The organism is Streptomyces sp. NPDC021100, assembly GCF_044333095.1.
Classification (GTDB): domain Bacteria; phylum Actinomycetota; class Actinomycetes; order Streptomycetales; family Streptomycetaceae; genus Streptomyces.
Map to the genome: position 1 here is coordinate 1 of NZ_JBIRQH010000027.1, position 96528 is coordinate 96528.

At 71.5% G+C, this 96528-nt stretch carries 90 protein-coding genes, 6 tRNA genes and 2 pseudogenes; 47 read left to right on the forward strand and 51 right to left on the reverse strand.

Annotation, left to right across the window (positions count from 1 at the left end):
* Positions 1 to 215, reverse strand: a pseudogene (locus ACH4PU_RS32420) (AarF/ABC1/UbiB kinase family protein); the annotation flags it as partial.
* A gap of 1195 nt (positions 216 to 1410) precedes the next feature.
* Between ACH4PU_RS32420 and ACH4PU_RS32425 the strand changes: the two are divergent.
* Entirely contained in the window at positions 1411 to 1881 is a 471-nt protein-coding gene (locus ACH4PU_RS32425) for a hypothetical protein (protein ID WP_398280251.1), read from the forward strand.
* A gap of 355 nt (positions 1882 to 2236) precedes the next feature.
* On the opposite strand, the gene ACH4PU_RS32430 is transcribed toward ACH4PU_RS32425, so the two are convergent.
* The 3 genes and pseudogenes from ACH4PU_RS32430 to ACH4PU_RS32440 all read right to left on the reverse strand — a co-directional run.
* Entirely contained in the window at positions 2237 to 2944 is a 708-nt protein-coding gene (locus tag ACH4PU_RS32430) for a hypothetical protein (RefSeq protein WP_398280254.1), read from the reverse strand.
* Positions 2945 to 3190: 246 nt separating this feature from the next.
* Positions 3191 to 3724, reverse strand: coding sequence for a hypothetical protein (locus ACH4PU_RS32435; RefSeq protein WP_398280257.1), 534 nt, complete (start codon positions 3722 to 3724; stop codon positions 3191 to 3193).
* A gap of 208 nt (positions 3725 to 3932) precedes the next feature.
* A pseudogene (locus ACH4PU_RS32440) lies at positions 3933 to 4283 on the reverse strand (NUDIX domain-containing protein); the annotation flags it as partial.
* Positions 4284 to 4546: 263 nt separating this feature from the next.
* Between ACH4PU_RS32440 and ACH4PU_RS32445 the strand changes: the two are divergent.
* A complete protein-coding gene (locus ACH4PU_RS32445; RefSeq protein ID WP_398280260.1) occupies positions 4547 to 6043 on the forward strand; it encodes an IMP dehydrogenase in 1497 nt (498 codons plus the stop codon).
* A 39-nt stretch (positions 6044 to 6082) separates the two neighbouring features.
* Here the strand turns inward: ACH4PU_RS32445 and ACH4PU_RS32450 are convergent, their stop codons facing one another.
* The 8 genes from ACH4PU_RS32450 to ACH4PU_RS32485 form a co-directional block, all read right to left on the reverse strand.
* Positions 6083 to 7168 (reverse strand): acyl-CoA dehydrogenase family protein, encoded by a 1086-nt coding sequence (locus tag ACH4PU_RS32450; RefSeq protein ID WP_398280263.1) that lies wholly within the window; start codon positions 7166 to 7168, stop codon positions 6083 to 6085.
* A complete protein-coding gene (locus ACH4PU_RS32455; protein WP_398280266.1) occupies positions 7165 to 7638 on the reverse strand; it encodes a nitroreductase family deazaflavin-dependent oxidoreductase in 474 nt (157 codons plus the stop codon). Before ACH4PU_RS32455 ends, ACH4PU_RS32450 begins: the two co-directional genes overlap by 4 nt.
* Positions 7635 to 9488: an asparagine synthase (glutamine-hydrolyzing) gene (gene asnB, locus ACH4PU_RS32460; RefSeq protein ID WP_398280269.1), complete on the reverse strand. Its 1854-nt coding sequence runs from the start codon at positions 9486 to 9488 to the stop codon at positions 7635 to 7637. Before asnB ends, ACH4PU_RS32455 begins: the two co-directional genes overlap by 4 nt.
* The gene (locus tag ACH4PU_RS32465; RefSeq protein ID WP_398280272.1) at positions 9485 to 11725 is read right to left on the reverse strand and encodes a condensation domain-containing protein; all 2241 of its coding nucleotides are present in this window, start codon (positions 11723 to 11725) and stop codon (positions 9485 to 9487) included. The genes asnB and ACH4PU_RS32465 overlap by 4 nt, the downstream gene beginning before the upstream one ends.
* 3 nt (positions 11726 to 11728) lie before the next feature.
* Complete coding sequence (locus ACH4PU_RS32470; protein ID WP_398280275.1) at positions 11729 to 16474, reverse strand: amino acid adenylation domain-containing protein; 4746 nt, start codon at positions 16472 to 16474, stop codon at positions 11729 to 11731.
* Positions 16471 to 17163, reverse strand: coding sequence for a DUF6875 domain-containing protein (locus ACH4PU_RS32475; protein WP_398280278.1), 693 nt, complete (start codon positions 17161 to 17163; stop codon positions 16471 to 16473). Before ACH4PU_RS32475 ends, ACH4PU_RS32470 begins: the two co-directional genes overlap by 4 nt.
* A 160-nt stretch (positions 17164 to 17323) precedes the next feature.
* Positions 17324 to 18277: a TauD/TfdA dioxygenase family protein gene (locus ACH4PU_RS32480; RefSeq protein ID WP_398280281.1), complete on the reverse strand. Its 954-nt coding sequence runs from the start codon at positions 18275 to 18277 to the stop codon at positions 17324 to 17326.
* Complete coding sequence (locus ACH4PU_RS32485) at positions 18277 to 19263, reverse strand: TauD/TfdA dioxygenase family protein (RefSeq protein WP_398280284.1); 987 nt, start codon at positions 19261 to 19263, stop codon at positions 18277 to 18279. The genes ACH4PU_RS32480 and ACH4PU_RS32485 overlap by 1 nt, the downstream gene beginning before the upstream one ends.
* 269 nt (positions 19264 to 19532) lie before the next feature.
* Between ACH4PU_RS32485 and ACH4PU_RS32490 the strand changes: the two genes are divergently transcribed.
* Entirely contained in the window at positions 19533 to 20891 is a 1359-nt protein-coding gene (locus ACH4PU_RS32490; RefSeq protein ID WP_398280287.1) for a hypothetical protein, read from the forward strand.
* Positions 20892 to 20912: 21 nt separating this feature from the next.
* Here ACH4PU_RS32490 and ACH4PU_RS32495 read toward each other — a convergent pair whose 3' ends face one another.
* From ACH4PU_RS32495 to ACH4PU_RS32515, 5 genes are all read right to left on the reverse strand, one after another.
* Entirely contained in the window at positions 20913 to 21494 is a 582-nt protein-coding gene (locus tag ACH4PU_RS32495; RefSeq protein ID WP_398280290.1) for an HAD family hydrolase, read from the reverse strand.
* Between the two features lie 206 nt (positions 21495 to 21700).
* Positions 21701 to 22744 carry an NUDIX domain-containing protein gene (locus ACH4PU_RS32500; protein ID WP_398280293.1) on the reverse strand — a complete coding sequence of 348 codons (1044 nt, stop codon included), beginning with the start codon at positions 22742 to 22744 and terminating at the stop codon, positions 21701 to 21703.
* A 197-nt stretch (positions 22745 to 22941) separates the two neighbouring features.
* The gene (locus tag ACH4PU_RS32505) at positions 22942 to 23289 is read right to left on the reverse strand and encodes a hypothetical protein (RefSeq protein ID WP_398280296.1); all 348 of its coding nucleotides are present in this window, start codon (positions 23287 to 23289) and stop codon (positions 22942 to 22944) included.
* A gap of 157 nt (positions 23290 to 23446) precedes the next feature.
* Positions 23447 to 24304: an endonuclease/exonuclease/phosphatase family protein gene (locus ACH4PU_RS32510; RefSeq protein ID WP_398280299.1), complete on the reverse strand. Its 858-nt coding sequence runs from the start codon at positions 24302 to 24304 to the stop codon at positions 23447 to 23449.
* On the reverse strand, positions 24301 to 25404 hold the full coding sequence (locus ACH4PU_RS32515) for an aldo/keto reductase (RefSeq protein WP_398280302.1): 1104 nt from the start codon (positions 25402 to 25404) through the stop codon (positions 24301 to 24303). Before ACH4PU_RS32515 ends, ACH4PU_RS32510 begins: the two co-directional genes overlap by 4 nt.
* Positions 25405 to 25479: 75 nt before the next feature.
* Here ACH4PU_RS32515 and ACH4PU_RS32520 point away from each other — a divergent pair, with 75 nt between their 5' ends.
* Complete coding sequence (locus tag ACH4PU_RS32520; protein ID WP_398280305.1) at positions 25480 to 26100, forward strand: hypothetical protein; 621 nt, start codon at positions 25480 to 25482, stop codon at positions 26098 to 26100.
* A 58-nt stretch (positions 26101 to 26158) separates the two neighbouring features.
* Here ACH4PU_RS32520 and ACH4PU_RS32525 read toward each other — a convergent pair whose 3' ends face one another.
* From ACH4PU_RS32525 to ACH4PU_RS32555, 7 genes are all read right to left on the reverse strand, one after another.
* Positions 26159 to 28318, reverse strand: a complete 2160-nt coding sequence (locus ACH4PU_RS32525; protein WP_398280308.1) for a B12-binding domain-containing radical SAM protein — start codon at positions 28316 to 28318, stop codon at positions 26159 to 26161.
* A gap of 12 nt (positions 28319 to 28330) precedes the next feature.
* A complete protein-coding gene (locus tag ACH4PU_RS32530) occupies positions 28331 to 29380 on the reverse strand; it encodes an endonuclease/exonuclease/phosphatase family protein (RefSeq protein WP_398280311.1) in 1050 nt (349 codons plus the stop codon).
* Between the two features lie 135 nt (positions 29381 to 29515).
* A complete protein-coding gene (locus ACH4PU_RS32535) occupies positions 29516 to 29947 on the reverse strand; it encodes a DUF6082 family protein (protein WP_398280314.1) in 432 nt (143 codons plus the stop codon).
* A complete protein-coding gene (locus tag ACH4PU_RS32540; protein WP_398280318.1) occupies positions 29944 to 30351 on the reverse strand; it encodes a DUF6415 family natural product biosynthesis protein in 408 nt (135 codons plus the stop codon). The genes ACH4PU_RS32535 and ACH4PU_RS32540 overlap by 4 nt, the downstream gene beginning before the upstream one ends.
* Positions 30352 to 30386: 35 nt before the next feature.
* Positions 30387 to 30878: a hypothetical protein gene (locus ACH4PU_RS32545; RefSeq protein WP_398280321.1), complete on the reverse strand. Its 492-nt coding sequence runs from the start codon at positions 30876 to 30878 to the stop codon at positions 30387 to 30389.
* 111 nt (positions 30879 to 30989) lie between these two features.
* A complete protein-coding gene (locus ACH4PU_RS32550; protein WP_398280324.1) occupies positions 30990 to 31448 on the reverse strand; it encodes a DUF6415 family natural product biosynthesis protein in 459 nt (152 codons plus the stop codon).
* Positions 31449 to 31488: 40 nt separating this feature from the next.
* On the reverse strand, positions 31489 to 32001 hold the full coding sequence (locus tag ACH4PU_RS32555; RefSeq protein WP_398280327.1) for a hypothetical protein: 513 nt from the start codon (positions 31999 to 32001) through the stop codon (positions 31489 to 31491).
* A 210-nt stretch (positions 32002 to 32211) separates the two neighbouring features.
* Here ACH4PU_RS32555 and ACH4PU_RS32560 point away from each other — a divergent pair, with 210 nt between their 5' ends.
* Positions 32212 to 33594, forward strand: coding sequence for a Tat pathway signal protein (locus ACH4PU_RS32560; RefSeq protein ID WP_398280330.1), 1383 nt, complete (start codon positions 32212 to 32214; stop codon positions 33592 to 33594).
* Positions 33595 to 33660: 66 nt separating this feature from the next.
* Positions 33661 to 34146 (forward strand): SAM-dependent methyltransferase, encoded by a 486-nt coding sequence (locus ACH4PU_RS32565; RefSeq protein WP_398280333.1) that lies wholly within the window; start codon positions 33661 to 33663, stop codon positions 34144 to 34146.
* Positions 34147 to 34652: 506 nt separating this feature from the next.
* Here the strand turns inward: ACH4PU_RS32565 and ACH4PU_RS32570 are convergent.
* Together ACH4PU_RS32570 and ACH4PU_RS32575 are read right to left on the reverse strand one after the other, a co-directional pair.
* Positions 34653 to 35957 (reverse strand): UDP-N-acetylglucosamine 1-carboxyvinyltransferase, encoded by a 1305-nt coding sequence (locus ACH4PU_RS32570; RefSeq protein ID WP_398280337.1) that lies wholly within the window; start codon positions 35955 to 35957, stop codon positions 34653 to 34655.
* 566 nt (positions 35958 to 36523) lie between these two features.
* Entirely contained in the window at positions 36524 to 36964 is a 441-nt protein-coding gene (locus ACH4PU_RS32575; RefSeq protein WP_398280341.1) for a hypothetical protein, read from the reverse strand.
* A 436-nt stretch (positions 36965 to 37400) separates the two neighbouring features.
* Between ACH4PU_RS32575 and ACH4PU_RS32580 the strand changes: the two genes are divergently transcribed.
* The 5 genes from ACH4PU_RS32580 to ACH4PU_RS32600 all read left to right on the forward strand — a co-directional run bounded on the left by ACH4PU_RS32580 (position 37401) and on the right by ACH4PU_RS32600 (position 41561).
* Positions 37401 to 38678 (forward strand): helix-turn-helix domain-containing protein, encoded by a 1278-nt coding sequence (locus ACH4PU_RS32580; protein ID WP_398280343.1) that lies wholly within the window; start codon positions 37401 to 37403, stop codon positions 38676 to 38678.
* Entirely contained in the window at positions 38678 to 39568 is an 891-nt protein-coding gene (locus ACH4PU_RS32585; RefSeq protein WP_398280346.1) for a phosphotransferase enzyme family protein, read from the forward strand. Before ACH4PU_RS32580 ends, ACH4PU_RS32585 begins: the two co-directional genes overlap by 1 nt.
* Positions 39569 to 40314: 746 nt before the next feature.
* A complete protein-coding gene (locus ACH4PU_RS32590; protein ID WP_398280349.1) occupies positions 40315 to 40575 on the forward strand; it encodes a hypothetical protein in 261 nt (86 codons plus the stop codon).
* A 9-nt stretch (positions 40576 to 40584) separates the two neighbouring features.
* Complete coding sequence (locus ACH4PU_RS32595) at positions 40585 to 40833, forward strand: hypothetical protein (protein ID WP_398280352.1); 249 nt, start codon at positions 40585 to 40587, stop codon at positions 40831 to 40833.
* A gap of 14 nt (positions 40834 to 40847) precedes the next feature.
* On the forward strand, positions 40848 to 41561 hold the full coding sequence (locus ACH4PU_RS32600) for a hypothetical protein (RefSeq protein ID WP_398280355.1): 714 nt from the start codon (positions 40848 to 40850) through the stop codon (positions 41559 to 41561).
* On the opposite strand, the gene ACH4PU_RS32605 is transcribed toward ACH4PU_RS32600, so the two are convergent.
* The 5 genes from ACH4PU_RS32605 to ACH4PU_RS32625 all read right to left on the reverse strand — a co-directional run bounded on the left by ACH4PU_RS32605 (position 41554) and on the right by ACH4PU_RS32625 (position 44999).
* Entirely contained in the window at positions 41554 to 41742 is a 189-nt protein-coding gene (locus ACH4PU_RS32605; protein ID WP_398280358.1) for a hypothetical protein, read from the reverse strand. The two genes, ACH4PU_RS32600 and ACH4PU_RS32605, sit on opposite strands and share 8 nt — an antisense overlap.
* A 130-nt stretch (positions 41743 to 41872) precedes the next feature.
* The gene (locus ACH4PU_RS32610; protein ID WP_398280361.1) at positions 41873 to 42214 is read right to left on the reverse strand and encodes a hypothetical protein; all 342 of its coding nucleotides are present in this window, start codon (positions 42212 to 42214) and stop codon (positions 41873 to 41875) included.
* Positions 42215 to 42653: 439 nt separating this feature from the next.
* Positions 42654 to 43622, reverse strand: coding sequence for a hypothetical protein (locus tag ACH4PU_RS32615; RefSeq protein WP_398280364.1), 969 nt, complete (start codon positions 43620 to 43622; stop codon positions 42654 to 42656).
* A gap of 754 nt (positions 43623 to 44376) precedes the next feature.
* Positions 44377 to 44760 carry a fic family toxin-antitoxin system, toxin component gene (locus ACH4PU_RS32620; protein WP_398280367.1) on the reverse strand — a complete coding sequence of 128 codons (384 nt, stop codon included), beginning with the start codon at positions 44758 to 44760 and terminating at the stop codon, positions 44377 to 44379.
* Positions 44760 to 44999, reverse strand: a complete 240-nt coding sequence (locus ACH4PU_RS32625; RefSeq protein ID WP_398280370.1) for a hypothetical protein — start codon at positions 44997 to 44999, stop codon at positions 44760 to 44762. The genes ACH4PU_RS32620 and ACH4PU_RS32625 overlap by 1 nt, the downstream gene beginning before the upstream one ends.
* Before the next feature lie 474 nt (positions 45000 to 45473).
* Here ACH4PU_RS32625 and ACH4PU_RS32630 point away from each other — a divergent pair, with 474 nt between their 5' ends.
* The 4 genes from ACH4PU_RS32630 to ACH4PU_RS32645 all read left to right on the forward strand — a co-directional run bounded on the left by ACH4PU_RS32630 (position 45474) and on the right by ACH4PU_RS32645 (position 54860).
* Positions 45474 to 50372 (forward strand): SNF2-related protein, encoded by a 4899-nt coding sequence (locus ACH4PU_RS32630; RefSeq protein WP_398280373.1) that lies wholly within the window; start codon positions 45474 to 45476, stop codon positions 50370 to 50372.
* A complete protein-coding gene (locus tag ACH4PU_RS32635) occupies positions 50369 to 50887 on the forward strand; it encodes a hypothetical protein (RefSeq protein WP_398280380.1) in 519 nt (172 codons plus the stop codon). Before ACH4PU_RS32630 ends, ACH4PU_RS32635 begins: the two co-directional genes overlap by 4 nt.
* An 848-nt stretch (positions 50888 to 51735) precedes the next feature.
* Positions 51736 to 53862 (forward strand): hypothetical protein, encoded by a 2127-nt coding sequence (locus tag ACH4PU_RS32640; protein WP_398280383.1) that lies wholly within the window; start codon positions 51736 to 51738, stop codon positions 53860 to 53862.
* A gap of 353 nt (positions 53863 to 54215) precedes the next feature.
* The gene (locus ACH4PU_RS32645) at positions 54216 to 54860 is read left to right on the forward strand and encodes a hypothetical protein (protein WP_398280386.1); all 645 of its coding nucleotides are present in this window, start codon (positions 54216 to 54218) and stop codon (positions 54858 to 54860) included.
* Between the two features lie 282 nt (positions 54861 to 55142).
* Here ACH4PU_RS32645 and ACH4PU_RS32650 read toward each other — a convergent pair whose 3' ends face one another.
* From ACH4PU_RS32650 to ACH4PU_RS32670, 5 genes are all read right to left on the reverse strand, one after another.
* Positions 55143 to 55385 (reverse strand): hypothetical protein, encoded by a 243-nt coding sequence (locus ACH4PU_RS32650; RefSeq protein ID WP_398280389.1) that lies wholly within the window; start codon positions 55383 to 55385, stop codon positions 55143 to 55145.
* A gap of 332 nt (positions 55386 to 55717) precedes the next feature.
* The gene (locus ACH4PU_RS32655; RefSeq protein WP_398280392.1) at positions 55718 to 56416 is read right to left on the reverse strand and encodes a VWA domain-containing protein; all 699 of its coding nucleotides are present in this window, start codon (positions 56414 to 56416) and stop codon (positions 55718 to 55720) included.
* A 557-nt stretch (positions 56417 to 56973) separates the two neighbouring features.
* Positions 56974 to 57561 carry a hypothetical protein gene (locus ACH4PU_RS32660; protein ID WP_398280395.1) on the reverse strand — a complete coding sequence of 196 codons (588 nt, stop codon included), beginning with the start codon at positions 57559 to 57561 and terminating at the stop codon, positions 56974 to 56976.
* 160 nt (positions 57562 to 57721) lie between these two features.
* The gene (locus ACH4PU_RS32665; RefSeq protein WP_398280398.1) at positions 57722 to 58747 is read right to left on the reverse strand and encodes a DUF932 domain-containing protein; all 1026 of its coding nucleotides are present in this window, start codon (positions 58745 to 58747) and stop codon (positions 57722 to 57724) included.
* 958 nt (positions 58748 to 59705) lie between these two features.
* Positions 59706 to 60128: a hypothetical protein gene (locus ACH4PU_RS32670; RefSeq protein WP_398280401.1), complete on the reverse strand. Its 423-nt coding sequence runs from the start codon at positions 60126 to 60128 to the stop codon at positions 59706 to 59708.
* Positions 60129 to 60814: 686 nt separating this feature from the next.
* Between ACH4PU_RS32670 and ACH4PU_RS32675 the strand changes: the two genes are divergently transcribed.
* Both ACH4PU_RS32675 and ACH4PU_RS32680 read left to right on the forward strand, forming a co-directional pair.
* Positions 60815 to 61627 (forward strand): DNA methylase, encoded by an 813-nt coding sequence (locus tag ACH4PU_RS32675; protein ID WP_398280404.1) that lies wholly within the window; start codon positions 60815 to 60817, stop codon positions 61625 to 61627.
* A 369-nt stretch (positions 61628 to 61996) separates the two neighbouring features.
* A complete protein-coding gene (locus tag ACH4PU_RS32680; RefSeq protein ID WP_398280407.1) occupies positions 61997 to 62266 on the forward strand; it encodes a hypothetical protein in 270 nt (89 codons plus the stop codon).
* A 168-nt stretch (positions 62267 to 62434) separates the two neighbouring features.
* Here the strand turns inward: ACH4PU_RS32680 and ACH4PU_RS32685 are convergent, their stop codons facing one another.
* The 11 genes from ACH4PU_RS32685 to ACH4PU_RS32735 all read right to left on the reverse strand — a co-directional run bounded on the left by ACH4PU_RS32685 (position 62435) and on the right by ACH4PU_RS32735 (position 69079).
* A complete protein-coding gene (locus tag ACH4PU_RS32685; protein WP_398280410.1) occupies positions 62435 to 63139 on the reverse strand; it encodes a hypothetical protein in 705 nt (234 codons plus the stop codon).
* 212 nt (positions 63140 to 63351) lie between these two features.
* A complete protein-coding gene (locus ACH4PU_RS32690; protein WP_398280413.1) occupies positions 63352 to 63921 on the reverse strand; it encodes a DUF6248 family natural product biosynthesis protein in 570 nt (189 codons plus the stop codon).
* Positions 63918 to 64433 (reverse strand): hypothetical protein, encoded by a 516-nt coding sequence (locus ACH4PU_RS32695; protein ID WP_398280416.1) that lies wholly within the window; start codon positions 64431 to 64433, stop codon positions 63918 to 63920. Before ACH4PU_RS32695 ends, ACH4PU_RS32690 begins: the two co-directional genes overlap by 4 nt.
* A gap of 118 nt (positions 64434 to 64551) precedes the next feature.
* Positions 64552 to 65082 carry an AAA family ATPase gene (locus ACH4PU_RS32700; protein WP_398280419.1) on the reverse strand — a complete coding sequence of 177 codons (531 nt, stop codon included), beginning with the start codon at positions 65080 to 65082 and terminating at the stop codon, positions 64552 to 64554.
* Between the two features lie 98 nt (positions 65083 to 65180).
* On the reverse strand, positions 65181 to 66104 hold the full coding sequence (locus ACH4PU_RS32705; RefSeq protein ID WP_398280422.1) for a DUF4097 family beta strand repeat-containing protein: 924 nt from the start codon (positions 66102 to 66104) through the stop codon (positions 65181 to 65183).
* A 196-nt stretch (positions 66105 to 66300) separates the two neighbouring features.
* Entirely contained in the window at positions 66301 to 67104 is an 804-nt protein-coding gene (locus ACH4PU_RS32710) for a hypothetical protein (protein ID WP_398280425.1), read from the reverse strand.
* Between the two features lie 62 nt (positions 67105 to 67166).
* The gene (locus ACH4PU_RS32715; RefSeq protein WP_398280428.1) at positions 67167 to 67376 is read right to left on the reverse strand and encodes a hypothetical protein; all 210 of its coding nucleotides are present in this window, start codon (positions 67374 to 67376) and stop codon (positions 67167 to 67169) included.
* A gap of 153 nt (positions 67377 to 67529) precedes the next feature.
* The gene (locus ACH4PU_RS32720) at positions 67530 to 67817 is read right to left on the reverse strand and encodes a hypothetical protein (protein WP_398280431.1); all 288 of its coding nucleotides are present in this window, start codon (positions 67815 to 67817) and stop codon (positions 67530 to 67532) included.
* A 75-nt stretch (positions 67818 to 67892) separates the two neighbouring features.
* Positions 67893 to 68300, reverse strand: coding sequence for a hypothetical protein (locus ACH4PU_RS32725; RefSeq protein ID WP_398280434.1), 408 nt, complete (start codon positions 68298 to 68300; stop codon positions 67893 to 67895).
* A 120-nt stretch (positions 68301 to 68420) separates the two neighbouring features.
* The gene (locus ACH4PU_RS32730; protein WP_398280437.1) at positions 68421 to 68783 is read right to left on the reverse strand and encodes a hypothetical protein; all 363 of its coding nucleotides are present in this window, start codon (positions 68781 to 68783) and stop codon (positions 68421 to 68423) included.
* 56 nt (positions 68784 to 68839) lie between these two features.
* Complete coding sequence (locus tag ACH4PU_RS32735) at positions 68840 to 69079, reverse strand: hypothetical protein (protein WP_398280439.1); 240 nt, start codon at positions 69077 to 69079, stop codon at positions 68840 to 68842.
* 976 nt (positions 69080 to 70055) lie between these two features.
* Between ACH4PU_RS32735 and ACH4PU_RS32740 the strand changes: the two genes are divergently transcribed.
* The 3 genes from ACH4PU_RS32740 to ACH4PU_RS32750 all read left to right on the forward strand — a co-directional run bounded on the left by ACH4PU_RS32740 (position 70056) and on the right by ACH4PU_RS32750 (position 71344).
* Positions 70056 to 70406: a DUF3846 domain-containing protein gene (locus ACH4PU_RS32740; protein WP_398280442.1), complete on the forward strand. Its 351-nt coding sequence runs from the start codon at positions 70056 to 70058 to the stop codon at positions 70404 to 70406.
* Between the two features lie 330 nt (positions 70407 to 70736).
* The gene (locus tag ACH4PU_RS32745) at positions 70737 to 71000 is read left to right on the forward strand and encodes a hypothetical protein (protein ID WP_398280445.1); all 264 of its coding nucleotides are present in this window, start codon (positions 70737 to 70739) and stop codon (positions 70998 to 71000) included.
* Positions 71001 to 71158: 158 nt separating this feature from the next.
* Positions 71159 to 71344, forward strand: coding sequence for a hypothetical protein (locus tag ACH4PU_RS32750; protein WP_398280448.1), 186 nt, complete (start codon positions 71159 to 71161; stop codon positions 71342 to 71344).
* Positions 71345 to 71805: 461 nt separating this feature from the next.
* Here ACH4PU_RS32750 and ACH4PU_RS32755 read toward each other — a convergent pair whose 3' ends face one another.
* The 3 genes from ACH4PU_RS32755 to ACH4PU_RS32765 form a co-directional block, all read right to left on the reverse strand.
* On the reverse strand, positions 71806 to 72132 hold the full coding sequence (locus tag ACH4PU_RS32755) for a hypothetical protein (RefSeq protein ID WP_398280451.1): 327 nt from the start codon (positions 72130 to 72132) through the stop codon (positions 71806 to 71808).
* Positions 72133 to 72264: 132 nt separating this feature from the next.
* Entirely contained in the window at positions 72265 to 73464 is a 1200-nt protein-coding gene (locus tag ACH4PU_RS32760) for a methyltransferase domain-containing protein (RefSeq protein ID WP_398280453.1), read from the reverse strand.
* The gene (locus ACH4PU_RS32765) at positions 73464 to 73709 is read right to left on the reverse strand and encodes a hypothetical protein (protein ID WP_398280455.1); all 246 of its coding nucleotides are present in this window, start codon (positions 73707 to 73709) and stop codon (positions 73464 to 73466) included. Before ACH4PU_RS32765 ends, ACH4PU_RS32760 begins: the two co-directional genes overlap by 1 nt.
* A gap of 260 nt (positions 73710 to 73969) precedes the next feature.
* On the opposite strand from ACH4PU_RS32765, the gene ACH4PU_RS32770 reads away from it, so the two are divergent.
* From ACH4PU_RS32770 to ACH4PU_RS32900, 27 genes are all read left to right on the forward strand, one after another.
* Positions 73970 to 74188, forward strand: coding sequence for a hypothetical protein (locus ACH4PU_RS32770; protein ID WP_398280457.1), 219 nt, complete (start codon positions 73970 to 73972; stop codon positions 74186 to 74188).
* Positions 74189 to 74304: 116 nt separating this feature from the next.
* Complete coding sequence (locus tag ACH4PU_RS32775) at positions 74305 to 74550, forward strand: hypothetical protein (protein ID WP_398280460.1); 246 nt, start codon at positions 74305 to 74307, stop codon at positions 74548 to 74550.
* A gap of 331 nt (positions 74551 to 74881) precedes the next feature.
* A complete protein-coding gene (locus tag ACH4PU_RS32780; RefSeq protein WP_398280463.1) occupies positions 74882 to 75106 on the forward strand; it encodes a hypothetical protein in 225 nt (74 codons plus the stop codon).
* A 571-nt stretch (positions 75107 to 75677) separates the two neighbouring features.
* Positions 75678 to 76139 carry a hypothetical protein gene (locus ACH4PU_RS32785; protein WP_398280466.1) on the forward strand — a complete coding sequence of 154 codons (462 nt, stop codon included), beginning with the start codon at positions 75678 to 75680 and terminating at the stop codon, positions 76137 to 76139.
* A 228-nt stretch (positions 76140 to 76367) separates the two neighbouring features.
* Positions 76368 to 76721, forward strand: a complete 354-nt coding sequence (locus ACH4PU_RS32790) for a hypothetical protein (protein ID WP_398280469.1) — start codon at positions 76368 to 76370, stop codon at positions 76719 to 76721.
* A gap of 1811 nt (positions 76722 to 78532) precedes the next feature.
* Complete coding sequence (locus tag ACH4PU_RS32795) at positions 78533 to 79249, forward strand: DNA-methyltransferase (protein WP_398280472.1); 717 nt, start codon at positions 78533 to 78535, stop codon at positions 79247 to 79249.
* Between the two features lie 377 nt (positions 79250 to 79626).
* Positions 79627 to 80340: a hypothetical protein gene (locus tag ACH4PU_RS32800; RefSeq protein WP_398280475.1), complete on the forward strand. Its 714-nt coding sequence runs from the start codon at positions 79627 to 79629 to the stop codon at positions 80338 to 80340.
* Between the two features lie 389 nt (positions 80341 to 80729).
* Entirely contained in the window at positions 80730 to 81392 is a 663-nt protein-coding gene (locus ACH4PU_RS32805; protein ID WP_398280478.1) for a hypothetical protein, read from the forward strand.
* Positions 81393 to 81653: 261 nt separating this feature from the next.
* Positions 81654 to 81989: a hypothetical protein gene (locus ACH4PU_RS32810; protein ID WP_398280483.1), complete on the forward strand. Its 336-nt coding sequence runs from the start codon at positions 81654 to 81656 to the stop codon at positions 81987 to 81989.
* 170 nt (positions 81990 to 82159) lie between these two features.
* A complete protein-coding gene (locus ACH4PU_RS32815; RefSeq protein WP_398280486.1) occupies positions 82160 to 82885 on the forward strand; it encodes a hypothetical protein in 726 nt (241 codons plus the stop codon).
* A gap of 248 nt (positions 82886 to 83133) precedes the next feature.
* On the forward strand, positions 83134 to 83838 hold the full coding sequence (locus ACH4PU_RS32820; protein WP_398280489.1) for a hypothetical protein: 705 nt from the start codon (positions 83134 to 83136) through the stop codon (positions 83836 to 83838).
* Positions 83839 to 83966: 128 nt separating this feature from the next.
* Positions 83967 to 84326, forward strand: coding sequence for a hypothetical protein (locus tag ACH4PU_RS32825; protein WP_398280492.1), 360 nt, complete (start codon positions 83967 to 83969; stop codon positions 84324 to 84326).
* A 73-nt stretch (positions 84327 to 84399) separates the two neighbouring features.
* Positions 84400 to 84594 (forward strand): hypothetical protein, encoded by a 195-nt coding sequence (locus ACH4PU_RS32830; protein WP_398280495.1) that lies wholly within the window; start codon positions 84400 to 84402, stop codon positions 84592 to 84594.
* 143 nt (positions 84595 to 84737) lie between these two features.
* The gene (locus ACH4PU_RS32835; RefSeq protein ID WP_398280498.1) at positions 84738 to 85220 is read left to right on the forward strand and encodes a hypothetical protein; all 483 of its coding nucleotides are present in this window, start codon (positions 84738 to 84740) and stop codon (positions 85218 to 85220) included.
* Between the two features lie 125 nt (positions 85221 to 85345).
* Positions 85346 to 85621, forward strand: coding sequence for a hypothetical protein (locus ACH4PU_RS32840; protein WP_398280501.1), 276 nt, complete (start codon positions 85346 to 85348; stop codon positions 85619 to 85621).
* Between the two features lie 229 nt (positions 85622 to 85850).
* Positions 85851 to 86222, forward strand: coding sequence for a hypothetical protein (locus tag ACH4PU_RS32845; protein ID WP_398280504.1), 372 nt, complete (start codon positions 85851 to 85853; stop codon positions 86220 to 86222).
* A 610-nt stretch (positions 86223 to 86832) separates the two neighbouring features.
* Positions 86833 to 87306 carry a hypothetical protein gene (locus ACH4PU_RS32850; RefSeq protein ID WP_398280507.1) on the forward strand — a complete coding sequence of 158 codons (474 nt, stop codon included), beginning with the start codon at positions 86833 to 86835 and terminating at the stop codon, positions 87304 to 87306.
* Positions 87307 to 87969: 663 nt separating this feature from the next.
* Positions 87970 to 88365: a hypothetical protein gene (locus tag ACH4PU_RS32855; RefSeq protein WP_398280510.1), complete on the forward strand. Its 396-nt coding sequence runs from the start codon at positions 87970 to 87972 to the stop codon at positions 88363 to 88365.
* Between the two features lie 1417 nt (positions 88366 to 89782).
* A tRNA-Glu gene (locus tag ACH4PU_RS32860) sits at positions 89783 to 89855 on the forward strand.
* Positions 89856 to 89883: 28 nt separating this feature from the next.
* Positions 89884 to 89955, forward strand: a tRNA-Asp gene (locus ACH4PU_RS32865).
* Between the two features lie 52 nt (positions 89956 to 90007).
* A tRNA-Glu gene (locus tag ACH4PU_RS32870) sits at positions 90008 to 90079 on the forward strand.
* Between the two features lie 638 nt (positions 90080 to 90717).
* Complete coding sequence (locus ACH4PU_RS32875) at positions 90718 to 91254, forward strand: hypothetical protein (protein WP_398280512.1); 537 nt, start codon at positions 90718 to 90720, stop codon at positions 91252 to 91254.
* Positions 91255 to 92740: 1486 nt separating this feature from the next.
* Positions 92741 to 92811, forward strand: a tRNA-OTHER gene (locus tag ACH4PU_RS32880).
* Between the two features lie 235 nt (positions 92812 to 93046).
* Positions 93047 to 93119: transfer RNA gene (locus ACH4PU_RS32885), tRNA-Glu, on the forward strand.
* Positions 93120 to 93151: 32 nt separating this feature from the next.
* Positions 93152 to 93227, forward strand: a tRNA-Glu gene (locus tag ACH4PU_RS32890).
* Between the two features lie 95 nt (positions 93228 to 93322).
* Positions 93323 to 93517, forward strand: a complete 195-nt coding sequence (locus ACH4PU_RS32895) for a hypothetical protein (protein WP_398280515.1) — start codon at positions 93323 to 93325, stop codon at positions 93515 to 93517.
* A complete protein-coding gene (locus tag ACH4PU_RS32900; protein WP_398280521.1) occupies positions 93507 to 94154 on the forward strand; it encodes an XF1762 family protein in 648 nt (215 codons plus the stop codon). The genes ACH4PU_RS32895 and ACH4PU_RS32900 overlap by 11 nt, the downstream gene beginning before the upstream one ends.
* Positions 94155 to 95058: 904 nt before the next feature.
* Here ACH4PU_RS32900 and ACH4PU_RS32905 read toward each other — a convergent pair.
* Positions 95059 to 95643, reverse strand: coding sequence for a hypothetical protein (locus tag ACH4PU_RS32905; protein WP_398280518.1), 585 nt, complete (start codon positions 95641 to 95643; stop codon positions 95059 to 95061).
* Positions 95644 to 96528 lie beyond the last annotated feature (885 nt).

Below are 96528 nucleotides of genomic sequence, written 5' to 3' on the forward strand. Positions count from 1 at the left end.
ACCGCGGTGTCGACCTCCTTGAACAGCCCCTGCCACCGCGGCCCCAACTCCGCCGCCAGCACCGGCTCAAACACCGCAAACGGCGCCGGCGCGATCCGGTCGTGCAGCACCCCCAGCTCCGCCAAGAGGGCCAGCGGCACGAAGTCCGGCCGCGTGGACAGCATCTGCCCCACCTTGATGTAGAAGGGCCCCAGCTCCTGCAGCGCCTCGCGCACCGCACGCGCACTCTCGCGCCGCCTTTCCGCCCCCTCCTCCGCACCGCCTCGCCGACTCCTGTGCCCGGGCATGCGGCGCGCGGCCTCCCCGGCCGCCAACCGGCCCAAAACCCCAGCGACGAACCGAGCGCGACCACCGGCCACCATGCCTCCACAACGTCATCGGCCGCGCCACAACCAACCCCCGGCAACGCCCCGGACCGCCACTCTCCGCTAAAGGGCCGTAACCAGTGCACGCCACCGCGCACCCCGCCGACAAGCACGCACCAGACGGCGCGCGAGGCCACCGAACCGCACACAGCGCACCGCCACGGAGCGCGCTACACCACTGCCGCCTGGCAGCTTCGGACGAACCCTGCTAGAGACCTCGCGGCGCCGACAGCCCGGCGTGCCGGCCCCGTCATACCGAGCCACCCGGTGACAGCAGCGCCGCTCGACACCTGCGCAGATCTCCTCAAACACCCGAAACGGATATTGACCCTCTCCCGCTTCCCTGACGACCCGGCTCTTTCTCAGAGTCCGTCACGAGTCCGTCACGACAAAACACCAGGTCACAGGCTGGTCGACCACACTCCGACCATGAGGGGAGGACCTCACAACCCGGGATCCGCTACCCTGTCACTCGTCGGTCGGTACCCCACTGCAAGCACGCGCTCACTCCATCGAGCACAGTCTTCGCAAGCCGCCCGACCTGCGGGTTTGACCAACCGGCTCGACTGCCCGGCCACTGGGTTTTCGACAAGGTTTCCTACAAGCCCCGCTTCGACCCCGGCGCCTTCCTAACCGCTGCCTCCCCACCGCAGCAGCCCCCGACACTGAGCCGTAACCAGTGCACGACACCGCACATCCCACCAGCAAGCCCGCAACCGACGGCGCCCGAGGCCACCGACACGCACACAGCGCTCCACGACCGAGCGCGTTACACAAATGCCACCTGGCGACCAGGAGCAAAACCTGCCCGAGCCTCCACCCTGATGAACGCGGCGATGGACCTGCCGGCCGCCGAGCTGTCCGCCAAGCTCGGCAGAGCTGAGGGTGTGATGTCAACCACAGTGCCGGGCCCCTTGGCCCGCCGAAAGCGACACCACAACTCAAGTGCGCCTCCTGCAGCACCATTCGGCTACCGCCCCGCAAAGCGACACCACCCTTGTGGGACACGGCAGTTGCCGCGACTAACGACGACCGTATTCCGCCGATGTCGCTGGCGATTCGCAACGAGCACGCGATATCGACGGGCTTGTACTGGGTCGCGGGCCGGTCCGCCGACTGGCACGCCGAAAGCGGGACTCTGACGACATGGATCTGCCCGACACCCATCGGCCGGCATGCTGCTGGCGACGTGTGGACGTTCTGGCCGGACCCGATGGCGAGTAAGCCGCCGATGGGCCACTGCATGCTGCTGACCGACACCCGCCTGGCCCGGGCGGTAGGGCACGGCGGCCTGCACAAGGGAGAGGACTACAAGTACGCTCTTGGCGTCTGCAGCCGCAGTGACGGCCTCATGCTCAGCGACGTCGTGTATGAACGGCGTATCCATGATCAGCAGTGGAGCGCTGAGGAAACCTACCGCGACCAGGCCGAATTCGATGCTCGGCGGCACGCGTGGCTGATGGGCGCGGCAGAACGTGAGCTGCGAGCCGAACGGATGGGCGCACGAGCAGCGTGACTCGGCCGCTGGCGTCGGGCGCCTCCGCTTGACCCGTGCAGGCCCCGCACTTGGTGCTGCCGTTGCCCTCGGCGCCTGGCGCGGCGTCCGGCCGGCTACCGAGGGCGTCCGCATCGGCGGCAAGGGGCAGGTTCAGAGACTGACCAGTCCGAACTGCCCGGCCGGCCGGTCCCCCGCAGGGGCATCCATAGTGAGAGCACGGCCACGGCTGGTTTGCAGTGATCCAGGAGCCTCTCCCTCTCCCGGTGCGGCGCACGGCGAGGATGGCCGTGGGGCACTGCCCTCCGCCAGTTGTTGTGTCCAGATGCGAGGCCGCCAGTGGGCACGTTGCCGCAGAACGGACCCTGAACTCTTACTACGAAGGCGGTTCAGCTACGCAGCCGTTGACAATGGACGGGCGGTCGCGCGGTTCATAAAAGGGCTGGGGGTCGTGCCCAGGCTGGTAGACCTCGTTCTTGCTGATGCCGGCCTTGGCGGTGCTGTGGTAGTGCTGCCAGCCGCGGTGGCCGTAAAAGCTGGCGATCGGCTCGCGGCAAACGCCACACACACTCTTGTCGATCCGAACCAGGGCATCGAGAAGATTCTCGGCCTCGGTGAGGGCATGTCCTGCTGGGATGAACCGATGCTCGACAGCGTCGAGGAGGTGCTGGATATCCAGCAGGTTCTGGTCACTCAGGGCGGCGAGCGCCTGCCCGACAGCTCCCAGCAGGGTGTTGCTCTCACTGATCACCGTGAAGAGATGGGCATGCAACGCCTCCAGCGCCGCCCGAGTCCATCGGAGCTCTTCGGGAGACGGGCTCTCTGCCGGCTCAAAGACCGTGGAGGGAATGCGTCCACCCGTCGCGGAAGGGGCCGGCCGGATGGGGGGCAGAGGGAAGGCAGGGTCGGCCTCTACCAGAGGGCGAGTGCCTCGTTCGGCGACGGGCAGGGGAACCACGGCGGCTACGCGCTCGCCTTGGCGAGTGATGTAGGTAACGGCGCCGGCGTCCTTGGAGCGATCGACGACAGCGGCGATCTGATCACGGACCCGACGGATGGGAAAGTCATACTCAACTGCGGGCATGTACCAAAGGTACCCCACACGTGTACCACTGGTACGCCCTCGTAGGCGCCCTCCGCTCGTGCCCACCCCCGGCCGCCAAGGAGCTCCGTGCCCGTGCCATCGTTCTCCCGCCTTCAGCGCTGGACGGCCGGCGCCTATGGCTGGCCCCCACCTCTACGCAACGGGACGGGCCTGTCCGGTGGGCACTGAGGGGCGGGAGGGATGGTGCGCGGTCTACGGTCTCGTTTGGTCTGCGGCAGGTGATGCTCAGGCGAGGGTGTCGTGCCAGCGCCGGGCACCGTCGTGCAGGTCGTCCAGGGACGCGCGGAGCTCGTCGGACAGCGGCTCGGGGCGGTCGAGGGCGCGGCGCAGGGCGGTGATGAGCTCGTCGGCGGCCTCGCGCGGATAGAGATCGATCACGCCGAACATGCGGACTCCCAGCGCGGCGTGCAGTTCCTCCAGGTCCTGCTCTTCCCCGGCCCGCGTCATCTCCAGCTCCTCGGGGTAGGCGCCGTGCCGCAGCAGGCCGCGCAGCGGCCGGCTAACGGCGGTGCACGCGCGCCGGACAAGCCGGTGCCCCCGCAGGACTCCCGCCACGGCCGCCAGACCGACAAACGGGCTGACCAGCCATCCCCGGAAGGAGGCGCTCTGGCTCAGCGCCCAGTCGACGACCACGGCCACTGCGACGAGTGTCACCGCGGCGAGGACGGGAACAGCGGCAATCCGGCGGATCCTGCGGCGCCAGGGCTGAGCGGCCGGCCCGTTGCCGACGGCCACGGGTATGCGTGCCGTGTGCTCCATGGTGTTCGCCCCTCCCTGCGGTTCGTCGATGGTAGGCCACGGCGTACCACGTGTACGGGAAGCGTGAGACCTGCGCTGGCGGGCGCTTGGCGGTGACGCCATGCGGCGGCGCATCAGCCGGCTGGACCGGCCAGCCACAGCATGGGGGCGCGGCTGGTGCTGGGGGCCTTGGCAGGCGGCACAGGAAGATCGTTTCGACCCGGTGGTCTTCCGGGGTACCACCGTGGTTGGCGCCGGCGTACTCGCGCAGCCACAGCAGACGCTGGGGAGTGACATCCAGGCCGGTCTCCTCGTGGACTTCCCGGCGGACCGAGGCGTCGAGGGCCTCGCCGGGGTGCTGGCCGCCACCGGGCAGGAATAGCAGTCCTGGCCGTCCCAGCGGGCGCGCTGGAGCAGGACGCGGCCGTCGTGGAGGACGACGGCCTTGCCCGCGTTGCGGACGGTCGCGGTTCTCGCTGCGCTGCTGGTGGGCGGGGGCCCGCGAATGCTGGGCCGGCTCGGACTTTCGGTCGACAAGATCAATATCGTGGCTGCGGGGCTTGCTGCTTGACGCGCCCAGAGCGCTTTACCAGAGCAGCCCGGGCGGCGGCGCTGCGGCCTGCTATGCAGCGACCAGCGGTAGGTAAGCAGGCATGTACGCGGTGCGATAGCATCCGGTACGGCTTGCGAACGGTCAATGCCCGCAGCACCGGTCAGTCCGCCAAATCCCGTGGGCGCCAGGTGGATTGGCGCCATGTGAGGAGTTAGGCCGGGCCGTCGTGCTGCCCCGCCCAGAGCCTGAAGACGCGCCGCAGCAGTGACAGGCTCTTCGTAGGAGAGCGCGTGAAAATCCTGCCCGAGATCTCTCGTACGCTCAACGAATACCTCCTCGTGCCCGGTTTGACGACTGAGGACTGCACGCCCGACAAGATCGACCTCTCCGCTCCCCTGGTGCGCCACCAGGTGGGGGAGCGGGCGCCGGTCGAGATCGCGACCCCGTTGGTCAGCGCGATCATGCAAGCGGTGTCATCCCCTGCGCTGGCCGTTGCCCTCGCGCAGAACGGCGGGGTGGCCTTCGTTCACCAGAACCAGTCGGCTGACGCTCAGGCGGCCGACGTCCGAGCGGTCAAGCAGCACAAGGCGGGCTTTCGTCCCAACCGGGTCACTGTGGCTCCGTCGACGTCGCTCGGTGAGGTGGACCGGCTGCTGACCGCTGTCGACCAGGGTGTCGCAGTCGTCACCGACACCGGCGCTGCGGATGGGCGCTTTGTGGGGCTGATCGGGTCCGACGACTTCCACCTTCAGCGGCATGGTGCCGAGGAGCTGGTCAAGGCGCGGATGCGCCCGCGGGAAGAGGTGCGTACGGCGTCGGCCGAGGTGACCTTGTCCGAGGCCAACGAGATGCTGTGGGAGCACCGCCTGGACGTGCTGCCGTTGCTGGATGCCGAGGACCGCGTGGTCTCGCTGGTCCTCAAGCGGGACTATCAGGAGCACAAGAGTCACCGCCTGGCCAGTGTCGACGGGCACAAGCGTCTGCGGGTGGGTGCGGGTATCAACTCCCGTGACTACCGCGGCAGGGTGCCGGCGCTGGTGGAGGCCGGTGCGGATGTGCTGTGCCTGGACTCATCCGACGGCTACTCCGTCTTCCAGGCCCAGGCTCTGGCGTGGGTGCGCGAGGAGTACGGGGAAGAGGTGTTCGTCGGCGCGGGCAACGTGGTGGACGGCCGGGCCTTTCGGTACCTCGCCGATGCGGGCGCGGCCTTCGTGAAGGTCGGCATCGGCGGCGGGAGCATCTGCATCACCCGGGATCAAAAGGGCATCGGGCGCGGCCAGGCGTCCGCCCTGCTGGACGTGGTTCGGGAGCGGGACGCCTACGCCCAGGAAACCGGCGTGTACGTGCCGATCTGCTGTGACGGCGGGCTGCTGTCCGACTACCACATGGCGATCGCTCTGGCGATGGGCACCGACTTCATCATGCTCGGCCGGTACTTCGCGCGCTTCGACGAGGCCCCCTCGCGCAAGGTCCGGGTCGACGGGCAGGTCTTCAAGGAGTACTGGGGCGAGGGGAGCAGCCGCGCCCGCAACGCCGCCCGGTACGGCCAGGGCGAGACGATGGTGTTCGAGGAAGGCGTCGACGGCTACGTCCCGTACGTCGGCAGCCTGCACACCACGGTCGCTCAGACCCGGGCCAAGCTGGCCGCGACGATGAGCAGCTGCGGCGCGACCTCGCTGCGCTCGTTCCACGAGGGTGCGGTGCTGGTCCAGGTCTCCGAGCGGAGCTACGAGCAGAACACCGCCGAGGTGAAACTGCGGGAGCGGACGGTGGACTCCGGCGAGTAGCCCCCGGTCCGCTCGCGCGTCGAGCCCTGCCGCGCCCGGTTACGGGTGTGGCAGGGCTTTGTCGTGTGGGGTGAGCAGGTGTTCGGTGTAGGCATGGGCGGGTTGGTGCATGCGCAGGGCGGGGTGCAGGGCTGCGGTGGTGAGGTCTCTCCAGAACCGGGGGAGACGGCCGCCGGTGCTGGCGGCGCGGACGCCGGCGTGGTGGAAGAGGCGGGTCCCGGCTTCGGCGAGCAGGCTGGCGGCGAAGGCGTAGTCGCGCCGTGAGCGGATGACCTGCCGGTCGGAGGGAGGGGCGGGCTGGTCGGCGAGGTCGGCGGCGCGGGCGAGGAGGAGGTCGGCGGCGTCGATCTGTCCGGCGGCCGTGGCCAGGATGGGACCGTCGGCCTGGCCGGTGCGGCGTGCGTGGTCTTCGGTCTCGGCGAGGAGGGCTTGGGCTGCGCCGAGGAGGGGGGCGGCGAAGAACAGGGCGCTGATGGCCTCGTGCGGGAGGTTGTAGCAGGTGGCAGTCAGCGAGGCGTGGTCGCCGGCGAGGAGCCGGCGGCGGCAGAGGCCGTGGCTGGTGGGGACGAAGTAGTGCTCCACGGTGAGGGTGTGGCTGGCGGTGGCGCGCAGCCCTGGGGTGTCCCAGGTGGGCGTGAGGGTCCAGGCGGTGGCGGGGACCAGCAGAAGGCGCTGCCGGCTGCCGGTGGTGGTGCACAGCAGGGCCCAGTGGGCGTGGTCGGCGCCGGTGACGAAGGGCCAGGTGCCGGTCAGTGTCCAGCCGCCCTTGACGGTGGTGGTGTGGCCGGCGGGTTGGAGGGTGCCGGCGATGAGCTGGTCGGGGCTGGTGGACCACAGGGCGTGCTGGCCATCCGGGGGGAGGAAGGCGGCGACGCGGGACATGCTGGTGGCCAGGGCGGCGCACCAGCCGGCGGAGGGATCGGCCCAGGCGAGCTCGGTGATGGCGGCCAGGGCGGTGGTGAAGGTGCCTTGTGTGCCGCCCCAGAGGCGGGGGGTGAAGTGGCGGGGCAGGCCGGAGTCGGTCAGGGCCTGGACGACGTCCGTGTCGAGGCGGCCGTCGCGGTCGGCCTTCTCGGCGTGGGCGGCGGCCAGGTCCGCCGCCGCGGTGACATCGGGACTGCTCATGGGCGTGCCTCGTGCTCGTGGGGGGCGGGGTGTTGTGGGTGGAGGAGGACGATCGCGATGGTGCGGGCGGTGGCGGCCTGGTAGTCGGCGTAGGCCGGCCACAGGGCGGTCATCTGCTCCCACAAGGCGGGGCGTTCGCCGGCGTCTGCGGTGCGCGCGGAGACCTCGAAGACGTGGTCGAGGACTTGGACACGGGCCCGGGGGTGGTGCTGAAGGTTGCGGTACCAGTGGGGGTGGTGGTCGGAGCCGAGGTTGGAGGCGGCCACGAGGTAGTCCGGGCCGCGCCGGCCGTAGATCAGGGCGGTGCGGCGGGCGGTGCCGGTGCGGCGGCCGAGCGTGGTGAGCAGCAGGGTCGGGACGCCGTTCCACAGGTGGCCGTCGCGGCCGCCGGTGGTGGCGTAGCGGTGGGCGTGGTCGGCCACGGGCCTGTAGCGGCTGTCGCGCGGTGGTGTGGCGAAGGGATCGTTCACCGGACCAGCTCCCCACGCGGCTCGGGGCGGGGGCCGGAAAGGGGTGGTGTGGGGTGGTGGAGCTTGTGGTGCCAGCGCCATAGGGACAGCACGGGCCACAGGATGCTGACGGGGGCCTCGGCCAGTGCGCTGGGCAGCGCGAACAGGTGGTTGATGAGGGGGTCCTCGCGCAGCTCGGCGGCGTGTGCGGTGGCGAGGCGGGACAGCGCGGCCTGGAGGGGGCCGCGGCTCTGGTGGGGGAAGACGGCTTTGGGCCGGTGGAGGATGGCGGTCGGGAGGTGGCCGCGCATCGCCGCGGCGAGGTGGATTTTGCCCTGGCGGCGGTCGGGGCGGATGTGGTGGTGGAAGGGCTGGGTGAAGGCCCACGCGGTGAGGCGGCGGTCGAGGTAGGGGAAGCGGGCTTCGACGCCGGAGCGCATGGCCAGGAAGTCCTCGAACTGCAGGATGCGCTGCAGTTGGGTGTGGAAGAGCAGGCGGTGGGCGCGCTCCAGCGCCGGGCCGGGCAGGCCGGCGTGGAAGTCGAGGACCTCTTGGTGGGCGGTGGTCCGCAGGGCGAGCACGGCGGGGGAGAGGCCGGGGATCTGGCGTGAGCCGGGCAGCGTGCGGATGGCGCGCGGGTCGGGGGCGCGGACATCAAGGATGTGGCGGTAGAAGGTGGGACGGCTGACGTAGCCGCCGAGGACCTCGTCCGCGCCCTGTCCGTTGAGGACGACGCGCAGCCCGAGCTCGTGGACGGTGCGGTAGTTGCGCGCGATGGTGACGTGCCGCGGGTCGTCCCCCAGCGCGGCCAGGTCGCAGACGGTGTCCAGGTCCTCCAGCGTGAGCTCCGGCTGCTGCACGGCGAGGTGGTGGTGGACGCGTCCGGAGAGCGCGGCGGCCAGCAGCCGGCTGAAGCGCAGGTCGGTGCTGGCTTCGCCGGCCGGTGCCGTGGGCGGGGGAGCGGTGGTGATGCACGGCACCGGTTCGGCGGCCGCGGCCGCGGCCAGGGCGGTGAGGGCGCTGGAGTCCAGACCGCCGCTGAGGAAGGCCGCCACCGGCACGTCGCCCGTCAGCATCTGCGTCACGCCGCGCGCCAGCAACTCCCGCAGTTCCTCCCCGCGGTCGGCGTCAACCGGTGCGTGCTCGGGCGCGGCGGTGTGGGGGAGGGTCCAGTAGGTGGTGGCGTGGCGGCGACCGTCGGGGTGCAGGGTCAGGAACGTGCCCGCGGGGACGGCGGCCACGTCGCGCACCAGGGTGCGGGTGCGGTCCGGCGGAAGGGTGGAGGAGCACAGAAGGTGCCGGGCGAGCACGTCGGTGTCCGGGCGTCGCGGCACGTGACGGGATGCCATCAGCGCTTCGACTTCGGAGGCGAAGAGCACGAAGCCGCTCGCGCGGTGGTAGTACAGGGGCTTGATGCCGACCGCATCGCGCACCAGGTACAGGCAGCGCTGGTGTTCGTCCCACAGGGCGAAGGCGAACATGCCTTCCATGCGCTGCAGGGCCCCGCGCGGGCCCCAGTGCTGCCAGGCGCGCAGCACGACCTCGGTGTCCGTGGCCGAGGTGAAGGCGTAGAAGCGCGACAGTTCCTGGGCGAGCTGAGGGGTGTTGTAGACCTCGCCGTTGTAGGTGATGGTCAGGTGGTCGCGGGTCATCGGCTGCGCTCCGGCCGGCCCGAGGTCGGTGATGGCCAGGCGGCGGTGGCCGAGCACCACGCCGGGCCGCTGCCACAGGCCGGCGCCGTGGGGCCCGCGGTGGGCGAGGGCGTCGGTCATCGCCGTGACCGCGTGGGCTCCCGGGGTTTCCCGGGCGGGGTCGGGCAGTCCGTAGTGCAGGGCGCCGGCGATGCCGCAGCCGGAGAAGACGGTCGTCACCGGGCGCCTCCTTCGAGCGGGCTGGGGTAGAGGGTGGCGAGCGGGGCGGGCTCGGTCAGCATCGAGCGGTGGTCACCGGGCACGACGCTGCGGCGGACCGTGAGCGCCAGGTCGCACCATCCCTCGTGGGGCGGGGCGGCGGTGGCCGACGGTTGGATGAGGTGCAGGCTCTCCACGGTCCCGCTCGGCGCCCAGCGGGCGAGCGCGCGGTGGTGGCGCAACAGGAGCTCCAGGCGGCCCGTGACGAACCCGTCGCCGTCCAGCCCCAGCTGCTCCGCGAGCTGATGTTCGGTGGCGCCGTCACCCACGGCCCCGAGCGCGTCATCGATCGCGTGGCGGGGGGCGTGGGGGAGCAGTGCGGCCAGGTGCTCGGCGAGGACGGTCGTTGCGGCGGCGCCCTGGGGGGCCGGCAGCGGGGGCGGGTCGAGAAGGATCAGGTGGTCGACGCGCTTGCCCGCGGCCTGCAGCAGACGGGCCATGGCGAACGCCACGGCCGCGCCGAAGGAATAGCCCGTCAGGCAGTAGCCTCCGGCCGGCTGGATGCTGCGCACGCGCGCCAGGTAGGACGCGGCCAGTGCCTCGATCCCCGCCTCCGCCTCGCCGGTGGGCTCGGCGTGCAGGCCGTAGCAGTCCCACCCCACGATGCCGAGGGCGCGGGCCAGGGGCTGGAAGTGGTGCACCTGACCGTCCACGGGGTGGATGAAAAAGTGCGGCCGCGCACCGGAAACCGGGCGGTCGCCGAGCGGGACAATGCGGTTCGCGTCGTCGAGCTCGGTGCGCAGGCGCGTGCAGATCTCGTCGATGGCGCCGGCCGGGAAGATGCCGGCGTCGGCGTACAGGTGCAGGCGCAGCGTCTGGTCCTCGATCCAGGCGGTGAGGTGGAGGGCGGTGGGCAGCACGTTGCCCGGCCCGATTCCCTGCCCCGGCGCCCCCGCGGCCGGCGCGGAAGTGGTGGCGTGCCGGCCGAGGTAGTTGAACGTCACCTCCGGCCGGGGCATCGCCGCCAGTTCGCGGCCCAGCGCGGTGCCGGGGGTGAGGTAGCGGGCGGTGCCGTAGCCGGTCCCGCCGTAGGGCACCGCCTCCATCTGCTGCTGGAAGGCGGCGGCCACCCTTAGCAGATGCCTCCGGTCGTCGGCCTCGGGCGCGGGTGTGAGGTGGAGGGGGTAGAGGCTGGTGAGCCAGCCCACCACCTGATCCCCCACGGCCAGGTGCTGGCGGCCGTGCCCTTCGAGGTTCACGTAGAGGCCGTCGCCGCGGGTGAGGGGGGCCAGGGCGCGGGCGAGGGCGGCCAGCACCAGGGCGGGCACCGTGGCCTGGCCGCTGTCGGCGAAGCCGAGCAGCACCGACGTGCGGTGCGCCGGCAGGTCGAGGGTGTGGTGCTCCAGCTTTCCGTAGGGGGCGCGCTCGCCGTCGGTCAGATGCAGGCGAGGGGCGCCGGCGGTGGCCAGGCGCCGCCAGTAGGCGGCCTCCTCCTCGTCGGGCAGCGGCGGGGGCGTGGTCAGGGCGGACACGGCCGGAAGCCGGGGAGCCTCCTGCGCGCAGGCGGAATGCCAGTCGCGGGCCAGGATGCCCCAGGAGACGGCGTCGACGATCAGGTGATGGGCCACCAGGCACACCCAGGACAGCTGCTGCCCGGCGCCCGTGAACAGCGCCGCGCGCCACAACGGCCCGGCGGCAAGGTCCAGCCCTTGGTGCAGGCGGTCCAGCACCTCGGGGGAAGGCCGGTCGGTGCCCGGTGCGAGGGGATACGTGGCGAGGTCCACCGCTGGGGGCTGGTCGTCCAAGTGCGCGCTCCAGGTGCCGTGGTGGAAGGTGAAGCAGGTGCGGAACGCCTCGTGGCGGCCGACGACCGCCTCAAGCGCGGCCTGGACGCGGGAAGGGGAAAGGCCCTTGGGGACGGGCAGCAGGCGGGCCTGGTTGAAGTGGTGCGGCTCGGCGAAGTCCTGGGCGAAGAACCACGCCTGGATCGGTGTGAGCGGCACCGGCGTGCCGGCCGGCCGCCGCGCCACCGCCGCACCATCGCCGGACGGTGCGCTTGCGAGCAGGTCGGCCAGAGCGCGGACGGTGCCGGCCTGCAGGAAGGCGGCCACGGTCAGCCCGGCGCCGCGCTCGCGCAGCCGAGCGACCGCCTCGATGGCCAGCATCGAGTCCCCGCCGAGGGCGAACCACGACGCGTCCGGGTCCACGTCGCTGCGGCCGAGCAGCTCACACCACACCTGAGTCACGGTGTCGTTCATCGGTTACCTCCTGGGTTCCAGGGCGGGGACGGGGCGCGGGAGCGCGGCGGGGTTGACCTTGCCGTTCGGCAGGACGGGAAGGGCGTCGAGCAGCACGACCTCGGCGGGGACCATGTAGTGCGGCAGGCGCTGCGCGGCCCACGCCCGCACCGCATCGGCCAGGTCCGGGCGGCGGGCGGCGGGCGTTGCGATGTAGGCCACGAGCCGGGGTATGCCCTGGTGCTCCTCCGCCCGGACGTGGGCACCGTGGATGTCGGGATGCGCGGCGAGGGTGTGGGCGACTTCGCCGGCCTCGACGCGGTAGCCGCGGATCTTCACCTGCTCATCGAGCCGGCCGACGACCTGCACCTCACCCCCGGGCGTCAACCGCCCCTCATCCCCCGTGCGGTACAGGCGCACCCCGGCCAGAGGGCCGCTGGCGGGGGTGGGGAAGCGCTCGGCGGTCAGCTCGGGCCGGTCGAGGTAGCCGGCGGCCACCGCCGGGCCGGCCAGGCACACTTCCCCGAGCGCGCCGACCGGCAGCAGGCCCTGGCGCTCGTCGAGTACGAGGAGGTGATGGTTGGCCAGCGGCCGGCCCACGCTCCACCCCGCCGGCGTCGGCATGGGGCGGTGCGGGTGGTACAGGCAGGCGGCGGTGCACCACACCGTGCCCTCGGTCGGGCCGTACTCGTTGTCCAGCCGCGCATGCGCAACACGCTCGGCATGTGATCGGGCCAGGTCGTGCGGGCACCGCTCGCCGCCGACGGCCACCACGCGCAGCGACGCGCCGCCGCCCGCGGGCATGGCGGCGAGCATGTGCCGGTAGAAGGACGGCACGAAGTTCACGTGCGTGATGTGGTGGGCGTCGATCAGGCGCCACACCGCTTCGGGGTCCCGGACGTCGTCCTCATGATTGGGGAAGACGAGGGTGCCGCCGTTCCACAGCGTCCAGAAGATCATCGACGAGGCGACATCGAAGGCCAGCGGCAGCGTGATGAGCGTGCGCGCCGCCTCGCCGCCGACGTAACTGCTGCGCGCCGTCAGGGCGGTGACCGCGTTGGCGTGCGTGGCCACCACCGCCTTCGGTGTCCCGGTGGACCCGGAGGTGTACACCAGGTAGGCCGGATCCTGCGGGCGCGGCCGCACACGGCGGCCGGTGGCGGCCACCGGCCGGCCCGGGGCCTGGCCGGCCTCGACGACCGGCAGCTGTCCGTCCACGAGGGGGCGCAGCACCGGGGCGGTGCGCGGCGAGCACACCACCGCGGCCGGGGCGGCGTCGCGCAGCAGGGCGGCCAGGCGGGGGGCCGGGTCGCCGGGGTCGAGACACAGGAAGGCGGCGCCGCGGGCGAGGACGCCGCACAGGGCGGCGATGTGCTCCGGCCCGGGGCCGCAGGCCACCGCCACGCGGTCGCCGGGGCCGGCCCCGATGTGTGCGAGCTGCGCCTCGATGGCCCCGGCCGCACGGTCGAGCTCCTCGTGGGTGACGCGCCGGCTGCCCTGCTCCACCGCCACGGCCGCAGGCCAGCGGGCGGCCGCGGTGCGGGCGCCCGCGTGCAGCAGGGCGTGCGCCGGCCGGACGGCGGGCCCGTGTCCGAGGGCCGTGGCCTGTTTGATTTGCCAGGCATCGAGCACGTCGAGCGCGGTCGCGGGCTGCGCCCAGGTGGCGGGATCGGCGAGGGCGCCCAGGATGCGGCCGAAGGACTCCACGAGGTGCCGGGCGGTGTCGGCGGTGAACAGGGCGGTGTTGTACTCCCACAGCACGTTCACGCCGCCCGCCTGCGCCGAGCCGGCCGGGTGAGGGACGCACACCACGTTGACGTCGGCCTTCGCCGAGCCGTTGTGATCGATGAACAGCTCCCCGCGGACCCCAGCCGCGGTGAAGTCAGGGCGCGGGGTGTCGTGGAAGGCGAACATCAGCGAGAAGAGCGGGTTGCGGCCCGCGTCGCGCGGGACGTCAAGGTCCCGGATGATCTCCGCGAGCGGGTACTCCTGGTGATCCTGGGCACCAAGGAGCACGCGCATGGTGCGCGCGGCGACGTCGGCGACGCTCTCGTCCTCGCCGACGCTCAACCGCAGGGGCAGAGCGTTGACGAACATACCCAGCAGCCCTTGGGTGCCCGGCTGGCGCCGGTTGGACAGCGCCGAGCCGATCACGAACTCCGCGCTGCGAGTCTGCTGATGGACCAGGAGGGCGAAGGCGGTGATGAACACCGCGAAGCGCGTTACCCCGTGCCCGGCCGCCACCGCATCCAGCCTCTCGACGGTCGGCGCGGGGATGTCGGCGCGCACACAGGCGCCGTCGAACCCCTGCCGGGCCGGGCGGGGGTAGTCGGTGGCGAAGCTGACGCCCTCGACCGGGCAGCCGTTCAGCGCCGTGCGCCAGTAGGCGCGCTGGAGGGCGTAGTCCTCGCTGCCCTTCCACGCCTGCTGCCAGCGCGCCCAGTGCGCGTACTGCACCGGCAGGTCACCGAGCTGGGGCGTGCGGCCGGTGGCGTAGGCGGCGTAGGCGTCGCGGATCTCGCCCAGCAGGAGGGTGGCCGACCAGCCGTCGTGGATGAAGTGGTGCTCGACCTGGAACAGCCGCCACTGGCTCTCGCCGAGCCGGTACAGCGTCCAGCGCACCAGCGGCAGCCGGCCCGTATCGAAGCCGCCCGCCATCTCCCGCCGCAGCAACTCCTCCAGCACATCCCGGCGCTCGGCTTCGCCCAGTCCGGTCAGGTCCACCGGGGTCAGACGGACGGGCCAGGGGTCGTGCACCACCTGCACGGGCTGGCCGTCGCGGCCGGTGTGGACGGTGGTGCGCAGGATCTCGTGCCGCTCGACGATGTGGCCGAGCGCCTGCTCCAGGGCGGGGACGTTGAGGGGGCCGGTCAGGTGCAGGGAGCACTGGGTGCGGTAGGCGGCGGAGGCGGGGGCGAGCTGGTCGAGGAAGTAGATCTGCCGCTGCTGGTCGGTCAGCGGCACCGGCCCCGCGGTCTCCGACCGGGTCAGCGGGGGCCGGCCGGTGGGCGCTGCGGTCCGGACGTGGTCGGCGATCTGCCGGAGGGTGGGCTGGGTGAACAGGGCACTGACCGCCACGCGCACCTGGTGGGTGCCTTCGATGTGCGCGGCGAGCCGGATCAGCGCCAGCGAGCTGGCCCCGGCCTCGGTCAGCGGCACGGTCACCGCCGGCGGTGCGCTGCCCAGGATCCGCCCGGCCGCCTCCGCCAGATCGGCCTCCAGTGCATCAGCGGGCCCCGGCCCTGCGGGCGTGGCCGGGACGGGGTCGGGCAGGGCGGCCTCGTCGATCTTTCCCGAGCGCATCCGCGGCAGTTCGTCCAGCACCCGCCACAGCGCGGGCACCAGGTGAGGGAGCAGGCGTTCGGTGGCGAACTGCCGCACCGTCTGGGGCTGCAGCGCGGTGTGGCCGGGGCGCGGGGTGAGGTAGGCGGCCAGCACCGCCCCCGACGCTCCCGTGCGGTGGGCCGTCACGTGGGCCAGAGCGATGTGGGGGTGTTCCATGAGCACGCGCTCGATGTGGGCCGGTTCGATCCGGTGGCCCTGGACCTTGATCTGCCGGTCCGCGCGGCCGGTGAACACATACCCCCCGTCCGGCGTCAGTTCGGCCAGGTCCCCGGTGCGGTAGGCGCGCTGGCCGTCCGCCAGCGTCACGAAGGACGCGGCCGTCAGCTCCGGGCGGTGGAGGTAGCCGAGCGCGAGCTGCCGGCCGGTGATGTACAGCTCCCCCTCCCCGCCCGTCACCGGGCGTTGCCGGGCGTCCAGCAGCCGGTATCCGCTGCCCGGCAGGGGAGTGCCGATCGTCAGCCGGGACCGGCGCCGTGCCGTGCCGTCCCACACCCGTGCGCCGCTGGACCACACGGCCGCCTCGCTCGGCCCGTACTCGTTGAACAGGTGCACGGCGGGCAGCAGCTCGGCGTGCCGGTCGATGAGGCTCTCGTTCCAGCGGTCGCTGCCGATCATCACCTGCCGCAGCGTCACCGGCCGGTTCACCGCGGCGTAGTCCAGCAACGCGGGATACAGGGAGGAGAGGTAGACCAGGTCGGTGACCTGCTCGCTGCGGATCAGCTCCACCGTCGCGGCGACATCCCGCAGCCCCTGGGGGCCGATGACCAGGGTGCCGCCGGTCAGCAGCGCCCAGAACACGACCCCGGAATACACGTCGACCGACGGCGCGTGCAGCAGCGGTACCCGCCCGGCCGGGCCGTAGGTCTCCAGGCGGGCCGCCGTGGAGTACAGCATCGCCTCGTGCGCCAGCTGCACCCCTTTCGGGGCGCCGGTGGAGCCGGAGGTGTAGATCACGTACGCCGGATCGGTAGGCCCGGCCGGGGCCCTGCCGGAAGACCGGACCCGTCCGCGGGAGGCCAGGGCATCGATGTCCAGGGCGGCGCGGCCGAGGCCGGCGAGCCGCGCCCGGTCGGTGAGGACCAGGTCCGGTTGTGCGTCGTCCAGCAGCGCGCGCAGGTAGGCGTCGGGGGCGGTGGCGTCCAGGGGAAGGTAGGCCGCTCCCGCGGCCAGGCTCGCCAGGAGTGCGGCGACGGCATCGGTTCCGGGCTGCAGCACGAGCGCGACCAGCGGGCGAGCCGTTCCCGCCGGCAGTGCGTCGGCCAGGCCGGCGGCGAGGTCGCGTACCCGGCGCCCGAGCGCGCCGTAGGACACCGACCGGCCCCCGTCGCGCAGGGCGATCCGGCTGGGGTGGCGGCGCACGCACCGGGTGAACGCGGTCGCCAGGCTCGGCGCCTTGCGCAGGAGTTCGGGACTGACGCGGCTCACGCGGCACCCTCCAAAGCCTCGACGCGGCCCTGCAGACGGGTCCGGTCGCTGGCGGGCAGCCGCCCGCCGAGGTGGTCCATGAGGTGGCGCAAGTACTGGGCCCTGATGGGGGCGGGGGTGCCGGGCCGGTCGAGGAAGAGCTGGTCGTGGCGGGTCAGCGCGCGCACCGCGAACATCGGCACCGGGCAGCGCATCACCTTCAGCTGCGGGTTGTGCACGCTGCCCACGGTGCTGGCCGGGTGGAACTCGCCGATCATCAGCCCGCGGGCCACGAAGTCCATCCGCAACAGGCGGTGGCCCTCGTCGATGAACCGTGCGGCCGCCTCGACCCGCAGATCCGGACAGAGGCACAGCAGCGCCCCGTTGCGAAACGCCTCGTCCTCCGGGAACAGCTGCCGGTAGAGCACCGCCAGGGCCAGGCCCTTGGCGTGAGCCTCGCCGGGCTGGGGTGCCGGCCCGGTGCGCAGGGCGACGAGGCGGACGAGGTCGCGGCGCAGGGCGGGAGCCAGGCGCGGGCAGATGTCTCCCGGGCGGCCCAGGCGGGCGTGCGGCCGGGCGACGAACGTCGTCAGCCACTCCCGCACCATCTGGTAGTCCCGGTGCTGCGGGGACACGGTGGCGGGCACCGTGGTGGTGGCGTCGGTCAAGGAGCCCGGTTCGAAGGGCGGGCGCAATTCGAGCAGGCGCACAGAAGGTCACCTCGGATACAGAAGAGACGAGCGGTGCTGGCCGTACCCGGTGGAAAGGGGAGGAGGCCGGGTACGGCCAGCACTCGGGGGAAGGGCGGCGCGCCGCAAGGTGGCGGTGCCGCCCAGGGGCCGTGGCCGCAGCCGGGGCCAGCGGCGCGGATCAGGCCGGGCAGGGGGCCAGTTCGGCGCCCGCCAGGGCGCGGGAGACGAAGCCGTCCGGGCCGACCGGCTTGTCGCCGTGCAGCGTCACGCGGTGCATCCGGCGCGGCTGGCCCAGGTGGGCGTAGTCGCCCACCCCGATGTGGGCGGTGCTGCGGTTGTCCCAGAAGGCCACCGTGCCCGGCTCCCAGCGCAGCCGCACCGTGTACTCGGGCCGGGTGACCTCCCGAAACAGCAGCTCCAGCAGGTGGCGGCTCTCGGCCGGGGTGAGGTTGATGATGCGGCGCACCCGCGCCGGGTTGATGAACAGCGCCTTGCGGCCCGAGGTCGGCAGCACGCGGACCACCGGGTGGACGGCGGCCCGGGGCGTTCCCACCGCGTCCATGATCGCCTTGTCGCGCTCGTCGTGCGGGCTCATGTCGTAGGCGGAGAAGAAGGTGTGCTCCGCCTGGAGACCGTCGACGAAGCGCTGCAGCGCGGGCGGCAGTCCCGCGTAGGCGGCCGTCAGGCTCGTCCACTGGGTGTCCCCGCCGTGGGAGGGCAGGATCTCGGCGCGCAGCACCGAGGCGGCGGGCGGGTTCACCGCGTCCGACAAATCCGTGTGCCAGCCGCTGATCCCCTGGCGCTGCCGGCTGCGGTAGTGCTCCTCGTGGTCGAATCCGTAGGCGGCCTGATCTTCCTGCGGGGAGATCGTCCACACCTGCGGGAAGGCATCCAGTTCGCCGCCGCTTTGCGGCCGCGCCCGCGCCAGCAACGGCCCGAACCGGGCGGCGAAGGCGACCTGCTGGGCGTGGTCGAGGCGCTGGGCGCGGAAGAACAGCACCTGGTGCTCTTCCAGCGCCTGCCTGATCGCCTCCACGGTTGCCGCGGACATCGGCCGCGAGAGGTCGACGCCGCGGACCTCGGCGCCCAGGTGCCCGGCGACGCGCGCCACTTCCAGGGACGGGGTGGGCATCAGCGCTCACTCCCCTCGGCTTGGCCCAGCGCCTCGAACGGCCGGCCGGCCAAGGCCTGCGAGCGGTGGCCGTCCGGCCCGACCGGGACCTCCCCCAGCACCGTCACCCGGAACAGCGTCCGCCGCTCGCCGCTGATGCCGGCGTCCCCCGGGCTCAGGTGCGCGGTGCACCGGTTGTCCCAGATCGCCACATCCCCCGCCGCCCAGCGCCAGCGCACCGTGAACTCCGGCCGGACGACGTGCTCGAAGAACATCTCCAGCAGCGCGTCGCTCTGCGCCGGGGACAGGCCGGTGATCCGGCTGGTGGAGGCCGGGTTGACGAACAGGCAGCGCCGGCCGGTCTCGGGATGGACCCGCACCACCGGGTGCTCGGCCACCAGCAGGTCCTTGCTGTTGCGGCGCAGGACGTCCTGGTCCAGCTTGTCGTGCTGGCGCATCTGGCAGCCGGCGAAGAAGCTGTGCTCGGCACGCAGCCCGTCCGCCAGAGCCCGCACCGGCGCGGACAGCGCCTCGTAGGCGGCCTCCAGTTCCGTCCACTGGGTGTCACCGCCGAAGCGGGTGACACGCTCCGCGCGCAGGACGGAGATCGCCGGCGGGTTCACCGCGGGCGTCAGGTCCGTGTGCCAGCCCGCGGTGTAGTTCCTCCAGCGCTTGCGGTAGCGCTCCTCGAAGTCCTCCCCGTAGCGCGGGTCCTCGGCCTTGGTGTCGACGACGAGGATCTCGGGGAAGCCCTCCGGCGCGGCGCCGCCGTTCGGCTCCGGCCGCCGGGTCAGCTCCCCGAAGCTCCGTCCCAGCGCCACTTGGGAACGGTGGTCGAGGACCTGGCCGCGGAAGAAGAGGACCTTGTACTCGAGCAGGGCCTGCCGGATCGCGGCCTGGGCCGGCTCGTCCAGCGGCAGGCTGAGGTCTACACCGCCTGCTTCCGCCCCGAGGTGCCCCGCCAGCGGGGCCAGCGAGAGCGTGGTCAACGTGCCAGGGGGTTTCATCGAGATCCCTTCACCTGGGCGACAGCCCGCGCCGGGTCGGCGCGGGCCACGCACGAGCCGCAACGGCCCGGCGCCCGACAGGACACCGCGCCGGCGTGTTGCGGCTCCAGAGGTGCGGGCGGTGCGATGCGGTGCGACTTCCCGCACCGCCCGGTGCGGGGTGTTGCGCGGTGTTGCGGACCAGGCAGAGGCATCGCACCGACGGCCTCGGCCCCGCTACGGTGAGGGGAAAGGCACGCCATCTGCCCTGAAGCGGGGAGGACCACCGCGTGACCAGCAGCGAGAGCCACGCTCCGCGCAACGCTCAGCTGGCGTACTGGAAGCAGCGTTCCGGCCGGTCCTACCGCGAGCTCTCAGGCGACATCGGCCGGACCCTCGACGCACTGGGCCGCCGGGAGCCTCCCCCCTGCCACTCGCGCATCGCCCACTGGATCCGGGACGGCGAATGCCCCGAGGCGCCCATGCCCGACGTCGTCGCGCTGACCTTCACCGAACTCTGCCGCTTAGCCGTTCCCCTGTCCCCGGAAGACCTCGGCTTCGGCCCCTGCGGCTACCAGTGCCTCGGCACCCACCCCACCGCGGCCCAGCACACGCCGCCCGACGAAGCAGGTGATGATCCCACGAAACGCCGGACCGCCCTCAACCTGATCACCGGCGCCGTCCTGGTGCCCGCCCTGGCCCCCGACACCGCCAGCGCCGCCACCTTCCGCGCCTTCGCCAGCCACGCCACCGCAACTGACATCACCCGCGACGACATCAACACCCTCGACATCGCCGTCCACCAGCTCGCCGCCAGCTACTCCGCTCAACCCCCGGCCCAGCTCTGGCCCACCGCCTACAACCACCGCCGCCGCGCCCACACCCTCCTGCACCACCGCCGCCACACCCTCAAAGAGGGCGTGGAACTCGCACGGAACTGCGCCATGCTCTCGGTCATCCTCGCCTGGATCGCCCACGACCGCGGCCGGCCCGACTACGTCACCGCCCTGTGCGACGACGCGTGGGCCCACGCCGAACAGGCCGACACCCCCGAGATCGGCGCGTGGGCGGAAGACGTACGCTGCACCGACGCCCTCTACAGCGACCGGCCCCTCGACGCCCTGACCGCCGCGACCCGCGGCCTGCAGGTCGCCCCGAACAACGGCGACGCAGCCGTCCGCCTGATCGCGCAACTGGCCCGGACCCACGCCCGCCTCGGCAACCACGATGCCTTCGCCGAGGCCGCCGCCAAGGCCCACCACTACCGCGATCACCTCCCCCTCTACGGCAGCGGCCTCTTCAGCGTCGACGCCGCCCGCATCATCAGCTACGACGCCACCTCACACGGCGCCCTGGGACAACACGCCCTCGCCCGCAAGGCAGCAACCGAAGCCATCAGCCACTACCAGAAAAGCCCGCAGCAGGCGCCCACCCGCCTGGCCATCGCCCGCCTCGACCTGGCCCAAGCCCACGCCGCCCTCGGCGAGCCGGACGCTGCCGTTGCGGCCGCCCGCCAAGCCCTCGCCGGCGGCCGCGTCGTCAGCTCTATGCGCGGCCGCGCCCGCCAGCTCGACCACCACCTCCGCCGCCGCTACCCCACCCTTCCCGAAGTGCTCACCTTCAGCCATGAGCTACGCGTACTGGCGTGACGCGTCACCCCCTACGGGCACCTACCAGGCGGAAACGGCGAAGGGACGCACGTCCACGGCGTCCATGCCCGCCGCACGCGCAGCAGCCAACCCCTCATCGGCATCCTCCACCACCAGGCACCGCGTCGGCGGCACACCAAGCCGCCGTGCCGCCTCCACGAACAAGTCCGGCGCCGGCTTCCCGCGCGCGACGTCCTCACGCGTGACCACCACCTCGAAGAGCCGCTCCAGGCCCGTCGCCGCCAGACCCGCACGAACCACCGGCCCCCCGCCGCCCGAGGCCACCGCACACCGCAGCCCTTGACCGCGAGCGGCCTCCACCCACCCCACCGCCACCGGGAACGGGCGCAGCGTCCCGACCTGACTGATGATCAGCTCACCGCACCGAGCCAGCACCTCCTCATGCGGTGCCGCGACACCCAGCTCTGCCAGCAGGTCGGCGCCCGAGGTACCGATCCGCGCCCGGTACCACCTCTGGTGCAGATCTATCCCGTAGGGCGACAAAGCCTGGGCCAGACACCGATAGTTCAGCGGCTGGGAGTCAACCACGGTGCCGTCCCAGTCCATCACCAAGGCCGCGTAGTTGGAGAAGTCCAAGTTCATCCCTGGCCTCTACCCGCCCTGGCATGCTGCCCCACGCCAGTGTCGTTGATGTCCCGCTCGCCACCACGAGGGCGAGGGCGGTGATCGGCCACCCCAAGCGGCTCGAAAGCGAGGACGGTGTCCGTCTCGAAGACCTTCCGGACCGGCGTCCGGCCGCTCAGGACCTGCTCGCAGTAGAAGTCGTCTCCCACTGCCGGCTCCTTCCCTCACGGCTTCCGGGGGCGGGCTTCGGCGATCTCCCGAGCCGCCTCGGCGACCGTGTTCAGCTCGAGTTCGGCCCGGCGCTGGTCGACACCCTCAGGCTCGCGGATCGGGACGGGCGCCCACTCGCCGCCCGCGGGCCGACGGAACTGCGTGCCGAACCACTGGACGCCCTCGTTGCGTGCCGAGATGCGGTCTTCGAGATAGGCGAGGTGCCAGGGCGGGGCGTCGCCGCCGGTGACCGCCTCGGCGAGGAGGCTCACCCACTGCTCCTGGAGGTGGGGCTGGCGGTCGGCGTGCTGAGCCAGAGTCCAGGCCGCGCCTGCGCCGTCATCGCCGCACAGCGCCCGCCCCGGCCACCCCACCCGGTCGATGACGCCCTCGAGCCAGGTCGTGTTGTCGTTGTCCAGCTCCGCCCAGCGCGCAGCCACGTCGTCCGTCACCAAGTCGGGGAGGGCGTTGCGGAACTCCTGGTCGATGTCGTGGCGGCGCAGCAGTTCGCTGCGCAGGGCCTCGTCCCGGGCAGGGCGGGAGCGCTGGTTCGCGGCGGTGGACGGCACCAGGTCGTACAGGGCCTCGCCAAGAAGGCGGGTGTCCGCGGGCGCGTCCAGGTCGGCCAGCTCGATCGCGGTGACCCAGCGGAACGGGTGCTCACGGCGGCCGACGGGCCCGTACGGCCGGTCGACGACGCCGACGTGAATGTGGTCGATGTGCTCGTGACGGTCCGGGTGCCGGCCGTCGGCTCCGACGGGCATCCTCACCGTCCACCAGGGCGCGCCGCCCGCGTGCGCTTCGGCGGCGGCCGCCGGGTGCGGGTAGTGCGCGGGCAGCGCGTACCCGGCGGGGGAAAGGAGACGGGCACGGTAGCCGGTCTCCTCGGCGGCCTCCCGTAACGCGGCCTGCTCGGAGGTCTCACCGGGCGGCTCTATGTGACCGCCGGGGACCATCCACCCACCCAGGCGGGGATGCGCGATGACGCCCAGCCTCCACGTGTCACCGAAACGGGCGAAGAGGTACAGGCTGGCGGTGCGGTGCCGGACCCGGTCCATCGCGGCAGCGTCCCACGCCCCGAGTGCCTGGTCCAGAGCGCCTGCGGAGTGGGACGACGGGCCGGTCCCGGTCGGCCGGCGAAGCGTCCCTCGCAGCCGGATCGCGTCGCAAGCCCCAAACACCCTGTGCCACCGCGTCAAAGAACTGGGCTGGGATGCCGAAAGAGCCGCTGCAGGGTCCGTCCGTCGGCAGTCGCCTACGTCGACGGCACGAAGGCAGCATTGTCCGGCATCCGCTCTCGGTAGAGATCGGGGATAGTGCCCATGAGCCAGATCTCCCGCGTGGTGTGGACGGTGCCTGTCGGATCGTCGAGATAGGTGTAGTGGAGAACCCAGGGCCCGGCGTAGCCGATTTCGGGTGGGAGGCCCTGGTCTTCGGTCCAGGTCAGGTAGTGGCGGCCGTCGATGCGCAGGACGCGGCGGCCGTCGGGGTCCTGGTCGCCGAGCATCATGTAGCCCAGGCATGTCAGCCAGAAGTCACATGACCGGCACACCTGGTACGTCACCATCCTCAGGTCGGCGCCCGCGGCCTGCTGGTAAATCACCCTGTTTGGGCACAGTTTGCACTTGCCCGGGAGTACCTCGTACCGCGCGAGGGGGCGCTTCCGTCTCATCGCCTGCCGGTGGCGGACCTACGCCTCGGGGTATGCCCGCCGATCACGAGTCCGATTCCGGTCCGGCGTTTCGGTTGCGTCGGTGAGGTCATGGCACGTCCGGAGTCGTAGAGCCTGGGGCGTCGGTGAGGGAGAGCGTCGTCGTCATCGCGGCGTGGTCGGTGAGGGAGGCGGTTCGCGGGCCGTGGTCGTAGGCGCATGCGCGAACGAGGTGCGCGTGCTCGGCGCTGGTGAAGACGTGGTCGAAGCGGAAGCCGAGTCCGGTGCGTCCGAACCAGGAGTGCTCGATCGTGTCGGGGTGCAGGTAGCGGAAGGCGTCGGTGAGCCCGGCCTTGGCGAAGGAGTCGTAGAAGGTGTACTCCCACGCCCCGAACACCTTGTGTGGGGGCTTGTGGCCGGGCTCGATGACGTTGAGGTCTCCGGCCACGACGACCGGCATGTCGGGGAAGACCTGCGGCAGGTCGTACAGGGCCGCGGTGACGGCTTCCTGGAAGCCGCGCTTGTTCTCGTTGCGTCGCTGCCTGGGCCCGCGCGAGGGGACGTACAGGCCCAGGATGCCGATCTTGCTGTCGCCGATGGTGGCGACGGCGGACGGTGCCCGGTGCGGCAGGAAGCTCACCCCCGCGTCGACGGGTTCGAGCGCGGTGGTGCGGGACGCCAGCACGGTGCGGTAGCCGTCGTCGGTTGCGGCCGGGGCGATGACGTGGGTGTAGCCGAAGTGGTGCAGCGCTTCGACGAGCGCGGCGCCGCCGGGCCCGGCGCTGACCTCGGTGAGGACGACCAGGTCCGCGGTCTCCTGCCGGCTGATCCATTCGGCCTGCCGGCAGGCGCGGGCGGCGGAGGCGTGCTGGCTGTTGAAGAGGAGGATCCGGGCATGGGTGGTGGAGGCGCTGTGGCGGGGCATGGCGGGGGTGAGGAGGGAGAGCTGGGTGGGGTCGTCGGTCACTGGGGGGAGCCCTTCTCGTCGAGGAAGACCTCTCCCGCGGCGTCGAGCTGCTGCTGGAGACGTCCGGCCGCTTCGCGGACGAAGGCGATGTCCTCGGGGCTCAGGGGTTCGGCGGCGGCCTTGAGGTTGGTGCTGATCTGCTCGGGGCGGGTGAAGCCGACGAGGACGGCGGCGTTGTCCGCGTGCTGGAGACAGTAGTGCAGGGCTACGCGGGTCAGGTCGGCTGCTGAGGGCCCGAACCGGACGCGCAGCGGACGCAGTCCCTCGTCGATGATCTTCAGTGCCTTGGGGGTGAACCACCTTTTGCGCAGGCGGTGGTCCCCTTCCCCGAAGGCCGGCGGGCGGGCGGGGTCGTACTTGCCGGTGAGCAGGCCCTGGGAGAGGGGTTTGTTGATCAGGACGCTCGCACCGTGCTCGGCTGCGAAGGCGAAGAGGTCCTGCTGTCCGGGCGGGGGCGGTGGGGTGAGGGCGTTGAACCGGGCAGCCAGGTAGTCGGGCCGGATGCGGTCGAAGAGGTAACGGAAGCGGGTGTGTTTGTCCTGGCGCTGGTCCTTGGGGACGGTCAGGCGTTCGGTGGCGAAGCGGTGGGGGCCGCGCATGCCGATGGTCTTGATCAGGCCCACGCGCTGGAAGGTGCGCATCATGTCGATCGCGCCGTCGAGGTACTGGTCGTTCTCCCCGAACTCGGCGTTGTGCAAGAAGTAGATGTCCAGGTGATCGGTGCGCAGGTTCTCCAGCGTCGTCTCGAGCTGGTGGTGCATGTGCTGGGGCTCGTAGGCGTGTGCGGCCGTGCCGGCGAAGTAGCCGACCTTGGAGGACAGCACGACGCTGTCGCGCGGGATGGTGGCGACGAGCCGGCCGATGAGGCGTTCGGAGTGGCCGTGCCCGTAGACGTCGGCGGTGTCGAAGAGGTTCGCGCCGAGGCTGTAGGCGGCCTCCAGGCCGCGCAGGGAGGCGGCATCGTCGGCGGTGGACCAGCCCATGGGAAGTCCCAGGTTGCTGTCGGGGCCGCCGATGGCCCAGCATCCGATCCCGATGGGGTGGACGCTCAGCCCGCCGGCCAGCGTCCGGCGCGGTGGCGCGCTCGTAGTGTCGGTCATTTCATTCCCTCTCTTTCTGTGCATTTCCTGCCAAAGGTGCTCGAAGGGCTCGGTGTTGTGGCTACGGTGGCGTGCGTGACGAACCCACGCACCCTCTTGGATCTCCGTGCCATCACTGCCCGCAAGTGGGCCGACCCGGCCGACTTCCCCGCCGAGGAGTTCGCGCGCGCGAGCGCGTTCTACGAGGCGATGCGCACGCACGACGACCACCTGCTGAAGGTGCGGGACCAGGCGTCCGGCTTGATCGAGCAGTGGACCGGGTGCGTGCCGCGCGACGTCGGCTCCTTCGGTACCCGGCTGAACTTGGAGACCTCCGACTTGGACTTGGGCATCGGGTTCCCCGTCGAGCGGCGCGAGGAGCTGATGCAGGCCCTGGCCGGCACGGGCCGGGCGAAGTTTTTGGGCGAGCGGTACACCTCGTTCTCCACCACCCGTCTGGTGTTCGCCTTCGAGGTCGCCGGCATCGAGATCGACCTGAGCGCACTCACGGTCGCGGACTTCGCCGTCGCGTGCCGGATGCTCGACCAGATCGACGCCGAGATGACCCGCGAGGAGCGCATCGCACACACCTGGGTCAAGCACCTGCTGCGCGAGAGCGGCGACCTGGACGCCTACGCCGGGTGGAAGCTGGTGACCTACGCCCGGTACTGCCCGGAGTTCAACTGGGTGCCGATCCCGGAGAAAGCCGGTTCCTAAACGGTGCTGCCGCGGGCGGCCGCGGCTCGCTGGGCCGCGGCCGCCCGTCGCGATGCGCTCAGGTGCCACAGGGGTCCGCCGCGTTGATCAGACGCCACTGGTCCTGGAGGTCCCACCGACGGTGCTCAAGGCGCAGGGTCTCGGCGTGCGGCGGCGGCAGGAGACGAGTGACGTCAAAGACGGTCTTGGCCATGCGCTCACGCAGGCTTTCGACCTCCGCGTCCAAGAGGGTGCGGATGCGCTGCTCCAGTACGGTCGCCCGGCCCGGCAGACGGGTGGCTGGCTCACTGCCCGCTGCGGTGATCATGCCGCCGAGGACCGTGAACGCGGCGTCCTTCAACACCACGCGAGCGGCCCGCACCTGCCGGCGCAGCTCGCCGTCGAGGACCTTCTCCAGCGACTTGAGCGTGTAGTCCAAGGCGAAGTTCCGGTCGACCCACAGCTGCGCCCACCGGCTGCACAGGCCGATGCGCCAGTCGGCGAACTCGGCGTCCTGCCGGCCCATGGACGGGCGCAACTTCCCGGAGAGCCCGGCCTTGGTCACCTTCTTGGTATAGGCGGCGCCGATCAGGCACTCCATGGAGACGAGCATGTACGAGATCCCGGTGTGGAACGCCCTGCCGGTGCCGTGAGCCTCGACCCATGCCGGGTCGCGGACGCCGTCGACGATCTCCTCGACCGGCACGTCCGGCAGCGGCCGCATCAGGAGGTCGGTGCGGCCCTGGTAGGCGTAGGTCGCCTTCAGCTCCCCGAACGTCATCAGGTGATCGAAGGTGATGTACGTGAACCTGGTCGGCACACCGAGCGCGGACAGGGTGCGGATCGCCAGGGCGTTCTGCTCACCGCAGGTCTCCTTGTTGAACCGCTCCAGGATCGTGTCCACGCCGGACTCGACGCCGAACAGGCAGCGGCGCAGGCCCTTGTCGACCAGCGCCCGCCACATGCCGGCGCGCTCGGTGTGCCAGAGCACGTCGCGGTCGGGGCGGGTGACCTGGTCGATGCGGCAGCTCGTCTCCCAGGCGAGGCCGGCGCTGTGCAGGACGTCGGCCATCTCCAGCGCGCGGGCGACCGCATCAGGCCCGCGGCCGATGAACTCCTCGTCGACGAGGTAGAGGGTCCGGCTGATGCCCGGGTACCGGTCGAAGACCTCGTTGACGGCGGCGAGCATCCAGCAGAAGTCTTTCGGCACGCCGCCCGTCCACTGCCCCTTGTGGCCGCGCGGGCAGAAGGAGCAGAAGTTGGTGCAGCCGCGTGATGCCTCCAACTGCGCGACGCCGTGGTGCTCGAATGTGGCGGGCAGCAGGTCCAGCTCCGGCAGGAAGTCGCTCTGGGCGCGGCTGACGGGCTTGGCGGTGCGGCGCCGCCCGATGGCGAAAGTGCCCTGGCCGCGGGGTGCGCCGTTGTAGCCGATGCTGTGGACCTGGTCGCGGGGGATGTCGCCGTGCCAGTGCGCCAGCAGGTCCGCGATGGTCACCTCGCCGGCGCCGCGGGCGATCAGCAGTGCGGGGTAGCGCTGCAGGAGGAGGCCCTCGTTGCGTGCGGTCAGGCTTCCTCCGGCGACCACCAGCGGCGGCTCGGGGAGCGCGTAGGCAGCGTCGAGCAGCTCGATCATCAGGTCGTGCTGCCCGAACGTGGCGGAAACCCCGAGGATGTCAGGGGTGTCGTCGGTGACCCGCGTGACCAGGTCCGCCAGCGACGTGCCGAGCTGCATGTCGGTGAGCGAGACCTCGCCCATCAAGGCGGAGCGGGCAGCGCGGGCGACGTCGCTGATGCCGAGAGGGAAGCGAGGAAGGGGGAAGTACTCCCGGTGGTAGAGAGCAGCCAGCAACACGCGCGGCCGCGAGAGCCGGTAGACGGCCTCCGGGGCGAGATCGGCCAGGCTCAGCCACTGCCTGGGAGAGTCGAGGTCGAGGTGCTGCCCGGCCCAGGCGGGCCAGGGCCGTGTGCCGTGCGCACGGCCGGAGAGATCGGCGACGACCCACCGGCCGTCGGGCCGTTCGACGAACACCAGCCGCCGGTCCAGCGCCCCCGTGACGCGGACCTCCCCGGCGTAAGGGGCGCAGTGCTGCTCCAGCCTCGTGCGGAGCATGTTCGGGTTGACCAGCAGGGGCGTCAGCTCCCCTATCGCGTCGTCGCTGAGGCACAGCGACGGCACCACGAACCGTAAGGCGTGGGCCAGGCGCCGAGCCTGGCCGGTCATAGGGCGTGCGTCGGTCATGCGTCTCGCCCTTCAAAAGGGGTGGTGGTGGCCCTGAACCGGTAGCGAGCGCGCAGAGAGCACCGTGAGAGCGGCCCTCTCCCCACGCCGCTCCTGCGGCGCCGGCCCGTGCGCCAGGACCGGTCGCCGGGACGCGCGCCCGCCGGTCGTTGCCGCCGGGCGGGCCCTGCCCGCACCGGCTTGCTGCGCGTACGGCGTTTGGGCCAGCACGCGCTCCAGGCGGGCGCGGTGGAAGCGGAAGATCAGCAGCGCGTGGTCGGAGGCGGCCCGGGTGTCCTCGGTGTCGGCAACCTCGACGTGCTCCAGGGCGGCAGCCACGCCCCCGGCCGCGTATCCACGATCGGTGCGCTGGGGCCCGCCCTGGTCGTGCAGGTGGAATCCCGCCGTGGCAGCGAGCGCTCCCTCGCCCTCCAACCCGAGGTGATCGGCGGCGTGCCGGGCGAGGTCCACATACCCGGCGTCGATGAGCGCGCTGTCGGGCCGGGTGTCGCTGCGCCGGCCGCCATGAGCGTCCAGATAGGTGCGCTGCACCATGTAGGCCCGGTCGGTGACCTTCTCCCAGTCGGGGAGAGCGACCGGTTCGCAACGCCGCGGATAGCTGTTGGTGTCCCCGGCGGCGATGGTGGCCATCCCCGGGTGGGCCAGGGTGGTCAGCCAACCGGCCTCACCAAGACGCCGGTCGGCGTCGAAGCCGCACATGTGGAACGCCACGAAGTGCAGCGGCACGCTGCAGTCGCCGAGCTGTGCCTGGACGTGGCAGGGAGGTGACCACCACGGCGTCCCGCCCGACCCCTGCTCGGCGACGTGGAACAACCCTGGCCGCAGGTACACGGCGGTCGCGATGTCGGTGCTGACGCCGAAGGGGGGTCGGGACAAGAACCCGCGCAGCTTCAGCCGCTTCTCCGCCGCGTGCAGAAGCCGGCCGCCCTGGTCCCCGCCGTGCGTCGTCTCCTGCAGGAGCACGACGTCGGGCTGCCGTTCGGCGAGGAGGTCCAGCGCTAAGTCACGGCGTTCGCCGCCCTTGACGTTCCAGACAGCGACATCGATGGTGCTGGCGTCCATGGATTCCCTTCGTGGAAATGGCTCGGGCGAGCCTGCGGTGTCGGGGCGCCGGTAGGGCGTTGCCTCCCCCTGAGCGGAGGAGGCCCTGGGCCGAAGAACCGTCGCGCCGGGGGACAAGGCGGGGGCAGGTGGGAGTCAATCCCCCACGGGGTTGGCGCCGAGCTGGGCCAGGTACGTCTGCTCCATCACCTCGTGGAACGTCTCGGCGCGCTCGTCGCCCGCGGCCTCCTGCTGACGGAAGCCGCCGAACTGCGCCCAGTAGCGCTGGCCGATCTGCCGTTCCATGACCGACTGGGCGACGCCGCGCAGCATGTCTCCGCGGAGGAAGCCCAGCCGGTGCAGCAGGCTGAGAGCGGCGATCTCCTGGTTGACTTTCAACAACTTCACGTGTTCCTCCAGGTCCATGCCTTCGCCCATGAGGTCGGGGTGGATGCTCTGGTGGGTGAGCCAGTCGTTGTAGAGGCGGGCGACGGCCAAGTTGTTGTGCTGTTGCTGGTGCCTCTGTCGCTGCACGACCCGGACGGCTCCGACGGCCGCGAGGACGAGGACGGCGTGCGAGGTCTTCATCTGATGCCTTTCCTGGTGGTGTGCTGGTGGTGGGGTGTGCGCGCCCGCTCTGCGCTGACCTCCTCGACGGCACGCAGCAGTGCGTCGACGAGGCGGGCGATGTTCTGGGCCCGATGGCCGGCCGCCCGGGGGGTGCGGTACGGGGGCGGGAGGTGAAGACGCCGGGAGGCTTCGCCGAGGATGGCCTGCGCGCTGAGACTGGCGCCGCAGTCCGCGGGGATCCCGCGGCACTGGGCGTTCAGGTCTTCAGCGATGATCCGCCTGTAGGCGGTCAACTGCTCGACCGCGCGGAGTGTGACGTCACCGAGCGGAGGGTCGGGGCCGTTCAGGTCCCAGGCGAGCACCATGGCGACGTGCGCGGAAACGTCGGCCTGCCCCATGGCGTCGGCGTTCAACGGAGCCATGCGATCACCTGGTCTGCCGTGAGTTGCTGTAACTGTCACCTGGTCTGCCGTGAGTTGCTGTAACTGCCGCGCCCGGGTGACGCGTGGTCCAGGGCCCACCAGATGAGGAAGCGGCTGGGTCGGTCGTGGCGGTGCGCGGGGTCGGTGAACAAGGCGAGGACGCTCAGCGCCGGTTCGTCCCGCTGCTCTTCGGACCAGCCCGGCGCCAGGGTGCCGGCGAGCAAAGCGGTGCAGCCGATGATCTCGGGGCCGTCGGTCAGCAGCCAGACAGTCGGGCGCCCGTCGTTGTCGATGCCGAGCATGTTGGTCACGATGTCCCGCGCTGACTGCAGGTTGTCGCGGAAGCACGCGTCGCCGGGCAGTTGCCCCAGGCGGCTGAACACCAGGTCCTCCACCGGCCGTCGGTCGCGCAGCTCTCCGGGCCGTACCTGGTAGGGCGGCGCCACCGCGCCGGTGACCGATGGGGCGATGGTCCCGGTCGACGCGCCGTCGAAGCCGGCGCGGTGGGTCGAGGCGGGGAAGGACACGAAGCTCTCCTGTGCGGGGCGGTTCGGGAAGGAACTCGACGGCATAGGGCGGGCCGCTCGGCCATAGGGGAGCGGATCACCTCATAGGGAGAAGGAGCCTTCAGGGGTTGGTCAGGGCGGGGATTCCTCCAACTCCAGGAGGAAGGCGGCTGCCCACGCCAGGCGTCGCAGGTGGCCAAGTGCCGGTACCGGCGGGGCCGGAAGCGGCATCCGCGCAAGCTCCCTCGCCCGGTCGATCGCACGCTGGGTCTGCTCGCCCGGAGAGCGGGCGAGGAGGAACCCGCACTGGTCCACCAGCTTCCGCAAGAGTGCGCGCAACTCCTCGGCCAGGGCCTCCTCCCGCACGGCGTCCGGAGTGGTGAGGCCGAGGATCTCGTCGAGGAGATCAAAGGTCTCCTCGGCGTCGGCTGCCTCACAAAACCTCTGGTACTGCGACAGGTCCTCCCGTAGCCCGTGCAGGAGCTGCCGGTCTGCGCCGGCGAAAGTGAGGTCGCTGCTCCAGGGCGGCATGGCGCACTGCGGCTGGAATCCGTCGACGGTGAGGAGCGGGGACACGACGTCGGCTGGCATGGGAACTCCGTCGGGCGAAGGCATAGGAGGGCTCGCGCGGCTACGGCAGGACGTTGCCGTGAAGGCGCAGAGCGTCGCGCAGCCCGGGTTTGAGATGGGCCGCCGCGTGCAGCGGGAGCGGTTCGCGGTGGGCGCTGATGGCCTGCCAGGGAGGGGTGTCCCACCGGACGCCCGCGGAGGGGGGCAAGGAGATCTGCCCGGTGCCGGTCGTGCAGGAGATGCCTTCCAGAGCCGCCAGATCCGCTGAGGTGCCGGGCTGGACGAGGAACGTCATCGCGGCGTGGCCCTGGCTCAAGCAGGGCACCAGGCCGATCTCGCGTTCGATCCACACCAGCGCGGACGCACCCACGCGGTGGGCGACGGTGACGGCGTCGAAGGCGGTACACGTCGTGCGGAGTGTGATGGGGCCGGGGCGGACGAGCTGGTGCTCGGCCGTCTGCGCCGAGACGCGGCGGCCCTGGCTGAGGAGGGGCCAGCCGAGGAGGTCGGCGTAGGCGTGGATGAGGGCGGAGCCGTCGTGGGTTCGCGGCGGCCACAGGGTGGTCATCTTCATGGAGACCTCCGAGGTCCAGAACGCCCGGCGCGAGAACGGTGCAAGCACCGGCTTGCGGGCGCTGGATCGTGCGAATCGGCGGTACTGGATGCGGAGTTGAGGAATATCGTTGTGCGTAGGAAACCCCGGTCGGACGCTCGCGGGCACCCTCGCGTGAACCTGGACCCGGGTAAACCTGGTAAAGATCGTTTCGTGGACAGGGGCGCATCCATGGCGCACACACGCAACACCCGACTTGCCGCCGCGATCCGGGAAGCAGGCTGGTCGCAGGAGCAGACCGCCCAGCGCTTCGCCCGGGTCGCGCGGGAGAGCGGCGCCGCGGAGCTGGCCGGCACGACCCGCTCGCACATCAACCAGTGGGTCCGCGGCGTCCAGCCGTCGGGGAAGGCGCCCCGTATCTTGTGCGAGACGCTCTCGCGCGGTCTGGGACGGGTGGTCACCCCGGCCGAGATCGGCCTGACCACCAGCGGCGGCGCCGGGCAGGCGCCCTGGAGCGCCGACCCGCTCAGTGCACTGACCGACGTCGGGGGGAAGGATCTGGACATGGAGCGCAGGCAGATACTGGCGGGCACGGCCTACTCGGTGGCGGCCCTCGCGCTGCCCGATGCCACCTGGTGGGAGCAGGCTCCCCAGCGGGCCCGCGAACGCCGGCCGGTATCCCCCCGCACAGCGGACGCCGCCGACGTGGACAGTGTCCGCGAGATGGCGGCCTTCTTCTCCCGACGCGATCAGCGCCGCGGCGGCGCCGACGGACGCGCCGCACTCGTCGCCTACCTCCGCACCGACATCGCCACCTACCTCAGCGGCCGGTTCACCACCGAACAGGTACGCCAGAAGATGTTCACCGCCGCCGGGGAGATGACCTACCTGGCCGGCTGGACCGCGTTCGACGCCTCCGAACACGGCCTGGCCCAGCGCTACTTCACGCTGGCGCTGCGCCTGGCCGCCGAAGCCGACGACGCGCCCTTGGCCGGGCACATTCTGCGGGCCATGGCCCACCAGGCCGTCGACCTCCAGCACACCCGCGCAGCCGTCGACCTGGCCGACGCCTCCCTGCAGCAGGGCCGCTACACCCAGGCCAGCGCGCGGGAAAAAGCCCTGCTGGGCGTCGTCCACGCCCGCGGCCTGGCCGCCGCCGGCCGCAAGAAGGACGCGCTTGATGCGCTCCTGCGCGCGGAGGGCGATCTCACCAACGCCCGCTCCGGTGATGACGAGCCGGGGCGGGTGTGGTTCTTCGCCGAGGCCAGCCTCGCCCACGAGACCGCCTGCACCCTGCGCGACCTGGGTGACCTCGCGGCGGCCGAGCGCGAATTCCAGCGCAGCGTGCGCACCCGACGCCAGCAGACCTTCGCCCGCACGCACTCGGTGACCTTGGGCTACCTCGGCGCCGTCCAGGCACGCCAGGGCTCCCTCGAAGCCGCCTGCTCCACCTGGCACCAAGCCCTCGACGCCATGGGCGGCATCCACTCCGGCCGGGCCCGCCAGACGGTGGTGCAGATGCGCCGGGCCCTCTCGCCGTTTCGCGGCCGGGGCGACAGCACGGCCGCCGCCCTGGATGCCCGAGCCCGGGCCGCCCTGGGCCGCGTAGGCTGAGCGCGCCATGACAGCGCGCGCGGCTCCCCGGCCGGGAGCTCGCCCGCCCCGCGGGAGGGGAACACCGTGCCCGAAAGGCCCATCGACGTCCACAGCATCGCCACCATCGTCGGCGGCCACACCCAACCCGCGGACGACTACCAAGGCGACGTCGAGTCCATCATCCGGCTCCACCCCGAATACCCCCTCGAGACCTTGCAGGGCATCGAGGAGTTCTCCCACCTCACCGTCGTCTGGCACTTCCACCTCGCCACGCCCGACGACGTCGCCCTCCACGCCCGCCGCCCCCGCGGCAACCCCCACTGGCCGGCCACCGGCACCTTCGTCCACCGCAACCACCGACGCCCCAACCAACTTGCTCTGAGCTTCCCGCGGCTGCTGCGCGCCGAAGGACGCGACCTGCACGTCACCGACCTGGACGCCGTCGACGGCACACCGGTGGTGGACCTGGCCCCCTACTTCCCGCAAATGGGCCCGCGCGGCCCCGTCACCACACCCGCGTGGCCCGAGGAAATGCTCCGCCACTACTGGGACAGCGCCAGCGGGCGCTGACCCCACCCCGGCGACCCCAGCGGTACAGCACCGAACACCGCGGCTGCGAAGACGAGCCCGCGCCCCGGCCACCTGCCGATCACGCACGACTGATCGGGAACGGCAGGGCCCCGACATCGGGATGCCTCGACCAAGCCGGCACCCAGGTAGGCGCGCCAACCGCTCGCAGTAGCGCGACGCCGAGATGTATCCGCCTCCCGGCCCGGCCGCGAGCACGTGGCCAGCCTCCTCCACGTGCGCCCGAACCGTCTGGAAGGAGTCGCCGGCGGCCACGCCCTGCAGCACCTGCCGCTCTCGCGGCGTGAGGGTGACCTTGAACTCGACCATCACCGCCGGCGTAGTGATGGTGGCCTCCAGGGCCATGCCGAGGCTGATCCGGCGGCGCGGCTCCATGCTTCCTCCTCCTACGGGGCCGGGGACGGCTGTGCGCATCGGGTCCCGCGCTACGTCCATCTCGTCCACGAGGACCGCCAGGCGAGGTGAATGCGGCTGTTGGGCCGCTCGACTCATTGGCGGATGTCATCAGGGCCCTTCTCTGCGAGGTCGGCGCCGAGCCGGCGCAGGTGCGTAGCCAGAGCGGGGTGGCGGCGGCCGATGGTGTTCACGCCGTTGATGACGCTGGAGGCGGGGGCGGCCAGGGCGGCCACCAGCAAGGCGGAGCCGACAGCCGGGCAACGGGCTTCCGTCCACCCGCCGCCGGACAGGAGCGGCACGGTCAGCCGGCGCGCGGTCGCCGACAGCACCTCCACCTTGGCCCCGAACCTCTGCAGCTCCGCCAGAAGGCCGTCCATGACCTCGGTGTGGACCTCGTCCTGCACCAAATGAACGCCCGGAAAGCGCAATGCCAGGGCGACCAGAGGCGGCAGCAGGGCCGGTGCCAGCCCGCCCGGGCTGAGTGAGGTGACCACCTTCAACCCGGTGACCTGGCGGTAGTCGGTGGGATACACCCGCAAGGACCGGTCCTCGAGGGCGAGGCGGATGCCCGCGCGCGTTAGCACCCCGGCCGCCGCATGGAGGTGCGGGCCGTGGATTCCGTTGATCCGCCCGGATCCGGCACTGGCAACGAAGGAGCAGGTCAGTACGGCGGCTTCCACCGGATCCCCCGGGACCTCCCAGGCCGGACTGCTCGGGCGGCTGGGGGTCTCGTCGTGGGGCGGCGGGACGAGCCGCAGGCCATCCTGGGCTGCCGGCACGCCGAACCCGCAGGTGCGCAGCGCCTCCAGCACGCTCGTCGTCTCGGGACCCCAATACGGGTTGGTCAGGGTCAGCGGGGTGCGCGTGGCTGCGGCGCGCAGCACCGTGGTCACCGTCGCCCCGGGCCAGCGCACCGGCAGCCGCACCGCCACCGCGGGCAGCGGGGCGGCGGCCGTGACCTGGTAGCCGCCGTCCTCCCGAACGACGGTGTCCCCGAAGGCTTCCTCGTACACGCGCAGTTGGGCCACCAGGTCGTCCTGCTGGTCCTCCGGCCAGGGAAGACGGGCCTGACCACGTGCGGCCAGGAGCGCCGGCACCAGGTAGGAGACCTCCGGAAAGACCCGCGCCATCGCCACCGGCACGGTCGGTGCGGCGGGAACGCCGCAGGGAGCCGGCCACAGGATCAGGCTGCCGCTCTCACCGACCGGAGAGGAGACGTGCAGCCCGGCGTGCCGCAGAGCGGCGAGCATGGTCTCGACGTCACCGGTCGGAGGCACGTTGACGATCTTCACGTGTCGCCGTAACGCCCCGGCGGCCGCCAGGAGGACCAGCGCCATGGTCGTCGAGCCGTCGACCGTCGCCGTGCCTTCCAGGGGCGAGTGGGGACGCAGTGTCAAAGCTGAGGTTCTCGTGCGGGTTGCCACCGTGTGCATCAGCAGCCCCTCTCAAGTAGCGCACCGGCCGCAAGGGGGGCTCGGGCCGGTGCAGAGCAGAAGCGGTAAGAGCAGGTGTTTCTGCCGCTCCCCTGCGGCGGCAGAAACACCTGTCGGGGGGGAGGTGGGTGGAGGTGCGGTCCGCACGCCCGCGTTGGAAGGCGTACGGACCGCTCCGGCAGCGGGGTGGGCCCCGCCCGGCCGTCGGCCGCTCCTGACCTCTCACGCTGTGGTGCGCGGCGGAGAGGCCGGAGGCCGGTGCCAACCCGGAACCGGGGGAGATCCGGGCCGGCGGCTGTCCCCCTCCCCGCCCAGGAGAGAGACAGCGCTCTGGTGACCGCGGGCCTCAGCCCCGGTCAGGCGGTGGTCTGTGGGCCGCCCGCGAGCGCGGCACCCGCGAGCGGCCCTGCCGCGGCCTGAAGCGCCCCCGTTCGCGGCTCCCGCCACCGCCCGAGGGAAGGGAGCCCGGGCAAGGAGGAGACGGAGGCGGCAGACCGGGCGATGTCCCGCCGGTCACGTCGCCCAGGCGCTCACGGTGGCTGCGGTTGCTGATCGCCCCCGGCATATACGTGCAGTACTTGGAGCAGCACCACCGCAGCCGTATAGCGAGTCGGCCCAGCCTCACGGGGACTGCGCAGCCAGCGAAGACCGCGCGCACCGCGCCGGGTGCACTGCGGTGCGGGGACGGTCACCCACCGGCCGCGGCCGAGGAAGGTGACCGAAGCCGGCCAGGGCTGACCCGCGCTGGCGGTCTGCACGATCACGTAGGCGACCTGGTGGTGGGCGATGATCGGGCCGACGCAGAACTCGGCGCTCCAGTCGCGCAGGGCCTCGGCCGCCTGCAGGCCCAGCCGCAGGGCGCTGAACGCGTAGCCCAGGGGGAGCTTGGCCGCGGCACCGCTCGACCAGCGATCCGCGTAGAGCAGGCACGCGTCACTCTTCGGGTGCCGCAGCCCCGTGCACCGGCACACCGCCGGCGGCTCCTCAGACGCTTCTGCGCGGCCGGACCGCGGCATCGGCGATGCCGAGTTCGCTATCACGTCGCTGCCTCCTCCAGGAGCCCGATGCCAGAAGCGGTTCCCAACCAACGCTGCCGCATTGGGTGCAGACCATTCATATCTTCCCCGCGACGGAAATGCACGCCGCCGAAATGGATTCCAAAAGATTCCAGATATTCCGCAGGTGTGGATATGTGGAATCCCGTGGCATCTCGCATGGCGGGCTGCGATAGTCGTCACGTGCGTGAAGGTTGAGGAGGCCCCGGTGAAGAGTGTGCTCAAATGCCCGAACTGCGCAGGGGCTCCAGGCGTGTGCGCCTGCCCGCGAGGCCAGGGCGACTCATGCGAACGAGGGGGCGGCCGGCCCGGGGCCCAGGCGTTGCCCGGCGCCACATGGGGCTCCGACGAGGTGCGCGAGGCGGCCCGGCGGTGCGATGCGGGCGCTCTGTGCCGCGCCCTGCGCATCCAGTCAGGTTTGAAACAGAGCGATTTGGCGGCGATCTGCGGAGTAACCCAAGGGCAATGGTCGCGCCTGGAAAACGGCACGCGGACACTCGCGGCACCGGCGAAATTCCGGGCCTTTCTGAAGGCTCTCAAAGCGCCGGATGAGTTCCTGTGGGAGATGGAGGCGGGTGCGCGCTCCACGCGGATGCAGCCCCTTGGAGAAGTCAGTGCATCCGCTGCTTCCGCTGGCGCCGCGGAAAAGTCCCTGGCCTTCGCCGAATTCATTACGCCCAGCAACGTCGATGAAAACGACCTGGAATATCTGACCCGGCGGCTGAGCCGCGTCGCCACCGCGTACGTGTACTCACCGCTGACGCCGCTCTTCGCAGACCTGACGGACATTCAAGACAGAGTGTTCGCCCTTCTCAGAGGCCGCCAACACCCCGCCCAGGCGCGCCAACTGTTTTTCCTCGCGGGAACGACGTGCCTGCTGCTGGCTCACGCTTCACAGAACGCCGGGGATGAACTCTCCGCCCTTGCCCAGATGGGCGTCGCCCGTAAATGCGCTGAACGCGCCGATCACACAGGGCTGCGAGCCTGGGCCTACGGAACGGATGCCCTGCTGGCCGAGTGGTCCCCTCAATGCCGAACAGCACTCACCCTCACCCAGCGCGCCGCCGCCCTCGCCCCCGCCGGCGAATCCCGCATCCGCATCGCCGCGATCGAAGCCCGAGCAGCAGCCCGGCTGGGAGACCGCCACCGTGCCCACGCCGCGCTCGACCGGATGCACCAAGCACGCGAGGAAACCCCGGTCGTCGACGAGGTGACGGAACTCGGCGGCCTGCTGACGTTTCCCGAAGCCAAGCAGGACTACTACATCGGCAGCGTCCTGAACCTGCTCGGCGACTACGACGCCTGCGAACAGCACGCCGCCCGGGCCATCCAGCGCTACGTCACAGGGCCCGCACAGATGCGCTCCTACGGCGACGAGGCACTGGCCCGCGTGGACATCGTGACCTCCCGACTCGCCCGCGGCGATCTCGAAGCCGCCGCCGAAACCTTCGAGGAGATTGCCGCGATCCCCCCCGAACGCCGCATCCGCCAGCTCGGCACAGGGCTCGAGCGCATCGAGGCCATGCTCCAGCAGCCCGCCCTCGCCAGCCGGCCCGCCTCACAGCAGCTCAAGGAGATCGCACGGGGGTATGAGCTCCCCATGACCCGCACCCCGGTACGTTCGCCATGATGACGACCACACCCGCACCCGCCGCACCAGTAATCCGAGCAGCCTGCCAGGCCGCGGGCCTCCACGCCGACGACATGGTGCCGGTGCGCCGGCACGCCACCTCGGTCTACCTGCTCCAGCGCGACGGCGTCGTCGTGCGCGCCAGCCCCGCAGGGCGATACGGCAGCATCGCCGTCTCGATCGCTCTGACGCGGTGGCTGGCGGAGCAAGGATTCCCGGCCGTGGAACCACTGGACCTGCCCCAGCCCGTGCTCCACGACCCCGACCTCGTGCTCACCTTCTGGCGGCACTACCCCCAGGACGACAGGACACCACCCCCCGCAGCCTTCCTCGGGCGGCTCCTGCGCGAACTGCACGCCCTCCCCACCCCTCCCGTCGCCCTGCCCGCCTTCCGGCCGCTGACTTCCCTTGCCCGGATCGTCCCCACCAGCACTTCCCTGACTCCAGGGGAGCGGCAGTTCCTTACCGAACGCATCGACGAACTGGTCACGGCCTATGACGCCCTGGACTCAGCCCTGGGCACCGGCTTCCTTCACGGAGACGCCTACCCGGGCAACACGCTCTGGGACGACAAGGCACCTCACGGTGTCCGCCTCGGTGACTGGGACGAAGCCGCCATCGGCCCCCGCGAAGTTGACCTGGCCAACACCTTTCAAGGCGTCCGATTCGGACGGCCCCCAAACCACCTACAAGCGTTTGCCGACGCCTATGGCCACGACCCGCGGCAATGGCATGGACTGTCCATCCTTATCCACATTCGCGACCTGCACACCCTGGGCTCATTCATCCGACGAGCAGACGCCGGCGACGCCGGCGCCCGCCAAGAGCTCGTACACCGGTTGGCAACGCTCAAGGTGGGAAACGCCGACACCCTGTGGCAGATCTTCTAGAACGAGCCCCCTCCGCCCACAAGCCTGACGGGTACCTTGATGGCTCGGCCCGCCTCCGCAGGAGCGTCCTCGCGAGCCCTCCAGCGGTATCGATGCCCGGCTGGTGCCAAAACGCGGGGTACTCCTTGAGTAGTCGCACATCGATCCCGTGCTCAAGAGCTTGAGCTCATGTGAGGTGAGGGGCGGCGGGAGTTCGAAGGCGAGCGCGGTACCTTCGTCCGTGTCGGCCTCTGCTACTGGATGTGGAGTGCTGGGGTAGGAGGCGTCTGCCGGGCAGATGCAGGCGAGGAGTTCACCGTAGCGTCCCACGCAGGCGTCCGGGCTGATTGTCCTATCGTCCCGACGTGGGCCTGTCGCGTACTTCCCTAGCCAGCCAGTGGCGAGAAGGCAACCTACTAGCCGTGTGATCACCATCACATCGGAGCGCCTTTCTGTGGGCTGACGCAAGTTCGCAGCTCAGCGGTATGCCCCGCTTTGGATGGCAGCTGAAAACCAGCGTCAACACCATTGCCGCAGTTCGTCAGCGGCGCCGTCACCACATCGACCTGCGCTTGGACCAGATGATCCGCTTGCTTCACCGCAACCTCGCGGCGACGACCCCGGCCAACCGCGGAATCCCCCGCAGCCACGCCAGGCGCGCCCGGGCAGCGGCCTCACGCTCCGCGGCGGAAAGCCCTTCCTCTGGCCCCTCGATGGGTCTTCTGTAGACGGCCGCACCGGCGAGTGAGCGGGCCACGCCCCTGCGGGTGCTGGCAGCAGCCAACGCCGGCTCCCTGAGCGGTGGGTCGCTCTCTCCCGAACTGGCCGGCCTGCTTGTCATCCCGTGGATCGCGTGTGTCCGCTGTGGACAGCTGCTCGGCCGTGCCCACGAGCGCGAGCCCTGGGGCGACCTGTCACTCCTGCCCACCCACTACGTGATCGTCCACCTCCGCGAGCCGGCACAGCCCCGGCTCTTCCCACCCACGGCACTACGAGAGGCATTCGCGACCCTGAAGGCATGCCGATAGCAAGCCGCGATGGATGCCATCGCAGCGGCAGAACACGGCGCGGCCCTTCGCAGACCCGAGACCACCACCAACGAGGCGGCCCTCGCCCAGGGTGACTGGGAACCCGCCGCGCGGGCGCTCGACGTCACCGGCACCGACTGGGCACGGCGTTCCGCACTCGTCGGGATCATCGCCCAAATGGGCGAGCTCCACGATGTTCCTGTGAATCGCTGCGCAGCCCCGGTCCAGCCCGGTAGCTTCTCCACACCCGGTCGGTGAAGTGGGGTGGTCTAGTGGCGACTGTCGTGGTCGGGTTCCGGCTGGGCACAGGGACTCGCCAGGCCACCGTGATCGTGTCGCAGTCCGGCCGGTTGTACTTGGCCGAGGGCCTGTACGGGCAGCGCGGGCGCGTACTGCGCCCCCGTGTCTCCCACGGTAAGTACCCAGTCCACACGCAGGTCGCCGCATTCCGGGCAGAGCACGCTGATCGGCTGCGCCGCGGCTATGACAAGGTCCTCATCCCGCCGGCCTGCGTCCGACTGGAGCGAGACGAACCGCCCCTGCACCCGCACCCCTACGGCCCGAACGCCCCGGAATCAGACCCACAACTGCTCGAGGAATTCGTCGCCATGGCCCCCAGCCGGCCGCAGGAACTGGAACAGGCGATCTACGACTTCCTCACCACCATCGGGCTCCCGGCCCGACGCCGGGACATACCCCGCCCCCGCACCGCCACCGCGGCCACGCCCCCTCGCCCGGTGGGCTACACCCGAATCCTGGCCCAAGGCGGACAGATCACTTCATCACCGCGGCGGCCGGTCGGCTACCGCATCACCCCCGAGACGGTCCGACTGCATGTGGGTGCGGCCGGCGACGTGCTTGAGCATGGCGAAGTAGTCGAGCTGTGGGCGGCCTTGGACGCGTGGCTCCAGCTGAACCCCACCCCAGGTCGGCCGTCGGTGAACACCCCAGGCGGCACGCCGTCAGCCGATGACGGACCTACCTGAGCTGCCGGTCGGCGATGCGGATGAGCGCCGGCAAGACGGTCAGGTGCTCGCGGGTCCGCTGGTCCGAAGCGGCGTTCTGCCGCTGCTTGGCCTTCTGGTCCGAGCAGTCGAAGGCGCGCGAGTTCCAGGAACCCTGGCCGCCTATGGACACGAACCCGTACGTAGCTCCTGAGCTAGCCATCGCACGGGTGCAGGTTCACTTGTCTTCAGTCTGCACTTCGGGCGGCCCTTAGGCTGCATGTGTTGCGATGAGATGTCGAGCTCATCAGCACGGGGCGCCAGCAGCGTGTTGCCGGCGCCCCATTGGCAGATCAGAGTTGTCGCCCCAGCAGGGCCCTTGCCACTGCTTCGGCATACGGGCTGATCACGCCCTCGTCGTCTCCTTCCGCAGCGTCCTCAAGCCACTCCGCCAGAGGCCCTCGCAGGGCGATATCCACCATGCGGTTCCCCTGACGTAGCGACTCGACCGCAAGGTCCAGGGTGGTGCCGACTTCTTCGGAGGCGCCCGCAACATCAGCCCGTCGTCGTAGCTCGGCCGCCCGCTCCAGCATCAGCCGCTCGTGTTCTGTTCGCGGACCAGCTGCAAGAGGGGGTACCCGGCTCTCCAACTCCATGGCCTCCGCCAGCAAACGTTCCCGTTCCTGGCTGCTCACAAGGTCACCTCAACTTCTGCCAGACCGCAGCGGCGGCACTGATCTTCAACATTGATGGGTGGGTAGTCATGCTCGGGATATGAGACCTCGCCCGGCGGGCGACAGTGATCTTCCAGCTCCGGAATGGGCCGCTTCTCACCTCCAACTGGAGACAGCGTGGTCGCGAACCGTGCGCGAGACATATTTGATGTCCCCTCCGTGTAATTGACGGGGGCGCCGAGGAACTCGTTCGGCGTGGGTGATCTCGACGCCTGTCGAAGGGCTCGGCCCGCCCGGCAGCAGGGGCCTTGCGAGCCCTCCGGCGGTATGAAGCCCGGCTGGTTTGACAAGGCGCGGTACTCCTCGAACAGCCGCCCACCGATCCCGTCCGCTTGAGCTCATCGGGGAAAGCGGCGGCAGGAGTTCGAAGGAGGGCATAGAGCCTCCAAGTCGTCTTCGGCTACTGAATATTGAGTCTGATGGGGTGGGTGGGGTCTGTCGGGCAGGTGAAGGCGCGGAGTTCACCGTAGCGCCCCACGCAGACGTCCGGGCCGTCGTCGCTGCTGTCCACGGTCAGGAACAACTGCATGCGGGTGCCGCAGGTGCAGTCGATGGGGATGAGGTCGGTGAGATGCCAGCTGGGCCAGCCGCCGGCCTTCCAGCCGGGGCGGCAAGCCAGCGTGCGGTGGTACTCGGCGCCACGGGCCTCCGCCCAGCGTTCGCCCTCGGCGTGGAGACCGGCGGGGAGGTCCTCCCGGTCGGGCAGGTCGGTGACCTCCACCGGGTCGAGGACGCAGGGCCGGGGCAGGTAGCCCCGGTCGGCCCGGTCCGGCCGCGGCGGGTCGAGCACTGCCTCCACCTCGGACGACGAGCGGTACCGCAGGGTGACCATGGGGCCCCAGTAGTGCGGCTGGCCCGGCGGGTCACTGTGCTCGGTCGGACACCACAGCATCTGCAGGACGTCCACGCCGTCCGGCCAGGGGAGCGCTGAGGGAACGTCCCGGGCGTACAGCTGCAGGACGGGCACCATCGGCACCCCCGGGCCGGAGGTGTCCTGTACCCAGCGCGTCCGCTCCCAGGCGATCATGTCGAGTGCCGAGGCACCCGCCATGATTTGCTGCTGGATCAGGGCCTCTTCCTTGGTGACCTCGTAGACCCCGCTGGGGTTCAGGCGCGCCCGTTCCTTCATGGCGCGGTCTATCCGCTGCCATATCTCGCGCTCTTCGTCCGTCAGCTTCTCGCTCACCTGCACCGCATGGGGCGCCCGGCACACGGGCCACGGCTCGTCGGCGGGCCAGAGCAGGGGGCCGCCGACGGAACTCTCCCGTACACCGGGAGTGCCCTCGGAGGGCCTCAGCAGCGTCGCGGTGCGGGCGTGGGCGGCGAAGGCGGGTACCTCGGCTATCAGGGACTCGGTGGATGCGGGCAAGACGTGCCTCTTTCGTGAGACTTCGGGCTTGCTGTGATCATGCCGCACGGGACTGACATCCGAGTCCCCGTCACCGTCGGGTCCTGGTGCGGCGCGAGTGCGCCGCGATAGGGAAGCTGAACGCTCAAGCCGTAGGCAACTTCCTTCACGGGGCGTCCTCCGTGACGCGGTTAATGGGACAGCTGTCGTGCGCTCCGCCTCCCTCTGCCTGTGCGGGCAGCGAGGACGGCGCTCGCACACCTAGGCCGCATCCGCTCGGCCGATGGTCGGGGGCAGGCCGGGGGATCGGAGCCGAGAAGAGCCCGACCACCAAGGCGCTCATCGTCCGACCCGCCTGAGACACCGGACAGCGCAACCCCCGGCCGGCCCGCGAGCACTGGCTCCCCCAACCCTGTGGCAGCGGGAAGCCGGTGCTCGCGGGCCACAGCGCTCGCGGGCCTGACATCCGCCACCAACACGGGCCCGCCCCCCGGGGGCGGGCCCGTGGACATCTCTCATGGAAGCCACACCATGAAGCGCAGCAGCCAAATCCTCGCCGTGACGCCCTCCTGACGGCGACCGGGTGCGCCGGCGGCAACGCCTCCGGGCACCACTCGGCTTCCGCGCCCTCAAGCCCGGTACCGGTCTCCAGCGCTCCGGCACCCCGATCCCCCGCGCTCCAGGCTCCCAAGGACGGCATCGCGCAGGCACATGCTCTGGTCGACGACAGGAACGCGATGGCCCGCCCCCCTCCCGGGGTTTCCCGGTCGCAAATCTAGTCGCAGGTGGCCTGAGGCCAGCCACGCAGTAGGGTTGCGATCCTCTTGGCGGTGCAGGCTGGATCGCATAGCAGGTCGCGCAGAGCGGCTGCGTCTTCACGGGTGGGCTTGACCGGGAGGCCTGAGGCCTCCAGGTACATCACGCCGGTCGCGGCGGCGACGGCAAGATTGGAACGCTCCAGCCATCGACAGCGGCCGAGGATGTGCACTAGAGCGGCGGCTCGGGCGTAGGGACCGTCATATACGGCTGTTTCCAGAAGCTCGGCGCGGTGGCAGGAAACCGCTGCCACTGGTACCCCATAATCGTCGGGCGCCGGGTCCCCTGCGCCTGCAAGCTCGGCAACTTGAAGGATCCACGGGACGTCGATGTGCAGGTCCATTACGCGGCGCGCGTCCCCGGTGCGTGGTGGTCCGTGTTCTCCGCTTCGTCGAAGACGGACTGGTGCTCATCGAGAAAACGCCGGGCGGCGTCCAGGCCCCGCTGCCTCAACCCTTGCGTGTCTTCCCGCACGAGGCTGGCGATGTAGTCGCCAAGGCTCAGGCCGCGATCAGCGGCACGGGCTTCGGCCAACGCTTTGATCTCGCCGTCGACGCGCGCGCCTAGCTGTGTCTTCGCCATGACCCGATGGTAACGCCTGTTACCGTACGTGCGCCATCTGCGCGCCCTTCGGCCCGGCCTTCGAGCGCCCCGAAGGGGTGCCCCGGTCGCGGTGGAGGCAACAGAAGCCGGGCAAGCAGTAACACCACAGGCACCGCCCCCGGCCTGCCGCGGCCGCTCATGTAATCCGGCCTGGCCGGGCCTTTCCCGTTTCCCAAGCGGCGGAACATGAGCCGGCGCGGCCCGCAACCTTGGATGCTGATTTCCGCCCGTTCGAGTGTCGTAACGGGCCCCCGGCGCGAGGGGGGCGCCTTCTTCAGCTACGGTCCTCCCGCGCGGTCTACGGTCCGGCGGTGACGGCACCGGTGAGGCGGCTTCCGCAGTGCGGTGCAGGAGCGGCAACGGCTGCTTACCTGCCATGGGGCGGGACAGCGGCGATCGCGTTCCGGAGGGCGGCCAGGCCGGGCCCGGGCCTGTGCAACCTAGGAGACCACGGTGTCAAAGCTTTCGGCGGAAGCAAGTGAGCTGGTCCGGTCCGGGAGTCTGCGGGCGCAGGGGGCATCCAGGCTGTCGGCGCCCCGCAGGGTGTCCGCCCTGGTGATGAAGGTGCTGGACGGCTCGGACATCGTGCGGGGCCGCCGGCCAGCAGTTGCGCGGGAGGTGGCTCGGACGGACAGGGCGGTGGCCCAAGCGCTGCGCGAGGGCGGTGTCTGGCCGGAAGAGCTGATGGCCGTCATCCCCTTCGCCCGCGAGCTGCCGCAGTCCTGCCGCCAGGCGTGGGCCATCTTGACCGCCGACCTGGGCGTGGCGTGGACGGCGCTGGAGGCGGTCGCGGAGCGCGAGGGCGTGGAGCTCGTGTGGCGCAGCAGCCGGATGGAAGTCGGAGGTGAGGTTGTTCAGCTGGCGCTGCGGGGGCCGGCCAGCGTTCTGGTGGGGCCGGTGGGTGTGGGTGCCGGTCAGCGGCTTGCGCTGCATCAGGCCGTGCTCGGCTTGTTGGAGAGACTGGCGCAGCTGGGCAGGGTCTGTCCGTCGACGTGGCCGGACCGTGCGCGGTGGCCGGGTGTGGAAGGGTGGCCTGCCGCGTCGGGGTTGGTGGAGACGGCTCCCGAGCCGCGGTGTGGCTCTGACCTGATGGCTGGGAAGGTGGGTGAGGGCAGGCAGGCCGGGGCCAGGGTTCTCCTTGATGCCTTTGAGGAGGAGGAGCGGCGAGCGCACCGTGATGTCTCCAGGGCCACGGCGCGGGTTGCCGAGCTGGAGGCGGTGATCGCGCAGGCGAAGCAGAGGCGAGAGCAGGACGAGCGGCGCCGGGCCGAATTGATGCGGCTGATGCAGGAGGCGCGGGCCCTGGAAGCGGGTGACGTGCCGGAAGCCGAGCGGAAAGCTCGGGAGGCGGAGCTTTTGGTCCGGGGGCGCGAAGTGCAGGCCGCGTTGGCGGCTTCGCACGCGCAGGCGCTGGCCGCCCCGGGGGTTGCGTGGGAGCTCCTGGAGAAGGATCTGCCGGACGGGGGCTGGGCCGACTTCGACGGTGTGGTGCGGTGCGTGGGCGCGGTGGAGGGGCGGTCGTTGTGGGCGGCTGAGATCCGCGGGCGGCAGACCGGCGAGGCCGGCGCCTGCCGTGTGCGGTTCGGTGAGAGCGAGGCGGGCGGGACGTATGTGTGGCGGGGCCCGGTGCGTCTGTCGCAGGACGACGCGCTGGATGCCGCAGCCCGGCTCGTCTGGAGCGACTGCCTCCGGACGCCCGTTGCGGATCCGTGCGGGCCGCAGCCGTGGCCGCCCCTGGTTCTTCCGCAGGAGACGTGGCCGTTGGTCACCGATCTGGCCGGCAGCGGCGCGCTGCCGCACTACCAGGTAGAGGAGCGGGGGGAGAGGCCGTTCACGGTCGGCCTGTCCTGCCAGGCGGGCGCGGTGCGCGTCACGGCCGAGGGGAGGGGGGTTACGCGTGCCGAAGCCCGGGAGCAGGGGGCGCGCGAGTTACTGGGTGTGCTGATGGGCGAGTTGGGGTTCGGGGGCGTTTCGTGGTCGCCGGAGGAAGCACAGGAGCGGCTTGGGTCCCTCGCACTGGAGCCGTGGCTTGGTGCGCTGAAGCGTAAGCCGCGGGCGATGCGCGGCGGTGGCGGGCGCTGGGTGGAGTTGTCCTGCCGGGTGGGCGGGGCGGTGGTGCGGGTGGATGCGGTGGCTGCTGGCGAGCGGGCTGCCGAATTGGCCTGCGCCTGGCTGATGGTGCAGCGGCTGGGACAGGGGCTGAAGGCTGCCGGGCAGGTGCTGGATCCGCGGCCGGAGGACGCGGCGGCCCTCCTGGTGGCACTGCGTGAGCAGGGCGTGCTGGAGGAGGCGGAGCTCCTCGACGGGCCGGGCGGGCGTGAGGCGGTGCTGGCCACCGTCGTGCTCGGCGGGCGCCGGCTGTGGGCGGCCGGCGTCGACGCCGGCCAGGCGGCGGGTGAGGTGCTGGCAGCGGTGCGCTGCTGGATGCTCGCCCCCCACGTGGCGCAGGCATCCCAGGCGGGCGCGCCGCACCCCGACTGGCTGGCCTCCCGTGCCGACCGGGCTGGCCAGGGTGCCGGTGACGGGAGCGTGGAGGGGCCGGAGGGGTTGCTCAGTGCTCTGCGGGCGGGGGCGCGGCTGTGCGCGGTGGCTCTGGACGGCGGCCTGGCGGCGTTCGTGGTCGTGCCGCCCGGCCAGGTCCGCGGCAGGGACAAGCAGGGCTCACGCTGGCGTCTGTGGTCTGAGCGCGGCCTGGTGCAGGTGCCGGGGCCGCCGCTGGCGGTGCCGGCCGTGGCCGAGGCCCTGGTCGGGCACGGGCCGGAGGCCGGGTGGGACGCGTCGGCGGTGGGATGGCGGGAGGTGCTGCGGTTCGGCTGTGAGGCGGTGGCCGCCGGGCAGGTGTGGCCCGGCGTGAGCGCGGACGGCGTGGCGGTGTGGCGGGTGGGCCCGTTCAGCGACGCTCAGGCCGGCGCGCTGCGGGCGCTGGCGCGGGCGCTGCCGCCGTGGGCCCACAGCGAGGCAGCCGGCGTCGGCAAGGGCGCGATGGCGTCGGCGCGGGCGACCATCGAGCGGGTCCTGGTGGCGCTGGCGGACGGCCTGGTCCGCGGCCCCGGCACCACGGCCGTGTGGGGCCCCTCGCCGCTGACTAGCCGGGCGGGCGGGACGGTCGCCGGCCCGGTGGCGCAGTGGCTGGAGGCGGTGGAGGAGATCGCGGACGCCGTTCCCCCGCCCGGGGTGGTGCTGGCCGTGCTGCCGCCGCCGCGGCCCCGCCGCGCGGTGAACACCCTGCGCGTCCAGATCCGGCTGCGCCCGCCCGGCCGGGCCCGACAGTTGGTGTCGCTGCCCGCCTTGCAGGAGCAGTTGGGCCGCGAGCACCCGGCGGTGCTGCGGGCCTTGCGGGCGCTAAGCAAGGCCGCGACGTGCTGGCCGGCGCTCCTCCAGGCGGTCCAGGAGCGGGCGGATCAGATCCGGGTGGCGCCAGGAGAAGCCGCGCTGCTGCTGGGGCAGTTGGGCCGCTCGCTGGCGCGGGCCGGGGTGGAGGTGCAGTGGCCGCAGCAGTGGGCCCAGCACCTGCGGCCCGTGGTGGTGGCCGGCGCGAAGACCGGAACCGGCCTGTCGCTGGGCCAACTCGTGGACTACCGCTGGCAGATACGCCTGGACGGCACGGTGCTCAGCGCCGAGGAATGCCTGCGGATCGCTGAGGCCGCCGGCACGCTGATGTGGCTGCACGACCGGTGGGTCCTCATCGACGCCACCACGGCACAGCGGGCCCGCGGCGGCTGGCTGCGCACCGGTGTTCCCGCGGGTGAGGCGCTGGCGGCGGTCCTGCTGGGGACGGTCGAGGTCGACACCGCACACGATGAAGGCGAGAGCGCGGAGCTGGTGGCCGAGGGCGGTCTGGGCGAACTGGCCGCGCTGCTGTCCGGCGACACCTTCCTCTCCATCGAGCCCCCCGAGCACTTCGCCGGACAACTGTGGCCCTACCAGCAGGAAGGATTGCAGTGGCTGGCGAACGTCACTTGCCGCTTCGGTGCGCTGCTGGGCGATGACATGGGACTGGGCAAGAGCGTCCAGGCGATCGCGCTGATGGCGCACCGGCGCCAGAGCGGCGCCTCACGAGGACTGCCGGTGCTGGTGGTCGCCCCGGCCTCCATGGTGCTCACCTGGGTACAGCAAGTGCAGAAATTCGCCCCCACCACGCCGGTGCGCACCTACCACGGTCCCGGTCGCAGCCTTGCCGCTCTCGAGCCGGACACGGTGGTGGTCACCAGCTACGGCACCCTGCTGCAGGACCGGGACCTCCTCGCCGGCCGGACGTACTCCCTGGTGGTCGCCGACGAAGCCCAGCACGTGAAGAACCCGGCCTCCCAACGGGCCCAGGCCCTGGCCCGGATCCCCGCACTGACCAGGGTGGGACTGACCGGCACCCCCATCGAAAACGGACTTAAAGACCTGTGGGCGCTGCTGCACTGGACCAACCCGCAGCTGTTCGCGTCGCTGCCGCACTTCATGCGCCGCTTCGGGGCCCTGGAAGCCGGCCCCGCCCCCGACGTCGCCGCCGCCATGAACCGCCTCGTAGGCAGAGTTCTGCTGCGCCGGCGCAAAACCGACCCCGCGGTGTCCCTCCAGCTCCCGCCCAAGATCGACTCCACCCACGCCCTCGAACTGACCCCGGCTCAGGTGGGCCTGTACACGCGCACCGCGCAGATGGCCATGGACGCCGTCCGCAAAGCAACCGGCCAAGAACGCTCCGGTCTGGTCCTGCGACTGCTGGCCCACCTGCGCCAGGTATGCAACTCCCCGCTGCACCTGAAGATCGGCGCTGCCGACTCCGGCCGGCTCACCGCGGCCCTGGACCGCTACGACCCGGACCGGGCCAGCCGCGAAGCATGCAAACTCGCCGCCCTGGACGACCTCGTGCCCGCCATCATCGACAGCGGCGAGTCGGTGGTGATGTTCAGCGAATTCCGGACCATGGCCATGCTGCTGCACCGCCACGCCGCCGCCTGGGGCCTGCAGCCGCTGCTCCACACCGGGGCCATGACCCCCGGCGAAAAGGACGCGGCCCTGACCGCCTTCCGCCGCCGCGCAAAACCACTGCTGATCGTCACCTACGGCTCCGGCGGGACCGGACTCGACCTCACCGTCGCCAGCCACGCCGTCCTCGTCGACCGCCCGTTCAACCCCGCACGCGTCGCGCAAGCCACCGACCGGCTTCACCGCCCCGGCCAGAACCGCACCGTCCACGCACACCACCTCCGCGTGGCAGGCACCGTCGAGGACAAGATCGACCAGATGCTGGCCCACAAGCTCGGCCTGCTCGACGCCCTGGACGCCACAGCAGTCCTGGACCCGACGGCACTGACCGACGAAGAACTCCACGACCTCGTCGCTCTGGGAGCCGCCCGATGACCACCCTCCGCATCCCCCCACCACGAACCCCTGCCGGAAAGTCGGCCACACAGCCCGACCAAGCGGCGGACACGGACCCGGCCGGGCTGACCACCTTCACCACAGCCCTCACCCGCTGGAAGACCGACCAGCCCACCCACCCCACCCCACTCACCCACACCAGCATGGCACCCACGCCCCGGCTCCTGCACGACCAGCAACTCCCCCCGCCTCCGCCCGGCCTGCCCACCCTGCCGGCATTGCAGAACATCGCGCAGGCAGCAGCCGGCCGCGCGCGCCGTCTCCTGGACGGCGCCCCCCTGCCCGACACAGAGCTCATGGACGCCGTCCACATCGGTGCCACCACCCCCGGCATCGACACCACCACCGCCTACCGCCTCAACATCGACATCGGCCACTGGCGCGACCTGGTGACCGCCCACCGGACCGGCGGCTGCACCGCCGTCAGGGTCATGACCAGCCACACATCCATCGAGCGTCGCGGCATTGTTGTTGCTGGGCGTGAGCAGGCGTGAGTTTGGTCTGGCCGGTGCTCGCCGGTGTTCACCAGGGCGTAGACGGTCGCACCGGCGAGTTCGCGGGCCACGGCCATCAGACCGAAGGCCCAGTTGGCGCGCAGCTGCAGGAGATGGCGGTCACGGACGCCCTTCCACACCGGCCGCAGCCCGCCACACCCGTCCGAGGTGAGGACATCGGCGACCGCGCCTCGGGCGCGTGGCCTGCCCGAGCGTGACCGCCACGTTCTGCCGCTCGGCAGCCAGCGCGGCGGACGCCGCCCGGAGGGGCCACCAGCGACCACCGGGCGCTCGGGCGGACGCGGCCCGCTGAGGACGGCCTACGCCGGTGCACTTTGTTCTATTGTCCCGCCGGATCGGCCTGCGTCATGGCTACGGCGTCGCGGGTCTGCCGGTGACGCTGTGGGAGAACGCGTGCCAGCCAGGGAGCCGACGCTCCCGCGGCGGTGAGCTTGGTGTACTCGCGGGTGGCGTCCCGGTCCTTGGCCAAGGAGCGGAAGCGGAAGCTGATGCCGGTCGAGCGGGCGGCAGTGGGCGGCGTGAGGTCAATCCAGCAACTGCGAGGGCGCACGCGCCAGGCGCATCGATGGCGCCCGTATGCGGCCAGGGGCCTCGCGAGCTCCGGCGGTCGGGGGCTGCCGTCCAATAGTCGGCGTCCTGTTTGCTGAATCTTGCTCCACTGCCGAACGACGAGAGGTATGGTGTGGCTCGGCAGAACTGCTGCCCCTGTCTGCACCCTGTGACCCGGACACGCAGGTGCATCGACCGACGGAAAGAAGCGGACGCTTCGTCAGTGCAATGAGCCTCGTCATCTGCCGGCGCGCCGGTCCGGGTTGTCGTGCCGGGGAATGAATATCACCGTGTCGAAGGACCAGACCGCACGCCTGCGCCAGACGTACACCGGCGAACCCTACTCGGCTGCCAAGAGCTGGTACCGGGCCAACGGCCTCTTCAACGGGCTCGTACCGGACGCCGCTCACCCCACGCAGCAGCGCCTGGAGGCTGCCGTACTCCGCACACTGGCCAGGCCTCGCCCCGGATCTCTACCCGCACCGCATGGCCCGGGGACACTCTTCGGTCTCTGCGGTGTCACCCCGGACCCTGAGCAACTGCTGTTGCGCCCTGCCGACGGGCAACTGCCGCACATCCTCTCTCGCCTCTTGCCTGCCCGCAGTGCCGACGGCGTCGTAGGGGTGCCGGGGCTGCGCGCCCGATACAGCCGCCGCACGGGCATGACCCTGAGCCGCATCGGTGATGACGCGGCCCTCACTGTCGGTCCCGATGGCGCCGGCCGCCTGCGCGGAACCGACGCCCAGGCGGCGCTCGAGGCTGCCCGGGCGCTTGTTACCGAGGCAGGCTTGGAACCGCTTTGGGAGGCCGGCACCCTCAAAGCGGGTGAGGACGCAGCATGGAAGCTGTTCGCTGAGACCACCACAGCAGAGGAAGCCGCGCTGTGGAGTCAGGCACTGCGCCGAACCGGTCTCTTCCTTACCGCCCGTCCTGACTGGACTGACCGGGCCCCGACGGCGGAAGAGGTGGCCGGTCCGGCGCCTGACCGGCTGCGGGCCCGACCGGTCGGGCCCGCAGGCGCCGACGGCCGGATCCGGGGCGTCATCGCGGTCACCCCGGCACTCGGTCGTGGCGGGCTCGGCTGCACAACCACAGCGCTTGCCGTGTCCGCGGCGCTGGCGCGAGGCGGCAGCCGAGTGGCGCTGCTGGCAGGCGCGAGCGACCCGAACGCCCCCTTCCGGCTGCAAGGTGGCCGTGCGCCGGCCGCGGGGGAGTGGCGCGACCTTCTCCAGCTGCCCCACAGTGGCCTGCTGCAGATCGGCGCCTTGGCGCCCTCGGACGACGAACTCGCCGCGGCCGCCGAAGACGACGATGACGCCGACACCGATCCCTCCATTGACTGCCGGCCCGCGCAGGAGCATCTCCTCACCGAGGCCAAGAACGCCTATGACGTCGTGGTGATCGATGCCGGCAACGCCTTCAGGCTGGCGCACCTGACCGAACTCGCCGACATCACATTGGCTGTCGTCCCCTACCAGAGGCACCACTGGTTCGACGATGAGGTCATCGACCGACGCCCTGACTGGGTCAAGTTCCTCGCCTGGCTGGACAGCCAGTATTCCCAGTACAGCGCCGTAAGCCGCGCCGAGACGCCCCTGGAGCAGCTGCTCACCTTCCTCGACGTCGCCTTCAGCTACTACGTCATGTGGCGAGGCTCTGATGGCGAACCTGCCGTCTACGACCTCGACGACCCCGAAGATGCTGAAGCCTGGTGGGGGGACTACGAGCACGCCGCTCGTGTCACGGACGAGGACTACGTCGAGCTGCCGCGGGAGGAGGACGCTCCTTACCTCGATGTCTGGCGCTCGGACTTCCTCGCTTTCCTGGACGCCGAAGGAGCCGCCCGCCACCCGCAAACGTGGTCAGAGGCCAGCGCCCAGTGGGCGCCTCGCAGCAGGCAGCGCAATGAGCAGGGCCTCCAGCCCGGCCAGTCCCATGATGGTCGCGACGTGCCTCGAACACGCTTCCTGCAGGACATCAAGGACGAGGCGCTTCACCGCTGGGGCGAGACCCTGTGGAATGAGCACCACCGTGTATGGGAGGCCGCCATTGAAGCGGGCGATGACCTCCTGTCTCCCTGGGGGCATCTGGTCGAGGCTGTCCAGCGGCCCCGGGCCGCCGTCGACATTGCTCGGCGCCTGACCGCTGAACTGGGTTCCGTGCCGTCAAGCCGCACCTGCATCATCGTCAACCAGTGCGAGCACAATCTGGGCTATCACGATCTTGTAGCTGTTCGGGAAGTCCTTCAGGATGAGGGCTTCGAGAGCGTGCTCCCTCTTCCCCGTCTGTCAGGCTTTCAGAGGCTCACGCACGATGCCTCCCAACTTGCTAAACCGGGCGGAGTAGAAGCAGGCGCCGCAAACCGTATCGCCCTGGCGGCCTCTACAGTGCTCCGTTGCCGATAGCGGGCGTCGGTCCCCCCACGCTGCCGCCGCCCTTTGATGGCGAAGGAGGGCCTGTGTGTGATCCAGGCCCTCCACAGGGGGTGCAACCGAAGCGAGGGGAACGCAGAACCCCGTTACTCGTCTCGACTGGCGTAGCGTGGGAGGCTCGGGCGAGCATGCGCCAGCGAGTTGAGGCGCTAAGAACCAGCCCAGATAAACCGGCCCGGGGCCCGTTCGCCTGCGCGCCGGTCGCCGCACCGCATACGGGCGCGAAGGCGACGCCGGGTTGGGACGCGGCAAGACGGTCGATCACCGACGTGAGAGCCGAGGACCAACAGCCCCGCGACACCGATCGACAAACGTAAGGTATGTCCATGTCACGTGAACGCATCGTTGCCGCTTTCGCTGCTGCCCCGCTCATACTTGTCGGCCTTACGGGTTGTTCCTCAGACTCGGCAGACGAATCCGGCATCTCTCTCACGAAACAGTTCAGTCAGGGAGAAATCGCCCAGGCGCTTCCTGGGGACGGCGAAGTCCTCCCAGGATGGGAGTCTTACCGGGGTAAGCGTGTGATTTCAGAGGGAATGTACTGCACGGAATCAGCGAACGACGCCTCACCTAAGGGCTGGGTGCGGGGCGGGAGCGCGTGGTTCATACTTAACGGCTCCACCAAGAACATGATGGAAATCGACGTCTGCACTTTCGATACCCCTAACAATGCCAAGAGCGCCTACACAGCATGGAAGGGAACAGAACCCGATAAGGAAAAGGCGCCTATAAAGGCGGTTGGCGACGAGGCGGTGCTAGTGGTGAACCCGGGTTTGAGTAAGAACTCGGTCGAGGGCTTCAGCCGCTCGGGCCATGTGAACATCCGGGTGAAGGTCCAGGGCACCGGAGGTGACACGACCGGCACTCAAGACATGCTCGCCGCTGTACTCGGGCGCTTGCAGCAGGTCCAGGACGGCAAGCGCGCCACGGTCACAGCGGGCGACGAATCGGCCGAGGAAGCGAAGAAATAGACCGCGCTCGGGACCCCCTCCGACAGAGCGTGCGGGTCAGTCGAACTGCCATTGCGTACATCAGCCAGTGCTCCAGGCGCGTCTTCATCGCCCAGCGGAACCCGGAGTATGAGCTCCGCTTCCCTACGTCTTCCCGGTGCGAGCGGTGAGGAGGGTTGGGAATGGGGCGGGGGACGAAGGTTGACGGCGCCGACGGATCTCGTCCGTGAGCGCCGCGCTCTTCCCACCGTCCTTCGTGCCGCTCGCCTTGGGCGCCGGCGGCACGAAGGACGGTGGTGCGGGTTACGGAGCCGTCCGCTCGTGGACCAGGTGATCGGGAGCGTCCACCCAGATGTGCGGGCCCAGGTCGTCGATGGTCAGTCCCAGGCGGCCAAGCCCGGGCCGGTCGTGCTCCTGCCACCAACGGTAGGCGGCTTCGACTTCGTCCCACAGCCGGCGCGGGCCGTACTGGTAGAGCGCGGAGGGTCCGCCGTCGGGGCGGAAGAGCACACAGGCCCAGGACCGGTCACCGGCGAGGCTGCACAACCACACCGGTTGCCGGCCGTTTTGCGGCCGGTCGGGGACGACGGTGGCGCGAGCATGACGGGGGCAGGTCCACCCTCGACGGTGCGGTGGAGGCCGCGCCGGCAGGGCGCGCATGGGCGCACACTGCCGGCTCCCCATGCGAAGAGCCAGCCGCAGTACACAGCACCCGGGCGTCTCCGAGAACAGGCAGGAGTGCACCAGGGCTGGTGCACCCTCTGAAGGCAGGGCGGCGCTGCCTCAAGTGGCTGCCCGGCCTGGGGCAACGACGTGGTGGCATGTTCGTGGCGCTCATCATCTGTGCGCCTTACGGCGCCGCAGTGCCTTCTGCCTCGCTAGGACAGGATTCCGGCACGTCCGGCGGCCGTAAGCCAGGGCCCGAAATCGCGCGTCAGGCCGTCGTAGAGCTCGCTGTCGGTGATGTGGCGCGGATCAGCGGCGTGGAAGAAACCGGCGTTGTCGACCACCCGGCCGTCCAGGTCATCGAGGCGCTCCAGGAAGCTGATGCGCTCGCCGAATCCGACGAAGGCCCAGAAGAGCGGCAGCTTCGACGCCTCTCGCAGGGCCTGTGCGGTGGCACTGCGATTGTCCGGGTTGCCGTCGCTCTGGAAGATGACGAAGGCCGGGCCCACATAACCCGAGTGCTGATGGTGCTCGATAACGGTGGAGATAGCGGCCGTGTAGTTGGTGCTCCCCATGCGGCCGAGCCGGGCATGAGCCTGGGCGATGCGGCCCTCAAAGTCGTCGACAGTCACCTCGGCGGTGCCGTCGATGCTGCCGGAGAAGAAGATCACGGGCACGGTGCCGTCGTCGTCCAGGTTGGCGGACAGCCCCAGGGCCTGCTCGGCAAGGCGCTGCACGCTGCCGTCCTTGTAGTAGGGGCGCATCGATGCGGAGCGGTCGAGGACGAGGTAGACGGCTGCCCGGGCGGTGCTGAGCCCGTTCTTTTCAAGGCTGACCGCCGCCTTCTTCGTCAAGTCGACGAGGGACTGGGCGTGCGGCTGCTTACTGGTGCCAAAGAGCTTGGCGAACATGGAACTTCCCTTCCCGAACGGGGCATATGTGGCTCGGTGATTTGGTGCGCAAGGTCAAGCATCGACCGAGAGGCCTGTGGATAGATTTGCGGACTTCAAAGGACACGCCCCCCACCGGGAGCGGCACGAACGGCTACGCATGTGTGGCGCGCGGCACCCCTTCAGGTGTGGGGCGGGGGCTGCCTCATGTGTGGCGGCCTCCTTCCGGGGCCGGCCGGGGCGCGGCGCGGACGACGAGCTCAGGGCGGGGGTAGGCGCGTCCGCATGCACATTGACGCTTATGACTATACGTCCCGAAGGTGCTGACGGCAAGTCTTAAGGGGCAAATTTGGGGAAGGCTGAGTTGAGCTAGCCGGGTGGTCGCGAAGGGCGCCGTCGTTGGGCAACAGCGCCGTTCCACACGGCCTCATCCGCCACCCGTAGCTGGCCCGCGTCAGACTCGAGCTCTTCAGCGCCAGGCGCCCATGGTGGCCGATCACCGAGGGTCCACGTGTGAGGCATTGCCAGGCGTGCCGCCGCGCCAGGGTTTAGCGGCGGCATACGGACAGGTTCCGCGGCTACGACTGGAGCAACTCGCGCACGGCGGAGAGCTTCCGCTCCGCCCTCACAGCGCGTTCCTTCCAATCCGTACCGGTCTCGGCCTTGAGCGCGCGCTGCTTCCAACCGTCCCTGCGAAGGCGCTCTTCGGCGGCCCGCTGCTTCCAGTCGGCGGCCTCCCGGCGGGCAGCGTCACGCTCACTGCGCATCTGGTCACTCTGGCGGGCCCGCTCGACCAACTGCCCGAGGTTGAGGTCGGCCAGCGAACCAGCGCCCTCAGGGGTGCTGGCGGACGGGAGGGGGTCGGTGGCGGGGAGCGTCGCCGGCTTGGCCGGGATCGGCCGCGGGGTCGCAGGGTCTGCCTTCGACGGCAGCGCCTCGGCGGTGACAGTGGTCGCCTTCGGCTTGTGGACCTTCAGGTGCGGGCGGATGGAGTGCTGGTTGGGGTTGGTGTAGTCGCAGTGGACGCAGCCGTACACCACCTGGCCGTCTTCCAGGAGCAGTTCGCGGATCTGCTCGTAGAAGACCGTGACTCCGGTGCGGCTGATGCCCGACCGTGCGGGCTGGTCCTCCAGGACTGAGATGCCGTTGACGTGCGTTGCGGTCATTGGGAATGCCTCCTTCTGGTCCGGAGCGCGGGGAAGCGCGCCCGCGCGGCCAGGTCATTGGGTAGCGAAGTGCAAGGGTGGTCTTGGGCCCGGCCGGTGCGATTTCCGTATCGCATCGGCCGGGCGTGCTGCGCGGGAGAGAAGGGAACCCGCGCGGTAACTAGGCGGCCAGTGCCAGCAGGTCGTCGCCCCGCTGCGCGGTGTGGGACGGGGCCAGCAGCTCGTAGGCGCGCTGCTTGCGCCAGGCCACCGTGGAGGAGGTGAGAACGCGGTGGGCACGGGCGTCCTCGGTGCCGGGCTGGTAGTGGTCGAGGTACTCGCCGATGGCCTGGAACCCGGCCCACCGGGTGCCCCGAATGTTGGCCTGGGTGTCCGCGTTCTCGTAGAGGTCGCGCAGGGTGTTCATGCGGCGGGTGTGGCTGTTGCGGGTCCTCACGCTCGGGTTCGGCTCCAGCGGGCCCCAGATGGTTTCGCATACCGTCTCGAACTGGCCGAGGGTCAGCGTCTCGTTGATCATCTGCTCGGCCTCGTGCTGGAACGCGTCGGCATAGTCCCAGACCATGCGCAGCGTATGGCGGGCCTGCGCGATCTTGGCCTTTGCTCCGGCGACGTGGGGCACCGAATAGGAGGAGACCGCATCGGCGATGGCCATCTTCTGGGTGTTGGCGCACACTACCCGGGTCGGAGAGACGTTGAAGCGGAACCCGGACTTGCCGTCATGGGAGTTGAAGCCTGCCAGGTAGAGGTCTACACGGTCCGTGCCCGCGATCGTGATGGCCTTGGGCAGCTTCATCGTCACGAAAACCTTGCGACCGCCAAAAAGGCTTCCTGCGGTCTCGAAGTGGGCGCCGCTTTCCTCGACAAGGAGGTTCAGGAGCTCGCAGTGCTCTTCATTCTGGATGGGCTCGTACTTGTAACCGACGGTCCCGAGGCGCTCGGTCGCGCCGGTCTTCGGGTGGGTGCGGACGGTGAAGAACTCGTCCGGCGAGTTGATGCGGGTACCGTCCTCGGCAGTGGTGTGGATCCCCCCGAGCTTGCGGACGTTCCAGCCGGACAGGGCGGCGAGATCCAGGGCCTGCTCGGCGGTCAGTGCGTGGCGGGTGACGGTGCCCAGGCGGTGCCAGGCGTCCTCACGGGCGGAGACGAAAGCGGCAGTACCGTCGGCGTGGGTTTCGATCGCGTGCATCTGTTCTCCTCAAACATGCGTAAGGCGGCCTTTCCCGCCCGTGTGTTGACTCTTAAGACTATAAATGAATGCGATCTCGCACGCAAGTCTTAAGGGGCAATGTGTTGTTGTGTGCGGACATTCGAATGCCGCGGGAGGCGCCGGAGTGGGGAGGGCCTTAAGGGGAGAGTGGCTGGATGGCTGTTGCCCGCCTCGCCCGACGCTGAAGTGGGGATTGGCTGGCACGCGACAGCGCGGGTTCGGAAGATGGGCCACAGCTCCGACGAGGGCCAGGAAACGCAGAGCTGGTTTCAGGAAGCAGGGGCCCGCCCGATCGCACACCTGAGTCTCGCGCCCGTCCAAGCTGATCCGACGAGGTCGTACCCCTGGAGCGCGAGCCGGCGCGGAAGCAGACGTTGACTGGGATGTGAACGGGGCTGAACGGCTTGCCGCCCCGGCCGTACGGCTTGCCTCGGGCGCCCGGAGCGCCCCTGCCCCCGCCCTTGCCGCCGGGGCGACAGAAATGCTGTGGGCCAGCCTGCCCCTGCCCGCCTCGCCATTGATGCCGCCGTCGCCGCCCGAATCTCGATGTCGTCGGGCGCTCCGTCCGGCGCGAAGACCGGGAGCTCGGAGGTCGAGCAACGCCCGCCCTAATCGCTGCCTTCCTCGCGTGGCCTGCATGCGTTGGACGACGGCCGCGGCTGCAAGGCCGTCACCCTAGCGCGGCCTGATGTGCCCGCGATCAGTCGGAGGAGCCAGTCGGGCCCGGCGTACCCGGTACGAGGAGGCCGGCCTCGTAACCGATGGCGACCGCATGGGCGATGCTCCGGGCCCCCAACCGGGTTCTCGTTGCGTGGATAAGGGCCCCGGCCGTCACCGGTCGGATTCCGAGGAGGGGGGGCGATCTCGGTGTGGGTACGCCCTCGTGCGCACAGGCGCAGGACGGCGGTCTCGTGGCGGGTGAGTCGCGGCGCCGACGTCACGGCAGGACCGGCCGGTCGATGTGCCGGTGCTCGACCTCGCAGCCGACGCCGGCGGCCCGCAGCCGGCGGCCGATTTCCTCGGCCACGGCCACCGATCGGTGCCTACCTCCACCGCAGCGCACGTGAAGATCCACGCGGAAGTGCCGAGCTCCCGGACGGCCCGGTGCCCGGAGAAGGGCCAGTGCGCGGGCGGCGGCGTCGGCGACGAGCTGCTCGGCGCCGGGCGTGGCCATCACATACCGGGCGACCTCCGGGTCCAGGCCGGTGAACTGCATCATCGTCTCCCGGACGGCCGGGTCGTCCGGAGGGTTACGCAGGGGACGGGTGTCCACCAGGAGCGCCGAGCCGTGGGGCGCGTCGTGGTGCCCTTCGCCGTAGGAGGTGATCACCGACTGAATGAGGGCGTTCTCGCGAGTCATGAGGCCAGCGTTCCGGCGCGGCCGTGAACCGGTAAGAGGGGCGCACGAGTTGCATGTCTCGTCTTTGGCGCCCGGCGACACATCCCCGGGCGGGCACAGCTTCCGAATGGCGGGGCCGGGTGGGGCGAGGTGATCTCCGTCCATGGAGTGAACTCCCTGTGCGGGGCGCGGGACGGGTGCGTCTGCGGTCTTGGGAGGGTACGGCGCAGCCACGTCCTGCTGCGAGCATCGCCATCCGCGGCGCGTTGGACTGCGGCGGCATGGCGGCGTTGCGGGGTTTGGGTATCACGGTGAGTCGTCCACCGAAGAAATCGCTCACGATGACCCTTAAGACGTGCGTATCAGCCGGAGCACCTGTATAGTCTTAAGGGTATAGACGGCCTATTTTGGGGAAGGGGAGGGCCTTCTCGGGGCCGGAGTCGGCAGCGGCAGCGTCCGCCGATGGACCGGGCTATGTAACTGGCCACCCTGGGGGGCCGCCTACGGCCCGCATGCGGGCCGACGACTCTCCGGCTCGCCGCGCCCGGTCACCTGCCCATGTGCGCCCGCCCGCCTCGGCCTAATGCGCTCAGGCCCAGACTCGCCCGGCCCAGCCCTGGGGCTCCCCTCTGCTTCGGGCGGGCCGTCGTTTTCCGTACCGCTGCAGCCATCCCGGACAGCCGCGGCCCCCTTGAACTGGAGGATTTGTGTCACCCCGCGAAGGAGACGTTGCTGAAGATCACCGTGGTACCCATGGCCGCTACCCCCGCCGGCCGCGAGTACTCGACCTCTTCTGCTGTTCGGGTGGGGCAGGGACGGGATACCACCAGGCCGGGTTCGACGTAGTCGGTGTCGACATCGTCCCCCGCCCCCGCTACCCGTTCCGTTTCATCCAGGGCGACGCTCTGGACGCCATGCGAGAGATGTGTCAGGACTTCGACCTGGTCCACGCCTCCCCGCCGTGCCAGGCACACACTTCGCTGACCAAGGGCACCAACTACGGCCGCCGGTACGTCGACCTCATACCGCAGATGAGGGAGCTGTGCGAGTGGTTCGGCGTGCCTTGGGTGATCGAGAATGTTCCCGGGGCCGGCATCCGGCGGGATCTCAGCCTGTGCGGCGAGATGTTCGAACTGGGGGTCATTCGCCATCGGTACTTCGAGATCAACTGGTGGGGTGGCGAGCCTCGGCAGCTGCCGCACCGTCCCCACCGCGGCCCCGTGCGCGGCTGGCGGCACGGCGTCTGGCGCGACGGCCCTTACGTCGCCGCATACGGCAAGGGCGGTGGCAAAGGCACGGTCGCCGAGATGCAGGCTGCCATGGGCATTTACTGGACAGATGTCCACGAAGAGTTGACCGAAGCCATCCCGCCGGCATATACGCGCTACATCGGCCGTGAGTTTCAGCGGCCGGGTGGTTGGGGCTCCGTGTGGCGGGGTGAGCCCGACACCGAGCCCATCCCGCAGTGCATGCGTCCATACCTCAGGCACGATTCCAAGGGGCGTTTGGTGCTGGCGTGACCACCCATGCCGCCTGTCACTTCGAGCCTTTGCAGCCGGACGCGCCGCGCGACGGAGTGCGCTGTTCGGAGAGCCTGACCTCTGCCGATTTCGGAGTGCCCGGTGGCAAATCTCGTCTGTGGCGCCGGAGGCCGGGGGCTCTTCGGCCCGCCGGCTGCAACATCACACGTGTTGCACCCCCTGACCTGCGCAAACACCCGCCACGCAGACCCGTGACGGGTGTTGTTGCAGTGTCAGGCCCGTTCTCGGGCTTCAGGGCCGGCGGCCGCCCGTGCTGTACCGTGCCACCGGATCTTGACCGTTTGCCAACGAACTTGGACGAACGCGAGTTAGTGTCGAAGGTTGAGCGTCGCAGGCCAAGGAGACGCGATGTCCGAGCCCACGCCCGACGATCTGCGCTGCCCTCGCTGCGGTGACCTGCCGGAGCCTCTCATCTGCCTCGGCCACAAAGCCGATGGCACACCCGCCACTGACTCACCCGCGGCGATGGTCGCGCTCGAAGCGCAGCTCGGCCTCGCCGATGACGCGCGCCGCCGGGCCACCGGTACCGTGCTCACCGATGCCCAGACCGCCGCGATGCTGCGTGCCATGGCCGAGGACCCCGGACTGGGCACTGGCCACGGCGAACACGGACGCTGACCAAGAACAACACGACCCGCGAGCTCCCCGAAGCCATTGAGCGGGCCCACGCCGACTTTGCCAGCGTCCGGACCGGTACGGTCCCCAAGCTCCGCCCCGCCACCTCCGACTGAGTGTCTTGGATGCCAATCGCTCAAGGTTCGTTGGCACAGGACACGTACGGCGGGGCTACTCGGCCGGCCGGGCATCCGGGTCGGGGCCGGTGGCGAGGTCCTTGGTGACCGTGTCGAAGAGTTCGGGGTCCGTGGGCAGTGCGGGCCCGCCTCCCGGCCAGGTGTCGATGATGACCGGGCGGTAGGGCGCGGGGTCGGGCCAGCCGAGGTCGCGGGGCCGGTCGGTGTCGATCAGGAGGGGGAGCTGCCGGTCCGCTTCGGCAAGGAGCCGGGCCAGCGTGCGCGCGTCCGTACGGGTCTTGCCCTTGCCCCCGGGCTGGATCAGCTTCTCGTCAAGCACGCGCCGCGCCAGGGTCTCCAGGTCCGGGGCCGCAGTGGCTGTAGGGGCGGGGGTGGTCAGGGCACGGGCCTGGCCGGGGGTCATGCCGGTGGCCGCGACCAGGGCCCGGACGGTGCGGTCGGGCAAGCCGGCGGCGACTTCGTCCAGGCGCTCGGTGGCCGAGACGCCGGGCTCGAGGCCGAGGAGTTCCATGGCCCGGTGCCGGTGGACGCCGGCGGCCGCGGCGACGCGCTGGGTGTAGGCGGGCAGGGTCTCGCCCGGGCGGGGCAGCGGGGCGGCGGGGATCCGGGCCGGGAGGCCGGGCTGCCGGCCGGCGCGGGCGGCGACGGCCTCGCGAGCCTCGGGGAGGGTGGTTCCGGGGTGGGCGCGCTGGTAGTCGCGCACGGCGCGGTCGAACTGGCGGCTGTTGCGGTGGGTCATGGCGTTCCACGTCCTCGTCGGCCTGCTGCCCCACACGCGCGCCGGCCGGTCCAGAGGTGGATGAGGCCATGCCGAGATTGCTCGCGCGAGTCTCAGACGTCTTGAGGTCCCTCCGGCGGTGTGGGCGTCGGAGTTGGCGGACCCGGGCGCGGCGCGGTTGCCCGTTGGTGCCCCGCCATCGTATCGGCCGCAGCCGGCGTCGGGCCCGGGGTCTACAGGCCGGGCAGGGTCGGCTGTCCGCGGTGTCCGGGTTCGTCGCTGCGCCGCGGGCCGGTGGGGCGGGGCCGCTCGGGCTGGGGCCGGCCGGTGCGCGGCTTCCTGGCCCGGGCGGGCCGGCGCGCGGGTGCCTCGCCGGTCTTGGGGCAGGGGCAGCGGCACCACCACACGCACCTCTCGCCGCCGGGGCGCAGGATGAGGTCGGCGACGCGGCGGCCCTGGTGGTTGTGGACCGCGTCGGTGTTGTCGCAGGCGTCGGGCCGGCCCTTCTGCCGGTGCAGGCACAGGTCGCAGCGCCCGGCGTGGCAGTTCCAGCAGGTGCCCCGCTCGCACATCGCCCACCGCCAGAAGCCGAAGGCGTAGCTGTCGTCGATGTGGTGCAGGAACGCCGGCCAGGCGTGTTCGCGGACCCAGGCGCCCTCGTCCTCGCTCATGGGGGAGTCGTTGGCCACCGGGTCGAGGAGGCCGAGGTGCAGCATGCGGTGCAGGTACAGCGTCTGCACGCCGCGGATGGCCTTCAAGTCGGCGTCGGTGAGCCGGCGCTGCGGCCGGCCGGCGGCGCTCACCGCGCCTCCCTCTGCGCGCCCCGGGCGGCGAGGCGGGAGGCGTTGGCGATCGCGACGGACAGGTGCGCCCGGTTGGCGAACGTCAACCGGGCGGCCCGGGTCAGGTGCGAGTGGCGGAGGGAGGGGTCGTTGGCGGTCTCCTCGGCGGCGGTGACGTCGGCGGCGGGGACGGCCGGGCGGTCGTCGTACCAGAGGTAGGCGGTGGTGATGCGCTGCTTTCCGTCGATGCACGCGTACATGGGCTCGCCGCGGTCGGTCGGGTCGTAGCCGTTGGCGGCCTTCGCGTCGGGGGTGGTGCGGTCGTTGAAGATGACGATGTCGGTCGGCGTTGTGGTCAGCCACGACCGGATGAGCGCGATGCGCTGGTCCTCGTCCCACATGTCGCCGTGCTGGTGCTGCGGTTCGAGGTGGAGGCTGAAGGTTTCGTGGAAGCTGGTGGCGATCTCGCGGGGCGAGCGGTCCGAGGTGCGCAGGGTGTGGTGTGCGAGCGGGCTGGGGGTCTGGCGGGTCATCTCAGTCTCCTTGGCCGGCTGGAGGTAGGCGCTGGGCGGTTGCCCGGGGCGGCGGGAGCGGGGCGGCTCAGTGGGTGGCGGCGCGCGGCCGTGCGAAAGGGGCCGGCGCCGGGGGCGGTCACGGGGTGTCCCTGGGGGCTTGGGTGAGCGTGGAGGCCAGGTGTACGGCGGTGAAGCCCTCGGCGCGGAGCTGGGCGGCGGTGGGCATGTGGGCGTGCAGGTCGTGCAGTACGTGGCTGGGCACGACGCGTTCGCGCGCGGCGTTGCGCGTCTTCGCCACGGCGAGCGGTACGTCGAACAGGACCGCCACGGCGGGGCGGTTCCAGTAGCGGGCGTGGGCCAGCAGGCCGGATCGGACGTGGGGGAGGACGTTGGTGGAGTCGACCAGGGTGGTGCGGCCGCGGGCGAGGCGGGCGTCCAGGAGCAGGGTCTGGATCTGGGCGGCGACGGGGGTGGCGGACTGGTCGGTCATGTCGTCGGTCGCCGCCAGGCGGTACTCGTCCAGGCACACCCGCCAGCTGGCGGGGTAGCGGGCGGCGAAGGTCGACTTGCCGCAGCCGGGGATGCCGACCAGGACGGCGAGTGTGCCGTGGGTGAGCGGGAGCGGGTTGTCGGTGGTCAGAGGGAGCGGGTTGTCCAGTGTGGTCACGGGGTTTCTCCGTCTGCGGGTTGGGGGCGGGTCGGTTGCCGCCGGCCCCGGTGTGTCCCCTTTGCCGGGGCCGTCCGGGGCCGGGGGAGGGCGGTCGGTCAGTTGCTGCGGCGGCGGGGGCCGTCGGTGCGGTGCGGGCGGCGCTGGGGGAGGCGTACATCGCCGGAGGTGCTCGTGGCGCGCGCGTCCAGGTCGTCGTTGACGGCCTGCTCGGTGGCGGTGACGGTGATGTCGCCGGACATCGTCGCGGCGGTGAGGTCGCCTCCGGCGGTGGCGTGCACGCGGATGTCGCCGGACATGGTGTGGAGCCGGGCGGTGCCGCCGAAGTCGCGGATGGTGATGTCGCCGGACATGGCGTTGGCCTCGACGAGGTCGGTGCGGCCGAGCCGGATGCTGCCGGACTGGGCCGTGACGTTGAGGTGGGGGACGTTCTCCACGCCGATGTCGCCGGAGCGGGTGTTCGCGGTGAACTGCTCGGCCTGGCCCAGGGCGTGGATGCTGCCGGACCTGCTGGAGGCGCAGATTGCGGCGAAGCGGCCGTCGGCGGTGACGTCGGCGGAGTGGGTGCGGGCGGTGACGGAGCTTCCCTCGGGCACCACGGCGGTGATCTCTATGGGGGAGGCGCCCCCGATCACTTCCACGGCAGCGCCGCCGTGGAAGTGGAACCGGCTGCCACTGCCGCCGAGGTGCAGGCCGCTGCCGGACATGACGATCACGGAGCTGCCGTTGGCCTGGATGGTCTGCACGGCGCCGGAGCTGTTGCCGGTGATGACCGTGCCGGCCCCGCTGGTGCCGCCCGTGCTGTGGACGTGGGCGACCAGCGCGCCGCGGCTGTCCCAGCGAAGGGCGGCGGTGCGGACCGCGTCCGCGCTGTCGCCGGTGTCGTCGGCCGTGCGGATGGTGATCTCGGCTGCCTGCCGGTACCGGTCGGTGCGGACGGTGACGGTGCCGCCCGCGCCCAGGAGCTGGGCGTCGATCAGGACGGGCCCGGCCTGCGGGGCGGTCAGGGTGCGTACGGGCACGGGGATCTCCTCGGTGGCATGTGGTGCAGGAGGGGAAGGGCGCGCGGCCGGCGCGGGGGACGCGGGCACTCCTGGGCCCCCTCGTGGATGGAGTGTCGGGAGCGGGGCGTGTGGACAGAGTCCCGCCGCGGCTGATGGCGGCTTGGCGCGCCGGGACCGGCGCCGCCCGCATCGGGCAGGGCGGCGCCGCGGCGGGTCAGGCGGCGCGGTGCGCCGGCAGCCGCCGGGCGGTGCGCATCGCCTGATGGCGGACGTGGGCCATGGCGGGGCCGAGTTCGAAGTCCCAGTCGGTGGGGAGGTCGTCGAGGGTCACCCGGTGGTAGGTGCGTTCGATGGTGACCTCGAAGACGGTCCCGGCGTACGGGCCGGGGGTGACGCAGCGTTCGCAGGCGGTGAAGTGGTCTTCGGCGGGCCGGCGGACGCAGATGCCGCGGTCCTCGCGGACGGGGCCGTGCTCGCGGACGTGGATCTCCTGGAGGCGGGCGAGGCGGGCACGGACGGCGTCGCCGGTGGCCAGGACCGTGGGCCCGATCCGGTGCAGGGCGGAGAAGCGGGCGCCGTGTTCGCCGGGCGGGGCGGGGGTGGGCTCGTCGGGGCCGGGCAGGTCCTCGAGCCGGATCGGCCGGTAGGTCATCACCGAGTGCTCTTCGGCGATTTCGTCCACGATGAGGTGGGGCGCGCGGTGGGCGTGGAAGTCGCGGACGGTGTAGACGGCGGACAGCCGGGAGGAGGAGCGCGCGGGTGCGCCGCGCAGGTGCTTGCCCGGCCGGTGGTGGTAGCGGATCTCCCACACCACCTTCGCCACGGCGGTGGTCGGCAGCACCTCCTCGGGGGCGTGCCAGGAGGTGCGGCCCAGGGTGTGGGGGTCGGCCGGCTCGAAGGTGACGCGGACGGCCGGCTTCCCGGGGTTTTCGCGGGTGACGGTGGCGACGGTGTCCAGGTGAGGGTCGTTCATCACGACCGCCCCGGGGTACAGGTGCTGGGCCTCGGTGGAGAGCAAGGGGTACGGGCCTCCGTGTGGTTGGCGTATCTGCCGGCGAAGCAGGACGCAGGGAGCGGGTGTTATCGCGGCCGGCCGGCGGGCAGGTCCTGCTTGGCCTCGCTGCGCCACTGCCGGGTCTCGCAGCGGCGGACCAGGCGGCGGAACCACGCTCCCTTGTCGCCCTCGTCGCTGTAGCGGCCGGGCAGGATCTTGCTTCCGACGGTGCCGGTGCGGGCGTTCTTGGACTTGCGGCGCTTCTTCTTGCCGGTCCTCGGCACGGGGATGCTCATGGGGATCGGACTCCTTGCTTTCATGGGCCGCCCCGCAGCCGCCGCGCCGGCCGGTACAGGCGGTTGGTGGCGGGCTGTTCAGGGCGGGGGCGTGGGGCAGGGGGCCGGAGGGGAGGGGCGCCCGCCGGATGGCGGGCGCGGTGGGGGCTGTTGCTACAGGGACACGGTCTTGCCTGCGGCGAGCAGGAGGTGGACGGCGCCGGAGAAGGCGCTGTAGCGCAGGCCGGGCGGGGAGTCGGGGGTGATCGAGCGGAGCATGTCGGCCAGGGCTTCCGGGTCGGTCTTGAAGCGGTTGCGGATGGTGGTCTTCGCGAGCTGGTGAAGCAGGGTCTGGCGGTCGGTGTGCTCCAGGTGCTCCACGGCCTGGCCGATCACGGTCAGGCGGTGGGCGGTGACCTGCTCGGGGGTGCGGCGGGGGGCGAAGGCTGCGGTGAGGTCCATGGAGGGCTCCTGAAGCTGTGGGGTAACGGAGTGACGCGGTGGCGGGGCCGCGCCCGGCGGGCGCGGCCCGGGTGGTCAGCGGCGGCGGTTGCGGCGGGTGGCGCGGCGGGCCTTGCGGTGAAGGTGGCTCATGGCGCCGAAGGCGGCGATGACGAGGAGTCCGGAGAGGGCGGTGGCGGTGCCGCCGAGGGTGAGCATGCCGAGGAGGAAGCCCGCCACCGTGCTCATGACGAAGCCGTCGGCGATCAGCACGAGGGTGATGCGCCGGGGGAGGGGGCCGGGGCGGGCGCCGCCCATGCCGAAGGCCAGCGCGACCATCCAGGCGCCCAGGGCGGTGAGGGAGGCCAGCGCCAGGGTCAGGAGCGCCGGGGCGCCGCTGGAGAGGGCGGGGAGGGTGAGGAGCAGGGCCGCGATGCGCAGGACCGGCAGGGCGCGGTAGGTGGCCGGGCGGCGGGTGGAGTGCGAGGCGGTGGCGATGCTCATGAGTGGCCCTCTCCGTGGCGGGGACCGGGAGACACCCCCCGGTTGACTCTTAAGACTGTACACGCCCTGCCGGATTGATGCAAGTCTTAAGGGGCAGAAACGGGTGGGGGTGCCGCCTGTTCAGCTCATGTCCCAGTCGACGCGGCGGGGTTCGGCGCGGGGCGGCTCGGCGCAGGGGGGCAGGGCCTCGGCGCGGACGGTGAGCGGCTTGGTGCCGGTGCGGCGCAGGTCCTTGGCGCCGATGCGCAGGGCCTGGCGGGCACCGGCGCGCTCGCGCCGGTGGGAGGCCTTCTGAAACGCCTTGCGCGCTCCGGGGCCGCCCCACGGATGGGCGCCGCGGGTGTATTCGGGCCACCCGTCCTCGCGTGCGCCGGTGACCAGGATGCCCTTGCGGACGGCGGCGTTGGTGTCGACGCCCAGCGCGCGGGCGGGGTTTCCCTCGGTGGTGTGGAGGTGGCGGCGGTGGTGCCAAGTGCGGGACATCGGTACTCCTCCGTGAAGACGGGCGCTGGCGGGGTGGCCGTGGGCGGGGTGGGCTGTCAGTGGGGGAGGGGCGGCTTGCTCAGGACGTCGTAGGGGGCCAGGCGGAGCCAGTCGCAGCCCCCATGCACGGTGAGCGCCCCGCCCTTGAGGAGTGCGCCGTCGATCGTGAAGGTCGCGTCGATGCGTGCCGCCGCCTCCATGAAGTCCTCGCGGGCGTCCTCCGGCGTCGCGTAGACACCCGTGATGTGCCCGCCTTCGAAGTCCTCGCCCTGCATCAGAATCCAGACCTGCGTCATAGTCGCCTCCTTGGTTCTTTCGACCATCCATGTTGACGCTTAAGACTATACAGTTACGGGGTGGTGAACGCAAGCCTTAAGGGTCACAGTGTTGTCGTGTGTGCGGCTCCGGGCGCCCCTCGGCGCCCCGTTGCCGGCTGGACCCGCGCGGGGCGCCGCCTGCACCCTTCCGTCGTCGTGACGCCCACGCCGCCCGGCCCCGGCGGGGGCGCCGCCGGGGAACCGGCCGCAGCCGCTGCGTCCGTTGGCCCGCGTTTTCGTGTCGCCGGGCGGCGCGGCGCGGGTGGAACTCGGGCGGGCCGGGGTCTTCACCGCCTGGGCGGCCGGGAGGGGATGGCCGCGTGAGTGGCGTGACCTGCAGGCCCGGTGAGCGAGCGCCCTGTCGGGGCTGTGCCGTGACGCAGGGGCCCCGGCCGGACCGGAGCCGGGCCGCCCTGCCCCACCGGCCCGGTTTTGGCTGCGGCCGGGAAGCCTGCGGCCTTGGTGCGGTTCGGCCGTGGCGCGGCGGCGGTCAGGAGTGCCGCACGGCGGCGCCGCCGCTGGGGCCGCCGGCCCGTGTCCGCCCGGCCGGCCGCGCGGCCGCCCCGCTCCGGTTCACCGCCAACGGCCGTGGGTGTGGGCCGGCGAGGCGCGCGGGCGATGCGGATGCCGGGGGCTGGTCGCGGTGTGATGACGTCGAGGCGGCCCGGTTGCTCTGTGTGGACGCGCCCTCGTGCGCGATTGCGCACGAGGGCTCCGTGCCGGCCAGGGTGTACGGAGGGGAGCGCCGGGACGTGCCCGGACGGTCGCGTCCCGGCGCTCCGTGCGCGCCGCCCTCGGTGAGGGGTTTCGCCGGCGGGTGGCCGTCGGTCTGTTTGCTCTGTGTGCTGCGGTGGCGGGCCCACCCTCCCCGCGGGACTCTTAAGACTTGCGTTGTGCCGACCCCGTAACGTAGAGTCTTAAGAGTCAATAGAATGTTTTTGGGGAGGCCTCGTTCATGACCCGCACGCCCGACGCTCTGCTGATCACGCCCCAGGCGGACATTGTGCCGATCGGGCTGCCCGGAGGCAGTGACGCCAGGCTGACCGCCCTGCGGTCCGTGCTTCGGTGTGACGCCGTGGACGTCGTGGCGCTCACCAGTGCCCTGAATATGTGGCTGGATGATGAGGGGTTCTACAGCCACCCGGTCAACCGGATCGCGACGGCTCTCGCCGCCCGCTTCGGCTTCGTTCACCAGGACTACCACGGACCGGTACTGCTGACCGGCGGCGCCGACGCCGAAGGTGACGCCCTGCCGCTGAGCGAGGACAAGCTCCTGGCTCTGCTGGGCATCGCCGAAGAGCTCTGAAACCGCGTGACCCGGGCGGCCCTTGGGTCCTCCCGGCGTGTACCCGCGATCCAGGGCCGGGGGGCGCTGCGGCGGTGCCGCGAGACTGCGGCGGACGCTGCGGGGCGGCCCGCCGGGCGAGACCGGCCGCGGCCTGCGGGGGTCGTGCTCCGTGCGGGTCGGCGCGCCGCCTGCGGGCGTAGGGGCGAAGCCCCTGTGGGCGCGCCCCCGACTGGCTTCTCGCTCTCTACCCTGGGCTGCCACTGGGGCGCCCGGCGCGGACGGCGCTGTGAACCGCCCCGGACTGCCGCCTGAACTGCCCGGCTACTTGTATGAGGAGATCGAATCGCGATGACCGTCACCTTCAGTCACCTGGGCCCGGCCACCTACGGTCTTGAGGCTTACGGCTTCCCCGGTGCTCGTCCCGCCAAGGGGGACTGCCTCTGGGGCCTCCTCGTGCGGACCCGCTCCGGGGTGCGCGTGATCTACGCCGCCGAGGAGGGTATCCGCGACAGCCTTGCTGCCCGCACCCTTGGGGTCCTGGCCTTCCTTCATCGTGACGCCGCCGCGAGCCCTTGGGTCAGGACGACTTCCACGGGCCGGGTGATCGCGTAAGCCTGCCACCCGCGCTGCTGCCTCCGCAGCGCGTGGCCGTGGTTGCCGAAGGCATCCTTCGCGACGACCCGAATTCGACACTTAAGACTTGCGCAGAAAGCTCGCTGTGTGTATAGTCTTAAGTGTCAAAACGTTGGTGTGTGAGGGAAGGAGTTCACGTGATCTCGGAGCAGGTGCTGGAGGCGATGGCGGCGATCGTTCCGGAGTGCGAGCTGATGTCGGCGAACTGCGAGGGCGGGGCGTATGCGTATGACACCCACCCCACCAGCGCTGCGCTGGGCGAGGAGGGGCCGCGGGTGTGGTTCTGCAGCCCCTGCGGATGGGAGGCGGCGCGCGAGGCGTAGCCGCCCCTTGCCCCCGGGCCGGGCCCGCGCCGGCCCGTCCGGTCGCCATACACCCGGACCACGAGCCCGTCGCTCGACCGTGCCGCACTCGTCGAACAAAGCCGGCCCTGCGCCCCCGGTGGCGCCGGCTCGCCGTTGTCCCTGCCGGGCGCCGGCCTGGTGCACCGGCCGCTGTATGGGTGTCCGCTGCCGGGCCCGTCCCTGCCTGAGGCTCGGCGTCCATGCCGGCAACCCACCCGACTCCCGCTCCTGACACGCCGACGCCGCACACCCCCGTCGGCGCCCTCCCCGGGGCGTCGGCTGCCGTCATGGCTACACCCGCCGGGCTCGACGTCGGCCACCCTGACTCGCATCGTTGCCACGCCCTGCGGCGGCGTAGGAACGCCGTCGATGTTCCCCGGTTCAGGCTGGCTGGACACAGGTCGTATGGCGAGCGCTCGACCGGCGCCTGACCGTCTTCCTTATCGGTTCTCGACGCCGGGGCCGTACGGTCCCGGATGAAGCTGCTGCACTGCACGGTTCTGCCAGCCGCGAGCGGTCACGGCGGCGAGCACCGAAGACGGCCGAGCACCGTTGGCGGCGGCGCGTTCGGCGGCCTCACCCAGTTCCCGTGCAGCCAGTGCCAGATCGGCGGCCTTCTCGGACAGATTCCGCAAATCGCCGCTCTCCAGGGCCAGTACGCAGCGGCTGATGATGCTCATAGCCTGGGTGTATACGCCGGCGAGCTGGTACTCGCTGGTGCTCAGCCCGGCCGGATGGCCGTCCAGGTCCAGTGCCGCGTCGTCCATGGGGACACGCTACCGCGATGCCGCCGGGCGAGAGCTGGGGTTGTCCAGTCTCGCCTGCCGTACGGCTGGGGTCGGGCAAGGAAGGGGTGCGCCGAAGAACCGCGCACCGTCCGTCGTGCTGCTGCCGTTGTGTCAGGTCGCGCCGGTGGTGGGCGCGACGGTGTTCTCCGGGGCGTCGAGCCACGCCCGGTGTGTGCCGTCCGCTGTGACGGTCATGCCGAACCGTCCAGGTGACGGCCGGCCGTGCGCCTCGAACCAGGCCCAGGCGGCCGTCACCTCGTCCCACAGGCGGCGCGGGCCGTGCTGCCACACCGTGAACTCCTCGTTCTGCTTGCCGTCGTCGTCGATGGCGGCCCAAGAAGATCCGTCGGCGGTAGCGACCCACAGGCGTCTTTCGACGCTGTCTAGGTCGGGGTTGTCGTGCCGGACGTTCCACAGGTCTGGTAGGAGCAGGCCGAGGGCGAACTGGGCGTCGTAGTCGTCGCCCGCGACTGCCCACGGCGACAGGTTCGTCGTCGACTCGGCGGGCACGTGGTCGTCGTGGACGACGTCGCGGAAGAGCCGCAGGCCGACGCGCTGTCCTCGGGCCCGCATGAACACGGCGTACGGATGGAAGCGGCCCTGGGCGTCCCCGTGATCATCCACGGTGAGGTGGAGGAGGCCGTAGTCGCACCACGGGCGTGACCACGGGGTGAGGATCGTGCCCTGTGCCTTGGTCTGGGCGAGGAGCGCGGCCGAGACGCCATTGAGCGAGCACGTCGCCATGATGTGGTCGTACGGGGCCCGGTTGGGGTGACCGAGCATGCCGTCGCCACACACCACCGTGACTCCGGGTGTGAGCTCGGCGAGGACGGCCGCGGCCTGTTCGGCGAGAACCGGGTCGACCTCGACCGAGGTGACGTTCCCCGCGCCCAGGACGTGAGCGAGCAGGCCGGCGTTCCACCCGGTACCGGTGCCAATCTCCAGCACCTGCTGGCCCGGCTGGGGGTCGAGCATGGAGAGCATGAGCACGACGATCGAGGGTGCCGACGCGGACGAGGACGGGAACGCGGCTACGCCGTCGTCCGCCGGCTGGCCGTCGTTGACCTGCGTGACGATGGAGGTGTTGGCGTACGCGGTGGCGAGCCACGCTTCTGACTCGGTGTCGGCGTCGAGCGGGGCATAGCCGCCTGCCCCGTCGCGCTGCCAGATCACGCGGGGCAGGAAACGATGCCGAGGCACCGAGGCGACGGCCGACGCCCACCGCTCGGGAAGAGCCCCGTTGTCGGCCTCGATAGCGGTGAGCAGGCCGCGCACGGCGGCCAGCTCACGGGGCGAAACCGCCTGGGACATTACTTGTCGTCCTTCTTGTGCTTCGGCTCTGACTTCGGGTCCTTGGTGTCGTCGGAGGCCTTGCCGTCGCTGAAGTCTTTGCCACCCGAATGCTGGCCGTCGCCGCCCGAATCCCCCTTGCCGGTACCCCACCCCATGGCGCGCGTCCCTTCTGTCGACGATGACGCGCACACGGTAGAGGCCCGGTGCGAGGGCCGGAAGGAGGCGTGCAGCAATCCGGACAGCAACACGCCGTAGGTGACCATGGCTGGCGTACTACACAGCTCTGCTTGAATTCGCGGTGTTCTCTGCGGTCTCCGGCGGCAACGACTGAATCAGCCGGACGCCGTCCGCCCTGTCCTGCCCGTGTCCAGCGCTTGTGCCGGCCGTGCCCGCGGCGCGCCCGGCGCTCCGGCCCGCGCGGTGCGCCCCCTGTGGCCGACGTGCACGCATTGCACCTTAAGGCTTGCGTTCATCCAACCCCTTAATGTATAGTCTTAAGGGACAGCAAGGTTTGGGGGATCGCATGAAGCCGGAGACCGGTGAGCCGGAGTGCGACCTGGCGGCTGCGGCACGTCAGGTCCAGGGACTGCTGGGCATGGCCGAGCGGCTGATGAACGGGACGTTCTCACAGGAGTTCGGCCTCGACCGTGAAGGCCAGGCGCAGATGGTCGAAGCGCTGTACATCCGGGTCGGCGGCCTGGCAGCGGGCATCGTCCGGGCCCGCAGTGGCGAAACCGCTTAGCTGCGCGACTACCGGGCCGCCGCCTCTTGTACCGACACCCCCTCCCCGCGAACCGGGGCCCGGTGTCGGGCGCACCACCCCGACCCACACCCACCACACCCACGAGGAGCCGCACCATGCCCAGGCAGTCCTTCACCATCAGCGCCCGCTTCGACGAACACCGCCACCCCGACGGTGAGGGCGACGGCTGGACCGAGCACATGCGCCTCATCGGTGACCGCCTCTACTACTTCGAGTACGGCTACACCGCACAGGGCTATCAGACCTTTCGCGCTTACGTTCGTACGGCCCGAAGCGACATCCCCGTCGAGCCGGGCCCCGTCGTGAGCTGGCGACTCGTGCACGAACTGCACACCGACTAATTTCGCCCCTATGCTCCCCGTTCCCCGGGGCCGCGGCACCACCGGTCGCGCCACGGCCCGCACTCCGATGTGCGTCACCCCCATCTTGGGAGGCCGTCTGCCGCTCAGGGCGGGCAAGGCCTTGGCGGTGGGGTGCCGTTCAGTCCGGACCGCGCTGCCGGACGCCAGCATCTCCCGGGCCACGCCCCGGCCGGGGCAGCGGCCACGGCCGCCGACGGGCGACAGATGTACGGTCAGCCTCCGAAGACGATGGCCGTTGCGCAGGGCTCCGCCCAACTCCCCGGCCGCCCCCGCGCTCGACCTAATCCAGTACTCGAACGAAGGAGACAGCATGAGCGACAAGGAATGGGCCGGCACCACCAAAGACAGCTACGACCTTCACCGGTTCGGCGCTGACCGGCAGGCGCGGTGCGATCCGTCCATCCTCACCTACAGTTCGATCACACCGCGTGACGCATTTCGCGAGCCGTACATGACCCTTCGCACCCGCGCGGAGATCGAGGCCACAGGGTTCGCCCATCTGTACCGGTTCTGCACGACCTGTGCCGGACTCTAAGCCCAGGCACCTGCGTGCTGAGTAGGACGACCATGACGACCACACCCTCGTCCGCCGGCCGCGACGATGCGGCGCGGGCCGGATGGCCCCTCGCGTGCGGGTGGCCGGCGGACGGCTCGACCACTACGGACGCCTGAGGGGTGAACGGCAGCGCCTGCAGTTGGCCTGCGGCCGGTCCGCCGACGCCCAGGACTTGGACAACCGGCCTGCGGGCACGCCCTGCCAGAAGTGCCTGCAAGCCGTCCGGCACGACCCGTACGACGCTGCCGTACGCCGCCGGGAACAGCACGAGGCGGCGTGGTCCCAGCGCGGCCAGGATCCGCTTGCGTTTCCGTTGTCGGATCTCAGGCCGGGCCGGAAGCCGTAGGCGAGCGAACAGTCCTGCGGTGCAAAGCTGTTCCGAGACGACTCAGGTGCGTGCGGCTGCGGACCGTTGGTCTGCGCAACTGGCCGACGCCCGCGAGGAGCCCGGCGCCATCGGCCGATCCACCGGCCATCCGGCCGCCCACCTGCGGCGACCACTGGAGATCGAACGAGGTGCCGGCAAACGACAGAACGGACGAAGGGGCCTGTGACCACGAAGAGGGAGCTGTACGGGACGGTCTGCGAGGGCGTCCCGCCGGTGACGGCCGTCCCCCTCGCGCTGCCCACCACCGGCGGTCTCATGGCCGCCCTGGCATTGGTCGTGGACAAGAGCGTGCCTCGCGTCGAGGTGGTCGACTTCGTTGCCCGGTACAGGTTCGCGACGCGGGATGAGACCGCCCGGGCCATCGACTCCCAGGCGCGGTGGTCGCTGGAGACTGATGGCCGCGTGACGTTCCAGCTCCTGTGCGCCGACGGGGCGTCCCGGATCGCCTTGCCGTCCGACCCCCGCATTCACCAGTGGGCGGCGGTGGCCCGGTTGGGTGGAGGCACGGTTTCCCTGATGATGCTCCCTGGCTTGCCCTCGACACAGACTCAGGCCATCGCCCGGCGGCTCGGCCCGAACGGCGGCGAATACTGGCATCTCAGCGTCGGTTGCCTGCCCATCTGACGGGACCGCGCCTACGAGCAGGTGCCCAGTGGTGGAGTCGACCGACACCTCCCACTCGATATGCCCGGCAGCGTCGGCCTTGACCTGGATCTACTCGGGCAGCACCGCTTCCAGCCTTGACCACTTCCACGCCCTTGGGCAACACCTCAAAGGCTCGCCCCCGGGACGCCCCGTGCCAACCGGGCGGGACAATAGTCCCTCCCGGCAACAGAAGGAGAACCGCGCGACGTGAACCGAACTCCCGCACCCCACGAAAGCATCAGCCCCGTTCACGTCCTCGCCCTGGTCCGAGGGGTGATCGAAGAGGCGAACGACCCTCACGCGGATCGCTACCGGTACTTCAAGTCGCTCTTCGGGATCCCGTTGCACGAAGCGGCAGCGATCCGCTGCGGTCTCCTGGAACCCGAAGACAGGGATCCGCGGGTCACGGCGGCCGGGCTCGACCTGTATGACCGTCACCTGCGCTACCTCCCCGACATGGCGGCCAACTACTGGCCCGGCCATTCAAACCCGCACATCACCGAAGCCATCGCGGAAGTCGAGCATCTCTACGACCAAGCCGAAGACACCCACACTTGGTGATCGACATCTCGAACACGCCTTAGGAGACCGGGTGTTGGTCGCATCTGGCGCGGGCGGTGCTGGCGGTGTTGTGGTCGGCTGCCGGGTCTCGCGTCCGGGCGGGCGTGCTGCGGCGGGCCTGGTGCCGAGCGGACCGTGGAGACCCAGGGGGAAGGTTTTAGCCCCTTATGTCCTGGGTCTTTGGGTCCTGGGTAGGGTGTTTTCCCAGGTGGAGGCGGTGTGCTGGGTCTCCTGGGTCCTGGGTCTCCGGTGCCGCGTCTGCCGCCGGGCGGCCTCGGTGCGGACACGCTCGAGCCGGTGTGGACCCATGGGGGCGGGTGTCCTCCCGGCCGTGGCTGCTTCGGCGCTCTGCGGCATGTCCTGACCGGAGGTCGGGGAAGGTCGGGTGCGCACCGGCCCGTCGGGTGCGGGGCTGTCCCAGGGTGCTGCGGGCCGCTGCGCTCTTTCGGCGGCCGGTGGTCCTTTCGCGTGTGTGGCTCGTGCTGGCCGGGGGGGTGTGGGTGGGTCTTGCGTGTTCGTCATGCCGGCGTGTGTGGACCCAGGGAGGGGGTTTTGCTCTTGTTTGTTCTGGGTCTTTGGGTTCTGGGTCGGGTGTTTTCCCTGGTGGGTGGGGTGTGCTGGGTCTGTTTGGGTCCTGGGTCTTTGGTGCCGTGGGCGTGGGTTGTCGGGTGTTGTGAGGGGAGGAGCGCGTCGTGGCGTGTGGGTGGTGGGTGTGTTTGCGGGGGTGTGTGGTCGGGCGGGCCGGTGGCGCGTGTTTGGCAGCCGGGGCGCGGCCCGGGGTGTCGGCGGGGGCGGTCTGCGGCATCGCGGTCGTTTGTGGTCGTTTCCCGGTCGGGGTGGGGGTGGGGCGGAGGTCTGCCGGCGTGCTCGGTCGTCTGCGGGGCGGGCGGTGTGTTTGCGGGCGGGGGTGGTTGCGGCGGGGTGGGGGGTGCTCGCGTGCTGCGGACCGGGCCGTTGGTGAGGTGAAGTGCGTCACATGCCGGGGTGGGTTGTTGGGTGGTCTGCAAGGCGCCGCGGTTGCGGACGGGTGGGCGGATGTTGTGTGGGGGGTGTTGCCGGGGGGATGCCCGTAGCGCGATAGCCGGCCGGCCGGGCGGGCCGAGGAATCCCCCGGGCGTCACCGTGGTCTTGGTGGGGGCGGGGGTGGGGCCGGTGTCGCGGCGTGTTGCGCCGGCCGTGGCGTAGCGGCGTTGCTGTGTGCGGGGGAACGGCCGGCGCTCGTGCTGTCCGGGGGCGTGGTTGCTGCCCCCGCGCCTGGGGTTCCGCGAGTCGGCGGTTTCCTGGTGCAGCAAGGTGTGGGCGGTGGGTGCAACGTGCTGCGTTACCTGCTTTGACCTGTGGTTTCCCGCCGGTTGCCTCGTCAGGCTTCGCGCGGCGTCCGATCGTTGCAGCCGCGGTTTCCCCTGTAGGGGAAACGTGCCGCCGCGCGGCCGGGTGGCGGGGGTAACGCGTTGCTGCTGCGGCCGGGGGCAGCGGCCGGGCGGGTGTCTGCTGCTCCGGGGCTGCGCACCGGCCGGCTTGTGCCTGTGCGTCGCAGCGTGTTGTCCGGCGGGGGGACGCCGGCGCGGGGCCGGCTGCGCCCTGGGGTGGCGCGGTTGCCGGCTCGGGGGGGGGCTTCCTGCGGTGCGGGCCTGCGGGCCTGCGGGCATGTCGGCGTCGACGGCCCGTGGTGCCGGGGGGCCGGGGCCGGCTGGTGTTGAACACGCTGGACTGGAGGCTTTCCGCGATTACATGATCGCGATCGTTACTGCACGCAGCGACTCGCTCGCCGCGATGGCGGCGCATGCGACCCGCGTCAGGAGGTGACCGCATTGCAGCGCTGGACTCTCCATCAGGGCGATGCCCTGACCATCCTTCCCACGCTCGACACGCTGGTCGACGCCGTGATCACCGATCCGCCCTACAACAGTGGCGGCCGTACCAATGCCGAACGCCGGAGCAAGAGTGCCCGCGGCAAATACGTCAGCGGGGACGCGATGCACACCCTGCCGGACTTCACGGGCGACAACCGGGACCAGCGCTCCTACACCTACTGGCTCGGCCTGCTGCTGGCGGCCTCCTTGCGTGTCACCCGGCCCGGTGGCAGTGCCCTGGTCTTCACCGACTGGGCCCAGCTGCCGGCGACCTCCGACGCGCTGCAGGCGGCCGGCTGGACCTGGCGCGGCATCATCCCCTGGCGTAAGCGGCTGGCCCGGCCGACCCAGAACGGGTTCAAGCGCGAGTGCGAGTACGTCCTGTGGGGCTCCAACGGCGAGCCCTACCGTCACGCTCCGACCCTCTACCTTCCCGGGTGGCTCGAGGGTTCCCAGCCCCGTGGGGAGGAGCGCCGGCACATCACCCAGAAGCCGCTGGCTGTCATGCGTCAGCTCGTGCAGATCGCCCCGCCCGGCGGCCTCGTGCTCGATCCCTGTGCCGGCGCGGGAACCACCGGTGCGGCCGCCCTCGCCGAGGGGCGTTCCTTCCTCGGTGTCGAGCTCTCCGCCACGTACGCCCAGGTGACCCGGGAGCGACTCGCCGCCGCGGCGTGACGCCTGCGCGCCCTTGCCCGGCGGCCGCCCCGGCGGGGGCCCGGACACCCGGGCCCCCGCCGGGGGGCCGGCCCTTCGACTGTCCCCGCACCCCCGGTAGAAAGCCGTCCTCACTGCCGGCCGGCGTCGCCCGCCGCATGCCTGCGTGTGCTGCACTCTGCCGCGCCTGACGCCCACCGTTCACGGTTGCCGCTTAAGGCTTGCGCTCCGGCATCTTTGAATGTATTGTCTTAAGGGTCAAGGCGTTGTGTTTGGGGAGGCCGTGTCCATGTCTCACCCGCTGTTCCCAGGTGACGAGTTCCCCAGCCCCCGTGAAGCCGGGAGCCGCGCCCTGATCCCCTACCTCTGCGAACCCACACACCGAGGAGCCGCGCCCCATGTCGGTCCGGATGTCCCTGAACGCCAACGGCCACGACCTCCTGCCCAGGAGCGCTGACGATGTGGTGGTCTTCGCCGAGCCCGGTGAGGCCCCGCTTGTGGCGGGCGTCCACTGGAGCTGCGCCGCGTGCGACCAGCGGCCGACGTACGTCATCCGTGACGGCGCCGTCCACGTCCAGGACCCGTGCCCCTACCCGATGGGCATCACTACGGAGATCACCCTCGATGTCCCCTCCGGGAAGTTGATCGTCAGCGACGACCTGCGCGACGTCTACGACGTCGACTTCGACGCGGGCGCTTCCTACAACACCGCCCTCGGGCAGGCGCAGGTCGTCGAGGCGATGGCGGCCCTGGGCTGCGCCTTCGGCCCCGTGGGCAATTCCTGCCCCGGCCTGTACCGCGAGGGGGAGAACAGCTACGTCATCGCCTCCCCGGTCCTCGACGAAAACGACGTCCCCTCCCTGCCGGAGAAGGATCGTCTGGCGCATATCGTCACCGACGTGTGGGCGTACTCAATCGCCGATTTCGAGGACTGGAAGTCAAAGGGCGGCGCCTCGGGGACGCGACTGCTCGGGGACTACACAGTCGTCGACGTCGCGCCGGGCACCTACAAGTTCACCCTCCACAGCGGGGAGCGCGGCTTCGACCGGTACGCCGCCGACACCGTGGTCTTCGCTCACATCGAGCGCGTCGCCCCGTCGCTCGAATCCTGAAGGGGAGGGAGCGCCTGCGCGTCGTCTTCTGGCAGCCGGGCCTGTGCCACTCCGGCCCCGGGTTGCACCCGGATCCCGCGCGGCCGCCGGTGTGCGCGGCGTCCGCTGCCCTCCCTGGGCCCCGCGTCCGCCGCGCGGTGCCGCACCCCCTGCCCCACAGCCCATAGAAACCCCTGCCGTCCGGTCCACCGGCGGCCGCCGAGCCCACCGCTGCGCCCCGAGCCCCCGTATCTCCGACGCCTCTGGCAACTCTCACGGCACCTTCTTTCGCTCGGGGCGGACCGGATCGACGGCTGTCGGACCGGCCACGGGGGCTGGGAATCCCTACTCCTCGCCCGGCCCGAGCCCACGATCCCCTGAGCACTCAACACCGGAAAAGGCGGTTCCTCATGACCACCATCGAGCTGTACACCGTGGACGGCAGCGCGCACGGCCCGTACGCCGCCCGCCCTGCCCCCGCCACCTGGGGCCCCTACGAGCCGATCAGTGTCACCCGCCTCACGGCCGAGCGGATCGCGGACGACCTGAACACGCGTGACGCCGGCTGCGGCCTGAGTGCCGCGTGGCAGGGCGCGGCCCTCGTCTTCGCCTGGGACGAGCGTTACCGGGGCGAGGAGGGAAGCGAGACGATCGCCCCGGACGCCGAGGGGCGTTACCGGATCGGTGGCCTGTGGCCGTGGGACGGGGTCGACAGTGTCCGGCGGCAGAGCCTGTTCACGGCGGGCGCCATGCTGCGTGCCGCCCTCGCCGAGCACGGCGTCACCGTGCACACCGACGGTGTGAGCCCCAGCTATGCGATCCCGCTCGACCCGGCCACGCCCGAACTGGAGGTCTACAACCGCTTGCACTTGCTGGTGGCCGACCGCGACCCGTCCGTCGAGCACGCCCCGTCCGCCCACACCGGGTGGCTGGTGGTCCTGCACGACGAGAACGGCGAGCCCGGTGACCGGATCTACAGCGCCGGGGCCGGGGATGAGCCGGTCGACTGTCTCACGGACTGTGTGGCCGTCGCCGCGGCCATCGCTGACTGGCTCAACGCGTACCGGAGCTGACCGGCGCGGCCGGCCGTATGCCGGCGGGGGATCGGCCCGAGCGGCCCAGCTCGCCCGCCCGCGGGTGTCGACTGGCCGGAGGCCGGCGCCGGCGGATCCGATGGCATTCGAACGGGTCTCGCGCGGGGGTCGGGCCCTTTGCCCGGCTGCCCGCCCGGGTCCCGATGGGCCGCGGGCTCGCCGATGCCCGTTCTCGTGCGCCGCACACGCCGGCGGGGGAGCGCGGCCTGTCGCCGATCACAAGAGAAAGGAAGGGTCTGCGTGAGCTTGGAACATTCGGTGTATGTCGTCTACGGCGTCGAGCTCGCCGGCGCCGACTGGCTCCACGTCGACGGCGCCTTGGAGGAGTTGCGGCGCGCTCGCGCCCGGAGGACCGGCGACGCCGGGGTCGGGCTGTTTCTCGTCCAGGGCGAGGACGCCTGTGTTCGGGTCGTCATCGGCACCGCGTCCGAGGATGTGCCGCCGGGTGCCTGCCGGCCCGTCCGGAACTTCGCTCCCTCGCCTGAGTGGGACGAGGTGCTGCGGGCCGCAGTCGCGGCGCTGGGCTGCCGGGTGCTGGCCGGGCCCGGCTGGCTGATCGCCCACGACTGGAGCTGACCGCCCGTCTTTCCGGCGTCCGGTGCCCTGCCCGCGCACCGGGGCCGGCCGGGCCAAGCGCTGCCCGCTCTTGGCGTCCGACCACCGCCGCGGCGTGGATTCTCCGGCCGGCGGCGGGGGTTGGGCCGTTTCCGGTGCGGCGCGGTACGTGTCGCGGGGACAATGGCGGTATGGACCATGGCAGTGATCCGGACGGGCGGCTGTTCCGGGTGTTCCCGTATGTTCTGGATTCTCACGGTGTGTACTTCTGTGAAGTCCGGCGCCTGATCAACAGGCGGCGGGAGGACGGGACATGGGCGAGGCGGCGGACCGGCCCGCGGGGTGTGCGGTCCAGCTTCTTCTACGTCGCCAAGGAGCAGGCGCACGGGCCCGGGGAGGCCGCCGTGCTGGGCGCGGCGATGACGGTCAGGCTCAGCGAGCCCGGTGACGAGGTGCACGTCTACATGCCCGACCGGTCCAGCGCGCGGGTCCTGGCGGCGGTGCGGGACGGCGCGAGCCCGTGGAACGGACGGCCCTCGCATGTCGAACTGCGGCGTCTGGGCTCACGGGTTCGCCCGGCGCTGCGCCGGGCGCGTATCGAAGTGGTCTTGCCGGAGGATCCCACCTACCGTGCGATGGGGCTGAGCCTGCCGAGGGCGGTCGAGGAGCAGGGCGAGGAGATCGAGGACCTCGTTGCGAAGCTGCGGGCGCTGAAGGTCAAGCACAAGCCGCGCTCCGCCTGTCGCTGCGGTAAGAGCCGGTACGCCAACCGGGCCGGCGCCGAACTTGCCTTGCTGAAGCTCGTCTCCGCCCCCGGGAAGCCGCCGCGGCGTGCGTACCAGTGTCCGGACAGCGGCTGGTGGCATCTGACGAGCCAGCTGGTCGACCGCTTCCCGTCGCCGCGTCCGACAGCCTGACCCACGGCGCCGGCCTGCGCCCGTCCTGCCTCGGGGCGCCCCTTTCCGGCATCGCTGGGGCCGCGCTCCATCATCGGCCGGCGGACGCCCCGTTCTCGGCGGCCGGCTTGACCGCCGGTGCAGAGCCCACCGTGGACGCCGCTTCCACTGTCGCCTCTTAAGGCTTGCATTGCAGCAATCCTGCATGTAGTGTCTTAAGAGTCGAAATGGTTTGGGCTGTGCAACAGTCCCGCTGGAAGGAACGGCTCATGCGTCTCACTCCCGTCATCACTCCGGACGCGATCAAGCCCGACAGCAAGTGGGAGCTCACCCAGGGCCTGGACACCATCGGCGTGGTGGAGCGCTACGACTGGCCGGCCGGGAGCCGCTTCGCCGCCACCCCCTACGAGCTGTGGACCCCCGGCCAGGTCTCCGGTGCGCCCGTGCCGCGGTTCGCCACACTGGAGGAGGCCGCCGCGGCCGCCGACGAGCTCGCCGAGCAGCGCGCCCGCACCGGCACCCTCAAGCCGGTCGAGGTCCACCGCGAGACCTACCGCGACATCGAGTTCGTCGTCACCCGCCACCCCGCCACCGTCACCGGGCGCACCCGTCGGCACGCCCACCACCGGCTGGTGTGCGGCGGGGCACCGGCCGCGTGCCCCGACGGCGACATCGAGACCGTCGTCAAGAAGGTCCGTGCGCGCATCGACCTCCAGCTCGCCGACCGGGAACTCCTGCCCCGGCTCAGGCTCCTGGTCGACTCGCGCCCGAGCGCCCAGGGGATGTCCGGCTGGGACGAGGGCGCCGCTCCCAAGGCCGGTGACCCCGCATACGTCTGGGCGCGCGGGATGTACCGCCGGGGCCTGGTCGTCGACGTCGCCAGGACCCGCGCCACGGTGGCCTACGTGACCGCGTCGAACCCCGGCCGCGTGCACCGCAAGGCCGACCGGTTCGAGGAGCTGGCCGCCGGCTGACAGCTCGCGATGCGCCCCGGCCGGGCCGGTCCGGGGCGCACCTGTCGGCACGCCCGCCCCGCCTTCGTCCCGCCCGATCCGCTCCGGCGGCGGCGCGGGAACACGCCCCTCACCCTCCCGGAGCCGCCGTGCTGTCCCTGCCCATCAAGCCCCGTCCCGAATGCGCCGACCGCAGTCTGGGCGAGGCCGTGGAACGCGCCCTGTACGCCGCCCGCCAGTACCGCAAGGCGGGCGCTGAGGCCCACCTGCGCCCCGGCCCCAACAACTGGCCGCAGTACCTGCAGCGGGCCCTGGTCGAGCTGATGACCGGCACCGACCGGCCCGAGGTCTACCACGCCATGGTCACCGCGACCGAGATGGTGGCCGAGCTGATCGAGGAAGCCGGCGGTACGTGGGCCCACCGCACCACGGTTTTGGACCACATCGCCATGGACCTGCACGCCGCCGGCCGACACCACCCCCTCCCGCCCACCGAGAACGGCGCCTGAACCGCTGCGCCCGCCCCCTTGCCCTGGCGTAGCACCACGCAGGGGGGCGCTCATCCCGACGAAAGGCCACCCCGTGCCCGCCTGCACGACTCCTTCCCACCGTCCGTGGTGGGTCGTTCTCCAGCGCCGGTGCAACCACTCGGCGTTCAACGGCTATCGCCGCACTCCCTCGGCTTACTCCCGGGTGCAGTGCACCGCCCCCGGCTGCGCGGCGGCCTGGCGGACGAAGGCCGCCTACGTCGACGATCTGCCCGACGCCCGCCCCTGAAGGCCCGCCCGCCCGGCCCCGGCAGGCCAGCAGCGAGCGGCCCTCCACCACCCGGCCTCTCGCTGCTCCCACCCGCCCTCCACCCCTGCGGCCCGGCCTGGGCTCTGCCCTCGCCGGCCCCCGACCACCACTGAGGTGAGCCCGTGAACCCCGTTACCGTCGAAGCCCTGCGCGCGGATTGGAACGACGATTTCCGCCTGACCGAAGATCAGCGGCGCGCCCTGAACGAACTGGACCCGCAGACCGTCGCAGACGCCCTGGACGAGGCCTTCCGGCCCCACCGGGACCACTGGCACCACATCCTCGACACCACCCGCGCAGACGCCACCCGCGCGCTTGTGACCCGGCTCGAGCAGACCTCCGGCCTGCCCGCCGCAAGCGCGCCGCGGTACGCCGGCGCCGCCGAACTCGACTCGTCGGGCCGGCCGCTGTGCGAGGGCACCACCCACCGCGCCACCCGCAACTGCCCCCGTACCGCGGACTTCCACCTGAAGCAGCCCGGCGCCCGAACGGCCAGCGGCTACGCCTGCCACCGGCATGCCGGACAGGTGGCCCGCACCCTGGCCGACGGCGAGGCCGGCGCCGAACACGCCTACCTCCTCACCCCGATCACCACCGTCGAATAACCCCTCCGCCGCCACCAGGAGAACCCCCTCACGGCCGGACGCGACCGTCCGCCCACTGACCAGTGCGCCCCGGCCCCGTGCCCGGGGCGCGACCTCCGCGAACCACGGGAAGAAAGAAGGCCGCCATGGAACTCGAGCAGAACGTCACCGACGCCGTTTTCGCTGCCGCGCAGAGTGCCACCTGGGTCGACACCAACCTGGGCCCGATGGCGCACGTGACGGTCGACGGCACGCAGTACACCGTGGACATACACCGCTCCGGCCGGCACCTGGCGGCCGTCACCTACGTGATGGAGTGGGGCAACGTCACCGCGGTGCAGGGAGCGCATGCCTCGCCGGAGCAGCATCGGGCGCTGGCGCGGGCGGCAACGACGGCGCTTGGCTGCTGGGTGCGCCGCTGAACGGCCCCGCCGCGGGAGCCGGTGGCTCCCGGCCCGCACATGCCCACCCGGGCCCTGACAAGGGCCCGGCGCCCGCCACCCCGGCGCCCCCGACAGGGGGTCGCCCCCACCGCCGGCCAACGGCCGGCCCCTTTCTCCTTGTCGGCCCGCTACCACCAGGCACGGGTCGGCGGCATTGTCGAGCGTCTGACGGGCGTGACGCTCGGGGCGGCGCAGGGTGCGGCGCTGGATGTGCGTCTACGGGGCGGCCTCGGGGATCCTGCACGGCCGTGCGGTCGGCCCCGGCCAGGCCGCCGCGCTGTACACCAGCACCCTCGGCGCGGCCCGGGAGCTGCTGGTGCCGCTGCCCGGCCGCGCGGCCCGTGTCCTGGACCCGGCCGCCCTCGGGCACCCGGGCGCGGCCGAGGCCCGGGAGCTCGCAGGGTGGGCGGACCCGCGCGCCACCGCCTGCTTCTTCCGCTGCGCCCCGGCGCCGGCGTGGCTGGCCGTCCTGAGCGACGATGCCAGCCACTTGCTGATGCCGGAGGAAGCGGCCGGCGGACACTGTCCGGCCGCCCGTTCCTCGAGCACGTCGCCGACGCCGGCCCGCGCGCGTGGCTGAGTGCGCCGGCCGCCCATGGAGCCTGGTCCGGCAGCCGTGCCCAGCAGATCGCCGCCGCCGGCCCACAGGCCCTGAACGTGCTGCTGCGCCTGGCCGTTGGCCGCTGGGACGTGCTGCCGGCCGAACGGGACCGGGGGACCGGAGGGCGGCGGGCCGGCGGTGGGGGACACACTGCCCCTGGCGGCCCGGTGGGCGCGCCTGGTGACGCCAGCGCACCGCACGGTGAGTGGATCCGGACGGTGGAGGGGCTGCCGGCCGGCGCGGTGGAGGACGAGTACGCCGGCCCTGTGTCGCTGCAGGCTGCCGCCGGCCGTGCGGTGGCCGGGGTCCGTGCCTCCGGCTTGGGTGACGGCGTCGCGGAGGAACGGGACGAGGAACGGAATGCGGGAGTCGGCGGGGCAGGAAAGTGCCGCCCGCCTGCCCGGTCACGAAGTGGGGGCGCTGCTGCGGGAGCTGGTGCGCACCGCCTACCCGGCCGGCCGGCCGTCGCGGCGCCCGCGCACGCCAACGTCGCGGCGATCCGGGCCGTCGTGGCCAACCTGCTGTGCCGCGACCTGGAACTGACCGTTGAAGCCGCCCGCCCACCGTCTTCCACGCCGACCTCGACCAGGTGCACCCGGCGATCCTCTGCGGCGGGCCCCCTCTGGCGCGCGCGACGCTCGACATCGCCGCGGCGAACGCCGACGCCGGCACCGCTTTGGCCGAGCGCATGCGGCGCCTGGGCCGCCTGGCCGGCGTCGACGGCCGGCTGCACGGCCGCCTGGTGTCCGCGCACCTGGCCCACCGCCCGCCCGCCGCGGGCGGCCCGGGGGAGTGGGAGTGGTGCGGGGAGGCCCTCGCGCTTCTCCCGCCGCCCCCGCCCCGGAGCCGGCCCGTCTCCTGGAGCGAGCGCTGGGAACCTGTACGCCGGAGCACGCCGCACCCCTGGAAGCCGCCCTGCGCTGGGCACCGCGCCGGCCGCCGCCGTGGTGGAGGAGATCCTGCCCGCCGGCGCCGAGCAGGCGGCCGGCCCCGGCGGCCGCTCGCCAGGTGGCCGCGCGTGTGGGAGCGGTCCGCCGTTCTGCCCGCCCGGCTGCCGGCCTGATGGGAGCCGGCCGGTGGGCAGCCGGCCCCGGCCGCTACGGGCCTTGACGCCCAGGACCTGCCGCAGACGGCGGCGGCGCACGGGCCGGCCGCGGCTGCCACCGCGTGGCCCGTGTCCAAGACGCCGGCGCCGACGGCTACGCCCTGGCCCTGCACCACCTCGTCGCCGAGGCCCGGCCGCCTGGACCGGCGATGTGCCGGCCGTCCTTGTAGCCCTGGGCCGGCCGGAGCTTGCCGCGTTCTGCTTCGCCGCGGCGGCCGCCTGCGCCGAGCGGCCCGGCGCCTTCGCCGGCGACCCGCCGCCGGCCGCCGCGCGGGCGGCGCGCGGCCTGTGCCGCGGCCTGGACGGCCGCGCCCGTCGAGCCGGCCGGACGCCGCCGGGCCCCGGTTGCCGGCCGCAGCGCTCTTCGCCGACCAGCGACCAGCTGACGCACGCGTGGCATACCGGCAGCGCCCTGGCCGCCGGTCAGGAGGGGCCGCGCTGGCAGCTCCTCACCCACTGCCCGTCCTGCACGCGTTCGCGCCCGCCTTCGCGCGCCGAGATGTACGGCCTCGCTCCCGGCCGTCCGGCGCCGGCCGCCGTCTGGCTGCGCCGGGGACCGCACGCCCCGCCGCTGCTGGCCGGCCTGGAACGCACCGAGCCCTGCAGGCTCTTCGCGACGGGGTGCCCGGCGCCGCCGGACACCTGGCGCACGTCCTCCTGGCCGACCCGGCATTCATGGGCGAGCCGGCCGCGGCCTGGGCCGAGATGGCGGCCGGCCCCGGCGGCGCGGCCGCGGCCAGCCGGCTGCTGGAGGCGATCGCGGCCCGGACGCCGGGCACCGGCGGGCCCCTCCCGCCGGTGCGCGGCACCGGTGGCGACCGCGGCGGCCTGTGGCGCGCCGCGCTCGCGGCCGATCTGCCGCCCGGCGCTCTCGCGGCGCCTTCGCCGTCACCGCGCTCGCCGGCGATCTCGGGCTGTCCCTCGCCCGGACGAGCGCCGACCACACTCCGTCCCTGGCCGACGCTGACGTCGTCGCCGAACGCGCCGCCGGCCGCCCGGGCAACGAAGACGCCTTGATGCGGGCCGGGTACCCGGCCGCCGAGGCGGCCCCGCCCGCCGGCGGCCCAGGCGCGCGCCACGATCGCTGACCGTGCGGGGCTTCGGCTGTGCTCGCGCCCGCCTGAGGTGGTGCGGGACCGTCGGGGGTACCGCCTCGAACGCCGACGACGGCCGGGGAGGGGCGCAGCACCCGGAGGGTGGAGGCGGGGCAATGGGGCGCACAGGGGCGCAGGATTCTGCACGGGCTCGGGTGAGCGCGCCGAGGGGCGCCTACGGAGCGCGTGACGCGCCGTCGGAGGGGCGCGGAGCTACGGGCGCTGCTCTGGGCTTCCCAAGCGCCCCGACAGCACAGGTCGCACCCCTGAAGAGCCGGGAATGCGAATTGTTCTCGGGGCCGGTGGGAATTCTGAATTTCTTCGGAATTCTCTGGTGGGTTTTGTCGGGCGGCCGTGTTCCGGTGGTACCCGGGGCGCCGGCGGACGGCCCCCAGTCCGTTCCCCCTTTCCGGCGCCCGGGCCGTTCCGCGGCGTTGCGCCTGTCGGCCCTTGGCGGGCGCATCCGCGCGAGCGCGGTAACAGCCCTGCTCGCCGGGGGAGGTGGAGGCGGAGCTCCCGTGTGACGCGGCTGCCGGGCTGTGCGCAGCCGGCCGGCGGCGAGCGTGAGGGGGCAGTGGCCCGGCCGGATCGGGCGGACCCGCTCCGGCCCGGCTGCGGCACTTCGGGCCGCCGGGGCGGGCGCAAGGGAGGAAGGGCTCGCGGATGGATGTGGTGCCTTCGAAGACGCCGTCCTTCTGTCCGGCCGTCCGCCGGCGCGTCCGCGTCCTGCCGGACCGTGCGGCGGCCTTCGCTCCCGTGCTGCCGGTCCTCGCAGGCCGGCGCTCCCGGCTCGCCGGATCCCGTACCCGCGTCCGCCCGTTGGGGCGCGGACAGTGTCCGGCCGTGCCTCCGCCGTCCGGGAGACCCTTTTCGCATCGCCCCTTAAAGCTTGCGTGTCACCCCGCGTGTCCTGTATAGTCTTAAGTGCCAGCAGGGATTGGGGTGGCGGGCCGGAAGGCTGATGTCGCCCTTCTCTGAGGGTCTTTGGTCGGACCTGGGCGCCTGATCAGTGTCCCGGGTTGAAGGAGGGGTCGCGTCCCTCTGGAGCTGCGGTGTGTGGAGTGCACAGCCCTTGCGGGGGCGTGAGCGGGTTCGAATCCCGCCAGCTCACTGGTTCCTCCCGCCACCCCCCCGGCGGGAGGAACCGTGCACAAGAACTGAACCGGCTTCGGCCGGGAACGTCCTTGCCGCTGATGCGCCGTCAGGTGCTCAGAGGCGATGGCCCGCCAGGGCGCGATCGCCGTCACCCGCCCCTCGGGCGGAAGCCTCCTGCGGCGCGTGGTACGCGACCCGCGCGGCCCCGGCCGCGCACCGACTCGCTCCCCGCGCCGCAGGACCGGGCCCTCGTGGAGTAGTGGTCATCTCGCCCCGTTCTCAGCGGGGAGACCGCGGGTTCGAATCCCGCCGAGGGCACGGGCGCGCCACACGGTGTGCCAGCCTTGCCTCTGTCGTCCATGGGTTAGGGCGCCGGGTTGTCAGCCCGGTCAACGGGGTTCGAGTCCCCGCAGAGGCGCTCGGCCGCTCCCGCACCCCCTGTTCTTCCTTGCGGGAGCGGCCGCCCCAACGCCCCTGTCGTCCATGGGCTAGGACGGCGGCCTTTCGATCCGCAGAACAGGGTTCGAGTCCCTGCAGGGGCGCTGCACGGCCCGAGGTCCCAGCCCGTTTCCGGAGCCTGGCATAGAACCGTCCCGCCGGCCGGTGGGACGGCCGCTGCGTCCTGCCGCTGCGTGCTGCCCGGGATTCGGAGCCGCCTGGCCGTAGCCCGCGGTGCGCTGTGACCGATCGCTGAAGGCCGGCACCTTCCGCCCCTGCCCACCTCACCCCGTCCGCTCGCCCCGACGACGGCCGTATGGCCGCGGACGTCCGCGGCCTGGACGCCGAGGGCTGCGGCGGCCTCGAAGGACCCCAAGGCGCCCTGCTGCGCCCGGATCAGGGCGTCCCCGGCGCGAGGGGCCCGGTGCCCGCGCACCCGCTCGGCCTGCCGCAAGGGCTCCTGACCTTGCGGGCGGCGCGGCCTGGAGTCGCCGGCGCCCGCCGCGCCGCCGGCCAACGGCCGGTCTTTTTCTCCTTGCCCGCCGGCGCCCGGCAGCGGTCACCCCGTGCTGCCGGCAGGGGGCGCCTCGCTGCCGGGCGATGGCCGGCCGGCTGACCGCACTCCTCCGGTCCCACCCTCCCGCCCCCTCCATGTGCGCCTCTTAAGACTTGCGGACACGTGACATCGAATGTAGAGTCTTAAGGGTCGAATCGGTTGCTTGTCGTACCGGGAGGAAACTGCATGGACCGCCAGCCGGACCCTCGTGTCGCCGCACAGGGCAAGCTCGACGACTTGGCCGAGATGATGACGCGGCACGGCTGGGCAGTGTCCCGCCAGTACCCCGGCGCCGCCGAGGCCCGGGTCGAGGGCGAGCGCAGGGGCGGAGCGGCCGTCATGGCCACGGCCCGACTGACGGACAAGGGCTGGAAGATCCGCTACTACGTGATCGGCTCGGAGGAAGACGGCTGGACCAGATGGGCTGGCCTCAAAAAGCGCAGCACCTTCCTTGAGTTCATCCGCAGCTCCGCTGTCGACGCCGACACCCGGCTGCAGCCGCTGCACTCCCACTGCCGCTGCGCCAAGAAGCACCAGGCAACGCGGTGGCGAGCCCTGCGCCGCCTGGCAGGCATCCAGCTCCACCGGATCAGCGCTGACGACCTGAAGATGGAGAAGAGGGTCTACCGCTGTCCCCACGACGCCCGCCGCTGGCACCTGACCTCCAAACAGGAACACCCCCACCGCCGGGACACCTGGCAGGGCAAGACCGTCTCTCTTTAACGCCGACGGCCTCACCTGAGGACGGCCACCGTCCTCCGCCGGCTGCCCTTGCCCCGCTACCGGGCCATCAGCCCCGCCCCGACAAGGCAACCGCCCCCGCCGCCGGCCAACGGCCGGCCCTCGCAGATTTCCGCCCTCCTGGCTCGCCCCGCCTTCGTTTCTTAAGCGCCACCCCGCAGCGGCGCCTGCGAAACCCCCACACCACCCCGCTCCCCACTCACCCGGGCCCCGACAGGGGCCCGGCCCCCACCACCCCGGCGCCCCCGACAGGGGGCCGCCCCCACCGCCGGCCAACGGCCGGCCCCTTTCTTCTCCTCCCCGTCGACCCGCTCTCCAGGAGCTGGCAGCCGGTGCTGGATACGCTGCCTGGCCCGCCCGACCCGCGCACCGCGGACGTCCTGGAGCCGGCCCCGGCCGGCCGCCCCGGCCGGCGCCGCCCTGGACGCCGGCGGCGCCGGCCACGCCACGGTCGTGCACCGCCCGGTCCACGCCGACCCGGCCGCAGTGAACTGCCCGCCGTCTCGCGGCCCTGAAACCCCCGCAGCTCGCCGCGTTCTACCTCGCCGCGGCCGCCACCTGCGCCCGCCAACCCGGCGCCCTCGCCGGCACCGTGCTGCCGGCCGCCGTCACGGCGGCGCTCGGCCTGCGCCGCATCCTGGCCGAGAGCGCCCGTGGCACCGGCCCGGACGCCGCCCGCCGCCTGGCGGGCAGAGGCGTCCTGCCGCGTCTGTGCGGGGCGGGTGACCAGCCGGGCGGCCAGGAGCAGTGCGGCTTCGCTGCCCGGGCGGCCCGCGGCACGTTCGGCGACAACGTCAGCGTCGGCGAAAGCGCCGGGCGGCAGTCGGCCGCGAGCGCGGCGCGCCACAGGCCGACCGCCGCGCCCACCGCTGCTACGGCGTCCGCCGGCAGGAGCCTGCCGGCGGACGTGCGCGGGGTACAGGCGGCGATTGCCTCCGGCAGCCGGCCAGGCCGCAGCCGGGCCGGCGGTGCCGGCTGCCACCTCGGCCCAGGCGGCGGCCGGCCCGCCCAAGAACCGGTGCGCCAGGCGTGTGCCGGCAGGTCGAACAGCGCCTGGCCGGCGAAGGACACCACATCGCGCCTGGCGCGCCCGTGCCCTGCTGGACGCCGCGGCGGCCCTGCCTGCAGGCGAAACCACGACTGCACTGCAGGAGTTGAGCGCGGTGCGCCGGGGGCATCGGCGCCGCCCGGGCCTGATCCGTGACAACCCCCTTCGGGCCCTGCCCGCGCCGCCCCGGCCGGGCCCGTGCGCCCCGCGCGGCAGGGGTGCGTTCCCGCCCGGCGAACCCCCTTGCCCATATTGCCGCTTAAAACTTGCGTTCGGCGATGTCTGACGTGTATAGTCTTAAGTGCCAGCAGGGATTGGGGTGGCGGGCCGGAAGGCTGATGTCGCCCTTCTCTGAGGGTCTTTGGTCGGACCTGGGCGCCTGATCAGCGTTTCGGGTTGAAGGAGGGGTCGCGTCCCTCTGGAGCTGCGGTGTGTGGAGTGCACAGTCCCCTTTCGGGGGCGTGAGCGGGTTCGAATCCCGCCAGCTCACTGGTTCCTCCCGTCTCTCCCCCCACGGCGGGAGGAACCACCAACAAGGGATGCCCGGCCCCCATTCGGCCGCTCCTTGCCGCTGGCGCGCCGACAGGTGCCCAGGGGCGATGGCCCGCCAGGGCGCGATCGCCACCACCACCCGCCCGGGAGGGCGGGTGCCATCCTGCGGCGCGCAGTAGGCGACCCGCGCGGCCCCGGCCGCGCACCGACTCGCTCCCCGCGCCGCAGGACCGGGCCCTCGTGGAGCAGCGGTCATCTCACCCCGCCCTCAACGGGGAGACCACGGGTTCGAATCCCGCCGAGGGCACGGACGCACCGCACCGAACGGCGCGCCAGCCTGCCTCTGTCGTCCATGAGCTAGGACGGCGGCCTTTCGATCCGCAGAGCAGGGTTCGAGCCCCCTGCAGGGGCACCAGGCGGCCACACCCAACACCCAGCCGACCCCGAGCCGCTGCACCCCCGCCCCGGGCACAAGGGGGCCGCCCCTTACAACAGAAAGGGAGCCAGCCGATGGAACGCGTGTACACCAACCACCTCCCCGCGCAGCGCCGCATCCATGTCGAAATCGACGAGGCCGAGATCGCTGAACTGCTGGACGAACTGCGCTCGCCGGACTCCGACGCTGCGCGGCGGCTGGTCGAGATCCTCGGCGCCGCGCACCGCCGCTTCGGCGGTCAGCAGCACGGCGGTGCCGATGGCCAGTAGGCAGGAGCGGCTGACGATCGTGCCGCTGAAGTTCCAGGACGCCGCCGACCTCGTCGACGCGATCCACCGCCACCACAAGCGCCCGCGCGGACACCGGTTCAGCATCGGCGTGTGCCGGCCGGACGGACGCCTGTGCGGCGTGGCCATCGTCGGCCGGCCCGTCGCACGATGCTTCGACCAGAACCTGTGCGTGGAAGTCACCCGCGTGGCCACGGACGGCACGCCGAACGCGTGCAGCGCCTTGTACGGGGCCGTATGGGGCGCGGCATCGCGGATGGGATTCGTGCGGGCGATCACCTACACGCAGGACGGCGAATCAGGAACAAGCCTGCGCGCGGTCGGATGGAAGCAGGCAGCGGTGCTGCGCCCGCGAACGGGCTGGGACACGCCGTCACGGCGCCGTAAGGACCGGGGCACGGACGGCGTCGCCCGGATCCTGTGGGAGCAGAGCGCCAAGAACGCACCGGAGCCCCCGCCGGTCGAGGACCTGCGCAACGAAATACGTAACGAAATCCTGTGCGCGGCCGCCGATTGCGGACGACCCTTCCCCCTCCGCGCCGGCCCAGGCCGACCCGCACGCTACTGCTCACCCGCATGCCGAGTACGCGCCCACCGAGCCGCCGGGGCAACCGCCTGACCCGCCCCACCTGGGGCCCGACAGGGGCCCCGGCCCCCGGCCAACGACCGGCCTCGTGTGTCGCACGAGGGAGCCCTCTACGACGGACCGACCGACGCCCTGCCTGCAACCGGTCCAGCAGGGGGCCAAGAATCTCACCCCGGGCCGGGCTCAGGGGCTGACCACCCGCAAAGGACCGCGAGAACGTATAGGGTCCCAACCAGCGAAGCCCCCTTGGCGGGCTGCCGGGAACGAGGCCGGAACCAGGGAACTGGATCCTCCCACCCCACGAGGTGGTTGTGCGCCCCCGGGAGGTCCCCCAGGGGGCTTCCGCCCTCTCTACTGCTACCCCCGGCACCGGGCTGCGAAGACAGACCGCCACCACCCCGCCGCCCCGACAGGAGCCGGGCCGCCCCCACCGCCGGCCCGGCTAACCTCGGCCTCCCGCCACTACGCCGGCGAAGCTCCGCCACCGGCGCGGCCGTCACAGCAGCCAGAACCCCGGAGCAGGCCAACGGGCCCGGCCCCCGCCCCACTCACCTGGGCCCCGACAGGGGCCCGGCCCCACCACCCCGGCGCCCCCGACAGGGGGCCGCCCCCACCGCCGGCCAACGGCCGGCCCCTTCTTCTCCCCGTCCTGCTCCCCAACGCTGCGCCCGCGGCCTGCCCGTCCTCACCCCCCGCAGACCCTCAGCAGCGTTTCCGCTGCGCCCCGGCGTTGTCCCGTCCGCCCTCGACAGGCTCGAGAAGACCCCCTGAAGCAAGGCCGAGCTCGCTGCCGCTCATGCTCGCCATGACGATGGCCCGCAGGGAGCAGTCGCTCGCCGGCTCGCCGGACAGCTACAAGCCGGTCCTCCTAGACACCCCCTGGTCTGACCGGGAGCCGCTGGCCACCGAGCCCGCAACAACTGACGCTCCACCAGGCTCACGGCCGGGTGCCGGTGGCCTCGTTGAGGCCGCGGGTGACGCCGGCGCGCCAGATGATGCCGGTGGTGGTGATCTGGGCGGCCAAGCGCTCGTACTCGGCGAGCGGCCCGGTCAGGCGCCGCCGGCCTTCCTCGTCGGGCCGGTAACGGGCCGGGACGATCCCGGGGTACGCATCACGCCACGCACGCAGCGCCTCGATCGCCGGCCACGACGTCCACCAGCACGCCGCGACCGCCTGCGCCACCAGCGCGGCGTCCAAACGGGCGGAGAGCCGCTCGGGGTAGCCGTTGGGGCCGCTGTCGCGCGAGCCGATCCACCGGCCCTGGTCCCACGCCTCCTCCGGCGCCGGATCCCACTCCCGGTCCCACCCCCGCGCCCGCAGTTCCTCACGCACCCCAAACCCCACCAGCGCATCCCGTACGTCCAGCAACTCACCAGCCGCCCGCAACCGCCGCACCTCACCACGCCAGGCCGCCCGCACCGCAGCCGCCTGAGCCCGCGTCAGCCCCTGCGTACGCCACCGCGCGCCCTCGGCCGACAGCCGAGCCCGCCGCCCCTGCTGCGCCTCGACAGCGTCCGCCACTCGCTTCCTGACCCCCGCCTCGACCGCGATCCACACCGGATGTACCGCCCGCTCAACCATGCTGCTCCGCCGAAGAGTTCGTATATTGCAATACTCCCCGCACCCTACGGCCCACCCACCGCCGGCAGACACAACACCTCGCCCCCACCAGCGCCCAACGGGCGCACCCGACCCCTTCAGAAAAAGACCCACGAACGAAAAACCAACCTCCCCAGAACTACCCAACCCAGAAACTGAAACAGCGTCAGACATGTGAATCCAAAACCCCACCTAACACCCGCACCCATTCGGCCAAACAAAGCCGCTCGCTAACCGGAAACAGCCGACTCCAAGAAAAGAAAGCAACCTGACACTAAAAACCCCACCCACCACCCGGGAAAACCCCAGAAAAAGGAACCAGAGACCCCCTCCAAAAAACAGGAACAGAAAACATGAAACCCAAATACCAGCACCCCCGAAAAGCGGCCAACGGCCGCCCCCAAAACCCACCATGAAACGGCCTCACCCCACCCAGACCACCACCGCGCCAACGGCGCGCCCAACCCGACACACCATCAAACACCAGCTCACAGGCTCAGATCCCGCACACGACCGAGCGAGCCAACACCACACAGCCGCCCGGAACGGGCGGCACGCCAACCAACCACAGCCCAAACCAAATTGACACAACGCCACGAAAACCAAAAGGACCAACAAGACCGCAAATTCCGAAGGAATTTCAACAAACCATCACACCGAAGAATTCCCCAACGGGGAATTCTAAGCCCCTCAACCAAGGCCCCCAACGGGGGCCGACATAAACCACCCAAGAATTCCCCGAAGGGGAATTCCAGGGGGTTTTTATTGGGCCGAAAGGCCCAATTCAAAGCCGAAGGCTTCCGCCCC

Coding starts and splice junctions, on each gene's coding strand:
- ACH4PU_RS32645 (WP_398280386.1), top strand. CDS start 54,216: ATGTCACGTGAACGCATCGTTGCCGCTTTCGCTGCTGCCCCGCTCATA.
- ACH4PU_RS32560 (WP_398280330.1), top strand. CDS start 32,212: ATGGCGCACACACGCAACACCCGACTTGCCGCCGCGATCCGGGAAGCA.
- ACH4PU_RS32805 (WP_398280478.1), top strand. CDS start 80,730: ATGACCACCATCGAGCTGTACACCGTGGACGGCAGCGCGCACGGCCCG.
- ACH4PU_RS32740 (WP_398280442.1), top strand. CDS start 70,056: ATGACCCGCACGCCCGACGCTCTGCTGATCACGCCCCAGGCGGACATT.
- ACH4PU_RS32540 (WP_398280318.1), bottom strand. CDS start 30,351: ATGGCTCCGTTGAACGCCGACGCCATGGGGCAGGCCGACGTTTCCGCG.
- ACH4PU_RS32715 (WP_398280428.1), bottom strand. CDS start 67,376: ATGAGCATCCCCGTGCCGAGGACCGGCAAGAAGAAGCGCCGCAAGTCC.
- ACH4PU_RS32465 (WP_398280272.1), bottom strand. CDS start 11,725: ATGAACGACACCGTGACTCAGGTGTGGTGTGAGCTGCTCGGCCGCAGC.
- ACH4PU_RS32755 (WP_398280451.1), bottom strand. CDS start 72,132: ATGGACGACGCGGCACTGGACCTGGACGGCCATCCGGCCGGGCTGAGC.
- ACH4PU_RS32425 (WP_398280251.1), top strand. CDS start 1,411: ATGTCGCTGGCGATTCGCAACGAGCACGCGATATCGACGGGCTTGTAC.
- ACH4PU_RS32735 (WP_398280439.1), bottom strand. CDS start 69,079: ATGACGCAGGTCTGGATTCTGATGCAGGGCGAGGACTTCGAAGGCGGG.
- ACH4PU_RS32635 (WP_398280380.1), top strand. CDS start 50,369: ATGACCACCCTCCGCATCCCCCCACCACGAACCCCTGCCGGAAAGTCG.
- ACH4PU_RS32515 (WP_398280302.1), bottom strand. CDS start 25,404: ATGACCGACACTACGAGCGCGCCACCGCGCCGGACGCTGGCCGGCGGG.
- ACH4PU_RS32625 (WP_398280370.1), bottom strand. CDS start 44,999: ATGGCGAAGACACAGCTAGGCGCGCGCGTCGACGGCGAGATCAAAGCG.
- ACH4PU_RS32695 (WP_398280416.1), bottom strand. CDS start 64,433: ATGACCCGCCAGACCCCCAGCCCGCTCGCACACCACACCCTGCGCACC.
- ACH4PU_RS32660 (WP_398280395.1), bottom strand. CDS start 57,561: ATGACCGCAACGCACGTCAACGGCATCTCAGTCCTGGAGGACCAGCCC.
- ACH4PU_RS32895 (WP_398280515.1), top strand. CDS start 93,323: ATGGAACGCGTGTACACCAACCACCTCCCCGCGCAGCGCCGCATCCAT.
- ACH4PU_RS32875 (WP_398280512.1), top strand. CDS start 90,718: ATGGACCGCCAGCCGGACCCTCGTGTCGCCGCACAGGGCAAGCTCGAC.
- ACH4PU_RS32435 (WP_398280257.1), bottom strand. CDS start 3,724: ATGGAGCACACGGCACGCATACCCGTGGCCGTCGGCAACGGGCCGGCC.
- ACH4PU_RS32820 (WP_398280489.1), top strand. CDS start 83,134: ATGCGTCTCACTCCCGTCATCACTCCGGACGCGATCAAGCCCGACAGC.
- ACH4PU_RS32780 (WP_398280463.1), top strand. CDS start 74,882: ATGAGCGACAAGGAATGGGCCGGCACCACCAAAGACAGCTACGACCTT.
- ACH4PU_RS32485 (WP_398280284.1), bottom strand. CDS start 19,263: ATGAAACCCCCTGGCACGTTGACCACGCTCTCGCTGGCCCCGCTGGCG.
- ACH4PU_RS32745 (WP_398280445.1), top strand. CDS start 70,737: ATGACCGTCACCTTCAGTCACCTGGGCCCGGCCACCTACGGTCTTGAG.
- ACH4PU_RS32765 (WP_398280455.1), bottom strand. CDS start 73,709: ATGGTCACCTACGGCGTGTTGCTGTCCGGATTGCTGCACGCCTCCTTC.
- ACH4PU_RS32770 (WP_398280457.1), top strand. CDS start 73,970: ATGAAGCCGGAGACCGGTGAGCCGGAGTGCGACCTGGCGGCTGCGGCA.
- ACH4PU_RS32640 (WP_398280383.1), top strand. CDS start 51,736: ATGAATATCACCGTGTCGAAGGACCAGACCGCACGCCTGCGCCAGACG.
- ACH4PU_RS32495 (WP_398280290.1), bottom strand. CDS start 21,494: ATGAACTTGGACTTCTCCAACTACGCGGCCTTGGTGATGGACTGGGAC.
- ACH4PU_RS32680 (WP_398280407.1), top strand. CDS start 61,997: ATGTCCGAGCCCACGCCCGACGATCTGCGCTGCCCTCGCTGCGGTGAC.
- ACH4PU_RS32670 (WP_398280401.1), bottom strand. CDS start 60,128: ATGACTCGCGAGAACGCCCTCATTCAGTCGGTGATCACCTCCTACGGC.
- ACH4PU_RS32620 (WP_398280367.1), bottom strand. CDS start 44,760: ATGGACCTGCACATCGACGTCCCGTGGATCCTTCAAGTTGCCGAGCTT.
- ACH4PU_RS32550 (WP_398280324.1), bottom strand. CDS start 31,448: ATGCCAGCCGACGTCGTGTCCCCGCTCCTCACCGTCGACGGATTCCAG.
- ACH4PU_RS32535 (WP_398280314.1), bottom strand. CDS start 29,947: ATGAAGACCTCGCACGCCGTCCTCGTCCTCGCGGCCGTCGGAGCCGTC.
- ACH4PU_RS32845 (WP_398280504.1), top strand. CDS start 85,851: ATGTGCGTCTACGGGGCGGCCTCGGGGATCCTGCACGGCCGTGCGGTC.
- ACH4PU_RS32605 (WP_398280358.1), bottom strand. CDS start 41,742: ATGGCTAGCTCAGGAGCTACGTACGGGTTCGTGTCCATAGGCGGCCAG.
- ACH4PU_RS32775 (WP_398280460.1), top strand. CDS start 74,305: ATGCCCAGGCAGTCCTTCACCATCAGCGCCCGCTTCGACGAACACCGC.
- ACH4PU_RS32655 (WP_398280392.1), bottom strand. CDS start 56,416: ATGTTCGCCAAGCTCTTTGGCACCAGTAAGCAGCCGCACGCCCAGTCC.
- ACH4PU_RS32500 (WP_398280293.1), bottom strand. CDS start 22,744: ATGGACCGGGTCCGGCACCGCACCGCCAGCCTGTACCTCTTCGCCCGT.
- ACH4PU_RS32720 (WP_398280431.1), bottom strand. CDS start 67,817: ATGGACCTCACCGCAGCCTTCGCCCCCCGCCGCACCCCCGAGCAGGTC.
- ACH4PU_RS32665 (WP_398280398.1), bottom strand. CDS start 58,747: ATGCACGCGATCGAAACCCACGCCGACGGTACTGCCGCTTTCGTCTCC.
- ACH4PU_RS32815 (WP_398280486.1), top strand. CDS start 82,160: ATGGACCATGGCAGTGATCCGGACGGGCGGCTGTTCCGGGTGTTCCCG.
- ACH4PU_RS32530 (WP_398280311.1), bottom strand. CDS start 29,380: ATGGACGCCAGCACCATCGATGTCGCTGTCTGGAACGTCAAGGGCGGC.
- ACH4PU_RS32525 (WP_398280308.1), bottom strand. CDS start 28,318: ATGACCGACGCACGCCCTATGACCGGCCAGGCTCGGCGCCTGGCCCAC.
- ACH4PU_RS32685 (WP_398280410.1), bottom strand. CDS start 63,139: ATGACCCACCGCAACAGCCGCCAGTTCGACCGCGCCGTGCGCGACTAC.
- ACH4PU_RS32730 (WP_398280437.1), bottom strand. CDS start 68,783: ATGTCCCGCACTTGGCACCACCGCCGCCACCTCCACACCACCGAGGGA.
- ACH4PU_RS32450 (WP_398280263.1), bottom strand. CDS start 7,168: ATGAGCAGTCCCGATGTCACCGCGGCGGCGGACCTGGCCGCCGCCCAC.
- ACH4PU_RS32800 (WP_398280475.1), top strand. CDS start 79,627: ATGTCGGTCCGGATGTCCCTGAACGCCAACGGCCACGACCTCCTGCCC.
- ACH4PU_RS32595 (WP_398280352.1), top strand. CDS start 40,585: ATGGATGCCATCGCAGCGGCAGAACACGGCGCGGCCCTTCGCAGACCC.
- ACH4PU_RS32900 (WP_398280521.1), top strand. CDS start 93,507: ATGGCCAGTAGGCAGGAGCGGCTGACGATCGTGCCGCTGAAGTTCCAG.
- ACH4PU_RS32585 (WP_398280346.1), top strand. CDS start 38,678: ATGACGACCACACCCGCACCCGCCGCACCAGTAATCCGAGCAGCCTGC.
- ACH4PU_RS32840 (WP_398280501.1), top strand. CDS start 85,346: ATGGAACTCGAGCAGAACGTCACCGACGCCGTTTTCGCTGCCGCGCAG.
- ACH4PU_RS32555 (WP_398280327.1), bottom strand. CDS start 32,001: ATGAAGATGACCACCCTGTGGCCGCCGCGAACCCACGACGGCTCCGCC.
- ACH4PU_RS32430 (WP_398280254.1), bottom strand. CDS start 2,944: ATGCCCGCAGTTGAGTATGACTTTCCCATCCGTCGGGTCCGTGATCAG.
- ACH4PU_RS32760 (WP_398280453.1), bottom strand. CDS start 73,464: ATGTCCCAGGCGGTTTCGCCCCGTGAGCTGGCCGCCGTGCGCGGCCTG.
- ACH4PU_RS32725 (WP_398280434.1), bottom strand. CDS start 68,300: ATGAGCATCGCCACCGCCTCGCACTCCACCCGCCGCCCGGCCACCTAC.
- ACH4PU_RS32480 (WP_398280281.1), bottom strand. CDS start 18,277: ATGCCCACCCCGTCCCTGGAAGTGGCGCGCGTCGCCGGGCACCTGGGC.